An 86,371-nucleotide genomic window follows, 5' to 3' on the forward strand; every position below is an offset into this window, starting at 1 on the left:
ACTTGCATGCCTAAGCGACTCGTAGCACTTGAAGGCTCTTCCTTCTTTACTGGTTTATGACCATAGTCATTTACAAGCGGGGGGTAGCCATGCATCTCTTCATCTTGGGGTGGAGAGAAAACTCCAGGCGGGCTTGTCCCTTTACGATGCATTTTTCTCTTTTTACGATCGGCTATATTCTTGCGCACATCACGAATGTTCTTCTTCACAACCAAACCCCTCTCTACGTCTTTTTCTATCAGTCTATGGGACAAGAAGGTGGTTTATTAATTCAAAATAAAAAAACCTGCCACAGACTGTGACAGGTGAAACGATCGTTATGTGCGCATACCGAAGAATTTCTTCACTTTTGCGAGAACGCCCCGCTCTTCATCGAGTTTCATAAGAGGTACCGTTTCCCCGAGAATTCTTCTTGCAATGTTTCTATAAGCGAGAGAAGCTTTTGAATTCGGCTTCATGGCCACAGGCTCCCCACTATTGGATGCTTTGATGACCGCATCATCATCAATGACGATGCCCAATAGATCAATAGACAGGACATTGACGATTTCATCAACATCCAACATGTCTCCGTTTTTCATCATATGATTCCGGATACGGTTGATCACCAGTTTCGGAGATTCCATCTCTTCCTGCTCCAACAGACCAATAATCCGGTCTGCATCACGGACGCTTGATTTCTCAGGGGTTGTGACGACAATCGCCTTGTCCGCACCTGCAACCGCATTTTTGTACCCTTGTTCAATCCCTGCCGGGCAATCGATGACGATATAATCATACTCTTGCTTCAGTTCCTGAACAATGGCTTTGACCGCTTCCGGGGTCACTTCAGATTTATCCGATGTCTGGGCCGCCGGAAGCAAATGCAGGCAGTCAAAACGCTTATCCGTAATTAAGGCCTGTTTCGTTTTGCAACGCTCGTTTACGACATCGACAATGTCATAGATGATGCGGTTTTCAAGCCCCATCACGACATCCAAATTTCTGAGACCGATATCAGTATCAACGAGACACACCTTTTTCTTCTGCAAGGCCAAAGCGGTCCCCAGGTTCGCAGTAGTTGTCGTCTTTCCGACCCCTCCCTTTCCAGAGGTAATGACTATCGCTTCACCCATTGATCATTCTCCTTTCAAAACTAACCAGATCCGGTCTCTTTTTTACAACTTCTTGTATTCGATCAATACGAATTTTTTCTATGGACTCATCAATGAACCCACATTCCATATACACACCCTCCGATTCATAGTCTGGAGAGCGGCTTAACTGATCGGCAATTCTAAGCTGGCTCGGCTGCATGTAGGAGGATGCAATCACTGCATTCGTATCCCCTTCGAATCCTGCATGCGCAATCCCGCGCAAACTTCCCATGACAAAAATGTTGCCTGTGGCTTTGATTTGTCCACCAGGGTTCACATCACCAATCAAAAGCAGATCCCCCTTGACTTCAACTAACTGCCCAGAACGGACGGTTTTAGCTAAAGGGGTGATTTCCGTATTCTCTTTCCACTCAAGAGCTTCCTTTTTCGTCAAAACATCCGACTCGATTTTTTCAACGACGAGCTTCTGTTTTTCCCGGACAACTTCTGTGAGCTTTTCTTTTTGTTCTTCATTCAAATACCTGTTGCCAAGCTTAATCGTCACACGGATCATCGGATGTTCGTCTGTCAATCCGTTCATTGACAATTGGTTTTGTAATTCTTTTAAAAGGGATGAGAAGGAACATTGATCGTCCAAATGCAATGTCAGACCGTCCCTCGTACCTTTAATCATCACCTTTTGCACATTAGCAGCCATAGGCTCTTTCACCTCAAACCTCAAACATTTCCACCAGATTAGATATTGCTCACTTCTTCTCCCCAGGCATAGACTTTTTCCTTCACGAGTGGATATAGAATGATGAAGAAAATCATATTCGCTGCCAGGGTGGGCAGCAATCTCAATAGAGAGTATTCTCCCCAAGTCATGGATGTAATTTGTACGAATGAATAAATGATATACAGCATCGTATCAGCTAAAGCCACACCGACGACCGCCAATAAGGATGCCGCAAAAAAATTGGCATGCAGCCATTTGTTTAAACCATGCACCGTATATATGATCAGGGTGTATGTAATCATATATACCCCAAGCACGCCTGTGTAGATCACATCAATCAATAAGCCGAAAGCAAGACCATACCAGACAGCATTGTACGTATCGTCCTTGTCATAGAAAATGGCAATGATCAAAAGGAATATCAATATCCAATGGGGGGTCATAAGCAAATCAGAGTACACAAGATTAGCCGGCAGCATACTCATGGCCATTCCCTGCATGATCAAGAAAAACAAACATAAGAGCGCAATGAAGTATCGACTCATGATGCTTCTTCCTCCTGTTCAGCTTCCGTATCCACCGTTTCAGCTGTACGATCGACAACCATCACATGATTGATATCAAACAAATCAGCAAACGGTTCTACATAGGCGGTTTGTGTCAGCCCAAACTGATCATTGACGACTTCTTCAACCGTTCCGATTCTCAAGTTGCTCGGGAAAACCCCTCCCAACCCAGATGAGATCACAGTGTCTCCCGGCTTAAGCTCTTCATCCAATTTGATTTCTTCTAGTAATAGGCGTCCGGTTTCATCATCATAGCCTTCAATCAGACCGAAGGCTTCATCCTGATCCTCCCGAACGACCCAGGCAGAAATTTTATTCGAACGATCAAACCCACTTAATAATTGAACCGTGGAATGAAAAGCACCAACAGACTTAATTTTCCCGATTAGACCGTCACTTGTCATGACGGCCATATCTTTTTCAACGCCGTGCTCTTCCCCTTTATTGATGGTCATCTGCTCAAACCAACGGTCTGAACTTCTTGCAATGACCGTTGCCTGCACAGGGGAATAATCACTTAAACTATCTGACTTATCCAAAGTTTGCTGAAGCTCACCAATTTCACTACGAAGTCTTTGATTTTCCTGTATGACCCCCTTGTATTCAGAGAGCCTCGCTTTCAATACTTCGTTCTGTTCATAAACACCAAACATATCTTGAATATTTTCAATGGTATTGTCCACAAGACTGACCGGTTTATGGAAGATGGTTTGCATCCAACCGACCGAATCCTGGAGAAACTTCTCGGGTGTGCTTAACGAATCACGGTCACGGATTGAAAAGCCGATTAATGCTACGAGTACGATAAATCCTACTAATACAATCATCAGTCTTTTTCTACGAAATAACGAAGGCATAACGAGCTAAACTACTCCATTTTCGCCCGGCTTGCTACATTCGGTTGAGAACGGAAATGATGGATATACTCCAAGGACTTCCCTGTTCCAACCGCGACACAATCCAGGGGGTTGTCGGCAATAAATACGGGCATGTTCGTTTCTTCACTGATGACTGTATCGATGTTCCTTAGCAAGGCGCCTCCCCCGGTAAGGACAATCCCGCGCTCCATGATATCCGCCGCTAGTTCTGGAGGTGTTTTTTCTAATGTATTTTTGACCGTTTCTATAATTGAATCAATCGTATCTTTCATAGCACTTACAATTTCGTCGCTTTGAATCGTAATGGTTTTCGGCAGACCGCTGAGCAAATCCCGTCCCCTAATATCCATTTCGTCAACTTCAGAGACGTTTCCTGCTCCACCCAATTCCATCTTCACTTCTTCAGCCGTACGTTCACCAATCATCAAGTTGTACTTTTTGCGTACATGCTGAATGATATTGTCATCCATCTCGTCTCCTGCTATGCGGATAGACTGGCTTGTAACGATTCCACCAAGAGAGATGATGGCAACTTCTGTCGTGCCCCCACCAATATCAACGACCATGCTTCCGGTTGGTTCCCATACTGGAAGGCCTGCACCGATGGCAGCCGCAAATGGTTCCGCAATCGGATAAGCTTCTTTGGCTCCCGCCTGTTTTGTTGCATCAATGACCGCACGCTCTTCAACCATCGTAATGCCAGAGGGTACACAAACCATGACATTTGGTTTACTTGCAAAAGAGGAACGCGTTTTTAACGCCTTTTTTATATAATATTTCATCATTTGAGCAGTCGTATCATAATCGGCAATCACGCCATCCTTCATCGGTCGGATAACATTTATGTAACCTGGCGTTCGCCCGATCATGTTCCGCGCATCATTTCCGACAGCTTCAATGTCACCGGTTTGTGTATTTTTGGCAACAACCGAAGGCTCTCGAACAATGACTCCTTTACCTTTCAAAAAGACAAGTGTATTTGCAGTGCCCAAATCAATTCCTAAATCTTGAGAGAATCCAAAAATCCCCAATAATATCTTCCTTTCTAAAACCCGCTTTCCTATCAACGGGGGTTAGGCATCTATATAGAATCATGATTAGAAGAAGCGCCTATTTATAAGGAAGTCCTATAAATGGCGCTTTTTCTTTTTCATCTATTCAATTATACGAAAAATCCACAAAAATAGATAGTGTTACAAATAGCCTTTTTCTTTAAGACTAATGAATTTACGATCACCAATGACAAGATGATCCAGCAATTCTATGCCAATCATCTTTCCGCATTCTTTCAACCTGCGTGTCACTTGGATATCTTCTTGAGATGGAGTTGGGTCACCGGAAGGATGGTTGTGGGCACAAATGATGGAGGCGGCAGACCTTTTCACCGCTTCTTTAAACACCTCTCTTGGATGGACAATCGAAGCATTCAAGCTGCCGATAAAGATGGTTTGTCTATGGAGGACCTGGTTTTTCGTGTTCAAAAACAAACAGATGAAGTGTTCCTGCTTTAAATCTCTCATTTCTTCCATAATAAAGTCCGCCCCGTCTTCCGGACTTCTGATCATGTAACGTTCCACAGGTTTCATTTTTTGCATTCGTTTCCCTAATTCAATCGCTGCCAGGAGCAAGACAGCTTTTGCTGATCCAATCCCTCGAATAGCTGTCAGCTCTTCAATCGTTGCATCTTTAAGAAGCATGATTCCTTCAAAATGAACAAGGAGCCGGTTGGAAAGCTCCATTACGGACTCACGTTTCGTTCCACTTCCTAACAGGATGGCAAACAATTCTTGATTCGATAAATGGGAAGCTCCGAGTTCAATCAGCCGCTCCCTCGGCCGGTCTTGCCTCGGAACATCTTTGATCATTACACTCGTTTGGGTCAATGATTCGCATCCTTTCCTTCTAAGTCCCCATGCAAGAAGAAATCACTCGGAGAAGATGCCTAACTTCTTAAGTTCACGTGCGACCCGTGACAGTGGCAGACCGACGACACTATAATAGTCTCCATGAATCTTTTCAACGAACAAGGACCCTTTGCCTTGGATGCCATATCCTCCAGCCTTATCCCAAGCCTCTCCTGTCCTGATGTAAGCATCGATCTCATCTTCTGACAACCTGAAAAATGTCACTTCTGTCTTAACATCAAACGTATCCACTGTTTGATTTGTCTTTAAACATACCCCTGTATAAACCTCGTGTGTCGTATCACTTAACGTTCTTAGAAACTTCCTTGCTTCTTGATCATCCTTCGGTTTCCCCAGGATTTCACCATTGGAAACAACGACAGTATCCGAAGTGAGGAGCACCTCATTCTCATCAACCTTTACGTTTTCAGCCTTCACCCTTGCTAAATGAAGGACGGCCTCTTCGGGGGACAACCCTTCCTCAATCACCTCATCAGCGTTGGAAGGACGGACCTCAAACTCATAGCCTGCAAGCTCGAGCAGTTCCTTCCTTCTTGGAGACTGTGATCCTAAAACTAAGCGCTTCATTCCAAACATCATCCTTTCTAAACATGGGGCTCTTTCTATACTACAAGATTTCCATGAAACCGAAGATCATAGAAAAAATTATCTTCCACAAGAAAAAGAAATAAAAAAAGAGCTTTCCATTAAGAAAACTCTCTTTTTCATAGAATATCACGTGATGTTTTCCTTATTCTAATGATTGAGCAACTTTTAACCAATTGATATTTGTATCATCCTGGGATTCCCATTTATTCAAGGCTTGTCCAAGGGATGTATTCTCTCCGACTTCATCCAAGAGTTTCTTTCGTTCATTCTCAGACAAATCTTTCATTTCATGTGTTTCAATCGGAGTAACCAGTTCTTGTGGGATTTCTTTTTCAATCGTTACAACAAATGGCTTCACATAAGTTTCAATGCTCTTTCCCGCAAGACGATCTGCAATCTGATCCGCTTCCTGTTTATTCGGTGCACTCCCAACAAACAAGTAATATTGACCATCCCTTTGCCAGACGATTGAGGGTATAAGAAGAGCTGTAAGTTTGCTCTGCCATTCATTCGCTTTTCCTTCCGTTGAAAAGGCCCCTGCTTGAACGATGTACGTATCAAACGTCTGTGCAGGACCACTCGGAAGCTCAGACATCGGCTCCTCTTCGGAAGCGACCACCTCGGTGTCTGTGTTCGTCTCCCCAGACGCTGGCACGGTTTCCGTTCCTGTCGTGGATGAATCCGTTAATGATACAAACATACGAAGCAGTAAGAAACCAAGGCCAAGACTCACAAAAAGGGCAGTCAGAGCGGTTGTAATTAACGGTCTGACGGGTGTTGAAGAAAAGCGTTTCTTTTTAAAAGGAATGTGGTACACCCGGGTGGCCGGACGTTCGTCTTCCTTATCTTCTTCTACTGCAGCGGCTTGTTCCTTTTGTGTACGAACAACTTCATTTTTCGTTTCCTGCTGATGTTCATTCCGAAAAGAGATGGAGATCTTATTTTTAGAATCCATGGTTTGATCACTCCTGCAAGGTTTGTTCCAACCCTATCACAGCAGTCTTGAAAACCACGCTGAAATTTGTCATCAGCCCTTCGACAATTTCGGCTTACAATTGACTTTCAGGTTCAGTATCAGAGGATTCTTCCTCGTCTTCTTCTACACGGTCCTGATCTTCCTCATCCAAAGACTCTTCATCATCTTTTTCCTCTGTACTAGTAGATACAGATGGATTCGGATCATCCCATTGTTCGATAGTAAAAGGATCCGCTTTGTTCGGACTTCCACCATAATGGTATTGTGGCGCTTCATTTGCGAGGCTGGCATATATCGGCTGATAATAGCTATTCATGACGATGGAATAGCCGAGTTCATTTTCGCTCTCAGGTGCATCAAACTGAATGGACTCGATTTGAATCACACGGGAGAGCGATTGAATCTCTTTCATGAATGAGACCATCTCTTCATAGTTCTCAGAAGTTACATCGACCGTGAACTGCAGAGTATGCAGTCCTTCAATCAGTTGCTCTGCCTCATCTTGTACTGGCTCATCAACTACATCTTCATCTATATTCTCTTCATCTTCGTTATTTACACCATTTTCCTCTAACTCATTTTCTGGTTCTATAATAGGTACGGATGACTCTGAATCAGAAATAGCAATACTGTTGATCAGACTCGTGGAGGCATTCTCTGCCCGGTCAAGGCCAATCAACAGTTGATCAATGAGAGGAATCACCGGCAACTGCTGCTGGATGGTACGGGAAGTGAGGATTTGTTCTCTTTCATTCCCTTGCTGATTGTTCTCTATAGCGGAAAGAATCTTTTGTTCTTGGGTTAAAGTGGCTTCCTTTTCCTCTACCTCTTCCTGGTAGGGGGCAAGAATGACTCTTTGACCTAGTAGGTAAAACGCTAGGATAAGGACAACTCCAGCAATGATGACCCATAAACTCGAACGACTCCATTCGATTTTCATTGGGTAAACACCCCCTCAGTAGCGAGCGTGGATTCTTCGAGAACGATATAATAACTCGCAATGTAACGAGGTTGATAATCATACAAATCCTCTGTATCGTCCACTACATCTGTGTCTACACCAGCTAATTCAACATCAGAGATAAACGATTGTTGAAGAAGGGTATTCGTGTATTTCGCTGCTTCCTGGATCGTATCAAACCTAACATTCACTGTTATTTCAGAAGTGCCTGTTAAAGCAAATGATTCAAAAAAACCACGGTCTGGCAGCAAGGAAACAAGCCCCTCCACCACAGGAATGGTAGGGACAACCGTACCTCTGAGCTGCTCAAGGGAATTTTTCAACTGTTCTCTCTCGGTACCTTCTTCCCCAGATGTGGTTGCAAAGCTTTCCTGCTCAACCTGTACCTGTGAGATTTGCTCATCCAAGCGAGATGATTCTTCGACCAGGTTAGACTTTTGAGCATTGAACACGATTGACAAGACCAATAAAAGGAGAGCAAAGAAAGCAACAACTAAGTACGGCAGAATATTTCTCTTTTCTTTTTGTTCTAGTAAATTTATTTCTACTCCCATTCTCTCATCCCCTACATCCTTTATGGCTTGATGGACAATCCAATCGCATCCATGCATTCCACGCTGGAAGGTTGGTCTGTTTCTACGAAAACATCTGTTTCCTCCAAAGTATTTACCTGTACACCCTTTTCCTCAAGTAACCCCTTAACCAGGTTATTCTCCGGCCAATCTCCAGTAAGAAGAACCTTCGAGACAGAGGCTTTTCCGTTCATCACCGAAAATCTATAAAAATCCATAATTCTTTCCACTTCGTTTACCTGATCATAGGTGAATTCGGCTGGTTCTCCTTCGTCTCCATGCCATGTGTAGCGGCCATTTTCCCTTTTCCACAATGTCATAGAAAGCGGACTTCTTGTGTGGTTGATAAATGCCGGTACATGTTCACTAAAGACCGTCAACACACAGCCATCCAAGTTCCAGTCGATTAATAAAAGGTGTTCTCCATCTGAAGTCAAATCCAAATATTCGTATAGACGATAAATAGAAAGAGCACTAATATCTGCCGCTTTGGTTTTCAGCTTGGCATCACCGAAAACCTGGTCTAACATGCGGATTTGTTCTTCCGGAAAAGCAAAAAGAAGCAGTTTTTTCTTTTCTTCACTCTCACTCATAACACTGAAATCAAAAGCAGGATCATCAAAAGGCAGGTGCAGCGTTTCGCCCAATTGCATATATAGATATCCTTTAATCTCCTCATTTTTTAAATGAGCTGGTACTTCATAAGGGCGAACGACAACCGAGTGATCCGGTACGGTAAAATAAAGGGCTTTATTACTCCAGCCTTTATTTTCAATGAAGTTTTCAACGATTCTGGTAAGCTCCCTGGAGTCTTTGATTTTCCCGTCCTCCATAACATGAGGAGGGAGAACAATTTCGCCGGTGTCATCGATTTCCCATGCATTCTCAGACTTTGAAAACACGTATCGAATACAGTGGTTCTTTATTACGAAGTTCACCCGACCGCTTGATTTAAAAAAACGAAACATAAGTCTCCCCTCCTTCTATAAGAAAAACGTTTCATAATAAAGTTGCAACAGATCAAAACCGAACAGGTAACTAATGACCGCAGCAAGTACAATCGACGGACCAAATGGAAAGGGATCTTTCCTGCCGATCACTTTGAAGCTTAATAAAGTCAGACTGATAACCGTTCCAATTAAAGTGGCTAAAAATAAGGTTAGCAATGTTAGTTTTAAACCCAACAGTATTCCTAACGTTCCTAATAGCTTCATATCCCCAGCCCCCATGCCGCCCTTACTCAGTACAATAATTGTAAGGATGATGACAAACCCGGCTAGAGCACCGTATATGGAGTCGTACCATGGGTGCAAAGGGTCAATAATCCGGAAAATAATAAAGACTACCGTAAAGAATAATAACAGTTTGTTTGGGATCAACATGTAGTTGACATCACTCACTGTCACAATAACCGCTAGGGAAATCAAGAGACATGCTCCTGCGAACTCCAATGTTAAACCTAGATTTACGTATGCCAATAAAATAAGGAAACCCGTAATTAGCTCAGCAAGTGGGTAGGTTATTGAAATTGAATGCTGACAGTGTCTACATTTACCTTTGAATATGAGGTAAGAAAAAAGTGGGATTAAGTCTCTTGCTTGTAGGGGTGTTGAACAATGAGGGCATGCTGAACGTGAAGTTGTGAAAGGGTTGTTTCTTGGTAAGCGTAGACCGACGACGTTGTAAAAAGAGCCGACTATTGTGCCCGTAATAAATGTATATAAACACGTTAATAAATCCATCTATTTACCTCTTTCTTAGTGAATAAGCCCGGGCGAGCCCGGGCCATTTTCATTTAATCAGTTTGATCATTTAATGCAGATTTTGTGGCGTCAGTTATATAATTGGAAGTTCCATCATCTGCAGAGCCAAGACTAACTTCGTAAGTTACTTGATTAGAATTAGCATTAGTAGTAATTGAAACTTGAGCAAGAGCATAAGTGTCCTCTGTTTCAGGATCTTGTGGGACTCCATCAAGATAACCCGCAGTAACCAAATCAGTGGCTGAAACCGGGGAGTCGGCTTCAGTAATATCCCCACTTACGTAAGCTAATCTAGCTGATTCTAATAAAGAGAGAGCATTTGCGTCGTGTGCATCGTCTTCTGTACTAGCGATTAAACTACCAATCGCTGGGACAGCAATCGCAGCAATAATCCCCAAAATAACAATAACAGCCAAAAGCTCAATCAACGTGAAACCTTTCTCATTCTTAAACATTTCTCTCAACTTCTTCATCCTTCTCGCTCCTTTTGTAGTACTTTCGATTTTCTGCCAATGGTTATGTACTACTTTTTTCATTAGCAAAATGTCCTATGTTCATTATAAAGGATAAAATGTTTGCAAACTAGCATTTTTGCACATTCTTACAAAATCTTAATTGATCGTGTCGAAGATCGAAAACATCGGTACAGCAATAGCTGCAACGATTCCTCCAACGACAAGCGCCAACGCTAAAATCATCAGAGGCTCGATCAGCGTTTTCAATCGGTCTGTCGTATATTCAAGCTCAGATTCATAGAATTCAGCGACTTTTGAAAGCATGTAATCAAGAGAACCTGTTTCCTCTCCTACAGCCATCATCTGTATCACTAAGGGTGGGAAAATCGGATACTGCCGTAATGGATCGGAAAGGTTGTTTCCTTTTTCCAAAGATTTATAACTATTCATAATCGCTCGTTCGACCACTTTATTTTCGACTACGTTTTGTGTCACTTGTAGTGATTTTAAAATGGGTACCGAACTATTCATTAAAGAACTCAATGTACTTGTCATCCGTACTAGAGCGGCTTTTTGTATTAATGGTCCGAACACAGGAATTTTCAGCTTTAGTACATCCACTGTGTATTGCAGTTTCGGGTTTCTATCTACGAGCAATTTAAAAGCGATAAATAAAACAATTGGAATAAGGATCACAACGTACCAAAAATTTTGAAAAAAGTGGCTCATACTAAGCGTAAGCTGGGTGATCCACGGAAGTTCTCCTCCCATGGTGTCGAACATGCTTGCAAACCTGGGGACGACAAAGGTTAATAAGAAAATAACGATACCAATCGCAATGAGTCCGACTACCAGAGGGTAGGTTAAAGCGGATATGATTTTTTGTCTTGTATCGTATTGTTTCTCATAATAAACCGCTAAGCGTTCCAGGATATCATCCAGATTACCTCCAACCTCACCTGCTCTTACCATATTGATAAATAAGTTGGAAAAGATTTTCGAATGGGAAGCTGCTGCTTCAGAAAATGCACGTCCACCTTCCAACTGATCGCTGATATCATAGAGAGCTTCACTCAACGCACGACTATTGGATTGTTTTGCAAGAATTTTTGTCGATTCAAGCAAAGAAATCCCTGCTCTCATGAGTGTAGAAAATTGCCTCAGATAAATGACAAAATCCTTAGGCTTTACAGGGCTTCCTATTTGGATATCTTTTAAGAGAACACTGTCGATTTCTTTAATTTCCGATATGGTAATGCCCCGCTCTTTTAATGACATGACCGCTTCTTTTCTAGAATTTGCACGCAGCCTGCCCTTTTGAGCTTTACCGAGTAGACTGCGTCCTTGATAGAAATAATAGGGCATTCTATAAGCCCCCTTCTTTCAAATATGGAACCGCATCACGTTCATCAATGACTTTTTCTCTAAGCAATTCCTGTATCGACATCTCCAACGTTTGCATTTGCTGAGCCTTCGTTGTTTGCATGACATTTTCAATTTGATGAATCTTTTCATTTCTAATTAGATTCTTGACGGCGGGAGTGTTCAACAGAATCTCAACCGCAGCTCTTCTTCCCTTTTTATCTAAACGCCGGAATAAGCGCTGAGAAACAATTGCCTGCAAAACGTTTGCAAGCTGAACCCTCACCTGCCCCTGTTGGTTTGGTGGGAAAACATCAATGATTCTATCGATTGTGTCTGGAGCATTAGTCGTATGTAAGGTCCCAAATACAAGGTGACCGGTCTCGGCCGCCGTCAGCGCTGTCGAAATCGTCTCAAAGTCCCGCAGCTCTCCAACCAAAATGACATCAGGATCCTGACGTAAACAAGAGCGTAAGCCATTTGCAAAATTCCTCGTATCAAATCCGACTTCCCGCTGATCCACGATGCAGTTTTTATGATTATGGGTGTACTCGATCGGATCCTCCAGGGTGATGATATGCTTGCGGGCGGATTGGTTAATGTAATCAACCATCGAAGCGAGGGTCGTAGATTTCCCTGAACCTGTAGGACCAGTGACGAGAACAAGACCCTGGGCATAGCTGCTGATTTTCTTTAACACTTGCGGCATGTGGAGTTCTTCAATCGAAGGAATCTCCCGGGGCACAATCCTGACGGCCATTGAAAGGCAATTTCTTTGATAGTAAATATTAATACGAAACCTCGAAACACCCGCAATTCCGTAGGACACATCCACTTCACGGTTACTGATCAACTGTTCATGTAAATCGTCAGATAAGATCGCCTTCGCCATCCCATCTGTATCTGCCGGTTTCAGTGGATTTTTTCCATACTTTCTTAACTGACCGTGGATCCTGAATATCGGAGGCACTCCAACTGTTAAATGAATATCAGAGGCCTCATATTCGTTCGCAACCGTCAGGAGCTGATCAAATTTCTCTTTCATGTCTTACCACCTCGCTAGTCGACTTTTGCGACGCGAAGCACTTCTTCTAACGTCGTCAGTCCCTGCTTCACTTTCAACAAACCATCGTCTAATAGGAAAAGCATCCCCTGCTTCAATGCGTAACGCCGGACTTGGTCCATACTGCCATTGTTCATCATCATGGTCCGGATTTCATCATCAATGACTAACACTTCTTGAATGGCCATACGGCCGCGGTATCCCGTGTTTTGACAGCTGTCACAACCCGATCCTTTGTAGATGGTATCTGCCGTCATTCCACGTTTTTGAAAATGTTTTTTCTCCATCTCCGTAAGTGCATGTGCCTGTCTGCAATCACGGCATATTTTTCTGACTAGCCGTTGAGCGACCACACCTGATAAGGAAGAAACGACAAGATATGGTTCCACATCCATATCAAATAAACGGGGAATTGTAGCAATAGCACTGTTCGTATGTAACGTGCTCAAAACTAAGTGACCCGTCAGAGAAGCACGAATGGCGATTTCCGCTGTTTCTGAATCCCTGATCTCACCGACCATGACAATGTTAGGGTCCTGACGTAAAATCGAGCGGAGTCCTTTAGAGAAGGTTAATCCAATGGATGTGTTCACCTGGACTTGGTTCAGTCCTTCGATTTGATACTCAACGGGATCTTCTACCGTGATGATGTTGACATCGTCTGTATTCAAACGATTCAAGGATGCATAAAGAGTAGATGATTTCCCCGAACCCGTAGGGCCTGTGATAAGGATGAGACCAGACGGCTGCTCAATCAATTGTTTATATTTCTGTGCATTAATTTTATTAAAACCAAGGTCTTCGATTGAACTTAATGCATTAGAAAGGTCTAGAATCCGGATGACGATTTTTTCCCCATAGACCGTAGGAAGGATGGATATTCTTAAATCCACTGGTGACCGATCAACGTTCGTTTTGATCCGCCCATCCTGTGGCAGGCGGTTTTCTGTAATATTTAGATTAGCCATGATTTTCACACGGGCGATCAGACTGTTTTGGAAAGACTTCGGTAACGTACGCTCCGTCCTTAAAACACCATCAATCCTATAGCGGATTAAAACCCGCGATTCCTGGGGGTCAATATGGATGTCGCTCGACTTCAGCTGGACACCTGCTTGAAGCAATTGATCCACTAACTTAATAGCAGGTGCTTCATCCGTATCTTCTTCATTTTCAACGAGACTCGAATCATTCAAATTATAATGACGGTTAACAGCTTGAAGGATCTCATGCTTTGTTGCAATGACCGGAGAAATTTTAAACCCAGTAGATATTTTCAAATCATCAATGGAAAAATAGTCCATCGGATCCGACATGGCTACCGTCAATTCTTCTCCTTTTCGTTGTATAGGTACTAAAAGATTACGAATAGCGAAATCTTTGCTGACGATTGTGATGACATGAGGATCGATAGGAAAATGAAACAAAGAAACATGTGGGATTCCCAGTTGAAATTCCAACACTTCAATCAATTGCTTTTCCGTTACAAAACCTTTTTCTACAAGAACGTCCCCAAGCTTCTGGTCCGGCTTTTTGCTTTCCAGCGCTTCTTGAATCTGATTTTCTTCAATAATTCCTGCATCTTTTAACAAATCGCCTAACCTTTTTCTCTTGATCATGACCGGCTCATCCTTTTTCGTCCATCACTTAGATTCTCCATCAGGAACGACCTCCCAAATGCCATCCTCATTCTTTTGCAATGATTTAGTATCACTGGAATTCCCATCACCATCGTCTTCTTCGGCATTATTTTTTCCATCTTCAGAATTAGAGCTGCTGTCTTCATTATTCGATCCTGAATTCTCTGTTGGACTCGCCTCTGAAGCAGGAGGGTGTTCTTCCACTCTAGCTACCGGTGGATAATAGTCTTCCGAAATAAACTCCTCCTCTCCATCGGATAAAGATCTGTCAATACGATAAACGGACACAACCTCACCTTTTTCCCCTTCTTGTAAAAGATTGTATGTCCCTCTATGAACAAGAGAAGAATACTGGATGATCGTTTTAGGAGATATTTCTTCACGACCCAACAACTGAACATGAAAATCTGAGGTTGTCGGGTATCCGATCCATTGGACATTAACATTTCCACCTTCTACACTTACAGACAGTTGATAGTCCCCAGAGAATGGGTTGTACACTTTCAAATCCTGGCCTTGATTAACGTCTACATTCGCTTCCATACCAATTTCTGCGTACTCGGGCAATCGATGGCTGATATGTCTTTCCTGGATGATCATTCCGGCTTTAACACTCGCTCCATAGATCGCAGAAGCCAGCACATCCAGAGAAACTTCATCGTACACTCCATCAATATTTAACAAGCGGTTGAATGAAAAGACAGCGCCATCTTCAAGCTCTTCTTCATCAAATAGTTTCACAGCCCGATCCATGCTTGTTTCTTGTGGCACGGCGACCGTTTGACTACCAATGCTTTCGTAAAGGGAGGCCTTATTTCCCTTAACAAAGTCATAAGCGACATACTCTAAAGGGGCATCTACCAATTGTGCTGCATCTCTTTTCACAGTTTCAATGAATTGTTCCTGAGAAAACTCTGAAGCAAGTGAATCATTCATATAAGGTTTCAAATCCGTCACATAAGACTCATTAACGGTAACCTGCAAATCTCGAATGGTTGTATCCATAGCTTGTTCAACAGTTGATGCTACATCGAACTGAATCATGTTCGGATCAACGGTCAGTTCTTTTCCATCCAATTTAACTACAATCGAATGGTTTTCTTTCCAGTTCTGTATTTTTTCTGAAAGCAGTTGTACCGCTTCTTCTTTACTTTTTTGTGATACATTGACAGAAGCAATCACAGTATTCTCCGGGAGGTGTTTTCCAGTGGTGACATATTGAATAGCTGCTGAACTTCCGATTGTAAAAAGAAACATCGACATACCAACAGCAACCACTAAAAAAAGCAGCTTAAGATTCAATGATTGTTTCAACTTTTAACACCTCCTCTGGATCTATTTGCATTACTTCACATTCATGCTCAATTCAACCATAACGCTTGGACCGTACTGTTTTAAGTGATCAATTTCAGTCTTGGTTAAAACCGTTCCTTCTGTGACTACGGTTTCCCCCTGAGAATTCACAATGTTTTTTGTCGCTTGTTTCCCTTCCAACAATTCATCCTGCTTACGATCGAGATCATTCACACGCTCCTGGTTAGCGGTTGTTGAGAAATGGAAGGATTTCTTTATTTCTACTGGTGCGGAAGCTTCTTTTGGATTCCTAGCTTCCACTTCTCCTGTTGAAAACTCTTCGTTCAGTATGATCAGGTTTTCACCATAGGTAATAATGTACTCAGATGAAACTTCTATACTATCTTGATCTCCTGTTGTCACATCTACAGAAATAATTTGTCCATTCGTTTCATTTACATAGTACTCCGTGATTTCTCCCACTAATTCCCCAACACGAGTCATAACTTGAGCACCTTTAATATAAACCTTTTTGTTAATCAGTTGATTCGCAATCGGGATCTCATTTAAATCCAAAATGGAATGCGTACTTTCTACAGTAATCGCATATTTTCCGATTCCGATGATTTTTTGGAACGGAATCGCCTTCACACTCACTTGCCAGTCTTCATGCTCAACCGTCAAAAAATCTACGGATCCTTTTTCTGGATTGATTACGATGGATTTCACACGACCGATTTCTTCACCGGCTGAGATACTGATAATTGGAAATCCGATAATTTCTATGCTCTTTTTCATGTTCTCTCTACACACCCATCATTATTTTGTATATTGAACTTGTTGTTGAAGTACATACCTTAACTCTTCGATAAGCAGCGAGTATGATGCGAACTTATCAATCAACTCACCTACAAAAAGTACAAGCTCATCTGTTTTTTCGTTCTTAATGTAATACTTTATTAAGAATTTAGAGATTGAGTAGTATTCCAAATCTGGTAGTTTCTCAGATAGATGAGCTTTAACATAATTCTCGTACTCAAACCCTGTCATTTGTTCTTCCATATATTCAATCTTTTCAATCATCAGCTCAAGCAACTGTTTCCTTAACGCTTCATCTGCTATCAGTTCTTCTTCATAATCTTCTTCAAGAGCAAGACTATCTTCGTTATCTTCAATATCTGGGTCCATATCATGAGTAGTGACCGGGTATATGATTTCTTCCCGATTATCTACAGACATTTCTTCTTCCTGATTGTTCATTTCCCGGGTAATATCTTTGTCAGAATCTGTTGAATCGTTAATTTCATTTATGATTTCTTCTTTAGATTTTAAATCTTCTTCAGCGGTACTGTTGTCTGTATTCTCTATATCACTTTGAAGTTCTTCAGCCTTAATGAATTCAAGTTCGAGTTCGTTCTCTTCGATATCTAAATGAAGATTTCTTTCCGCCATTAACTCTTCTTCTGTAACATCCTCGGAATTCTCAAGGTCCTCTCCATATCCTTCACTTTCTTCTTCCATTCTTAACTGTGCAAGCTCTTCCTCTAATAAAAGAGCTTCATCATCGCCCTCGGAGAAATTGAACTTATCTTCCTGGGTTTGTATATCTTCTACAGATGAATCTTCAGTTAAATCATCATTCTCTAGAATGGCTTCTTCAGACTCATTCCAGTTAACTTCAACTTCGCTTGACCGTGAATGTTCTCCTTCTCCCCCTGTTGTTTCAAGCGCGGGAATGCCTTGTTCTTCTTTCATTTCAAGGTTTTCATGTGACAAATCTTCAATCCGAACAGATCTTTCATCAGCTATAGGACTCGCTACCCCTTCCGGATTCTCACCTTCTAAAATATGTTCTTCATCCTCTTCGTTCTGGTATCCATAATCATAGTCTTCTGTATGAGGGGTATTTTTTTGTACACCTGGTGTTTCTCCAGTGTTATCTTGGCCAGCAAACACCTGAGGTGCTTTTTCTTGCAAGAGAACAGTAAACACAATCCCGAGTACAAGCGTTGCAAGAATTCCCATCCAGAAAGTATATGTAATCGTCGCTAGAAGAGCTAAAGCACTAATTAATGCTCCTGTAAGCCACAAAATCATCCGTCCCTTCATAGGAAGGTTTATGGGTATAAATCGAAGGATGATATATGCTAAAGCAATTGTAAGTAACCATATGTATATGTCTGGCATGATTGCTCCTCCTTCCCTTATTGATCATAAAAGTGAGAATCTATTTCTTTTACTGTGACTTTATCGACAGTAGGTATGCCATCAGGTGGATTTAGAATAAGTTCTTGAGCATACTCTATAGTCAGCCTGGACAATTGAGAATTTATAGAATTTTGATTGTTCTGTACATACAAGGGGTCACGACTACTTGAGAAATTGGTGGAACCAGAAAAATATTCATCACTGGATGATCCTTTAACGGCATTTAATGTTACATTCCTTCCATATACGCCTCCACGGATTTTCAAGTTTGAGCCAACACCGTAGATATCCAAATCGCTATTCGTATAAAAGAAGGCATTTATGACTTTCGGTTCATTGTTATACAAATTATTGTTAGCAATCGTCAATTCACCTTCACTTACTACAACGAGTGTTCCGCCACTTTCGTTAGATAAATTTTCTATACGTCCACCTAAACGAGTATAAAGAGTCCCGTTCATATTTAAGTCTTCACTTATATCAATCTCATGGTTTGTGTAAATGCTTCCTTGAAAGGTCAAGTCGCTTATATAAATACCGCACTTGTTGTTTTGAGTATTGTTTCCATTGCAATTCTTATTTTTGGGATATCCATTGATATACATGAATTTACTTTCTGGCAACAAGACTGTTCCAGTTAATTTAGCATTCTCATGAACATATATGGATCCATCAACGGTGAGAGAGGACTCATCATTTCCATCTGGTTCAATAGTAATATCTCCGTCCACAATTAAGTTCCCATCCACTTTTAAGTTAGACCCTTTTAGTTTAAGATCCCCACGAATATAAGTATCACCATAGAACCGGTCAGGAGCTTTTGGAGATTTCCCCTGTCTTTCGTAACCTCTTTTAATGACCTGATAACCATCAATCTCATCTATGTTGCCAGGGTAACCTCTCATGGTTATAATGCCTATTGGATCGTTTCTTTTTTCAGTGATATATTCTAATACCTTTAACGGGGCAACATCCGGGTTTTCATCTACTATTCTAGGTTTTATCTCAAAGTAAGAGTCCAAATCCTCTTCTAATATTCTCCATTCCCAAAGCCATCCCGGAACTTCATAGCGTCCCTTTACTGATAAGTCACCCTGGATAGATGGATAGGAAGTTTCAGCCCAACGACCATAGCCAGATATGAAATATGCTTCATCATGTAACCTTAAATCATTACCAACGAATACATCACCCTTAATATAAGGCGCTCCGTTCAAACGCATGTCCCCTGGAGTTACTGCCCCATACCTGAATACATCAGCGATCGTAGAAATCGTAAATGTACGGACCAGCGTTTTATCTGAACCTTCTACATCAACCTCTATATCGACCTTTTGCAAAAACACACCATTCTCGCCATCTTTCAAAACTTTTTTCTTAATAAGCCCTTCATCACCCAGTCTTTGCTCTGCTTGATGAATAACACGATTGATTCTACTGATGACTCCACCTAAATCAGGGGTCGCTTCAGCAAGATCATCATTGATTTCATCGACACCTTTCATGATATGGGCCTGAGCTTCCTGCACTGTCATTTCAGCATCCGCTTTCGTCTCTATAAAATCGGTATTGGCAGAAGAAAATTGCTGAGAACCGATCGTATAACTCATTAAGCTCAAGCCTAAAATGCTAAAGATGACAAACATGATTAGGACGGTAACAAGAACATAGCCACCTTCATTTTTAAAAGAATTTCTCATTTTTATCACTCAGTCCCTAAGCGGAAGATTTTTACCAGGCTGTAGGTTTCATCTGTATTTTCTTTAAAAATTTCTAAATGGACCGTCAATTTATCACCATTAAGCTCGAATGTTGTATTGGATAAGTCCATATCATCAGCGTTTTGTTGAATATCGTCTATAAGTAAATGACCATTTTGAATGGAGACATCTGTCGTTTCTTCTATGTAAGTAAAGGCTGAATCTTCACCCATGCCATTTAAACGAGCCGCTGTTGCAGTGAATGCTTGAAAGGTCGTTGTATCCGCATTTTGAACTTTAATGGAATCGACGTTGATCAAGTTTTCCTCTAAACTTAAGATGAGTAAATTTGCCTCTTTTCTTAGCTCCGTTTTAATCGATGACGTTTCAACGGCACCTGTAACAAAATAAAATGCATGATAAGCAGCTACCATAACAATCATGGAGAGGCTGACTACGGCTAAAAGTTCTACTAATGTCATGCCTTTTTCGCTTTTGATATTCATCTCTCTACATATCCTTCTAATTGAGTCTCTTTATTGTTCGCCGAGACCGTAACGACGATTTTCGTTAAGTAGTTAGTCAAACTAGTCTCATCAGGATCTGTCACCAGCACATGCCCTTCATATTGTTCGACTTTTTTGCCGGCTGGCAATTCTAGCAGATCAGGGAGGTTCACTGGTATTTCTCCCTTGCCTTTATGATCGTCCAAATCTTCGGGTGATTTAGATTGATAGGCTTTCAGTACACCGTCTGCAATTTCCATGGTAGTAAAGTCCGCATCAATCGTATTCGATTGTGTCATTGTATTCATAACGATTTGTGTCGAAACAATGAATATGACAAGAAGTAAGGCCATGGCAACAATCACTTCTACAAGTGAAAATGCTTTCTCTTCCCCAAAATTAGGCATTCGCCTTCTCCCCCATTTTGCATCTATTATCAAAATTATATCGTAAATATAGGACTTTGTCCTGTGAGAATTCGACAAATTACCTATTAAGCTTACAAAAAAACTGTCCAACATTATTCATTGAACAGTTTCAATCAGTTCTTTGTAACTTGCCACACGATCTCGCCCTCTTTGTTTCGCCCCTATGTACATCGCTCGATCCGCTTGACGAATTAAATCAAAAGCTTCTTCACAATGATCAGGATAAGTAGCTACCCCAATACTCGCTGTCACTGAGATAGATACAGGCTCATGCGATTCATGAATATGTAATTTAGAAATAAAAGGTTTTTGTATGATCCTCGCGCGTATTGAATGGGCTACTTTTAATGCCTCACTTTGAGAATACCCTGGCAAAAGAATCACAAATTCCTCTCCACCATACCTTGCAAGTGTCCCATGTCCACCCACTACCTCCTGGAGTCTATCTGATAGTGAAACGAGGACTTCATTGCCACTTTCATGTCCGTATGTATCGTTCACACGCTTAAAGTGATCAATATCCAATAAAACGAGGGAAATCGCCGCTCCTCTTTCTTGCCTTTGATTCATTTTAAAGGTGTCCACGATATGATCCTCAAAATAACGATAATTGTATAAGCCAGTAAGAGCACAACGCTCACTTTCTGCTTTCGTTTTCTCATAATGTCGAGCATTATCTATCGCCACACCTAAATAATTCCCCAGGATATTTAAAATCATAAACTGAAATTGTAGGAAAGCTCGCTTTTTGGCTGAGTAAATGGTGATGACCCCAACAATTTCTCCATTTCTCTCAACGGGTACAGACAAGACCGTTTCAGCACGGTCAGGGGTATATTGATTTTCTAAGTGGGACCATTCCGATTTCTTTTTATAAAAGACACTCTTTCCTTCCTGCCATGTATTGCCACTGATACTTTGCCCTTTGCAAAGTTGAATATTAGGAAAATCGATTTCACCCGATCGATCAAAGAAACGAATCAGCTCCATCCGTTTGTTCTTATTAACGTCATAGACATAGATATAATCCACAGGAAGGAGTTCGCTCAATCGATCGACGAAAATATCAAGCACTTCTCTCACTCCGAGTTTTCCGGTCAGCTCATGACCGATGATGCTCGTCTTTCTTAAATATGTATTCACCTGATTACTGTTATGGTAAAGCATCAACATCCCTGAAATAAAAACGAAAGGAATGCCCACAAAGAAAATTCCACTCATTCCAAACTCTGAGTAAACCATATAAAGGACAAAACCAATGGGCAGGACAAGACTTGACGTCAACAGTTCCCAGGCAAAACCTTTATCGAGCCATTGAATCTCTTTATTATAAAGTACTTTTGCTACAAATTTTATTGAGAATTGGTTGAGGACAATTTGGGAGAGTACATAACTCACGATGGGTACGGCATCGCCTATATCATTCACAGCTGATGGGCCGTGTGTTCCTCCGAGGGCGTAATAGATTCCCGCGGAGACCACTGAAATCAGTAAGAACATAAACAAATTTATCGGTAATCGGTGAAGGTTTGTTCGACCGAGTCTCATTTTTGCCATTAATGCTAAAATAGCCACCTGAGAAACAATGATCTCTATAAAAAGTCCATAATATAAAAAAACTGCAAATGCGATCCCCTGCGTAAAAAATACGGGGTGGTCTCCGATTTGCAGCGGAAATAAAGCTACGATGGAAGCAAGGATGATAAAGGCAGCAATTTCTACCCTGTTTCCTTCTATAACGGGGGATAACCATAAGTACAAGTAAACTAAACTAGCAGGCCAAATAGATGCCCACACAAACCAAACGGCATATTTCTTTTGCTTCGTCATCCTACCACCCCACCCTAAGGACCTACACTTACGCACGACTATTTTACCATGAGAAATTCAGAACATTACTATCCTATCACGAATTTTCTTTACTTTCAAAATATTTCCTGACTTTAGATATAAAATATAGCGATCCTGTAATGAGCAGAACGCCGTCTTCTCCAACATTGAAAGAGGCTTTACGAATGGCCTGCTTGTAATCTTCAATAGCGATGGTCTCCGTTATCTCCGAGTATTCAGCAAGCTCATGGCCTTTCAAAGCTCTAGGAAACTCAAATGTTGTCATATAAGCAGTATCGACAACACTCTCCAGTTGTTTCAACATTTTTTTTACAGGCTTGTCTTCTAAGGCAGAATAGACGAGGACAATTTTTTCACCTGCGTAATGACGTTTCACCGTTTCTACAAGAGCGCTCGTCCCCTCTTCATTATGCGCCCCATCTATAATCGTCAAAGGCGCGTCCTTCACTTTCTCAAACCTTGCGGGCCAACTTGTGGATGCCGTGCCTTTTCCATAAAGACTACGGTCAATCCGAACCCCAAGAGACCTTAACACTTCTACGGCCTGAAGGGCCAACGCCGCGTTTTCCACCTGATGAGGACCTTTCATCTGACTTACATAGGTTTCAGAATGGAACGTTTCATTTGAGAAAACAAAACTCTCTCCTTCATCACTACTAGATCGATGAGTAACTTCAAAATCCTTGCCAAGTCTGAACACCTTTGAATCACATGACCGCGCTTTTTTAGTGATTACGTTTATAGCTTCCTGCTGCTTGACTCCAGTAACTACAGGGATGTCAGGTTTAATGATTCCCGCTTTTTCTACTGCAATTTCTCCTATTGTAGCACCTAGAACATTCATATGATCATGTCCGATATTTGTAATAAGGGATAGAACAGGTGTTAGGATGTTTGTCGAATCAAACCTTCCTCCCAAACCCGTTTCAATCAATACAATATCAAGCGGAGCCTCGGAAAAATAAAGCATGGCCATCGCTGTTATGATTTCAAATTCCGTAGGTTCTCCTAAAGGGGTTTGACTCAATTCTTCAGATAGAGGTTTGACCCTGAGAACTAGTTCAGCCAATTCTTCATCTTCAATCGGACGTCCATCCACACTGATTCTCTCATTGAACTTCTCTATATAAGGTGAGGTGAAAGTACCGATGGACATTCCCTGCTCTTTTAGGATATGCCGGAGAAAAGAGAGCGTGGACCCTTTCCCGTTCGTTCCCGCGATATGGACCGCTTTGAATTTTTTCTCTGGATGATCCAGCCTCTCCATCATCCATTCCATTCTCTTCAACCCAGGCTTCACTTTGAATTTCTCTCTAGAGTGAATCCAAGCAATTGCTTCTTCATAATCCATTTCTATTCCCTCTTTTCAAAAAAGGAGAGTACTCCGTAGAATACCCTCCTCCCTCTTTATGCTTTTAACTCTTTGATTCGTGCTTCTACTTTAGCACGTTTATCAAGGTAGTCCGTCTCTTTTTTACGCTCTTCTTCAACGACATGTTCTGGTGCTTTACTTACGAAACCTTCATTGGAAAGTTTCTTTTGAACGCGCGTGACTTCCTGGTCCCATTTCTTCCATTCATTCTCAAGACGCTTGATTTCATCTTCGATATTAATCAATCCTGCTAATGGAAGATACAATTCCGCACCGGTAATGACGGCAGACATCGCTTTTTCAGGTGCCTGCAAGTCTGTTGCAATCGTCAGTTCACTAGGGTTGCAGAATCTTTCTAAATAGTCACGGTTCTTCTCAAGCTCTTTGACGATATCGTCGTCTTTCGCCTGGATCATCAACTGGATCTCCTTGGACATCGGTGTGTCCACTTCTGAACGGATATTACGCACAGATCGGATGATGGAAACAAGACGATTCATTTCTTCAACCGCTTCTTCATTATGGAAATCCTCTCTTACCACCGGCCATGAAGCCTGTGTAATGGACTCTCCTTCATGAGGAAGGTGCTGCCAAATTTCTTCTGTAATGAATGGCATGAATGGGTGCAGCATACGCATCGTCTGATCGAGCGTGTACGCAAGAATGGAGCGGGTCGTATGGATACGCGCTTCGTCTTCCCCATACAATGGCAGTTTCGCCATTTCAATATACCAATCACAGAAGTCATCCCAAATGAAGTTGTATAGGTGACGGCCAGCTTCACCGAATTCATATTTATCGATGTTCGTCGTCACTTGCTCAATCGTCTGGTTGAGACGAGTCAAAATCCATTGATCAGCAACTGATTTTTCACCTGTGATATCAATGTCTTCATACTTCAAGCCGCCCATGTTCATCAAGGCAAAACGGGAAGCGTTCCAAATCTTATTGGCAAAATTCCAAGTTGATTCTACTTTCTCCCAGTGGAAGCGTAAGTCCTGACCAGGAGATGAACCGGTGGATAAGAAATAACGAAGTGAATCGGCCCCGTATTTATCAATGACATCCATCGGATCGACACCATTTCCAAGCGATTTACTCATCTTGCGTCCTTCAGCGTCACGAACAAGACCGTGAATAAGAACATCGTTGAATGGACGCTCGTTTGTAAACTCTAGGGATTGGAAAATCATGCGGCTTACCCAGAAACCAATGATGTCATATCCTGTAACGAGTACATTGGTTGGGAAGTAGCGTTTATAATCTTCACTGTTTTCATCAGGCCATCCCATCGTCGAGAAAGGCCATAGCGCGGACGAGAACCAAGTATCCAGGACATCTTCATCCTGTTTCCAGTTTTCCGGATCTTTCGGCGCTTCTTTACCGACATGAATTTCGCCCGTTTCTTTATGGTACCAGGCTGGAATACGATGGCCCCACCATAACTGTCTGGAAATACACCAATCTCTTGTGTTCTCCATCCAGTGTAGATATGGCTTTTCAAAGCGATCAGGAACAAACTGTACTTGATCGTCTCCCTTTTGCAAGTCGATCGACGCATCAGCAAGTGGCTTCATATCAACGAACCATTGCGTGGAAAGATAAGGTTCAACGACGGCTCCGCTTCGCTCAGAGTGACCAACAGAGTGCATGTGGTCTTCAATTTCAAAGAGAACACCATCATTCTGAAGATCCTTAACAATTTGTTTACGACATTCAAAGCGATCCATACCCTTATACTTGCCGGCATTTTCATTCATCGTTCCGTCTTCATTCATGACAAGAACTCGTTCTAGATTGTGACGGTTCCCAATTTCAAAGTCGTTAGGATCGTGCGCTGGAGTGATTTTCACAGCCCCAGAACCAAACTCCATATCGACATAATCATCAGCGACAATTTCGATTTCCCGGCCGACAATCGGTAGGATCGCTTTTTTACCGATCAGGTGCTTGTAACGTTCATCTTCCGGATGAACGGCAATGGCTGTATCTCCAAGCATCGTCTCAGGACGAGTGGTTGCAATCTCAATTGTGCCTTCTTCATCTTTCAACGGGTAGCGCATATGGTAAAACGCACCTTGCACATCTTTATATTCTACTTCGATATCAGACAAAGCCGTCTGCGTGGCAGGGTCCCAGTTGATGATATATTCTCCGCGGTAGATCAGGCCTTTGTCATAAAGAGTTACAAAAACTTCTTTAACAGCCTCTGAAAGACCCTCATCAAGAGTGAACCGTTCACGAGAATAATCAAGTCCAAGTCCAAGCTTTTCCCACTGGGCACGGATGAATTTCGCATACTCATGCTTCCACTCCCACGATTTTTCGAGGAATTTTTCACGTCCGAGATCATGACGGGAGACGCCTTCTTCACGAAGTTTTGCGTCTACTTTTGCTTGTGTAGCAATTCCCGCATGGTCCATGCCCGGTAGCCAGAGTACATCATATCCCTGCATCCGCTTCACACGTGTCAGGATATCCTGCAATGTCGTGTCCCACGCGTGGCCGAGGTGCAGCTTCCCTGTAACGTTCGGCGGTGGAATGACGATCGTATAAGGTTCCTTGTTTTTATCTCCTGTTGCTTCAAAAAATTTACCATCTACCCAGTATTGATACCGGTCCTTTTCTATGGCTGCCGGATCATACTTTGTAGGCATTGAAAGATCTTTTTGATCCATTCGATCTTCCTCCTTTTATTCTCTTTATAAAAATAAAAAACCCTTTCATCCTGAAAAGGACGAAAGGGTTTCATTTCCGTGGTACCACCTTTAATTTACAGGAAGTCATTCCTGTACACTCAAATAAAAATAACGGCTTCTAACCGGCTTCTCCTACTCGTTGTTCAAAGAAGCTGCATCAAGGGCGACCTTCCATCAACAGGGTTCCTGGAAAACTCTCACCAACTGTTTTCCTCTCTGAAGGAATTGTTCATGTACTCTTCCCTATCTAAGCATTTCACGTATAAAGACTATAATACATATTGTATATAAAAAAGAGGCATTTAGTCAACTCCGTCAAAGAAAAAGGCGAAAACCCCTGAGCAGATTGCCCAGGAGCCTTTATCCTCCTATGGAAAGAGGTGCTTTTTATGAGTCGTTTGTATCGTTATCGTCTCCCTCCATGGTGCAGAACCTGGTTGTTTGTCATTGAAAAATCCTTACTTCCCATCGTTATTTTCCAGGCACTACGAACCATCATCTTCCCGACTACTTTTGATATCTTCCTTCTCGGATTGGTCCTCGGTTTGTATCTCGCTTTCAAATATAAATGGATTTAGTTCGGAATATACACAATCTGCCCAGGAGAAACGTCATCTTTATAATCGTTGACTCGTTCTAATTGTTTCACAGATACCTCATACTTTTCCGCAATTGACGACAGCGTTTCTTCTTCCTGGGCAATATACATTTTCATCTGTGTGTACGTGTCCTCCCTGTTCGGGAACAGGTGTTTGAAGATTTGTTTGATCCCGTCCATGCCCCCAGGTGCCTGAGCACTTTCTTGATCAGATTCTTCGCTGCTGGACTCTTCTACACTGACCTCGCCCCATTCGCTACTATCATAGGAAGGCTCTTCAGGAGGTAACTGGGTATTTTCCTGAGCATGACCAAAGAACTCTGGGAAGCTTTGTGATTTCTTATAAAACCAACGGCCATCATCATCGTCTTCTTTATGCTCACTTTCATCTTTTTCATCAATCCGGAAAATAGGCGCTTCACGTTCTGGCAGGACGGGAGATTCTTTTGAACTTTGTTCTTGGAAATTGACCGGACCGACCGTCGCGGATTCATCAAACGTCGGTTCATTTGATGCTTCTTGTTGTTTTTCTTCCAGTCCGTTTATATTCACATGGGCATGAAGGCGAAGTTGACGATTAGCTGGAAGTTCGTAATCAAAACTTTCGATGTCGATGAGCACATCTTCTAAATTCGATACCCTTTCCAATGGAACAGTAATTTCCACTGGGAAAGAGTGGCTGAACGTATGGATCCCTTCTTCTGATGGTTCGACTACATCCATGGTTCGAACAGAAGGTGCAAGAGGACTTTCATCCTGCGCATCCTGGCTTCCAGTTGGAATGTATTCGCCTGCAAGATCGACAGTCCCTTTCAACCGGACCTCATCTCCAAGCTCTTCAATGGTAATTTCAGGTTCTAATGATATGCCGATTAACTCGCGAACGCCCTGTCCTTCCTTGAACCATATGGATTCATCTAAATAAAATGAAAATACATTTTGTTTGTTTTGCAAAGTACGGTCCCCTCCCTAAGGTAATAAACACTTTTCTCTATTACCACCTTATGCGAGAGTTAGAGTAATATACATAACGAAAGCGCATGGGGATTCCCCATGCGCTTTTATTATTTACCTTTAATTTGTGAAAAGACTTTCTCAGCCGCTTCAATGGTTTTCTCAATATCTTCGTCCGTATGTTTGACAGACAAGAACAACCCTTCAAATTGAGAAGGCGGCAAATAAACACCTTCTTCAATCATTCCCTGGAAATAACGCGTGAACAATTCCAAGTCGGATTGGTTGGCTGTTTCAAAGTTCGTTACAGGTTCGTTTGTAAAGAAGAACCCGACCATTGAACCCGCCCGGTTCACTGTCAGTGGAATGTTGTGTTTTTCAGCGGCTTCCTCGTAACCTTCAATCAGGCGATCTACTTTTTTGTTAATGGAAGCATATGCTTCTTCCGTCATAGCGGAGATGGTTTCATAGCCTGCCGTCATCGCGAGCGGGTTGCCAGAAAGCGTACCGGCTTGATAGATATCTCCAACAGGAGCGACCCGTTCCATGATTTCTCGCTTTCCACCATAGGCTCCTACAGGAAGACCGCCTCCAATTACTTTTCCAAGGCAAGTCATGTCAGGAGTCACACCAAAGTGGCCCTGAGCACTGTAGTATCCAACACGGAAACCAGTCATAACTTCATCAAAGATCAGGACCGTCCCATTGTCTTCCGTCATCTTTCTTAACTCTTGCAGGAAGCCATCATTTGGTGGGACGACACCCATGTTTCCGGAAACAGGCTCAATAATGACAGCAGCTAAATCGTCTCCGAACTCTTCGAAAACATATCGGACGCTTTCTAAGTCATTGTAAGGGACCGTTATCGTATTTTGCGCAATGGATTCCGGTACACCGGGGGAGTCCGGCAGTCCAAGAGTCGCTACGCCAGAGCCTGCTTTGATCAGCAAGGAATCTCCATGGCCATGGTAATTTCCTTCAAACTTCAAAATTTTATCGCGGCCTGTGTACCCACGAGCCACACGAAGGGCACTCATCGTCGCTTCTGTTCCTGAGTTCACCATACGCAGCATTTCAATAGAGGGCACCCGTTCTTTCACAAGGGAAGCCAATTCGTTTTCCATTTCTGTAGGGGCACCGAAGCTCGTCCCATTCGCTGTCGCTTTGGTTAAGGCTTCTGTAACCTTTTCATCGGCATGGCCTAAAATTAATGGGCCAAAGCTTAAGACATAATCGATGTATTCATTGCCATCTAGATCATAGAGTTTAGATCCTGCACCCTTTTCCATAAAAATCGGATCCATCTGCACAGATTTAAATGCACGTACAGGGGAGTTCACTCCACCTGGCATTAAGTCTACTGCTTTCGTATAGGCTTGTTTTGAACGATCAAATGTTTTCATTTTACGACAACCTTTCTGTCCGCGTTATTGATTTAACCAACGAGCTGCATCTTTAGCGAAATAAGTAATAATGAGATCAGCGCCTGCTCGTTTCATAGAGGTGAGTTTTTCAAGAACAATTTCTTCTTCATTTACCCAGCCGTTTTGAGCTGCTGCTTTGATCATGGAATACTCCCCACTGACATTGTAGGCGACCAGTGGCAAGTTGAAACGATCTTTCACTTCGCGCATGATGTCAAGATAAGCAAGCGCCGGTTTAACGATCAGGAAGTCTGCACCTTCTTCGACATCCGACACTGCCTCCCTTAATGCTTCCAGGCGGTTCGCAGGATCCATTTGGTAAGCACGGCGGTCACCAAATTGAGGAGAGCTATGAGCCGCATCGCGGAATGGACCATAAAAAGAAGAAGCATATTTAACAGCGTAAGACATGACAGGGATGTGACTGAACCCTGCTTCATCAAGGCCCTCACGAATAGCCGCAACAAAACCATCCATCATATTGGAAGGGGCAATGATGTCAGCGCCTGCTTCCGCTTGAGTGATCGCTGTTTTCGTAATGTAAGTTAAAGACTCATCATTGACAATATCTCCATCGCGGACAATTCCACAATGACCATGATCGGTATATTGACATAGACACGTATCCGCAATCACGGTTAAGGAAGGAAAACCTTCTTTAATTTGACGGATGGCACGTTGTACAATCCCCTCTTCGTGATAGGCTTGACTTCCAACGTCGTCTTTTTCTGCTGGTACACCAAAGACAATGACAGATTTAATATCTAACCTTACCAGCTCGTCCATTTCCTCATTCAAGTGATCGAGGGAGACTTGATGGACTCCCGGCATCGAAGCAACTGGATTTTTGATGTCTTCTCCTTCTACAACAAAGATCGGGTAGATTAAATCTTCAGTACGAAGATGGGTCTCTCTCACAAGCGCTCTCATGGAATCCGTTCGGCGCAAGCGACGGTGGCGTTTGAACTGCAAATCTTTCATATTTATCTTTTCCCTTCGTTAGAAAAATAGTAAGTCATTTGTTTTAACATATGGGCGATAGTGAACTGATCGGGAACGTGAACGTTGGTAAACCCACATTTTTCTGCTTCTTTAGCTGTCGTCGGACCGATACAGAAACAAGGAATCTCTCCACCTTGATTCTGGACCATAGACACAAATGCACGTACGGTCGACGGACTTGTAAAGGTTAATGCATCAATCTCTCGTTCCTGTATCCACGCAAGGAGTTCAGGCTTTTTTTCTTCTACTAGTAGCGTATCATATACGGTCATGGAATGGAAAAATACACCCTTGTCATTAAACATGCGAGGAAGAGCGTCTCTTGAACGATTTCCTCTTATGTACAAAATATTGCCAGGCTGAGGCTGGCTGGAAAGAAACTCTTTCCCCATCGAAGACGCATGATATTTTGAAGGGATGAAATCAGCCTTAAATCCAAAATCATTTAAACGTTTCTCAGTTTTAGATCCGATGATGGCGAATTTAAGAGATGGTGGAACCTCAATCTTGTACTTTTTCAGAAGCTCGAAAAAAAACTTCACGCCATTCGCGCTTGTGATAAACACCCAGGAATAGTCGTGAAGTCGTTTCAAAATCTCTTGATGAGATTCAGAATCATTCAATTGGAAGGAGAGAAGGGGAGTGTGATAGACAACTCCACCTTCTGCTTCTATTCTTTCAATAAATGAGCGCGCTTGGGACTGTCCTCTCGTCACGAGAATTCTCTTCCCTTGCAATGGCTGCATTATTGGTCATACTCCTCTTTAGCACGATCCACAATCTCCTGCGCTCCTTGTGCTTTCAAACGATCCGCTGCTTCTTTCCCTACTTCAATTGGATCTGTACCTGAAACCGTTTCATGCAAGATGGTCTTTCCATCAGGTGTACCGACAAGCGCTGTCAAAACGATTTCCTCGCCTTTACGGTAGGCATAACCACCAATAGGAACTTGACAGCCTCCATTCAAATCATGGAGGAATTTACGCTCAGCAGCCACCGTCGTTTCAGTGTACTCATGGTTCAACTTTTTGAGGAAGTCGCGTAATTCTGAGTCGTTCTCACGACATTGAATCGCAAGAGCTCCCTGCCCAACAGCAGGGACACAAACATCAGGCTCTAGATATTCGGTTACGACATCATCATCCCAGCCCATGCGTTTTAACCCTGCAGCTGCGAGAACAATAGCATCGTAGTCCTCTTCCTTACACTTACGGAGGCGTGTGTCGATATTCCCTCGAATCCATTTGATTTCTACGTCTGGGCGTACGGCCTTGATTTGAGAACCGCGTCTCAAACTACTCGTGCCAACAATCGCTCCGGCAGGAAGGTCTTTAAGAGCAACGTTCCCATTCGAAACAAAAGCATCACGGTGATCTTCACGAATCGGAACAGCCGCCACCATCAATCCTTCTGCCACTACTGCAGGCATATCCTTCATACTATGAACAGCCATATCGATTTCTCCATCATACATGGCCTGTTCAATCTCTTTAATGAATAGCCCTTTACCGCCTACTTTAGAAAGTGTGACGTCAAGGATTTGATCACCTTTCGTCGAAATTCGTTTAATTTCAAACTCATAGGATGGATCGATCTGTTTCAACTGGTCGATCACCCACTCTGTTTGGGTAATCGCTAAATTACTTTTGCGTGATCCGATGACGATTTTTCTCAAAACATTTCCTCCTCGATACTAAAAATGAAAGTTAGATAATGAACCAAATAAAAAGAAGTTGATCAATAGAAACAGGAATGCTGCTGCATTGAATATAGCGATCGTCCGTCCCTGATATCCTTTTATAACTCTCAGCGTCAAATAAACGATGTAGACGACTAATACGAGTAACGATCCAAGTGTCTTAGAATCATACCAGTAAAAAGCGGCCGTAGAGACATATCCCCAAACGACACCTAGAATGATGGCAATCAATAACAGAGGGACACCTAATATGATAGCCACATAAGAAAAGTGATCCAACTTTGTTAAATCACCAAGGCGGAATAATTTTGCATCCCATTTCTTCCTCTTCAATAAGCGGTACTGCAACAAATACATAACGGAAAAGATAAACGATAGCGTAAAGAAACCATAAGATATGATCGCTAAACTGACATGGATAACAAGCAGCTCATTAACGAGAGCCACTCCCCTATTTTCCAAGACATTTTGAGCCCTCGTAGATATGTGAATGATCATAATCAAAAAACCGACCACATTTGTGAAGAATACGAGAAAATCCACTTTGAAAAGTCTGTTAATGATGAGGGAGAACGTCACTAGAATCCACGAATAAAAATACAATCCATCATAAACCGTCATGATCGGAAAATCATCTTTGACAAAAACCTGCGAAAGCAGAAAGAAGGTTTGTAAAACCCAAACCATACTAAGTAACCAGAAGGCAGTAATATTCGCCTTCCGGTTATTTTGTACAAAGTCGATGAAGTATCCAATGATACTCAATCCATATAGAAAAAGGATAAGTTCGTAAACCCATTTGAATTCAAGCATTTCACTTCCACCTTATGAATGGGCTACAGGGCTGATGATAGAGATGGAATCACTAGCCTCTGTATCGTTCTTCACCTTCGCGCTGTTCTTTTTTTCTTGTTCTTCCGCCTCTTTTTTCACCTGCTCTTCTATACCAAAGATTTGAGTGAATAAACGCAAGGTTTCCTCTGAATCTGGCTGTGCTGCCATTTCTTTCGCTTGAGAGATCGGTTCTTTCAACATTTGATTGATGATACTCTTCGTGTGTTTACTCAATACTTTCCGTTCACGATCGGTCAGCTCCGGCATCTTTCTTTCAATACTCTTCATTGTTTCTGCCTGGATATTCAAAGCTTTTGAACGAAGAGCTGAAATCACAGGAACAACACCTATCGTTTGTAACCACTGCTTAAACTCCACAATTTCCGCTTCAATCATGATTTCAATTTCTTTGGCTGCTTGTTTCCGGAGTGCAAGATTCGCATCCACGATTCCTTGCAAGTCATCAATATCATACAAGAATACACTTTCCAGAGCTTCCATTGCCGGGTCCAAATCTCGTGGAACAGCGATGTCTACGAAGAAGAGAGGTTTCCCTTTTCGTTTCTTATGAATAGGTTCCATCTTTTCCTTCGTAATGACATAGTCTGTTGCACCTGTTGAGCTGATGACGATATCAGCATCCTCCAACACACCCTCAAGCTCGTCCATCGTATGCGGATGACCGTTGAATTGACCAGCTACGTTCTGAGCTTTAGCTAACGTGCGGTTGACGACCGAAACTTTTCGGACACCGGAACCATGAAGGTTCTTGGCAGCTAATTCCCCCATTTTCCCTGCACCCAGGATGACAATATGCTTGTGGACAAGATCACCAAAAATCTTTTTAGCTAGCTCTACCGCGGCGTAGCTTACAGATACAGCGTTTTCACCGATTTCCGTCTCTTTATGGCCTTTTTTCGCCATGGTAACCGCTTGACGGAACAACTGATTGAAGATGGTTCCTGTTGTCCCAGCTTCCTGTGCCTGAAGGAAAGACTGCTTCATTTGACCGAGGATTTGAGTTTCTCCAAGGACCATAGAGTCGAGACCTGCCGTGACGCGCAATAGTTGCTCGATCGCTCCGTCGGTTTCGTAAATGGAAAGAAAAGGAGAGAACTCTTCTTTGTCAATGTCAAACCAGTCGGATAGAAACTGTTTGATATAATAACGGCCTGTGTGGATTTGATCCACAACCGCATAAATTTCCGTTCGGTTGCATGTAGAAATAATCACATTTTCCAGCACACTTTTTTGTACGTTGAGGCGCTGCATGGCTTCTGTCAGCTCATCCTCAGAAAATGTGAGCTTCTCGCGAATTTCCACAGGGGCTGTTCTGTAATTAAGACCGATAGCTAAAATGTGCATTTCATCTACCCCCATTAAACGTTCAAGACTTATCACATATCCATTAGTATAGCACAAAATCCGGACGATTTTTCGTTAGAAATATGAACAGATTTTGAATCCCTTATGATAGGATAAAATTAGATGATATAGAAAATTATAACGATTTATTTAGAAGAACTTTAAATTATAATCCGATTGTAATATACCAAAACCTACGCATAATCGCAAGGATATGACATTTTTGTACAATAGAAAAGGATGTGTTCATGCTGAATAAGCAAAATTCCCTTATCGGACTATTATTTATCGGCTTAGGTGTTTACTATTTGCTTCGTCATCTCAATATTCCCGAACTGACACCATTTTACTCATGGCCTACTTTAGTATTATTCATAGGTCTGGCCTTTCTATTACATAGCTACTGGACAAAAGATCATTCATCCTTGTTCACCGGTGTAATACTGGCTGGATTCGGTTTGCATTTCCTAGCCGTTAACCACGTCCCTTTCTGGAGGGATCACTGGGGCATGTACCTTATTATTGTTGGCGTTGCTTTTCTATTGCATTATAGAAAAACAAAGAATGGGTTGATACCTGCCCTTTTATTTCTTGGTATCGGATTATTTGCCATGTTCGCCCCAACCAACCCTGCTTGGTTCCAATGGATTCAGGGCGTTTTTCAGTTGATCGAACGTTTCTGGCCACTTGTCCTGATCGCTTTTGGCTTTTATCTACTAAAAAAGAAATAACCACTCATTCACAAAAGCTTCCGTTTGTGGAAGACTCAGTTTCGAGACTTTTGGTGAGTGGATGGGGGCTGGGGGGGATAGCTCGCTTCCCGCGGGAGCGCGGTGAGCGCATATCGCGAACCCTTAAGGGAAGCCTTGCCTAGTGGAAATAATGAATGACGATTCCTTGCCATGGATACGGGGTCAGGGAAACGACGATTTGTAGTGGTTTGGATCAGTCAGTAGAAAAACACACACGTTCGTGTTTCCATTCCCTTTTCATGCGGACGTTTCCCAGACCCTGTTCCCTCGCCTTATTCGTGCAGGATCTATGGTTAAAACAGCTCTATAACGGCGTGGGTGAGCAGGTCTTCATTACAGAACTCGGTAGGTTACTGTTAGAGGGTTTCGAGAACCTCATATGGCAAAGGGGCGGAGGGAAATGGTGAGACTCCTACCTTAAGTGTGGAGGCGCCTCGATCAGCGACATATGGACTGGACTGAGCTGGCGGAGATAAAGGAAACACGAAGAACGGAGAGATTCGATGTTGACTTATCGTACAGAAGCGAGGGAAGTCTCACTAGCCGCTAGGCGCCGGAACCGGATATCTAAGAGGAAGTGCGTGGTAGATGAGACCCCGCAGAGCGTTAGCTCGAGGAGGCTCATCACTCGCCCACGGCAAGCGAACCTTTTCCCGGAGCCCCTAAACTCCCACAAAAGTCTCGAAATCGAGTCTTCCACAATCCTGCCATTATCTTTAACAACTTATTTCAAAGTAATAAGAGACAAAACCCCCAGAGTTAGCCTCTGGGGGTTTTGTCTCTTATAAAATGGAGCTTAGGAACGCTTGGGTACGTTCTTCTTGTGGGTTTTCGAATAGATCCTTCGGAGCTCCCGACTCTACTATTTTTCCGTCATGCATGTAAACGACGCGGTCGGCGACTTCTCTTGCAAATCCCATTTCGTGCGTGACCACGACCATTGTCATTCCTTCCTTCGCCAGGTCTTTCATTGTCGCAAGAACTTCTCCGACAAGTTCAGGATCGAGCGCTGAGGTTGGCTCATCAAACAGCATAATTTCTGGTTTCATTGCAAGAGCTCTAGCGATCGCAACCCTTTGTTTCTGTCCACCTGAGAGTCTTGATGGGTAATCATTGGCTTTATCGCCAAGTCCAACCTTTTCTAAGAGCTCCTGGCCTTCTTTTTTCGCCTGGCTTTTAGATATTCCTTTGACTTGCGTAGGTGCTTCCATCACGTTGCCTAATACCGTCATATGTGGGAAAAGATTAAAGTGCTGGAAGACCATCCCCACTTGTTGTCTTACTTTGTTCAAATTGTCTTTTTTAGGATCAATTTGTTTCCCTTTAATAAAGAGCTCCCCGCTGTTTTTCATTTCTAAAAAATTCAAACAGCGCAGCATTGTACTTTTCCCGGACCCGCTGGCCCCGATGAGTACGACAACTTCACTTTCTTCCACATGGAAATCGATATCCTTCAGTACATGTAGATCCCCAAACGATTTATTTAATTTATTGACTCGAATCATTTGCTCTGACAATTGTGTTTCCTCCTCTGTTAGTCACTCACAGCCATTTTCTTCTCAATCGCACTGACAACGAGGGTCAGAAGGAATACGAGAATCAAATACCATACGGCACTTACGAGCAACCAGGTCATATAGTCGAATGTATTGGCCCCTTGGGTGGTGGCTACAGCAAATATCTCGGATACACCGATGAATGCAGCCAACGATGAATCCTTCAAACCAATGATAAACTGATTCCCAAGCGGAGGCAATGCACGTCTAAAAGCCTGAGGCAAGATAATCCGACGCATCGTCAAGGTGCCACTCATTCCAAGTGATCGACCAGCTTCTGTCTGGCCTTTTCCAATCGATTGGATGGATCCTCGGAAAATCTCTGCAATATAGGCACCATTGTGGAAGGCAAGTCCAAGCGCTACGGACCAGAATCCACTGATCATCCATACTTCTGTTAAACCATAATAGAACACGAAGATTTGAACAATCAGAGGAGTTCCCCTCACCACATAAATGTATATATTCGCAAGCCATTCCAATGGCTTGATTTTGGATATCTTCATGAAAGCAAACATTAACCCGATGACGATTGCGATTAATATAGAGACCGCTGTAAGGGCCAGAGTCATTTGGGCGGCTTCAAAAAACATGCCCCGACTATCTATAAGTGCTGTCCAAAAGTTTGCAGAATACAAATACAATTCACTTCAACTCCTCTATAATGTCAAAAAGAGTACGCTCATTGCGCACTCTTCTTAACTTCGGTCTTTAACTGAAAAACGAGCGTTTACTCCGGCAGAGTCGTAATGTCTTCACCAAAGTACTCTTTACTGATTTCAGCAAGTGTTCCATCTTCACGAAGTGTTTCTAGAGCTGCATTGATTTCTTCAAGTAGGGCTTCGTTTTCTTTTGCAATAGCAACCGCCTGTTCACTGCGCTCAATCATTTCTTTCGCTTCAATTTTAAGCCCTTTCCCTGAAGCTTCCTTACCCGTTAAGAAATCTGTGATTACAGCGTCATGACGACCTTTTGCCAGGGATTGCAAAGCGACAACATCACTGTCATAAGTCTTGATGTTTTCTGTCACTTCTTCAGCATACGTGCTATATGTCGAACCTTTAGAAATGGCAATCTCCATTCCTTCTAGATCTTCTAGTGTTTCAACATCACTATCTGGACGCGTGAAAATTTGCGCGCCTGAATAATAGTAAGGTGTTGAGAAATCAACTTCCTGTTGTCTTTCTTCTGTTATAGTGTGACTTGCCACCGCCGCATCAAAACGGCCCGTCTTCACACCTTCTACGATACTTGCGAACTTCTGTTTTTGAGGATTTGGCTCTAAGCCCAACTCCTTCGCAATAGCATTCGCAACATCAATATCAAAACCTGTCATTTCCCCGCTTGCATCTGTCATACTAAATGGGCTGAATTCACCAGAAGCAGCAAACGTGAATTGTCCATCCTCTACAAGGTCATAGGCTGTTTCTTCTGAGGAATCGTTGGAATCCGTTTCGTTTGTATCCCCTGTCGTTTCTCCTTCATCTTCACTTCCGCCGCAGGCAGCAAGTGCAAAGATCATTAAGATGCTCAGGGCGATCATAAGTAAATATTTTCTCATAACCAAAAATTCTCCCCTTCGTCAATTTGTCATTTTTCTGTAATAATAGCGACACTTTAAATTATATCTATTTATCAAACAATTCCCAAAATTAAACATAGTCCAAAAAATACTGAATAACGCTGATGAGAGGCTTGACCTACGACATGCAGTACTTTCCTTATAAATGCATGAATTTGCTTTAATATAATAGATTTTTGTATGAATATACATGTTTTATGACATAAAAAACCACTTCCCTTATATAGAGAAGTGGTTCTATCTTAGAGATTCAAGTGTGAGAGCATGGTCTTCCATGCAACATCCTTGCCTTCGCCTGTTTCGGATGAAAAAGGAATCAATGCATCTTCCTCTTCCATTTCCAAGACATCTTGAATCATCTTCAGTTGTTTCTTTCGTTGACCCTTTTTAATTTTATCAAGCTTTGTCGCAATGACCATGACTGGCAGGTCGAAATGCTTTAAATAATCATACATCAACTGATCATCTTCTGTTGGTTTATGACGGATATCAATAATCAATGCTGTTGCTTTCACCTGTTCACGTTCAGCAAAATATTCTTCCATCATGGCTCCCCACTTCGCGCGTTCCTTTTTGGAAACTTTCGCATATCCATAACCGGGAACATCGACGAAATGGAATTTATCGTTGATGATGTAAAAGTTCAACGTTTGGGTTTTTCCGGGTTTTGATGAAGTCCTCGCTAAATTTTTTCGTTGAATCATCCGGTTGATAAATGATGATTTACCAACATTCGACCTTCCTGCCAGCGCAATTTCAGGAATCGGTGCTTTTGGGTACTGCTTTTTGCTCGCCGCACTGATGACGATGTCTGCCGAGTTAACTTTCATGTACTGCCTCCGTTAATGCTTGTTCTAATACTTCATCCAAATGCTTCACAGGAACAAAAGTCAGACCTTCCTTGATGCTGTCTGGGATATCTTCCAGATCTTTCTCGTTCTGATCCGGGATGATAATTTTTGTTAATCCTGCACGGTGGGCGCTCAATGATTTTTCCTTCAAACCACCGATAGGCAAAACGCGGCCTCTTAACGTGATTTCACCTGTCATGCCCACTTCTTTACGGACAGGGCGACCTGTCAGTGCCGATACGAGGGCAGTCGCCATCGTAATGCCGGCTGAAGGGCCATCTTTAGGTGTCGCGCCTTCCGGTACGTGAATATGGATGTCGTTCTTTTCCACAAAATCAGGGTCGATGTTCAGTTCGTTCGCTCTTGAACGAATATAGCTGAACGCCGCTTGTGCGGATTCCTTCATCACATCTCCCAATTTCCCTGTTAATGTAAGGTTTCCTTTTCCAGGATATATTGAAACTTCTATCGATAATGTGTCTCCACCTGCTGTTGTATAAGCAAGGCCCGTGGCTGCTCCAATCTGATCTTCCAGTTCTGCACGTCCATAACGGAACTTCGGACGCCCTAGAAGCTCTTCCAGTTGTTTTTCCGTCACAACCACACGTTGTTTATCACCAGAAACGATGATTTTGGCAGCTTTTCTGCATAGGCTCGCCAATTCACGCTCTAAACCACGTACACCCGCTTCTCTTGTGTACCGGCGGATCAGTTTCAAGAGCGCATCATCACGTAATTGCAGCTGCCCTTTCTTCAAACCATTTTCCTTGACTTGCTTAGGAAGCAGATGCTCTTTAGCAATATGAACTTTCTCAACTTCCGTATATCCAGCAATGGTGATAATCTCCATTCTGTCACGCAATGGTCCAGGGATGTTCGAAATATTATTGGCTGTAGCCACAAACATGACTTTTGATAAATCATAGTTTTCTTCAATGAAGTGATCGCTGAACGTTCCGTTTTGTTCTGGGTCGAGGACTTCCAACATGGCTGAAGATGGATCTCCTCTGAAATCACTAGCCATTTTATCAATTTCATCAAGTAAAAATACAGGGTTCACGGTCTCTGCACGTTTCATACCCTGAATAATACGTCCGGGCATAGCCCCAATATAAGTTCTACGATGACCACGAATTTCAGCTTCATCGCGGATTCCGCCTAAAGAAATTCTAACAAACTTCCGATTGATGGAACGAGCAATGGACTTAGCAAGGGAAGTTTTCCCCACCCCTGGAGGTCCAGCCAGACACAAGATCGGCCCTTTGATCGTTTGAGTCAGTTTTTGAACCGCTAAGTATTCAAGGACACGCTCCTTGACCTTTTCCAAACCATAATGATCTTCGTCCAAAATCTTCTCAGCACGGTTCACATCGAGGTTATCTTCAGTCTCATTCGACCATGGCAAGGCCACAAGCCATTCAATGTAATTGCGTATGACCGAACTTTCCGCTGAACTTTGTGGAACTTTTTCATATCTCCCAAGCTCTTTATAAGCGATTTCTTCCACTCGTTCAGGCATATTGGCCTGCTCTATTTTTTCTTTAAGCTGAGCCACCTCACCTGATTTTCCATCTTTATCACCAAGTTCGTTTTGGATCGCTTTCATCTGTTCACGCAAATAATATTCCTTTTGCGTTTTTTCCATGGATTTTTTAACCCTTTTGCCGATCTTTTGCTCGATTTGCAAAACTTCACGTTCATTCCCAATCATGTCGACAAGCTTTTGAAGACGCTCTTTCACATTCGCTGTTTCCAGAATTGACTGCTTTTCTTTTAGTTTCACTGGCAAATGGGAAGCGACCATGTCCGCCATATGACTCGGTTCATCGATATCGGACACGGTATTAAAGGTTTCCTGGCTTACTTTTTTAGATACTTTAACGAATTTCTCAAATTGGTCCATAAGCGTTCGCATGAGAGCTTCTTCCTCATTTTCTCCTACATGCTCATCCTCAATTTTTGAGATATTCGCGTAATAAAAGTCCTCATCATCGACTAATTGTTCAACACGGGCTCTATATAAACCTTCTACAAGGACTCGATTGGTGCCGTTTGGCAATTTAACCATCTGTTTTACCCTGGCAATTGTTCCAACCTCATAAAGGTCATCTTTCGAGGGTTCATCAATATTCACTTCTTTTTGTGACACGAGAAATATTTCATTGTCATCCATCATGGATTGCTCCAACGCTTGTACCGATTTTTCACGCCCCACATCCAGGTGAAGGACCATAGAAGGGTACACAAGCAACCCTCTGAGAGGAAGTAGAGGTATATTTTTTCTCTGTTTGTCCGTCATTTCTTGCACCTCCGATTATTGCAACTACGTATTTTCATCATATATAAATGTACTTGGAAAGTAAACGAAACGGCACCAAATGATTCCAACACCGAAATCCCCTAACCAATTACTGTCAAGGGGCTCACTCCTCTAATACTTTATTATGAACAGAAACCAGCCTTTCATGCTTATGTAGTCATCTGTCAATTTAATAATACAGAAGCCGTGCTACAACATTTTCGTAGCACGGCTTCTTGGATTTTATTCCCTAAGGTTTACGCACTCTCTTTAGGAGATTGTTTATTCTCATCTTCAACAGTACCATCTGTCAAGACCAGCTTAGGACGCCCATTTTTAGCAGTGACTGTCTCTTTCGTAATGATACATTTCTCAATATCATCACGTGAAGGAAGTTCATACATGACATCCAGCATGATTCCTTCGATAATAGAGCGCAATCCACGAGCCCCTGTCTTACGTTCTATAGCTAGACGTGCGATCTCACGAAGCGCATCTTCTTCCATTTCCAATTCGACATGGTCGATTTGGAAAAGCTTTTGATATTGCTTCACTAGCGCATTCTTCGGTTTTGTAAGAATTTCTACAAGCGCATCTTCATCAAGCTGCTCGAGGCTGCCGATGACCGGTAGACGACCGATGAATTCCGGAATCAAACCATAGCTCAACAAGTCTTCTGGAAGTACTTTTGTGAGCAATTCTTTCTTCTCTGCTTCATCCGCTGCTTGCTCAGAACCGAAGCCGATCACTTTTCGCCCTAGACGACGTTTAATGATTTGATCGATTCCGTCAAAAGCTCCTCCAACGATAAACAACACATTAGTTGTATCGATTTGGATGAACTCTTGATGAGGATGTTTACGTCCACCTTGGGGCGGTACACTCGCTTGAGTTCCTTCGAGGATTTTCAATAGCGCTTGCTGCACTCCCTCACCAGATACATCTCTTGTGATGGATGGGTTCTCTGATTTACGGGCAACTTTATCGATTTCATCAATATAAATGATTCCTTTTTCTGCTTTCTCAACATCATAGTCTGCTGCTTGAATCAACTTCAATAGAATGTTTTCAACATCTTCACCGACGTAACCGGCTTCTGTTAAGGAAGTGGCATCAGCAATGGCAAATGGTACATTCAGAATACGTGCCAATGTTTGAGCAAGTAAGGTTTTACCGCTACCTGTAGGTCCAAGCATGAGGATGTTACTTTTCGCAAGTTCTACATCATCATTTTTCACACCTGCATTGATACGTTTATAGTGATTATATACGGCTACAGACAGGTTCTTTTTGGCTTGATCCTGGCCAATGACATAATCGCTAAGAATTTCGCGGATTTCTTGAGGCTTCGGTACCTCTTTGAATTCCACTTCCTCTTCATTACCTAACTCTTCTTCAACGATTTCCGTACAAAGTTCAATACATTCATCACATATATATACGCCAGGCCCTGCTACAAGCTTACGGACTTGTTCCTGACTTTTACCGCAGAAAGAACATTTCAACTGTCCTTTTTCATCGTTAAATTTAAACATTCGTTTCACCCCTTATTATAATGACGCAATCGTTGCGACTGAAGTTTCATGATACGACGCTTACGCTTCCACTTCACTTCTTTTGCCCATCATATCAGATTAACTTCAAACAAAAAAGCAATACCTTTTCAGAGGTGTGCGCAACCTTTCTTGCACCATCCTCATTATGTAATTCAACTGCAGATAAGTCAAACAATGGAGCACCATTACTATTGTATGTAAACAGCTGGAGAAGTATCAACTATCTTCCCCATTAATCTCTACCTCTATACTCTATAATATAGAAATATATGAGAAGACAAGGTACGATCATGCACCTTGTCTTCTTAGTTTATTATTCAGCTTTGGAATTTGCAACTAGAACGTCAATGGCTTTACGGACTTTAAGATCTTCTTTGATCATATCTGTATTTCCGCCAAGCATTTGCGTCAATTGAGCAACGTCTGTTTGATACATGGAAGCCATGTTCTCAAGTTCAGCATTCACATCTTCTTCAGAAGCTTCAACATTTTCTGCCTCTGCGATTGCTTCAAGAGTCAAGTTCGTTTTCACACGCTTCGCTGCATCTTCTTTCATTTGCTCACGAAGGGCATCTTCGTCTTGACCAGTGAATTGGAAGTACATGTCTTTTGTCATGCCTTGCATTTGAAGGCGTTGTTCGAATTCTTGAACCATGCGGTCAAGCTCTGTATCCACCATAGCTTCAGGAATTTCAACTTCTGCATTTTCAGATGCTTGCGTTACAAGCGTGTCACGCTTGCTGTTTTCAGCATCTGTCTTCTTCTGCTCTTCCAGACGCTCGCGAGTTTTCGTCTTCAGTTCTTCAAGAGACTCGACATCTTCGTCGACATCTTTCGCGAATTCATCATCAAGCTCAGGAAGTTCTTTTCCTTTTACTTCGTGAATCTTGACTTTGAATGTTGCAGATTTACCAGCTAGATCTTCCGCGTGGTATTCTTCAGGGAAAGTTACTTCAACTTCTGTTTCTTCTCCTGCTTTCTTACCAACTAGCTGTTCTTCGAAACCTGGGATGAAGGAGCCAGAACCAACTTCTAGGGAGTAGTTGTCTGCCTGTCCGCCTTCGAATGCTTCGCCATCAACGAAACCTTCGAAATCCATAACGACTGTGTCGCCATTTTCAACAGCTGCATCTTCTTTAACGACCAGCTCTGCTTGACGCTCTTGCATTTGCTTCAGTTCGTTTTCAACATCTTCATCTGATACTTCAGTATCTTGCTCTTCTACGACAAGGCCTTTGTAATCGCCAAGCTTAACCTCAGGCTTCACAGTAACTTCTGCTGTGAATACAAGGTCTTGGCCTTTTTCGATTTGTTTCACGTCTACTTCTGGACGATCGACAGGTTCGATTCCTGTTTCTTCAACAGCTTCTGTGTAAGCTTGTGGAAGAACAATATCAAGCGCATCCTGATAAAGAGACTCCACTCCGAAACGCTGTTCGAAAAGTTTACGAGGTACTTTACCTTTACGGAAACCAGGTACCTGTACCTGTTGAACTACTTTTTTGAAGGCTTGGTCAAGTGCTTTATCGAACTCACTTGCAGGTACTTCTACTGTCAAAGTCCCCTGATTGCCTTCTTGCTTTTCCCATTTTGCTGACATAAAAAATTCCCTCCAACATCTATTCATTCATTTTCGTCCGAAGACGATGATCTGATGATTCTATGACTCTTTTTACATACGAATCTCGTTTGCAACCACTACATTATAACATAATCCTACAGCCTTTCAAGACGTGACCTTTTTCATTATTTATTCCCCAACGATCAATACGTAATGCTGTTCACATAGTTCGATTTCAGATTTGTACTTCTCTACGTTTTCCAATTCTTCATTCACAGACAATGGAAGCTGTAAATAATCATGACCTAATTGTTTAAGGGCTTCGACAAGAATCGGGACTTCCTTTTCATTAGGAAATATTGGATATCGTACATAGCAATAATGATATAAAAGACGATTAATCATCTCATACATCGTTGGGTTGTTTTGTTCAATTTGACCGAGCCTCATTTGAATCTGTTTAATGATGTAATCAGAATGAAGCTGTGTTAATTCCGAAGGGACGACAGTAGATGTTTGGCCAAATTTCTTGATGGTGAGCTCCTGACTCCAACCTGCATCTCTGAACCATTCTAAAATGGAAGATTTAATGATCGGGTGGACCGATTCGTTCATTAAGACACGTTGAAACTCATCCGCAAAAAGGTCAGGGGATTGTTTTTTCAATTGATCAATCGCTTGCCACTGCTTATGTATATCATCTGAATCCAATGCATGCTTAAATTCATCAAAATACTTCGTACCCTCTTCTTTATGACGGTCTTCCAGAAGTTTCCGGCTCACCTCAAACATCTGCCAGAGTTGAGTGCGGCTTTGATGAGGAATATCCTCTGATTCGAACACTTCTTCCAAAAGATTAATGATTTCTTCATACTGGTTACTTTGAAATAAGATAGTAATATAGATATGTAAATAATGGTAGTACTGTTCGTATTCTTCCTTCATTTGCTGTTGACATAATTCTTCCGCTTCATCGAACAATCCAAGTTCAATCCAACTCATCAGAAGTCCTGTAATGACATCCGCATTTGCAACGCCATACTCCACAAGGGGCTCCAAAGCTTCTGAAGCATCTTTATACCTTTTTTCCTTCAATGCTTCCAACCCCACTCGTTCCAGTGCGGTTTTCCATTTTGGGAACATCACTAAGTTCCCGTTTTTATTTTCCATAAGACACCCTTCCCTAGAGTTTATACTTCCCTCATTTTAACCTTATTGTATATTTTTCAAACCTCTATTCATTCAGCTTATTAGGATATACTAAAGTATATTCACAACAAACACAAAGAAAACACTTTTGTATCTGAATTAAAAGGGAAATTCGTCATCATTCGTTATGGACAGACACAAATAAACACTTCCAAAAAGCATTCTTGAACTTTATCTCAATATAATATCCAAATTTGTTTCATATTAGCAAAAACAGGACTTTATACTCATGATGATTTCGTTTTTTTTGCTAAAATAAATGAATGTGAATAAAATTTCACCGAATTATTAAATTTAAGGGGATGTATCGTTTTGTCATTGCTAGATGATCAAACATTGCTGGAAACGTACATAGAGTCCGTGAAACTTCAATTAGATGATGAATTCGTCCACTTATTGACGAAAGAAATTGATAAGCGATCTATGGAATTGCCTAAAGAAAATCTCCAACTTACATGAATCGACATCAAGCGTTCGCTCGAAATGGGAACGTCATTATAGAGAATACAGAAAGGGTGTGCTGAAAAAGCACACCCTTTCTTTTATTGATTAGAGGTTGGGTTGCTTTGACGTTGTCCAGACATTTTAGCAATGCTTGGGATAACGTTCTGCAACTGCCCTGCCTGACCAGTCATCATGCTGTAGGTGGCAGCACCGATGCCGATAGAAGCGACAATCGGCAACCACTGAACATTCTTCTTCTCCATCCTGATCACTCCTCAAATCGCTTGGCTTAATAGCCATTTCTATTGTGTGCGGGAGAAGGACCACGTATGTGAGTTAAAACCATGTTGCCTATCCTTTATTTACCTTTAAGTAATAAACGGATTAAGAATAACGGCCAAAGAATGACCCACCCTAATAACACAAACATATATAAGGACCGCTCTTCTCTACTCTGGTCTATCGGTTCTTTTTGTTGGAAGCAAAAAAACACACCAATTAGGATATAAGCGAAGGCCATCAAACGAATCACTCCTCTACACCATAGCGTATGAAGAAGACATGATATGTGCGTCACCTTAGGCAAATCTTTTTTGGAGCCTCTGATACTAAACATGATAAAATGTTTGGAGAGGTGATTGAATATGGAACGGATCGTCCTGTTTGACGGGGAATGTAATTTTTGCAACCAAAGCGTGCAGTTCATTATTAAAAGAGATCCTAAAGGACGTTTCAAATTCGCATCTCAACAAAGCGAAGTCGGACAATCGTTTATGATGAAATATAAAATTCCAAATGAAGTGGACAGTATCGTCCTAATTGAAGGTTCAAAGTCTTATCTTCAATCCGCGGCTGCGTTGAGAATAAGTAAGTCCTTGAAGGGTTTTTGGAAGATCGGGTTTGCCTTGATTATTGTCCCTAACAAGATAAGGGATTGGGCTTACAATCTCATATCTAAAAATCGTTACAAATGGTTCGGTAAACAGGAAGTCTGTCAACTGCCTTCACCAGAAATTAAGAAACGCTTCTTATGAACTTCTTGGTACAAAAAAGAAGCGTCCTAAAAACAGGACGCTTCCTTCGTTATATAAAACAATAATCCACTTAGAATTCATTAACTTAATTACATACGCTTGAGTTTCATAGATAGAGTGGAACACTTTCCTACCATTAGAATTTTGGGTACACGACTAAAGAGCTGATTCATATAAAATTACCAAGGGTTTCTTCTTCTTCCCCTCTTACAATATTAAAATTGTTTGGGACTGTAGGCTTTCTCTGTTACTTATTTCTAAAGAGGAACTCCACTATTTATTATACGTTTTGAATAAAAAAGCTGCTACCTTTACTTTTGCAAAGGTAGCAGCTTTTTTCATTTAGCGTCCCAGGAGAGATTCGAACTCCCGACCCACAGCTTAGAAGGCTGTTGCTCTATCCAGCTGAGCTACTGGGACATGTAATAGTATGTAATTGGATGCGCAAACTTTTGTCGGCTGTCGTCCCGATTTCTTGGGTGAATTCAAGAAGCTTTGAAATCGGTACGTTGACGTATCACTTCGAAGCATATTCGATCATGCTCTATCCAGCTGAGCTACTGGGACATACTCATTAAAGTTTAAAATATGTAATGGAGCGGGTGAAGGGAATCGAACCCTCGTCATCAGCTTGGAAGGCTGAGGTTTTACCATTAAACTACACCCGCGCAGTTAAAAATTATTAGCTTTGTTTGTGGTCGTTCCATTTATGCCCCTTCCTCTTCTAGATTACTCAAGGAAGTTTATCCGTCGGGGCAACTCGTAGCTTATTCGGTAGAAGCTCTGCTCGTGGCTGAGGTTTTACCATTAAACTACACCCGCATAGAAAAAGTTAGCTTGTAAGAAAACAAGTTTTTGTTGATGTCTTGTGAAGCGGACAAGAATTATTATATTAAGAATACGGGAGAAAGTCAACAGGTTTGCAGCAAAGAATTTAATTCTTCGCTGCAAATTCTGTTGTCATCTGTAAATCGGGCATAGGGTCCCCGTTCACATGATAGAATTGCAATTGCACGTCATTTACATCTTTCCATTCCAAAATCGCATACGTCGGCTCTTCTCGATCTCTCGGGAGCCTTGCGCTTCCTGGGTTGATGAAAAGTGTGTCGCCAACTTTTTCTGCTCCTGCTAAATGAGAATGGCCGAAGCAGGCGACTTGGGCACCGACTTCTTCTGCACGATAAGAGAGGGGCATCAACGTTGACTTGATCTGATGCAGATGTCCATGAACTACCAAAAACCTCACTTCTCCTACCTGAAGGGTTTGTTCTTCCTCCATTTCTGGTTCGAAATCACAGTTCCCTTTTGCATAAGTGAAGCCTTCAAGCTCTTCAGCATCATAAGCGAGTTCAGAATCTCCACAATGGATCATGGCATCGACATCCCGGTGTCTTTCTTTGATTTCCACCACTTCGTTTTTTAAACCGTGGGTATCACTCACAATTAAAACTTTCGGCATACGACTCACCTCGATTAGCTTTGAGTTTTCAACCACTCTTCAATTTGTTTTATGGCGTGGTGACGGTGGCTGATTGCGTTCTTCTCTTCAGAGGAGTGATCAGCCATCGTACGTGAAGACCCTTCCGGTATGAATACAGGATCATAACCGAAACCATTTGTGCCTTGAGGTTCGGTAGCGATAGTGCCTTCACACGTTCCTCTTCTTACAAATGTGTTTTCTCCTGGCCTCGCAACTGCTACAGCACATACAAAGCGTGCCGTTCTCTTTTCTTCAGGTACGCCATAGAGTTGTTTTAAGAGTTTTTCTGTATTTTTGCCGTCATCTTTTTCTATTCCTGCATAGCGGGCGGAATAAACGCCCGGTTCCCCATTCAATGCATCGACTTCCAAACCTGAATCGTCAGCCACCACAGGAACTTCAAAATGCTCTGCCATCGCTTCCGCTTTAATGACCGCATTTTCTTCAAATGTCGATCCTGTTTCTTCTATGTCTATGGAACGATCAATATCTAATAGGGATTTTACAGATATGTCGTATTTGGAAAACATCTGACGGAACTCACTTACTTTACCTGGGTTCTTCGTCGCCACTATTAGTTCCTTCATTTTACTTAGCCGCCTCTGCTTTTGTACGGATGACGTCTGACCATTCTCCGATTGCTTCTTCCTGGAGTTTGATTAGATCTGTAACGCCTTCCTCAGCGAGGGACAACATCTTTTGCAGCTGCTGCATGGAGAATGTTGCTTCTTCTCCAGTTCCCTGTAATTCAACAAATTCACCATTTCCAGTCATGATGACGTTCATATCCACCTGTGCTTTGCTGTCTTCTTCGTAACAAAGGTCCAGGATCTCATTTCCATCAGGCAATACACCTACAGAGATAGCAGTCAAGAAATCTGTTATAGGCAGCTCTTTGATCGTTTTTTTATTCACTAATTTGCCTAAGGCAATAACGACAGCAACGAATGCACCAGTTATGGAAGCTGTGCGTGTTCCTCCGTCAGCCTGGATCACATCACAATCGACCCAAATGGTACGTTCGCCGATTTTATCTAAATCAACAACGGCCCGGAGAGAACGTCCGATCAAACGTTGGATTTCCATCGTACGCCCAGAAACTTTTCCTTTTGACGACTCACGTATATTTCTTTGTTCGGTTGCACGAGGCAGCATTGCATATTCAGCTGTAATCCAGCCCTTTCCTTGTCCACGTAAAAAAGGAGGTACACGATCCTCTACGCTGGCATTACAAATTACTTTCGTATCTCCAAAACTGATCAGCACGGACCCTTCTGGATGCTTCACATAATCCGTTTCGATTGTTACTTTTCTTAGTTCGTTGACTTCCCGATGATCATTTCTCATCAGTAACGACCTCCTTTTACCTACACCATTATCCTTGCCCATCTTAACACAAATTACATGCGTGAGGTAGTTAAAGCTCAAATGGAAAAGCGCCTCAAAAGCTTTTCACTTTTGAAGCGCTTCTTGACTATACTTTGCGACTACATGGCTTCAGCGCCATTGATATCCTGTCTTGTAACTGGTTCAGCCAATGGCTCTCCAGCTTCATTGAACACATGCTCCGTTCCATCTACATGGACTTCGACTGATTCAATATCTGCTTGATCAGTAAGGCTCATAACAAGACTCGCTAACGCCGCATCAGATAAGGATGGCTGCTCCTCCACACTTGTCAGTATGTTTTCATTGAAGGAAACCGTCAGCACTCCGTTTTCAAGCTTAGAGTTGACCAATTCCGCTCCTTCATTAAAAGGATTCATTAGTGCACTTCCGAGTTCAGGACCTTCCAATAACGCCTGTACCATCGCGGTATATTCGTCACTTCCTTTAGCTACACGAGTGGTCACAGGAACTTGATAAACCTGTTCCCCGTTTTGGGCAGGGAAATAAACCGTCACCGCTTCACTGTTCATAATATCTGTGTTGTTACCGACACTGTGGTTGATCCCGTCAGCACGGGAGATCCCTTTAGAAATCGGGGTCCCGTCGACAGGCATCACTTGCTGTTCGTGACCGTTGATCCAAAGCTTAATTCGTTTCACATTTTCGAACTGAGTCAGTGTATAGGTCATGGCTTGTAAAATTTTCTCTTCATCTTCAGCCGCATAATTTTTGAATTCTTCCGACACATCTACAACAAGCGTTCCATCCTCTTTGGCGTTAACTCCAAGAATTTCTGTTCCAGCAGGGAGAACCGCTTCAAAACCATTTGGCAGTAAGTTCGTCACAGGACCATCTTTTACCATATACTCAAGCGCCTGTGTCGCCACCTCTTCTGAGGCTGGCAGTTCTAGTGTCTGCGGGGCAACCATGCCGTTCGCGTCCATTAAATACACTTCACGAGCGACTGTGGCTGAAGAAGCATCACCTTCTGTTCCTTCTGTCCCTTCTCCTTCTTCCCCTTCTGTATTTTCACCTTCTCCTTCAGGTTGAGGTTCATCACTACTCGGATCTGGCGTTGTTGTAACCGCCTCTTCAGGTGTATCCATTTTCTCTAATGATTGCTCTCCTTCAAAAAGGCAGCCTGAAAGTAACCCTGCACTCAGCAGTAATAAAACCGCGAGTATGAAGGGTTTGTAGCCGTAATTCTTCATAGTTTTCCCTCCTGAGATAGATTGTACTACCATATATACGAGCCCCCTGAAGGATTAGACCAGAGAATTTTATGAACGAAAATGAGACTTCTATTAAAAAAAGTGAACACCGGCTGGTTCATCTTTGACTTTTAATATCTGTGCCAGGCACTCGAAATGGTATACCGGTGCCTGGCACCCTAGCTCTAAAAGTAGTGACAGGCACCAAAATACTTCTCTGAGGTGCCAGGCTTTTTGATCACCATTTCACATAACACACTCTAAAAAAGCTCTGCTTTAGTAAGCAGAGCTCGGAACATGTTCAATTCGAACGGATTTAAGAATTTGTACGGGTTCCTCAAACCAACTGTTTGCGACCAGGCGGAACTTTTCGATATCTCCCGTCGTATAAAATTCATGAACAGGAGAAGCATTCCCTTTTTCTAAAAGCTTATGGTAAGCAAGGATCAAACTAGCTTCCCTTGCCGTTTCTTCACCAGAACTAATCACTTGAATATGATTTCCCATCTCTTTTTGCACGAGATCCTTGATCAATGGATAGTGGGTACACCCTAAAATAAGGGTGTCGATATGATTCATTTCTTTCAGAGGCTGCAAGGTATTGGAAACGATCCCTTCAGCTTTTGGACCGGATAGAATTCCGTCTTCCACCATAGGTACAAAAGGAGGACAGGCGAGTCCATTGACCCGGATGTTTTGATCAATCTCTACGAGTGCATTCGGATAGGCTTTACTTTCAATCGTTCCTTCCGTACCGATCACACCAATTCGCTTATTACGGCTGAATTTAATCGCTGCACGTGCACCGGGTTCAATGACACCGATAACAGGAATATTCAGCGTCTCCTGAAGTTCTGTAAGCGTATAGGCCGTGGCTGTATTACAGGCAATCACCAACATCTTAATGTTTTTCTCTAATAAGAAATTGACCATTTGCCATGTGAATGCTCGAACTTCCTCCTCTGAGCGAGGACCATATGGACACCTTTTTGTATCGCCTAGATAAAGAAAAGTCTCTTTGGGTAATTGACGCATCAACTCTCTTGCCACCGTTAAACCGCCCACGCCTGAATCTATGACTCCTATCGGTTGTTTCAATTCGCATCCCTCTTTTATATCTTAGTTGTCTGTTTCCTTGTCTGTCTCTTTCATGTTTTCGTGGAGAACGTGGAGTAAGCGGTTGAGTGTTTCTACATCCTCTTCCGGCACGCCCTTCAAGACTTCTTCGAGGTAATTCTGCCGTTTCTCAATCACCTCATGGATGATTTTCTCTCCCTTTTCCAAGACATGAATACGGACAACACGACGGTCTTTAGGGTCACGAACTCTCTCTACAAGATCGTTCTTTTCCATTCGGTCAACAAGATCTGTCGTCGTGCTGCAGGCAAGGTGGATATAGTTGGAAAGCTCTCCTATCGTCATGTCTCCCTTTTCCAAAAGCCACTGGAGAGCAACGAATTGTGGAGCTGTAATTGGATAATGATTTAAGATAACTCGTCCTCTTTGTTTAATAATCCCGGCTATGTATCTTAACTCTTTCTCTACATCAGCCATCATGGTCGTCTGTTGTGATTTTGTCACATTCAGCACTCCTAACGAAAATACTTTTATAAATCTCATTCTCATGGTTTGAGCAGAAAAATTCAAGGTCTAACTTCTCTTTATAAGAAAAACCCTTTCAGGTATGGCTGCGTTAAACGCGACCCTACCTGAAAGGACCCCCTCCATCTCAATAGCAATGGTTAGCTGTTCTATGGAGATCACAATTCCAGTTCTCCCATGCGCAGTAGTTCTACCACTGCCTGGGAACGTCCTTTCACCCCTAGCTTTTGCATTGCGTTCGAGATGTGATTCCGCACAGTTTTCTCTGAAATGAAGAGCTCTTTTGCGATCTCACGTGTCGTCTTATCCTGTACTAGAAGCTCGAAAACTTCTCGCTCCCGCTTGGTAAGAATTTGTGTTGGCCGATAGCCGTCCTCCTTCACAAGCGTACCCCTCCTTGTTGTCCCTGAGCTTATATGAGGGGAATTATTTAGTCTCTGTATCGTATGAACAGGAAGGTCGCCCTGTGCTACGCTTTCATGATTTAGACACAAGCCCGAGTTCTTGCGCTTTGAAGAGCGCTTCTGTACGCGACCTTACATTCAGTTTATTAAAAATACCAGTTAAGGTGTATTCTACACTTCGCTGCGACATATGAAGGGTTTGTGCAATTTCTCTGTTCGTATAACCAGACGCTACTTCCTGTAAAATGGACTGTTCTTTTTCATTCAAAGAAAAACCGTTGCCTTCTTCTGTTTCAGAAGGAGTGCTTACACTGGCCTCTGATCTTCTCAACTGTTTGAATAAATGAATAGGAATAACTACCTCATCCCTGCATGCACAACGAATCGCGGTTACCAGTTGCTCACTAGTTGCCGTTTTACTGACAAAACCATTAATGTCCGCTTCCACTAACATATTGAAATGGGTGTTCAAATCAAATCCTGTATAAATAAGCAGCTTCAGATCAGGGTAAGACTTCCGAATTTTCTTCGCCAACTCAATTCCGTTTATCCCCGGCATGTATAAATCCAATAGGACGATATCATAATTTTTTTCTTTTAAAAGGGGTTCTACATTTTGATTTTCATGAGTGACATCCACTTGCATGTCCCCTTCTTGCTCGAGCATCGATTTCGTTCCTGCGCCTACAGCAGGATGATCATCGACAATTAACACATTCATCATACTTGGACCTCCCTTTTTATTTCAATTGGAAACGTAATCATCGTTTTAAACCCTTCGCCTAATGCGGTTTCTATTTCCAGATGTCCATTCAGACCATTAACCCTTTGTTCGATCCCAGATAACCCAATATGCGAGAACAAATCACGTTGAACGGAATAGTCCATGCCTTTTCCGTTATCTGAGTATAAAAGCATCACTTGATTCTCTTGGCTGGATAGTGATAGTTTGACAATTTTTGCATCCGAGTGTTTCATAGCATTCGTCAAAAGCTCTTGAACAACTCTGAAGATAGCTAAGATCCGCTCTTGATCCAATTCTGCATCAAAACGTTCATCCGAGAAATAGACCGTAAAGTTCGAGCGAAGCTGATATTGATGAATCAAATTCTTTAATGATTGAACAAGCCCCATTTCCTCAATGAATGCCGGACGCAGTTCATTACATGTCTCACGAATCAAGTGAATACTGTCAAGGAGAGACTCTTTATAAACCATCAACTCTGCATGCAAACTTGGGGTTAAATCATTTCTGTGCCTGATCAAATCATCCATCTTTCTATAAAGGTACAGTTGCTCTTGCAGCACCGTATCATGCAAATCAATGGAAAGCTGCTTTCTTTGATTTTCAGCGATCGTAAACAATAACCTTGAAAGCCATGTTGGGTATTTTTGTGTCTGGCCGCTTCTCAATTTACGAAGTTCTTTTAATAAATCTTCAATCGTGTTCATATTTTGAATCGCAATATTTGCATTATGAGAGATGGTTTGCAAATACGTTTTCTCATCTCGGTTCAAGGTTGTGTAATCTTTCTTCCCTTTGCACCACATCATGGTCAGCTTTTCTAACGAGTAGCCTACAATGACTCCAAACCCTTTCTCCGTTTCAATCACTGAACCGATATCATGATGGTGATTGTTCAGATGCTCATCAAAATGGTCGATGATATCCCTGGGAATCTGGTCATACACACAGTACATATTTCGTTTATTATGCTTGGAATAAATATAAATATCTCGAACATTCAGTACATTTTTCACTTCATCACGCATGACCTTCATTAAATCGACCGCATTGGATTGGTCCTTCATGTCCTGAGCCATCCGGTGCATACTCTCCTGATAACCATAACGAGCAGAAAACAAATAACGCTGCAGTTTGAAATCCAACACTTCTTTTACTGATAAAAATAAGACGAAAGAAGATTGGAACAGCAGAAACATTTGAATGTAACTGATCACGTATAAATCTTCTTCAACTAGCCAGCCAATCGTAAACATCAGAGCTAAACTCGGGAGGACAGACAGGATCATATAATACCGGACACGCGTCATGACAAAGTCAATATCAATCAATCTTTCTCTCGTTACCAAATACATGAAGGTAATTGGTAGAGCGATAAGAAACATAGCTCCAACTTCAAGTGAAATCACCTTCACTCCAAAAGCAAGGGCAGGAATCAAATAAAGAAAAATATAAGGAAAGAACGCAATCGTCATCCCTATGGCCATGTATTTAAAAATGGGACCCACCGCTGCACTCTTGTGAATATACAGTCCCCGGTAAATGATAAAAAACGAGATAATATACAAAACCAAAAGCAAGCCGCCGGGGATCGGGTCAAAGAATGCTGGATAAGATTCTATAGTCAGGAAGTAACCTTCAAGTAACGATACAAACCCTACAGTGAGGTATAACGAATACACAATTTTTTTTGAAAACCAATAAATGTTCAATTCCTGAAAATAGTTATATAAAAAATGGATTAAAATCACAGGGGAAAACAAAAATAACCCTGTGTTTAAAAATAGACCGTACAAATCATCCCTTACCGCGCCACTGTTGCTTAAATATCCAGTAGCGATAGCTAGAAAGAACAAAATCAACTGTTCTGCTGAATACCTCTTCGGTACTCGTTTATGAACAAGGTAGGATATACCCAGAATAACTAAAAAGAAAAGAGCGGGAATGACAATGTACAATAACCAATGAATGGGACTTGAATTTTCAATGTCACTGTAGAAAGTCTCTTGTCCATTATGTTGTATTGAAAATGAGTTCGCTCCTTCCAGCTCATTGAACATTGAAACAGAACGATGTTCCTCTGGGGGTTCATCATTTATCGAATGGACTTCTCCTCCAAGCGGAACCCCATGACGGTCTCCCCAACTTCCACTGTGTACAGAGGTCACCACCCATTTTCCTTGTCTTTCGTTTACGCTGATTCCAAGGTAGGGCTGGGTGACGGATAATACGATCATGTAACAAGCGGACAAAATGAAAAAGGATAGAACCAACCACTGAGACCATTTGAAATTAAACATGTATAAATCCACCTTCGTACATTATTCAACCAAGTCTATTATACTATGGAACTTACAGCCTACAACCCATAGTCTTTTTTCCATATATTATTCAGCAATATGGCAGGATTCTTGAAGACTTGATTTCGAGATGTTTGTGCAATTCTTGGGGCTGCGGGAAAAGGTTCGCTTTCCATGGGGCGGGCGCTGAGCCTCCTCAGGCCACGCCTTCCAGGGTCTCAGCTGTCCCGCACACCCCATAGGAGTCTCACCGTTTCCCTCCGCCCCTTTGCCATACGAGGTTCTCGAAATCCCTTGAGCAGTAACCTGCCGAGCTCTGTAATGAAAGCCTGTTCACCCACGCCGTTATAGAGTTGTTTTAACCATACATCCTGCACGAATAAGGCGTGGGAACAGGGTCTGGGAAACGTCCGCATGAAAAAAGAATGGAGACACAAACGCGTGTGTTTTTCTAATGACTGATTCAAAACATTGCAAATCGTCGTTTCCCAGACCCCGTATCCATGGCAAGGATTTATCTTTCATTATTTCAGCTAAGCAAGGCCTTCTTTAAGGATTTTTGTTAGGTGCTCCTTGCACCCCTAAAGAAAGCGAGCCATTCCCCGTAGCCCCTAAATCCACACAAACATCTCGAAACTGAGTCTTCAAGAAACTGAAGCGTTTTGGAAGAAGTAGAAAAGGCAAAAAAAGAAGCCTCCATATAAAATGGAGACTTCTTTAGTAATATTAGACGCGTTGGTCGCTTCCGAAGAAGCTTTTGAAAGATTCAATAGCTGTGTCACGGTTAAGGGCAGCAATGGAAGTCGTTAAAGGAATTCCTTTAGGACATGACTGTACACAGTTTTGTGCGTTTCCGCAACCCATTAGACCCTCTTCATCCATGATTGTCTGCAAACGTTCACTCTTATTCATCTCTCCTGTAGGGTGGGAGTTGAACAGACGAACTTGAGACAATGGAGCAGGTCCAATGAAGTCCGACTTACTATTGACGTTCGGGCAAGCTTCCAAGCATACTCCACATGTCATACATTTGGATAGCTCATAAGCCCACTGACGTTTACTTTCTGGCATCTTAGGTCCTGGACCTAGATCGTATGTTCCATCAATTGGAATCCAGGCTTTAACTTTCTTCAATGAATCGAACATCCGGCTGCGATCAACTGCCAGGTCACGGTTGACTGGGAATGTCGTCATAGGAGCCAAGCGGATCGGCTGTTCGAGTTGGTCAACAAGTGCTGTACAGGATTGACGAGGTGTGCCATTGATCACCATGGAACAAGCGCCACATACCTCTTCCAAACAACCCATATCCCAATAAACAGGAGTCGTCGGTTCACCATCTGCATTGACAGGGTTACGACGAATTTCCATAAGCGCAGAGATGACGTTCATATTTTCACGATACGGAATCTCGAATTTCTCTTCATAAGATGATTCATCAGGGTGGTCCTGACGAGTAATGATCATCGTGACCGTTTTATTTTCGCTCATGATCGTTACCTCCTTTATTTACTTTTCGAGTAATCACGTTTACGAGGCTCGATTAAGGATGTATCGACTTCGTCATAACGGAATACCGGCTTATTGTTTTCTTTATCAAAGCTAGCAACCGTTGTCTTCAGCCAATCTTCGTCGTTACGTTCAGGGAATTCTGGCTTGTAATGGGCGCCACGGCTTTCATTACGGTTGTATGCGCCTTGAGTAATAACACGCGCTAACTGGAGCATGTTCCAAAGCTGACGTGTGAACATGGCTCCCTGGTTGCTCCAGCGAGAAGTATCATTGATGTTGATTCGTTTGTAACGATCCATCAATTCTACGATCTTTTCATCTGTTTTCAGAAGCTTTTCGTTTTCCCGGACAACCGTAACGTTGTCCGTCATCCATTCCCCAAGCTCTTTATGAATTTGGTAAGCATTTTCATCGCCATCCATATTCATAATTTCCTCGAATTTATCCTGTTCTTCTTTTACTTTCTCTTCAAACAGTTTGGATGTCATATCATCCGCCAGTGTTTCTAATCCATCAATATATTTAACAGCATTCGGTCCAGCTACCATTCCACCAAAAATGGAAGAAAGAAGTGAGTTTGCCCCGAGTCTGTTCCCACCGTGTTGAGTATAATCACATTCTCCGGCAGCGAAAATTCCTGGGATATTGGTCATCTGGTCATAATCGACCCACATTCCACCCATGGAGTAGTGCACCGCAGGGAAAATCTTCATCGGTACTTTACGCGGATCATCTCCTACGAATTTTTCATAGATTTCAATGATTCCGCCAAGCTTGACGTCCAATTCCTTCGGATCTTTATGAGAAAGGTCAAGATACACCATGTTTTCACCATTGATCCCTAGCTTTTGATTGACACAAACATCAAAGATTTCGCGTGTGGCAATGTCACGTGGTACGAGGTTTCCATAAGCCGGATATTTTTCCTCTAAGAAATACCATGGCTCCCCATCTTTATATGTCCATACACGTCCACCTTCACCACGAGCCGATTCACTCATAAGGCGCAATTTGTCATCCCCAGGAATCGCTGTCGGGTGAATTTGAATGAATTCTCCGTTTGCATAGTCTACGCCTTGCTGATAAAGGGCACCTGCTGCGGATCCTGTGTTGATGACAGAGTTCGTTGACTTACCGAAAATGATTCCAGGTCCGCCTGTTGCCATGATGACAGCATCTGCTGGGAAGGCTTTAATTTCATGGTCACTAAGGTTCTGACCAATAATACCTCGACCTACACCTTTATCATCGACAATGGCGGATAGGAATTCCCAGTTTTCATATTTCGTTACAAGGCCATTCACTTCATGGCGACGCACTTGTTCATCAAGAGCGTAAAGAAGCTGTTGACCGGTTGTTGCTCCGGCAAATGCTGTACGGTGGTGCTGCGTTCCACCAAAGCGACGGAAATCAAGCAATCCCTCCGGAGTACGGTTGAACATTACGCCCATACGATCCAGCAAGTGAATAATTCCTGGTGCTGCATCACACATCGCTTTTACTGGAGGCTGGTTCGCTAAGAAGTCGCCCCCATAAACTGTATCGTCAAAGTGTTCCCATGGGGAATCGCCTTCCCCTTTCGTATTAACTGCCCCGTTAATTCCGCCTTGGGCACATACAGAGTGAGAACGCTTAACAGGAACAATGGAAAGCAAGTCCACGTGAACCCCTTGTTCTGCTGCTTTAATTGTTGCCATTAGGCCGGCTAAACCACCACCGACAACAACAATATTACGGTTTGTCATGATTGAAGCTCACTCCCTTGAATACTAAAAATCTACCGTTTCGTGATTAAAATTTTCATTGATTATATGCCATATGCGAATTGAATCAGTGTACGAACACCAACATAAGAGATCGCAAGGAAAATAATGATGCTTGCATAGGTCATAATCTTCTGTGAGCGAGGTGATACTGTGATTCCCCAGCTGACAAAGAACGACCAAAGACCATTAGAGAAGTGGAAAGTCGTTGAGATGACCCCTACTATGTAGAACCAAAAGAAGAAAGGTTCAGTAAGGATGCCTTCCATCAACGAATAGTTCAATTCTGCCCAACCGAAACCAATAGCAATTCTCGTTTCCCATACATGCCATGCAATGAATATGAGTGTGATGATTCCAGTGATCCGTTGGAAGATGAACATCCAGTTCCTGAAATAACCGAAGTTAGATAAATTACTTTTCGCTGTGAAAGCAATATACACTCCGTAAATAGAGTGAAACAACAGTGGTAAAAAGATAATGAAAGTCTCCAGTACATAACGATATGGCAAGCTCTCCATAAAATGAGCTGCAGCGTTAAATGCTTCTGGTCCACGTGTTGCAAAAAAGTTCACAGTCAAGTGCTGGATCAAAAAGATCCCGATTGGGACGACTCCCAAAAGTGAATGCAGTCTTCGATTAACGTATCCGCGTGTTCCCGCCATATTTACCCCCCTCAAGATGATAACAGTTTGAATATGAACATTTTTCAGACAGTTAAGCGCTTTAATTTAGCGTTAAAAATAATAGGAAAAGCCCCTGTTCCCTTCTTACTTGTCTGACCAATGTACAATTTGTGACATGTTTATTGTACTTCTATCCCGTATAAGCGTCAAGAAAGCACGTTCATAATTTGCTCAAAAATACACATTTATTTCCTTTCGATGAAAAGGGACAATTTTTATTGCACCAAACCTTGTTTCGAGTGATAATAAGGAGAGAAAGGAATGAGCGTTTTGAAAGAATCTACGAAGCTAACAACCGGCAACATTTCATCGCTTGTAGGGACAGGCGCAGGTTTTGATTTGATGCGTTATTACACCCTCCCGGATTTCTTAGGGAAAGATGCCCCCTACCTCCTTTATTATATGGGGAAGAACATGGCTAGACAGACAGAAATCAGCACCTTGGATGAGCTCTATGAGTTTTTCCAGTACATGGGCTGGGGTGAACTTGTTTTAGTCAAAGAAAAGAGAAAAGAAATGATTTTTAAATTGAGCGGCCATATGATAGAGAAGCGGCTGAATCAAAAAATGTTCGAAGTCGAGTTCCGCATGGAATGTGGGTTCATGGCAGAAATCATCTGCCAAATTAGTGATTATACATATGAATGTTTTGAAGAGAAAAACCACAAAGAGAACTATGTTGAAATTAAAGCACTAAAAGGATAAATAAAGAAAGAAAAGAACCAGCTGTTATTCTTCAGCTGGTTCTTCTACGTTATCCTGATTCAAATGGATGAGAATCGTATTAGCTACAGGTTCCGGAACACCTAATCTCGTAATATCCTCAATATCTGCATTTTTAATTTCCATTACAGACTTGAAGTGTCTTAACAATAAGCGCCTTCGTTTCTGGCCGACCCCTGGTATACGATCCAGTTCAGATTGAATGGCACCCTTGCCTCGAAGCTGTCGGTGAAAGGAAATGGCGAATCTGTGAACCTCATCTTGAATTCTCTGGACAAGATAAAATTCTTGAGACTGACGATCAAGATCGATAGGGCTTGGGGGATCCCCGTATAATAATTCACTGGTTTTGTGTTTATCGTCTTTAGCTAGGCCGCATAGAGGAACATCAACACCGAGTTCATTCTCAAGGACATCAAGAGCTGCCGTCATTTGACCCTTCCCGCCATCGATGACGATTAAATCAGGGAGGGGCAGGTCTTCTTTTAACACCCGCTTGTACCTCCTTCGAATCACTTCTCTCATGGTTTCGTAGTCATCAGGACCCTCTACATCCCTGATCTTATACTTCCTGTACTCTTTCTTATGTGGTTTTCCATCAATGAAAACAACCATGGCTGAAACAGGATCTGCCCCTTGTATATTGGAGTTATCGAAAGCTTCGATCCGGTGAGGTGTTTCAATGTGAAGATGATTTCCAAGTGCTTCAACGGCTTTAATGGTTCGCTCTTCATCTCGTTCGATCAGAGCAAATTTTTCTTCCAAAGATATTTTTGCGTTTTTCATCGCAAGCTCAACCAATTCTTTCTTCCGACCACGCATAGGAATATGGACTTTCGTATCTAATGCTCCTTCTAAAACATCGACGTCCGTTGCAACCGGGACGAGGACTTGTTTAGGATATGGATGGTTTTGGTGCAAGTAGAAGCGGCCGATATAGCTGATAAACGTTTCTTCTGGATCATCGAAAAATGGAAACAACGTGACATCCCGTTCGATGAGTTTGCCCTGACGGACGAAAAAGACCTGTACACACATCCACCCTTTATCATAGGAATAACCGAAGATGTCCCTGTCTACTTGATCATTCATCGTCATCTTCTGTTGTTCCATGACAGATTCAATATGCTCAATTTGATCTCTCAATTCTTTCGCACGTTCAAAATCAAGCTCTTCTGAAGCTTCGAGCATACGCTTTTTCAAATCTTTCTTTATTTCCGTATGGCCCCCATTTAGGAAGGAGGTTATATTTTGTACAATTTCTTCATTGGTTTGTTTGGATACCTTATACTCACATGGTCCCAGGCACTGATGCATGTGGTAATAAAGACAAACACGGTCGGGCATGGTATTACATTTTCTCAATGGATACAATCGATCCAATAGTTTTTTCGTTTCCCTTGCAGCAATGACGTTTGGGTAGGGACCGAAATACTTCCCTTTATCTTTTTTCACGTTTCTTGTAACAATCAGCCTGGGGTGTCTCTCTGCGGTCACCTTCAAATATGGGTACGTTTTATCGTCTTTTAATAAAACGTTGTATTTTGGATCGTATTTTTTTATTAAATTCATTTCCAGTATTAAAGCTTCAATCTCTGAAGTGGTCACGATGTATTCGAAGTTGATGATTTCACGGACAAGTCGCTGTGTTTTACCGTCATGTGCTCCAGTAAAATAAGAGCGAACTCGATTTTTTAACACTTTAGACTTCCCTACGTAGATGACTGTATCATTCTTATCCTTCATCAAATAACAACCGGGCTGGTCCGGTAGTACAGCCAGTTTCTCTTTAATTGTTGAGTTCATAAAAGTTCACTCCATGACTTGCAGATTATATATTGAAAAATACCACAACTATGGAACAAGTATGCAGGTTCAATTCGTCTGGACCAACTTAAGCAACGTCTCGAGTGATTGAAAGTACGCAAAAAGCTGCTTAAGATCTTGAACCTGAGTACACCCTGAAAGATGATGAAAGCCGCGCTGCTTGGCAACGCGGCTTTCAAAGTTAATTCTTTCATTAGGAATGCTTTTGAATCAGTTCAGCCAGGGCTTCTTTCGGTTGGAACCCGATGACTTGATCAACCACTTGACCATCTTTGAATAGAAGCAGTGTCGGGATACTCATGACACCGAACTTACCTGCTGTTTCTTGGTTTTCGTCAACATCCAGCTTGACGATTTTTACTTGATCGCTCATCTCCGCATCCAATTCCTCTAATACGGGTGCAATCATCTTACAAGGGCCACACCATGGTGCCCAGAAGTCAGCTAGGACAAGACCCTGGTTAGTTTCTTCTGTAAAGTTTTGATCAGTTGCTTTTACAATTGCCATTATATAATTCCTCCTCGACCTAATAGTCTGTTAAGAGTATATCACTATCTATTTTTAGTGACTAACAATTTGTTTATACCTTATTTAAACATGGAATAAAGCCGAAGCCAAATATTTGGCTTCGGCTTTAAGCTTAGGCGTTTACTTTCATTTCTTTAATTTCTTCAATTAGTTTAGGCACAACATCGAACAAATCGCCGACAATTCCGTAATCAGCAACATTGAAGATGTTTGCTTCTGGATCCTTATTAATCGCCACAATGACTTTGGAGTTCGACATTCCAGCTAAGTGTTGAATAGCTCCAGATATACCGCATGCAATATACAGGTCTGGCGTTACAACCTTTCCTGTTTGACCGATTTGTAAAGAGTAGTCACAGTAACCCGCATCGCATGCCCCGCGGGATGCACCAACTGTCCCCCCAAGAACCTCAGCAAGTTTCTCAAGTGGTTCAAAGCCTTCCGCACTCTTCACGCCACGACCACCGGCTACAATGACTTTCGCTTCCGAAAGATCGACACCATCCGAAGACTTGCGTAAGATATCCTTTATTATTGTACGGATATTTGAAATCTCCACTTCTTTTTGGGATACGCTTCCTGCTAAAGAGTCATCTCTTGTAAGCGCTGGGATGTTATTTGGACGAATGGTCGCAAACACGAGTCCTTCTGTAACCACTTTCTTCTCGAAAGCTTTTCCGGAATAGATGGGACGTGTGAAAACAATGTCGCCACCTTCAGCGACTACCTCAGTAGCATCTGAAATCAATCCAGACTCGAGCTTACTGGCAAGTTTCGGAGTCAAATCCTTACCAATCGCCGTATGACCCATGATGATTCCTTCAGGTGATTCATCCTGGATCACCTGATATACCGCTTGAGCATAACCATCAGATGTATACGTTTTCAAATCTGGGTTTGAAACAGTGATTACTTTGGAAGCACCATAGTAAACCATTTCCTGTCCCATTTCATTTAAATCGCCATCTCCACAAAGGACACCAACGACTTCTCCCCCATCACTGACGATATTCGCTGCCGCAATGGCTTCAAATGTAACATTACGAAGAGATCCTTCTCTTGCTTCCCCGATCACCAAAACTTTTTTACTCATAAAGATTCTCCTTTCCCTTGTCTATTTACAGTACTTTCGCTTCTGTTTTTAATAATGATACAAGTTCTTTTACTTGGTCATCGACTTCTCCTTCGAGTACTTTCCCTGCTTCTTTTTCAGGTGGAAGGAAAATTTCAGTCGTTTTTGTTTTTGGTTCCACGTCGTCTTCATCCAAGTCCAGGTCATCGATTTCCAGTTCATCGAGTGGTTTTTTCTTCGCTTTCATAATTCCCGGCAAAGAAGGATATCTCGGCTCATTCAAACCTTGTTGACATGTAACCAGGACAGGAAGCGTCGTTTCGACCTTTTCGACATCCCCTTCAACATCACGCTCAATGTTTACTGTCGTGCCATCAATTTTGATATCCGTGATTGTCGTCACACACGGCATATCCAGACGCTCAGCAAGACGAGGACCTACTTGACCACTGGCTTCATCAATGGCTACGTTCCCGCCAAGAATAATGTCGACTTCTTTATCTTCAAAGAATGCTTCAAGAATTTTAACCGTTGTAAACTGGTCACCTTCTTCAAGGTCATCTTCCGTGTTAATAAGAACAGCTTTATCTGCTCCCATAGCCAGAGCTGTCCGAAGCTGTTTCTCTGCTTCCTCTTCTCCGATCGTCACGACTGTCACTTCACCGCCGTGCTCGTCACGCAGATTAATCGCTTCTTCCACCGCATACTCATCATATGGGTTGATGATGTACTCTGCCCCATCATCAGCAATCACTCCATTACTTACAGAGATTTTTTCCTCTGTGTCGAACGTTCTTTTCAACAAAACGTAAATATTCATGTCTATATACCTCCTGGACTATTGATTTTTAAATGCTGGCTTTCTTTTTTCAATGAATGCTTGGATGCCTTCTTTAGCATCTTCATTCCCAAACACCTCTCCAAAGGCGTCCGCTTCCGCATGGTTCCCTGCTTCAAACTGAGAAGTATGGGCATACGGAATCAACTTCATGACATGGTGAATCGTCGGCCCGCTTTTTTGAGCAATCGTTTGAGCCAATTGTTCTGCTTTTTCAAAAAGTTCCTCATTAGAAAAACTTTGATTAGCAAGACCTAGTCTGGCAGCTTCTTCACCACTAATCGGCACACCTGACAGAATCATTTCATAAGCTTTCGCTGTGCCGACGTATCTTGGTAACCTTTGGGTCCCTGCAAAGCCAGGGATAATTCCAAGATTCAATTCAGGCAACCCTAACTTTGCATCATCTGCTACATAGCGGATGTGGCAGGACATGGCAAGTTCAAGACCTCCACCTAGTGCTGCGCCATGGATAGCAGCAATCACAGGGATATGAAAATTCTCAATTCTACTAAACAATTGCTGCCCCTTAGATGCCAATCCCTTATAATCATCTGCACCTTGGAGAGATGTAAATTCCTTAATATCAGCTCCTGCAGAGAAGAAACGTCCTTCCCCTTTAAGAAGGATCGCTTTTATGGAAGGGTCACTTTCCATTTGATCCAGTTCCTTGGAAAGGTCCTGAAGTATGGAGCTGGACAGTGCGTTGGCAGGCGGGCTCTGAATCGTGATTTCTGCTACATTCCCTTTTACTTGTGAAGTTAAAGTCGACAAATCATCATCACCTTTCTCACTTATCATGACGGGCTAATCCATTCACAATTAAGCTATGGACTTCTTTGGCCTGTTCTTCTATGTTATACCGTTGCTCTTTCATGACCCAATTTGTCACCGTCTCATCCATCGTTCCAAAAATCATTTGACGTACAAGACGGCGATCCAGGCCACTACGGAACAACTCCTCCTCGACACCTTCTTCAACAATTTGATCAATGACGTTCAAATAGCGCTTCAATACATGGTTGATTTTTTGTCTCAACTCTTTATTCGATTGGCGCAATTCCAACTGTGTCACAATCGCCAGATGGTGATCGGCAGCCAGCTGTTCAAAATGTGTTTGGATTAAAGTCAAAAGTTTTTGTTCCGCTGACTGCTTAGAGGTTGTTTCCTGCTCAATCTTTTCTATGAATTGCCCCATTTTTTCTTGAAACAATGATACGAGTATATCTTCCTTGTTTTTAAAATAAAGATAGATGGTTCCATCTGCCACTCCCGCTTTTTTTGCTATCTTAGAAACTTGAGAAGAGTGGTAGCCATTTTCAGCAATGACTTCGACAGCTGCATCAATGATTTGTTTGAATTTCGGTTTATTTTTCTTCAATGGTATATCTCCTTGCTATTGCGAACTGAAAAATGAATGAATCATCATTCACTTATTATTCTACAAGCAAAGAAATATTCTGTCAACTTTCTTTTTGGGGTTTATTGAATACTTTCAGATTCCTCATACTTGCGCTTTTCTTCATCGATCAATGTCCTCCTTAAGATTTTACCGACCGCTGTTTTAGGTAGCTCATCTCTAAATTCATACAACCGCGGCACTTTATAAGAAGCAATGTTTTTACGACAATATTCATTCAGTTCATCTTCTGTAATTTCGCTTCCCTGTTTTTTAACGATGAAGGCTTTTACGGTTTCTCCGCGATACGGATCAGGAACTCCTACAACGACAGCTTCTTGAATTTCGGAGTGCTCGTAAAGGACTTCTTCCACTTCGCGAGGGTAGATGTTATATCCGCCTGCGATGATCATGTCTTTTTTCCGGTCGACGATATAAAAGTATCCAGCATCATCCATATACCCCATATCCCCTGTACGGAACCAGCCATCCTCACTGAGAACTTGAGCCGTTTCTTCTGGTCTGTTCCAATAACCTCTCATCACTTGAGGACCTTTGACGACGATTTCTCCGATTTCTCCATTCTCAGCTTCTTCATCAGCATCCATCTTGTAGATCTTCGCGTCTGTATCCGGCCATGGCACACCGATGCTTCCACTCATACGCTGCCCCCATACCAGATTGGAATGGGTAACTGGAGAGGTTTCCGTCAACCCATAGCCTTCAACAAGACGACCACCTGTGACAGCTTCGAAGCGTTCTTGTACTTCAACCGGCAACGGAGCTGAACCACTAATACAAGCTTCAATGGATGAAAGGTCATATTTTTTCAAATTCGGGTGGTTCAATAAGGCAATATAAATCGTAGGGGCTCCAGGAAATAAGGTCGGTTTTTGTTTTTCGATGACTTTCAAAACATCTTCCGGTTCAAACTTTGGCATAAGAATCATTTTGTTCCCCATCATGACAGACAGGTTCATAACCGAAGTCATTCCATATACATGGAAGAACGGTAAAATGGCAAGCACGGTTTCTTCGCCGTCTTTGCACTTGTACAACCATTTCTTCGACATTTGCGTGTTGACGATCAGATTGTAATGAGTAAGCATTACACCTTTTGGAAAACCAGTCGTTCCTCCGGTGTATTGTAATAACGCAAGATCCTCTTTAGGATCGATCTCTACCTCTTCGACATTTCCGCTTGCGTTTTTCAAGATGTGGGACCATAGATGAGTATCTGTGGATTGTTCCGGTTTGACGAGCACTTGATACTGCCGTTTTTGAATAAAAGGATAAATTTTATTTTTAGGGAAAGGAAGGTAATCTTTAATACCTGTCACGATGATGTGTTCAAGAGGGGTATCAGGTTTGATATTGGCAGCCTTTGGATAAAGAATATCAAGACAAATGATCATCTTGGCTCCAGAATCATTCATTTGATACTCCAATTCCCTTTCCATATAGAGAGGGTTCGTCTGAACAACGATTCCTCCAGCCATAAGGACTCCATAATAGGAGATGACGGATTGAGGACAGTTCGGCAACATGATGGACACCCGGTCGCCTTTTTCCAACCCAAGGTCCTGCAAATAGCTCGCTAATGCTTGGGCCTGTTCATAGATTTCTTTATAATCCAACTCCTTGCCCATAAAATAAAGCGCTTTCTTTTCTCCGTAAACTTCAGCGCTTTCTTTAAGGTAATCATGGAGTGGTTGTTCTTTGTAATCAATAGTGACAGGGACTTCTGGTGGGTATAACTTGTGCCATGGACGTTGAAAATCACTCATTTGACAGACCTCCCTAATAATTGTCTTCTCTCCTATTATAACGACTAAAGGCTCATATTTGAATTATTATTTAAAAAATTGAAAATATTCCCCTTTAAACTAACCCCATTCCTGCATATAAGCTCCCGTTTGTGGAAGACTCAGTTTCGAGACTTTTGTTGAAGTGGATGGGGGCTGCGGGGAATAGCTCGCTTTCCGCGGGAGCGCGGTGAGCCTCCTCGGACTGCGTCCTGTGGGGTCTCACCAAGCACTTTTTTCCCGCAGGAGTCTCGCCATTCCCCTCCGCCCCTTGCCGTAAGAGTTTCTCGAAACTACCTTCCAGTAACAAGAGCTTTTATGGTTAAGAATCCTATATCGACACGCCTTTAGCAGGATTTTACAACAGAACTAGGCAAGGTACTATAAGAGGGATTTCGAAAACCTCATTTGGTAAAGGGGCGGAGGGAAACGGTGAGACTCCTATGGGGTGTGCGGGACAGCTGAGACCCCGGAAGGCGTAGCCTGAGGAGGCTCAGCGCCCGCCCCATGGAAAGCGAACCTTTTCCCGGAGCCCCTAGAATCCCACAAAAGTCTCGAAATCGAGTCTTACACAAGCCTGCCATATACTTTAATAACTAAAATCAACATTAACATAAAAAAACAAGAAGCCCGGTTAGTTTTTGGCTTCTTGTTAGATTAGGAATCTAATACTTATATGATAAAAAACAGAATGCCGACGATGAGAAAAGCCGCGGCAACGACCATTAATATTTTGGCTAAGGTTTCCACTGTCTCTCTCCTTAAATGATATTCGCTCCAATCACATACGAAAGGCCGATGGAAATGACTAAGGAAATGAATCCTACGGCACGGTTGTCATTTGCAATTTCTTCATCGATCTTAAAAGATGGGGTCAAGAATTCAAAAATGAAATAACCGCAAAGGAGAAGAGCAAATCCATACAAGCCCCAGCCCATCGTTTGGGTGAGTGAGTCATTATGTTCAATTGAAAAACGAAAGATGTTTGCAATTCCAAATAGTTTCCCCCCGGTAGCCATCGCTACAGCAATGTTGCCCTTCTTGATTTCTTCCCAGTTATTATAGGAAGTAACGATTTCAAAAATCGCCATGAAAAGAACTAAACACAGGACAACAACACTATAACGAGCGGCGGTTTCCACTAACGTGTATTCCCAAAAATTACTCATTCCTCCGCTCCCTTTTCACGAATTATCGAAACTCAAGGACGGTCACTCCACTTCCACCTTCATTCATGCCTCCTGCCCGATGGCTGGAGATGCTTCGGTGGTTCTTTGCGAAATTTTGAACCGCTGTCCGGAGAGCTCCCGTCCCCTTTCCATGGATAATAGATACTCGTGGATAGCCTGCTAAAAGAGCGTCATCAATATATTTTTCTAAACGGTTCAACGCATCTTCATAGCGTTCGCCACGTAAGTCGAGTTCTGTTTTCACATGGAAGTTCTTCCCTTTGACTGTCGCCATTGGCTTTTCTTTATAAGGTTGCTTCGCCTTTACGAATTCAAGTTCTTTGCGTTTGGCTTTCACTTTCATTACACCAACCTGAACCTGGTACTCATTCTTACCTGTCTGTTCCACTATGGTTCCTTGCTGGTTAAGAGTCAGTAGCTTCACTTCATCTCCAGGGTTCAATTCTCTCGACTCTTTCTTAGGTGCTGGAGCTGCTTTCGGTTTCTTCTTCGCAAGTTCAGGCTGTGCTTCATCAAACATCTTACGAGCTTCAATCCACTCATGTTCTTTCATTTGTGCCTGTGATTTCATGTTCCGTATTTCGCCAACGATCGTTTCTGCTTCTTCTCTGGCCTGGCGAATAGCTTTCTCTGCTTTTTGTTCCGCTTTTTCATATAATTTTTCACGCTGCTCTTCAAATTGGTCCCATTTCTGCTTCAATTCATTTCGGAGCTCTTCTGCTTCTGCGAGGAATCGTTCTGCTTCTTCATAATCCTGCTCTGCTCCCCGCTTCGATTCTTCTAATGAAGCAATCATATTTTCAACACTCTGAGAATCCACACCGATATGACCTTTCGCAGACTCAATCACAGATTCTCTTAAACCTAGACGCCTGGAAATCTCAAATGCATTACTCCGACCTGGAACACCAATCAACAAGCGGTAGGTCGGTTTTAGTGTTTGAATATCAAACTCGACAGAAGCGTTGATAACGTCCGGGCGATTGTAGCCATAAGCTTTCAATTCCGGATAGTGCGTCGTCGCGATGACACGGGCCTTCCGGTTGACCACTTCATCTAAGATCGACATCGCAAGAGCCGCTCCTTCTTGCGGATCCGTTCCAGCACCAAGTTCATCAAATAAGACTAAGGACTGGTCGTCCACTTTGTCCAAAATGTCTACGATATTGGTCATATGAGAAGAAAAAGTAGATAAACTTTGTTCGATGGACTGTTCATCCCCGATGTCTGCATAGACTTCTTTGAATACAGCCATCTCACACCCATCCAATGCCGGTACCTGTAATCCGGACTGTGCCATCAGCGTGCATAAACCTACGAGTTTGAGAGTAACCGTTTTTCCTCCTGTGTTCGGTCCAGTAATAACAATCGATGTATAGTCCTTGCCTATTTCAATGTCATTCGGAACGACTTCATCTCCCGATATTAGCGGATGTCTTGCTTGTTTCATGTCAATGCGGCCTTCGTCATTCATCTTAGGCATGGCTGCTCTCATCTGCTTACCTAACTTCGCTCTGGCAAACATAAAGTCCATATGCCCTAACACATTCACATTTTCATATAAAGGTTCATGGTTTTCCGCAATCGCATCGGATAGTTCTTTCAGGATTTTTTCAATCTCATTTTTTTCTTGGACACGGGCTTCTTGCAGCTGGTTATTCAAGTCAACCACCGTTTGTGGCTCTATGAACAACGTCGCTCCTGAAGATGATTGATCATGGACAATCCCACCTATGGATCCACGATATTCTTGTTTAACAGGAAGAACATACCGTTCATTTCTTATGGTGACAATGGCATCGGAAAGCATTTTTGATTTAGATTTTGTAAAGGACTCCATTTTGTCCCTTACCCGGCTCTCATAAGTCCGGATTTTCGAACGGATGGATCTCAATTTCTCAGAAGCTCCATCCATAACTCCTCCATGTTCATCGATACAATTTCTGATTTCACTCTCTAGTTCCCTTAATGGAGCGATGGTAGAAACCATATCTCTTAAAATGGGCATTTCGGGTTCTTCCATATCTTCGATGAAGCGCTTCAGTTGTCTGCCTCCATATATCGTACTGGCGACATCCAGACATTCTAATGCGCTTAGCGTGCCGCCAATTGTGGTCCGCTTCAAGCTTGGCTTGATGTCAAATATACCGCCAAGTGGGACATGGCCTTTCAAGCGCAGGACTTGTCCAGCTTCATCCGTCTCCATTTGCAAGTGACGAACCTCTTCCAAATCAGAAGATGGTTTCAAGGCGGCCGTTTTTTCTTTCCCCAAGGAAGAGGCCGCTTGTTCGTTCAATTGTTCTATGATTTTTTTAAATTCTAGTACATGAAGGATGCGTTGATTCATGTGTAACCGTCTCCTTTATTACTCCTTATGGATCTTGAACTTATCCATCAACTGTTGTTTCGTCCACGTATTGATGACTGTCTCTTTTCTCAGCCAACCTTTTCGCGCTGTACCAATTCCTATTTTCATATGCTCCAACATTGAATAACTGTGAGCATCCGTATTAACGGCAATGTTTACGCCCTCTTCCTGAGCTCTCATTAACCATTCCCAACTCAAATCCAATCGGTTAGGGTTCGCGTTAAGTTCAAGGATCGTGCCTGTTCGCTTCGCCCCTTCAATCAATGCTTCAAGGTTCACGTCGTAGCCTTCGCGACGGCCGATTAAGCGTCCGGTCGGATGAGCAATCATATGGACATGAGGGTTTTCGAGGGCATTGGTCAACCTTTCCATAATTTGATCCTGCGATTGCTGAAAGCTTGAGTGGATGGATGCGATGACAAAGTCCATCTCTTTCAGAAACTCATCATCAAAATCCAGTGATCCATCCGGAAGAATGTCCATTTCAATACCAGCAAAGATATGGAAATCTTCCATTTCTTCATTCACCTTTTCAATCTCTTTCCTTTGCAAACGTAAACGTTCTTCATTCAACCCGTTTGCTACACGCAAGTATTTCGAGTGATCGGTGATAGCGATGTACTCATACCCTTTTGCTTTTGCTTTCTCTGCCATTTCTTTAATGGACTGTGCTCCATCACTCCAAGTCGAGTGCATATGAAGATCCCCGCGAATATCATTCAATTCCACGAGTTCGATGGGTTCTTTGAATTTCTCTACTTCCCCATAATTTTCCCTAACTTCAGGAGGGATGAAATGAAGACCAAAATGTTGGAAAAATTCTTCTTCTGTTTCAAACGTTTGGACTTCTCCCGTTTCCGCTTTTTCAATCCCATACTCACTAATTTTCTCATCGTTCTGCTTAGCGAGTTGTCTCATAGCGACATTATGGTCTTTGGACCCTGTGAAATGATGTAAGGTCGAAGCAAATTCTTCTGGTGCAACAATACGGAAATCAATGCCTATATCATAGCCTTCATTGACAACGACAGAAACCTTCGTCTCGCCTGAGGCGACAATCTCTTTTATATCTGGATACGCCAATAGCTCATCTCGAGTTTCAACAGCATTTTCAGAGGCAATGATGAAATCTAAATCCTTAATCGTTTCACGCATTCTTCTTAAACTTCCCGCTCTTGAAAAACGTGTGAATGTCTTTCCCTGTTCTAGAAAATGCTCTATTTTTTCTGCTAATGGAAGCATGACAGCAACCGGCAACCGTTCTGGGCGTGCTCCTGCATCTTCAATCGCCTTCAACATCTTTTCAGCAGACTTTTTCCCGAAACCATCCAGCGCTTCCACTTTTCCTGCCTCCAGAGCTTCTTTCAATGCCTCTGCATCGGTCACACCTAATTGTTGATAAAGCTTTGCCAATTTCTTTCCACCGAGACCTGGAAGGTCAAGTAATGGGACAAGGCCGGCTGGAACTTCTGCCTGTAATTGTTTTAATGTATCTGATTCTTCGTTTTCTAAGTATTCATCGATGACAGTTGCCGTACCTTTTCCGATTCCTTTCATTTTGGTGAAATCATCAATCTCACTTAATGATCTGTCATCACGTTCTAAAGCTTGGGCAGCCTTACGGTAAGCAGATATTTTAAAAGGGTTCTCCCCTTTCAACTCTAAGTAAACAGCAATTTTTTCCAATAATTTAATGACTTGCTTCTTATCGATAGCCATGATTTATCGACTCCTTCACGTTTTATCCTGTTTTCAAGATGAAAAAAAGCCGCCATGATCATAATCATAGCGGCTCCACCTGTACTTTCATCCTAACGTCTTACTCAGCCAGCTACATGTTCAATCCACAGCGTTTTCAATTGTTCTGAAAAGACTGGTGTGTGTTCGATGATCAGCTGTGCAAGAATCGATCCGTCCAAAGCACTTTGCACTCCAGCAAGAGGTACAAGCGCCGCTATGTACAGCACCACGAATAAGATGACATAATTTTCAATAAAGCCTAAAATTCCACCTAACATCGTATTCAAAGAATTCAAGATCGGCAGTTCCGAAACAAAGTCCAACATGGACGCAATAATATGTAAGATGATTTTGGCTCCAAAAAAGATAATGGCAAAAGCAACAGCGTTATAAAACGCTTGTTCCAAAGGCAGATTTTCTAAGAAGATCGCCCAGGAAGAATCCTGAGGCAGTTCAGGATAAGGTACCCATAACGTCAGTTTCGGCGCGAGGTCATCATAGTAGATAACAGCGAGTACAAAGGCTACAACGAATCCGATGAGGTGGAAAAGCTGGAGAATAAAACCTCTTTTCAGCCCTGTTATTACACCAATAAACAAAATAAACAACAACAATAAATCAATCATTTTACCCTCTGTCCTCTTTCTCTTTCTTTTCAATATAATTCATAAGTTCTGTACATTCTTCCTTTAATTTCATATATTCATTCATCGTATTCACAGCGGTCAAAACGGCGAGCTTTGCCGTATCCAGGCTAGGATTTGCTTCGTGGATTTCTCGCATCTTTTGGTCCACCAGACTGGATACCATACGGATATGATGGGGCTCTTCATGACCAACTATAGTGTAAGATCTTTTGTTGATCTCCACTGTAATTCTTTTTTTCTCTTGGTCTGACTGCGACACATTCATACCCCCTAGTTTCTCTCAATCCTAAACTTTATATTAACACGAAGCTTGACAAATAGGAAACCAATATGGATGTTTTTCGCAAATGTTCTCTTTTGCCATCCATTTTGCTATACTAATCCTATCATTTTAGACAGAAAGGAATCCATTATGCCCCAAGTTGTATTGAAATTACCTGCCTCTACACTAGAGAAGATGAAGAAGTATTATGCCTCAAGCCAAAAAAACAGTCCACCAGCGGCGTTGTTTGCAGCTAAAACAGCGAGCTGTACGATTACAGCCTACAAATCAGGCAAGGTGCTTTTCCAGGGTCAAAAACCAGAAGAAGAAGCTGAGAAATGGGGAACCGTTTCTTCCACTACCTCCGGAGGTCAGAACAAAAGCAAGAATAAACGCCATGCTTTTCATCCCGATGAACAGCTTTTCGTAAGCTCCCATATAGGATCCGATGAAGCGGGGACAGGGGACTATTTCGGACCCATCACTGTAGCAGCCGCTTTTGTAACGAAAGAACAAATTCCACAGTTGAAAGCGATCGGTGTCAAAGATTCAAAAAACCTTTCGGATGCTCAAATTACCAACCTGGCTAAAGATATTGTAGCTATGAAAATCCCTTACAGTCTACTGAGGCTGCCGAATAAAAAATACAACCAGTGGCAGAGAAAAGGATGGAGCCAGGGGAAAATGAAAACGATCCTCCACCATCAAGCCTTGAACCGTCTTCTAGAGAAGATTGCACCTAAAAAACCGGATGGAATATTAATTGACCAATTCTCAGAACCACATGTGTACAAAAAGCACTTGAGAAGTGAGAATCAGCAACTTCAAGAACACGTTTACTTTATGACAAAAGCGGAAAGTTATTCGATTGCTGTCGCAACAGCTTCCATCATTGCAAGGTCTGCTTTTGTAAAAGCGATGAACGAGATGGAATTCGATACAGGTCTTCCGATACCAAAAGGAGCCTCCGGAAAAGTGGATCGTGCCGCTGCAGCTATCATTGAAGCCTACGGGGAAGAAAAGCTGGAGGAATTAGCTAAAGTTCACTTTGCCACCACTGAAAAAGCAAAAAAATTCGTTAAATAATCCGATGTTGCATAAACAAAAAGCTCAGAGTTAAGGAAACTCTGAGCTTTTTGTTTATCATATGGTTTATCCACGAAGTTCAGCCTGATGCTGACTTTTCACCGCTTCCAGGATAGCATTGTGCGTCTCTTCTACTTCTTGATCCTTCAAGGTACGAAGTGGATCTAAGTAAAGCAGACGGAAAGCGAGAGACTTCTTCCCTTCATCTAGATGTTCACCTTGATAAAGATCGAATACTTGAACATCCTTCACTAATGGACTTCCTGCCTCTGCAATCGTTGCCTCAATCGATCCTGCGGTCACATTTTCATCTACGACAAGCGCAATGTCACGAGAAACAGATGGGTGACGAGGAATCGTCTGGAATTTCTCTTCTTTCTTATATTCCTCAATGAGCACATCCAAATTCACATCAAAGACATACGTTTCTTTCAGTCCGAGCTGTTTTTGAAGTTTCGGATGGACCTGCCCAACGAAGCCGATGACTTTTCCATTAACGGACACGGTTGCCGTACGTCCTGGATGCATATGATCCAACTTCGTTTTTTCATAGCTGAAAGGAAGATCCAGCTGTTCACTTAATCCTTCCAAAATCCCTTTAGCAACGAAAAAGTCGACCGATTTTTTCTCTTGCTGCCATGGATGTGAGAGCCATTCCCCTGTCAATGCGCCTGATGCACGCAGCATTTCTTCCGGCTGTTTCGTTACTTTTTCCTCTTCACTAATAAACACGGTACCGACTTCATAGAAAGCAAGGTTTTCCTGTTTCCGTGCCACGTTATAGGATAAGGATTCTAACAACTCAGGAACCATGCTCAAGCGGAGCGTGCCATGGTCTTCACTCATAGGCATAGCAAGAGCGACAGGGCTAACGGATTTTTCTTTCACTTCAGGGCTGACAAGCATTTGTACTTTATCCTCATGAGTAAGGGAATAAGTAATTGTCTCATGAAGTCCCGCACCTTCAAAGTATGCTTTCACTTTACGTTTCAGCAATTGCTCAAGCGTCAAACCACCTGCTTGAGACGCCCCTTGTGGAAGTGTATACGGAAGGTTATCGTAGCCATAAATGCGTGCCACTTCTTCCAGCATATCTTCAAAGATGGTAATGTCTCCACGTCTTGTCGGAACAGACACATGGAACTCATCCCCGTTTTGATCATAATTGAACTGAAGACGACGGAAAATGTCGGCGATATCCTCATTTGAAATATCGGTTCCAAGTCGATCGTTGATTGTGTTCGTGTTTACAGTGACTTGCTTTTCAGAGCGGTCCAATTCGTCATGGGACACGACACCATCCAATACCGTTCCTCCTGCATATTTTGCAAGAAGTTCGCAAGCTCTCAGGCCGGCACGTTCTACGCGGTTCGGATCGACACCTTTTTCAAATCGTGTACTTGATTCACTGCGGAGCCCATGATCTTTAGAAGCTTCACGTACCACAGATGGATCGAAAAATGCGGCTTCTAAGATGATCGTCGTCGTATCATCTTGAACTTCAGACTCAGCCCCACCCATAACACCAGCGATGGCATGAGCTTTTTCCCCATTCGTAATGACGAGGTGATCGCTCTTCAGTGTGCGCTCCTGGTCATCAAGCGTCGTCATCTTCTCTCCATCTTTTGCACGACGTGTAACAATGGTATGCGAACCGAAACGGTCGTAATCGAAGGCGTGAAGCGGCTGTCCATACTCCATAAGTACGTAGTTTGTAATGTCCACGACATTGTTGATTGGACGGATGCCTGCCGCAGTCAAACGGTTACGCATCCACAGTGGAGATGGTCCGACTTGGATGTCCTTAATAATGAATGCTCCATAATAAGGGTTCGCTTCTGAGTCTTCCACGACTACAGAAACATGGTCTGCTGTTTTCTCACCACAAGTTTGGACGTTTTCCTCAGCCAATTCATACGTGCCATCGATGGCTGCTGCTACTTCATAAGCTACGCCGGCCATGCTTAGAGCGTCCGAGCGGTTGGGTGTCAATCCAAGCTCGATGATCAAATCATCAAGATTTAACAAGGAAACAGCATTCGCTCCGACTTCTACATCTTCCGGAAAAACAAAAATACCATCAGCGAATTCTTTCGGGACATCTTTTTCATCGACGCCTAGCTCTTGAAGAGAACAGATCATCCCGTTCGATTCTTCTCCGCGCAGTTTTGTCTTTTTAATTTTGAAGTTGCCAGGAAGAACCGCTCCCGGTGTCGCTACAGGAACTTTTTGACCTTCAGCGATGTTCGGTGCGCCACAAACGATCTGAAACGTTTCTTCTCCGACGTCCACTTGGCAAAGGTTCAATTTATCGGCGTTCGGATGCTGTTCACAAGATCGGACATACCCGACGACAACGCCTGTGACCTCTTCTGCTACAGGTTCAACACTTTCCACTTCAATTCCGGTCTTCGTAATGATTTCTGCCAGTTCTTCTGGCGAGTAACGACTGACATCAATATATTCTTGCAACCAATTCAATGATACAAGCATTGTTTCATTCCTCCTTTAAGCCTTGTGGTATTGTTCTAAGAATCGAATATCATTGGTGTAGAAGTGACGGATATCATCCACTCCATATTTCAACATGGCGATCCGCTCAGGTCCCATACCGAATGCGAATCCTGAATATTCTTTCGGATCATATCCTGCCATCTCAAGGACGTTCGGGTGAACCATGCCGCCTCCAAGAATTTCGATCCAGCCGGTTCCTTTACATACTGAGCAGCCTTTCCCTCCACATACTTTACAGGAAATGTCCATTTCTACGGATGGTTCGGTGAATGGGAAAAAGCTTGGACGAAGACGTATTTCACGATCCGCTCCGAACATCTGCTTCGCGAATGCATTCAGTACGCCTTTCAAATCGCTCATTCGCACGTTTTTATCGACTAATAGTCCCTCAATTTGCGTGAACTGGTGAGAGTGAGTCGCATCATCTGTGTCACGACGATAGACCTTACCAGGGCAAATCATTTTAACGGGTTCACTGCCATCTTTAGCTCCCATTGTCCGTGCTTGAACAGGGGAAGTATGGGTACGCATTAAGAGTTCTTCCGTTACGTAGAAAGAATCCTGCATATCCCTTGCCGGGTGGCCTTTCGGCAGATTCAGTGCTTCAAAGTTGTAATAATCCGTCTCCACTTCAGGTCCTTCTTTGATTTCAAAGCCCATACCGATGAAGAGGTCTTCAATTTCCTCCACGATACTCGTCAATAAGTGAGGACCTCCAATCTTTACAGGACGGGCAGGAAGAGTGACATCAATGCTCTCTTCTTCCAATTGCTTTTCTAATGCTGCATCCTCAAGAGCCGTTTGTTTTGTCTCAATCGCCTGAGCAATATGTTCTCGAACATCATTCGCCAATTGCCCAATAACCGGACGCTCTTCTTTGGACAATTTGCCCATTCCTCTCAGAACTTCCGTAATCGGGCCCTTTTTTCCTAAGTACTCGACTCTTACATCCTTCAAGCCTTGAACAGAATCCGCCTGATCAACTTTCTTCAAGGCTTCCTGTTGCAGCTCTTCTAAACGTTCCTTCATGCTTTTTCCTCCTTTAAAATCGTTTCGACTCATTTCCCTTTCACGTTTCAAAACTTTTTAAGGTTGAAAAACGGCTGGAAAATAAAAAAAGCCCCATCCCTAAAAAGGGACGAGACTTGTATGGTCGTTTCGCGGTACCACCCTTGTTGACACATTTACATGTGCCCACTTTGATGAAAATAACGGATTAAATCCGGGCCTATGGCCAGCTCCAGAGTGAAATTTCGAAACATGCCACGTTAGAAGCACTTCCAGTCCAAGGTGCTTCCTCCCTATAACGATTTACATTCATCTACTTTGCTCTTTCTAAGCTTTTCATTGTTTAATTTTTATCAACTGAATATATTATAGTCAAAGAAGCCCATGGATGCAACCTTATCCCTTTAAATGATACATAAGGACAGCACCTGCGATTCCTACATTCAGCGACTCTGCCTGTCCATAAATCGGGATATAGACACGTTGATCTGCTTGGTTCAAAACAGACTCTTGAATCCCCTGACCTTCATTCCCTACAATGAGTGCAGCTCTAGAAGGAGCTTGCAGTTGTTGAAAAGGAACAGCATCCTTCAGAGCAGAAGCCCAAATCTGGACTCCTTCTTCTTTCATGGTTTTTACAAAGTCTTCTAACTCCCCTGTGATGACGGGGATGTGGAAGATGGACCCTTGCGTAGCTCGGATGACTTTATCATTGTAGGCATCCACTGTACCTGAACCTAAAATCACCTGGTCGAACCCTGCTGCATCAGCTGTCCGAATCAGTGTACCCACATTCCCAGGATCCTGAACGGAGTCAAGCATTAATGTTAATATGGCTTGATTTAAGGATGGTTCCTTCTGTTTGACGATTGCTGCAATACCTTGAGGTGTTTCCGTTTCTGCAATAGCCCGAAACACAGAATCATTGACCATTACCGTAGGAATATCTTCGGGGATCGAAAAATCTGTTCCTTCACGAACAATCATTTCAACAATCTCCCAATCACTTTTCATCACCTCTTCTACGAGATGAAAGCCTTCTACAATAAAGGTTCCTGTTTGATTTCTATATTTGCGTTTATGTAGTTTTTTCCATTCCTTCACTTTTGTATTTTGTAAGGAAGTCAACATAGTAGTCCCTCATTTGCGTGTTTATTTCTCATTCATCATACATAGCAGGACCATGGTTGGTCAAACTAAAGAAGAATATTCGCGAAGTTATGCAGAAAAGGAGGTTGAATGACCAATGAACTTGAATTTAAGAGCAGCAATTCTTTCTAACGTCAGCGGACATAATGCCGAACAATTGGAAGCGACCATCGATGATGCCTTGCAAAAAGGAGAAGAAAAAATGCTTCCTGGTCTTGGTGTCTTTTTTGAAATGTTATGGAAAGAATCCGATGAACAAGAAAGACAAGAAATCCTGGATACATTAGAGCAGGGATTGAAGCAAAATCAGTGAAAAAAAGCCAACCTGAAAAGGGTTGGCTTTTTACGTCATTGAGAGTTAATTAAAGGTTATTTCCTGCACTTTGTCTGCATCAAGTCCTTTGATGACTTCAACAATCAAACGTACCGCATTTTCAAAGTCATCACGGTGAAGCATCGCTGCGTGAGAGTGAATGTAGCGCGTTGCAATCGTAATGGACAACGCAGGAACACCGTCATGACTTAAATGAATCGCTCCAGAGTCCGTTCCGCCGCCTGCAAGAGAATCAAACTGATATGGAATCTCATTGGCATCCGCCGTGTCTGTTACGAAATCACGAAGGCCTTTATGTGAAATCATGGACGCATCATAGAGGATGATTTGAGGACCTTCACCCATCTTGCTTGAGGCATCTTTGTCTGACACACCAGGTGTATCTCCAGCGATTCCAACGTCCACACCAAAAGCGATATCCGGGTTAATCACATTGGCAGACGTACGAGCCCCACGCAGACCTACTTCTTCCTGGACGGTTCCAACACCATAAACGATATTCGGGTGTTTTTCACCTTTCAACTGCTTCAGTACTTCAATAGCAATCGCACAACCAATACGGTTGTCCCAAGCTTTCGCAAGAAGCATCTTCTCATTTTTCATTTGTGTGAATTCGAAATATGGAACGACTGAATCTCCGGGTTTCACACCAAATTCCATCGCTTCTTCTTTGCTTGAAGCACCAATATCAATAAACATATCTTTAATATCCACGGCTTTTTTACGTTGCTCCGGAGGCAGGATATGTGGTGGTTTGGATCCAATTACTCCTGTCAAATCTCCATTACGTGTCATGATGGTCACACGCTGTGCAAGCATCACCTGGCTCCACCAGCCACCGACGGTTTGGAAATAAATATACCCGTTATCATCAATGCGAGTAACCATGAATCCTACCTCATCAAGGTGACCTGCTACCATAACACTCGGACCTTTTTTATTCCCTACCTTTTTCGCGATCAAGCTGCCTAAGTTATCTGTAAACACTTCATCTGCGTATGGAGCGATGTATTGCTTCATCACATCACGAGCTTCCCGCTCATTACCAGGAACGCCTTTAGCATCCGTCAAATCTTTTAACATTTGTAATGTTTCGTCTTTTTTAGCCATATGTAACAATTCCTCCTTTTCCTATCCAATGGATATTATAAACCTTTTGAAGCGATTTCACAAAAAATTCAGTTTCCTGCATGATCAATACCCTTCATCTTGACGCTCAAAGTTTATGGCATTTTTTCTTTCGTATGCATCAATCAATTCTTTCTCAGTAATACCTAGTGTAAGACCAAGAACTAAATAATCATAAAATGCTTTCTTATACGATTGTTCGTCTTTCTTCTCCCTTAACCTCTCAATCGAGCGATAAACAGCAAGAAAGGCTGATGTTTGGGAATCCACTTCGACCAAAGGTGTGGCCGTATAACGATAATCAAGGTCCAAGCCTAAAGAAAGCAGAAAATGGACCCCATCCACATACTCTTCCAATATTACAGACTTCTCACTGGGTCCTTTTGTACTCCAAAACTTAAAGCAGCGCGTTTCATTAGCTAACTCTCCTAATTCAACAAGAAGCGCAAGTACTTTTTCCTCAACCTTCTGTCCTTTTTTAATTTCGTGCTGTTGCTCTATATAATGATCTAATTTTCTCTGCATGTCGTAAAAACCTTTCCAATTCATCCTCTACCACTCCTTCCTATTACGTTTAGCCCGTTTTTATTGGTGATAATATATAAACTCAGTCTTCTTGGAAACTCCGTTCCGAGACACTTTGTGAGAGGTGGGTCCGATGGAACAGAACCCTATTTAAAAAATTCCTCATTAAATGTATCATTTTTTGAAACAAAAGGATACGTTCATACGTATGAAAGCAAAAGAACAGATTACAGGGAGATGAAAGTTATGATCATCCTATTATTCCGGTTGCTCTTACTGATCGCCATAGCCTTCATTATTTATACCGCCTATAAATTCATTGTCAATCCAAAGAGGAAATTAGAGCTTGCCAGAGACAAGAAACAATTTTATTTTCATGATAACAAGGAGAATACAAAAGAAAACTTTTTGATGACTCTTAAAGGACATGTTTTTGAAGGAGAGAAATACTTAGGGACCACCGAGGATTCGTTCGAGGTGATCAACATTAGTGTGAGTGTACACAACCCTGAAAAGTTACAGGGCCTCGATAGAGAGGATCTTTACTTTATGGAAAAAGAAATATTGATTCGCTATCCTTATGCTTCCATTGAGTGGAAATACCCAATGAACCGCTTGATCATCCAACCATTAAGAAATCATGATGAATAAAAGCCCCACTCCTTTGAGTGAGGCTTTCTTTTATGGACTCGTTTGGAAAAAATCTCTCCATAGAAACACTTCATATTTTTTACGTATCAAAAAGCATAATCCAATTAAACCTCCGGAAAAAAGGATCATCACCGGGATGGAAAACAAGGAAATCCATTGTCCGACAGATGTATAAACGACGGCTAAGGGTAAGTTTGCAAATAATGATGACTTCGCATATTCTTTAAAGTCTGCGCTAATTTCCAATAAACAATAGGAAAGTAAATGAAAATGAATAAAAGGTACTAGCCTTAGTATTGCGACTTGTTTTACCGTCAAATGAGAGTTTTTCTTCAACCATTTTTCTTTTAACGACCTCAATTTCTTTAAGCCAGAAGGAACAAGCCTGATGGTGCGATAAAACAATAAACTCGAGAGCATTGTACCCACCACCGAATACGCACTTCCAGCAATAGGCCCAAATAAAACGCCACCCGTAATACAAACGAGCATAACAGGTAAAAACAAAAATGGTCGTAATAAATGAATAGCAATGAATAAGAGCGGTGCCCAGGCTTCTTGATGTTCTAACCATGCAAAAATGGTACTTGCTGTTTCGCCCATCTCTTCCCCCTCCCTGTCTACATAATATGACAGAGCCGTTAGAGATAGAACCGATTCACCAGGTAGGCCATTCCTGCGATATACAAAAGGGTAATGAGAGGAAACCCAAGTTTGAACGAAGTATGTTTCGTTTTATGCCTAAATACACTCATGCCAATCCACCCTCCAAGAGCCCCCCCTGCTAAAGCTATTCCCCAGAGTTTCTTTTCTTCAATCCGCCAAGATCCTCGTTTAGACCGACGTTTATCTATCCCCATCATAATGAAAAGGATTAGGTTAATGACGATTCCATACATTCCAACAAGAATAACAACATCCATAATAATACTCCTTCCTCCTCAATACCATTTGCTCCACAAACGTCCGGAAGCTGAGTCTTCCAAAATGCTGGATCACTTATTATGTAAATCCATAGGTTTCTGAATATAAAAAAGAACCATTTCCTACCGATCGGAAATGGTTCTTTATCATTGTCATTTTATTACTTAAGAGCAGATTTAGCTTGCTCTGCTAGGCTTGCGAAACCTTGCTCATCGTTTACAGCAAGATCAGCTAGCATCTTACGGTTAACTTCAACACCTGCAAGCTTCAAACCGTGCATTAGACGGCTGTAAGAAATGTCGTTCAAACGCGCTGCAGCGTTGATACGAGCGATCCATAGCTTACGGAAGTCGCGTTTTTTCTGACGACGGTCACGGTAAGCATACTGACCTGATTTCATTACTTGTTGTTTTGCAGTTTTGAATAGTGCATGTTTTGAACCATAATAACCTTTTGCTAGTTTAAGGACACGGTTACGACGTTGGCGTGTCACTGTTCCACCTTTTACTCGTGGCATGGTAATCCCTCCTATTTAAATCAATGTATATTAGTCGTTTGGAAGCATGTGCTTGATGCGGCGGTAGTCTCCAGCAGAAACTAGTGCATCTTTACGCAACTTACGCTTTTGTTTTGTAGATTTGTTCGCGAACAAGTGGCTAGTGTAAGCGTGAGAACGTTTCACCTTACCTGTTCCAGTCTTTTTGAAGCGTTTTTGAGAACCTTTATGGGTTTTCATTTTTGGCATGTGAATTTCCTCCTTTAACTTGATACAATTCCTTACTTCTCGTTAAGAGGAGCAAGCATTAAGAACATACTACGACCTTCCATTTTAGGCTTGGTCTCAACTTGGGCAATGTCTTTGCACTCATCCGCCATGCGTTCAAGTACTTTTTGTCCAAGTTCTTTGTGAGTGATTGCACGACCGCGGAAACGGACAGATGCCTTCACTTTGTCACCTTTCTCCAAGAACTTACGCGCGTTACGCAGTTTCGTGTTGAAGTCATGGTCTTCAATCCCAGGGCTGAGACGAACTTCCTTGACTTTGATGACGGTTTGTTTCTTACGAGCTTCTTTTTCTTTCTTCTGCTGCTCGAAACGATACTTTCCGTAGTCCATCACTCGGCAAACCGGAGGCTTCGCATTTGGCGCTACCATAACAAGATCAAGATTCGCATTCGCTGCGATATCTAAAGCTTCATTACGTGGTTTAACTCCAAGTTGCTCACCATTTACGTCGATCAGACGAACTTCACGGGCACGGATTTTCTCATTAACGTTCATGTTATCCTTGCTAATATCGAGCCACCTCCAACAAATTTTAGAAAACTTATATGAGATCTGTCATCGACAAGATTTCCTGATGCAAATAAAAAAAGTGTCGGTACACATACTGCACCCACACGACTCCTAATAATCAAAGGAATAAGTGACCTGCCAACTGCGCTGTGCGTCGATCAGGTGAGAAGCGGGTGCTCCTACTTGTCTCTAGATCCGTTCATTCAGTTACCTAAATTATAATAGCATGCCTTATGATGCATGTCAACAACTAAACTCCGCCGACATGACTACTTAAACTAGGATAAGGCATGCACCCGCAAAAATCAAGGCTTTTTTAGCCAGGACTCACCATCCACCTTCTTCCACTATAGCTCTTGTTTGTGAAAGACTCAGTTTCGAGACTTTTGGTGAGCGCATGGGGGCTGCGGGGAATGGCTCGCTTTCCGCGGGAGCGCGGTGAGCCTCCTCGAGCTTCGCTCTGCGGGGTCTCACCCTGCACTTTTTTCCCGCAGGAGTCTCCCCATTCCCCTCCGCCCCTTTGCCTTTATGGTATCTCGAAACCACTTCCGGAATAAGCTGCTTTTATGCACATGGTAATTTGGAGGGAAATGAACTCCTAAGCACGCTATTTAGCGAAAAGCTTGTTATAGAGTGCTTTATGCTTATAACACCAGGATAGTGGACGGCACCTTCCCATAGTAAAGGGGGGCGTTTCTCATCTTCATGGAATGGGGTGGTTGGGAAGCTGCGAGACTTCCGTGGGAGAAAGGAGGTAGGCGAGATCTCGCAGGACGAAGTCCGAGGAAGCTTGCCACTCCCCCACAGGAAAGACCAGCTATAGAAAGTCAAGGTTGAACCGCAAGATTTTACGGTTCTTTTAAGGCTTATTTGGCCACGCCAAATAAGCCTCATGAAAGAGGAATTTAAAAGCTTTTTGACCT

Annotated in this window: 84 protein-coding genes, 2 tRNA genes, 1 pseudogene and 3 other annotated features (1 of these 90 running past the window's edge); of the genes and pseudogenes, 8 read left to right on the top strand and 79 right to left on the bottom strand. The window is 42.5% G+C overall.

All coding sequences use genetic code 11. The annotated features are described in order from the left end of the window. The 27 genes and pseudogenes from DYE48_RS04380 to DYE48_RS04505 form a co-directional block, all read right to left on the bottom strand. Positions 1 to 209 carry the 5' end (the start) of a M23 family metallopeptidase gene (locus tag DYE48_RS04380; RefSeq protein ID WP_089652660.1) on the bottom strand. The gene continues 559 nt to the left of window position 1, outside the view, so 209 of the gene's 768 nt are visible here — the first part of the coding sequence; it begins with the start codon at positions 207 to 209; the stop codon falls past the left edge of the window. Between the two features lie 108 nt (positions 210 to 317). Then, positions 318 to 1,115 (bottom strand): septum site-determining protein MinD, encoded by a 798-nt coding sequence (gene minD, locus DYE48_RS04385; RefSeq protein WP_089652661.1) that lies wholly within the window; start codon positions 1,113 to 1,115, stop codon positions 318 to 320. Further along, complete coding sequence (gene minC, locus DYE48_RS04390) at positions 1,108 to 1,794, bottom strand: septum site-determining protein MinC (protein ID WP_115822565.1); 687 nt, start codon at positions 1,792 to 1,794, stop codon at positions 1,108 to 1,110. The genes minD and minC overlap by 8 nt, the downstream gene beginning before the upstream one ends. A gap of 38 nt (positions 1,795 to 1,832) precedes the next feature. Further along, positions 1,833 to 2,360 carry a rod shape-determining protein MreD gene (mreD, locus tag DYE48_RS04395; protein WP_115822566.1) on the bottom strand — a complete coding sequence of 176 codons (528 nt, stop codon included), beginning with the start codon at positions 2,358 to 2,360 and terminating at the stop codon, positions 1,833 to 1,835. Then, positions 2,357 to 3,208, bottom strand: coding sequence for a rod shape-determining protein MreC (gene mreC, locus DYE48_RS04400; protein ID WP_341865607.1), 852 nt, complete (start codon positions 3,206 to 3,208; stop codon positions 2,357 to 2,359). The genes mreD and mreC overlap by 4 nt, the downstream gene beginning before the upstream one ends. A gap of 41 nt (positions 3,209 to 3,249) precedes the next feature. Then, positions 3,250 to 4,290: a rod shape-determining protein gene (locus DYE48_RS04405; RefSeq protein WP_115822568.1), complete on the bottom strand. Its 1,041-nt coding sequence runs from the start codon at positions 4,288 to 4,290 to the stop codon at positions 3,250 to 3,252. A gap of 162 nt (positions 4,291 to 4,452) precedes the next feature. Next, on the bottom strand, positions 4,453 to 5,124 hold the full coding sequence (radC, locus tag DYE48_RS04410) for a RadC family protein (RefSeq protein WP_143015261.1): 672 nt from the start codon (positions 5,122 to 5,124) through the stop codon (positions 4,453 to 4,455). Positions 5,125 to 5,184: 60 nt separating this feature from the next. After that, positions 5,185 to 5,751 carry a Maf family protein gene (locus tag DYE48_RS04415; protein ID WP_115822569.1) on the bottom strand — a complete coding sequence of 189 codons (567 nt, stop codon included), beginning with the start codon at positions 5,749 to 5,751 and terminating at the stop codon, positions 5,185 to 5,187. A 163-nt stretch (positions 5,752 to 5,914) separates the two neighbouring features. Then, positions 5,915 to 6,727, bottom strand: a complete 813-nt coding sequence (locus DYE48_RS04420) for an SPOR domain-containing protein (protein WP_115822570.1) — start codon at positions 6,725 to 6,727, stop codon at positions 5,915 to 5,917. A 94-nt stretch (positions 6,728 to 6,821) separates the two neighbouring features. Continuing rightward, on the bottom strand, positions 6,822 to 7,688 hold the full coding sequence (locus DYE48_RS04425; RefSeq protein ID WP_115822571.1) for a hypothetical protein: 867 nt from the start codon (positions 7,686 to 7,688) through the stop codon (positions 6,822 to 6,824). Next, positions 7,685 to 8,263: a hypothetical protein gene (locus DYE48_RS04430; protein WP_115822572.1), complete on the bottom strand. Its 579-nt coding sequence runs from the start codon at positions 8,261 to 8,263 to the stop codon at positions 7,685 to 7,687. The genes DYE48_RS04425 and DYE48_RS04430 overlap by 4 nt, the downstream gene beginning before the upstream one ends. Before the next feature lie 20 nt (positions 8,264 to 8,283). After that, positions 8,284 to 9,249 (bottom strand): type IV pilus biogenesis protein PilM, encoded by a 966-nt coding sequence (gene pilM / locus DYE48_RS04435; RefSeq protein WP_115822573.1) that lies wholly within the window; start codon positions 9,247 to 9,249, stop codon positions 8,284 to 8,286. A 15-nt stretch (positions 9,250 to 9,264) separates the two neighbouring features. Next, positions 9,265 to 9,708 carry a prepilin peptidase gene (locus DYE48_RS21535; protein WP_341865608.1) on the bottom strand — a complete coding sequence of 148 codons (444 nt, stop codon included), beginning with the start codon at positions 9,706 to 9,708 and terminating at the stop codon, positions 9,265 to 9,267. Between the two features lie 48 nt (positions 9,709 to 9,756). Further along, a pseudogene (locus DYE48_RS21540) lies at positions 9,757 to 10,023 on the bottom strand (prepilin peptidase); the annotation flags it as partial. A gap of 53 nt (positions 10,024 to 10,076) precedes the next feature. Then, positions 10,077 to 10,580, bottom strand: coding sequence for a prepilin-type N-terminal cleavage/methylation domain-containing protein (locus DYE48_RS04445; RefSeq protein WP_115822575.1), 504 nt, complete (start codon positions 10,578 to 10,580; stop codon positions 10,077 to 10,079). Positions 10,581 to 10,655: 75 nt separating this feature from the next. Beyond that, positions 10,656 to 11,864 carry a type II secretion system F family protein gene (locus tag DYE48_RS04450; protein ID WP_115822576.1) on the bottom strand — a complete coding sequence of 403 codons (1,209 nt, stop codon included), beginning with the start codon at positions 11,862 to 11,864 and terminating at the stop codon, positions 10,656 to 10,658. A gap of 1 nt (position 11,865) precedes the next feature. Further along, positions 11,866 to 12,906, bottom strand: coding sequence for a type IV pilus twitching motility protein PilT (locus DYE48_RS04455; protein ID WP_115822577.1), 1,041 nt, complete (start codon positions 12,904 to 12,906; stop codon positions 11,866 to 11,868). Positions 12,907 to 12,920: 14 nt separating this feature from the next. Next, positions 12,921 to 14,543 carry a GspE/PulE family protein gene (locus tag DYE48_RS04460; RefSeq protein ID WP_115822578.1) on the bottom strand — a complete coding sequence of 541 codons (1,623 nt, stop codon included), beginning with the start codon at positions 14,541 to 14,543 and terminating at the stop codon, positions 12,921 to 12,923. A 24-nt stretch (positions 14,544 to 14,567) separates the two neighbouring features. After that, positions 14,568 to 15,878, bottom strand: coding sequence for a VanW family protein (locus DYE48_RS04465; RefSeq protein ID WP_115822579.1), 1,311 nt, complete (start codon positions 15,876 to 15,878; stop codon positions 14,568 to 14,570). Between the two features lie 30 nt (positions 15,879 to 15,908). Next, entirely contained in the window at positions 15,909 to 16,655 is a 747-nt protein-coding gene (locus tag DYE48_RS04470; protein ID WP_115822580.1) for a PRC-barrel domain-containing protein, read from the bottom strand. 21 nt (positions 16,656 to 16,676) lie between these two features. Next, positions 16,677 to 18,044: a putative sodium/potassium/calcium exchanger gene (locus tag DYE48_RS04475; protein ID WP_115822581.1), complete on the bottom strand. Its 1,368-nt coding sequence runs from the start codon at positions 18,042 to 18,044 to the stop codon at positions 16,677 to 16,679. A gap of 17 nt (positions 18,045 to 18,061) precedes the next feature. Next, positions 18,062 to 19,765 (bottom strand): hypothetical protein, encoded by a 1,704-nt coding sequence (locus DYE48_RS04480; protein ID WP_147299265.1) that lies wholly within the window; start codon positions 19,763 to 19,765, stop codon positions 18,062 to 18,064. 5 nt (positions 19,766 to 19,770) lie between these two features. Next, positions 19,771 to 20,271 carry a PulJ/GspJ family protein gene (locus DYE48_RS04485; RefSeq protein ID WP_115822583.1) on the bottom strand — a complete coding sequence of 167 codons (501 nt, stop codon included), beginning with the start codon at positions 20,269 to 20,271 and terminating at the stop codon, positions 19,771 to 19,773. Further along, positions 20,268 to 20,678, bottom strand: a complete 411-nt coding sequence (locus DYE48_RS04490) for a prepilin-type N-terminal cleavage/methylation domain-containing protein (protein WP_167449443.1) — start codon at positions 20,676 to 20,678, stop codon at positions 20,268 to 20,270. The genes DYE48_RS04485 and DYE48_RS04490 overlap by 4 nt, the downstream gene beginning before the upstream one ends. Before the next feature lie 117 nt (positions 20,679 to 20,795). Next, positions 20,796 to 22,529 (bottom strand): sensor domain-containing diguanylate cyclase, encoded by a 1,734-nt coding sequence (locus DYE48_RS04495; RefSeq protein ID WP_115822585.1) that lies wholly within the window; start codon positions 22,527 to 22,529, stop codon positions 20,796 to 20,798. A gap of 76 nt (positions 22,530 to 22,605) precedes the next feature. Further along, positions 22,606 to 23,901 carry a bifunctional folylpolyglutamate synthase/dihydrofolate synthase gene (locus DYE48_RS04500; protein ID WP_425269283.1) on the bottom strand — a complete coding sequence of 432 codons (1,296 nt, stop codon included), beginning with the start codon at positions 23,899 to 23,901 and terminating at the stop codon, positions 22,606 to 22,608. A gap of 56 nt (positions 23,902 to 23,957) precedes the next feature. Beyond that, complete coding sequence (locus tag DYE48_RS04505; RefSeq protein WP_115822587.1) at positions 23,958 to 26,600, bottom strand: valine--tRNA ligase; 2,643 nt, start codon at positions 26,598 to 26,600, stop codon at positions 23,958 to 23,960. A 52-nt stretch (positions 26,601 to 26,652) separates the two neighbouring features. Beyond that, positions 26,653 to 26,880: a binding site (T-box leader), on the bottom strand. A gap of 130 nt (positions 26,881 to 27,010) precedes the next feature. Here DYE48_RS04505 and DYE48_RS04510 point away from each other — a divergent pair. Next, positions 27,011 to 27,199: a hypothetical protein gene (locus DYE48_RS04510; protein ID WP_089652686.1), complete on the top strand. Its 189-nt coding sequence runs from the start codon at positions 27,011 to 27,013 to the stop codon at positions 27,197 to 27,199. On the opposite strand, the gene DYE48_RS04515 is transcribed toward DYE48_RS04510, so the two are convergent. The 7 genes from DYE48_RS04515 to hemA all read right to left on the bottom strand — a co-directional run bounded on the left by DYE48_RS04515 (position 27,196) and on the right by hemA (position 34,497). Continuing rightward, on the bottom strand, positions 27,196 to 28,173 hold the full coding sequence (locus DYE48_RS04515) for a LysM peptidoglycan-binding domain-containing protein (RefSeq protein ID WP_115822588.1): 978 nt from the start codon (positions 28,171 to 28,173) through the stop codon (positions 27,196 to 27,198). The two genes, DYE48_RS04510 and DYE48_RS04515, sit on opposite strands and share 4 nt — an antisense overlap. Positions 28,174 to 28,283: 110 nt before the next feature. Then, entirely contained in the window at positions 28,284 to 29,576 is a 1,293-nt protein-coding gene (gene hemL, locus DYE48_RS04520; RefSeq protein ID WP_115822589.1) for a glutamate-1-semialdehyde 2,1-aminomutase, read from the bottom strand. Positions 29,577 to 29,600: 24 nt separating this feature from the next. Further along, positions 29,601 to 30,578 carry a porphobilinogen synthase gene (gene hemB, locus DYE48_RS04525; protein WP_115822590.1) on the bottom strand — a complete coding sequence of 326 codons (978 nt, stop codon included), beginning with the start codon at positions 30,576 to 30,578 and terminating at the stop codon, positions 29,601 to 29,603. 2 nt (positions 30,579 to 30,580) lie between these two features. Further along, positions 30,581 to 31,345 (bottom strand): uroporphyrinogen-III synthase, encoded by a 765-nt coding sequence (locus DYE48_RS04530; protein ID WP_115822591.1) that lies wholly within the window; start codon positions 31,343 to 31,345, stop codon positions 30,581 to 30,583. Beyond that, a complete protein-coding gene (gene hemC, locus DYE48_RS04535; protein ID WP_115822592.1) occupies positions 31,345 to 32,274 on the bottom strand; it encodes a hydroxymethylbilane synthase in 930 nt (309 codons plus the stop codon). The genes DYE48_RS04530 and hemC overlap by 1 nt, the downstream gene beginning before the upstream one ends. An 18-nt stretch (positions 32,275 to 32,292) precedes the next feature. Continuing rightward, positions 32,293 to 33,111, bottom strand: coding sequence for a cytochrome c biogenesis protein (locus tag DYE48_RS04540; RefSeq protein WP_115822593.1), 819 nt, complete (start codon positions 33,109 to 33,111; stop codon positions 32,293 to 32,295). A 12-nt stretch (positions 33,112 to 33,123) separates the two neighbouring features. After that, positions 33,124 to 34,497: a glutamyl-tRNA reductase gene (hemA, locus tag DYE48_RS04545; protein WP_115822594.1), complete on the bottom strand. Its 1,374-nt coding sequence runs from the start codon at positions 34,495 to 34,497 to the stop codon at positions 33,124 to 33,126. Positions 34,498 to 34,745: 248 nt separating this feature from the next. On the opposite strand from hemA, the gene DYE48_RS04550 reads away from it, so the two are divergent. Then, positions 34,746 to 35,228, top strand: coding sequence for a LiaI-LiaF-like domain-containing protein (locus DYE48_RS04550; RefSeq protein ID WP_244199366.1), 483 nt, complete (start codon positions 34,746 to 34,748; stop codon positions 35,226 to 35,228). Between the two features lie 803 nt (positions 35,229 to 36,031). On the opposite strand, the gene DYE48_RS04555 is transcribed toward DYE48_RS04550, so the two are convergent. The 8 genes from DYE48_RS04555 to DYE48_RS04590 form a co-directional block, all read right to left on the bottom strand. After that, positions 36,032 to 36,754 carry an amino acid ABC transporter ATP-binding protein gene (locus tag DYE48_RS04555; protein ID WP_167449445.1) on the bottom strand — a complete coding sequence of 241 codons (723 nt, stop codon included), beginning with the start codon at positions 36,752 to 36,754 and terminating at the stop codon, positions 36,032 to 36,034. A gap of 29 nt (positions 36,755 to 36,783) precedes the next feature. After that, positions 36,784 to 37,398 carry an amino acid ABC transporter permease gene (locus DYE48_RS04560; RefSeq protein ID WP_115822637.1) on the bottom strand — a complete coding sequence of 205 codons (615 nt, stop codon included), beginning with the start codon at positions 37,396 to 37,398 and terminating at the stop codon, positions 36,784 to 36,786. 137 nt (positions 37,399 to 37,535) lie between these two features. Continuing rightward, complete coding sequence (locus tag DYE48_RS04565) at positions 37,536 to 38,366, bottom strand: transporter substrate-binding domain-containing protein (RefSeq protein WP_115822596.1); 831 nt, start codon at positions 38,364 to 38,366, stop codon at positions 37,536 to 37,538. Between the two features lie 263 nt (positions 38,367 to 38,629). Next, positions 38,630 to 39,217: a ribosome biogenesis GTP-binding protein YihA/YsxC gene (gene yihA / locus DYE48_RS04570; protein ID WP_089652696.1), complete on the bottom strand. Its 588-nt coding sequence runs from the start codon at positions 39,215 to 39,217 to the stop codon at positions 38,630 to 38,632. Next, positions 39,207 to 41,537 carry an endopeptidase La gene (lon, locus tag DYE48_RS04575; RefSeq protein ID WP_115822597.1) on the bottom strand — a complete coding sequence of 777 codons (2,331 nt, stop codon included), beginning with the start codon at positions 41,535 to 41,537 and terminating at the stop codon, positions 39,207 to 39,209. Before lon ends, yihA begins: the two co-directional genes overlap by 11 nt. A 257-nt stretch (positions 41,538 to 41,794) precedes the next feature. Beyond that, on the bottom strand, positions 41,795 to 43,072 hold the full coding sequence (gene clpX / locus DYE48_RS04580) for an ATP-dependent protease ATP-binding subunit ClpX (protein WP_089652698.1): 1,278 nt from the start codon (positions 43,070 to 43,072) through the stop codon (positions 41,795 to 41,797). Positions 43,073 to 43,406: 334 nt separating this feature from the next. Further along, positions 43,407 to 44,693, bottom strand: coding sequence for a trigger factor (tig, locus tag DYE48_RS04585; protein WP_115822598.1), 1,287 nt, complete (start codon positions 44,691 to 44,693; stop codon positions 43,407 to 43,409). 150 nt (positions 44,694 to 44,843) lie between these two features. Further along, on the bottom strand, positions 44,844 to 45,824 hold the full coding sequence (locus tag DYE48_RS04590) for a tetratricopeptide repeat protein (RefSeq protein ID WP_115822599.1): 981 nt from the start codon (positions 45,822 to 45,824) through the stop codon (positions 44,844 to 44,846). Between the two features lie 351 nt (positions 45,825 to 46,175). Between DYE48_RS04590 and sda the strand changes: the two genes are divergently transcribed. Next, on the top strand, positions 46,176 to 46,322 hold the full coding sequence (sda, locus tag DYE48_RS04595) for a sporulation histidine kinase inhibitor Sda (RefSeq protein ID WP_202410038.1): 147 nt from the start codon (positions 46,176 to 46,178) through the stop codon (positions 46,320 to 46,322). Positions 46,323 to 46,405: 83 nt separating this feature from the next. Here sda and DYE48_RS21100 read toward each other — a convergent pair whose 3' ends face one another. Beyond that, entirely contained in the window at positions 46,406 to 46,570 is a 165-nt protein-coding gene (locus DYE48_RS21100; RefSeq protein WP_167356075.1) for a hypothetical protein, read from the bottom strand. Between the two features lie 381 nt (positions 46,571 to 46,951). Here DYE48_RS21100 and DYE48_RS04600 point away from each other — a divergent pair, with 381 nt between their 5' ends. Next, positions 46,952 to 47,341 carry a thiol-disulfide oxidoreductase DCC family protein gene (locus DYE48_RS04600; protein WP_115822600.1) on the top strand — a complete coding sequence of 130 codons (390 nt, stop codon included), beginning with the start codon at positions 46,952 to 46,954 and terminating at the stop codon, positions 47,339 to 47,341. A gap of 346 nt (positions 47,342 to 47,687) precedes the next feature. Here the strand turns inward: DYE48_RS04600 and DYE48_RS04605 are convergent. From DYE48_RS04605 to DYE48_RS04670, 14 genes are all read right to left on the bottom strand, one after another. After that, positions 47,688 to 47,761, bottom strand: a tRNA-Arg gene (locus tag DYE48_RS04605). A gap of 174 nt (positions 47,762 to 47,935) precedes the next feature. Then, a tRNA-Gly gene (locus DYE48_RS04610) sits at positions 47,936 to 48,009 on the bottom strand. Positions 48,010 to 48,275: 266 nt separating this feature from the next. After that, positions 48,276 to 48,800 (bottom strand): metallophosphoesterase, encoded by a 525-nt coding sequence (locus DYE48_RS04615; protein ID WP_115822601.1) that lies wholly within the window; start codon positions 48,798 to 48,800, stop codon positions 48,276 to 48,278. Positions 48,801 to 48,814: 14 nt separating this feature from the next. Continuing rightward, complete coding sequence (locus DYE48_RS04620) at positions 48,815 to 49,408, bottom strand: XTP/dITP diphosphatase (RefSeq protein WP_115822602.1); 594 nt, start codon at positions 49,406 to 49,408, stop codon at positions 48,815 to 48,817. A gap of 1 nt (position 49,409) precedes the next feature. Beyond that, positions 49,410 to 50,168 (bottom strand): ribonuclease PH, encoded by a 759-nt coding sequence (gene rph, locus DYE48_RS04625; protein ID WP_089652705.1) that lies wholly within the window; start codon positions 50,166 to 50,168, stop codon positions 49,410 to 49,412. A 140-nt stretch (positions 50,169 to 50,308) separates the two neighbouring features. Next, a complete protein-coding gene (locus tag DYE48_RS04630; RefSeq protein ID WP_115822603.1) occupies positions 50,309 to 51,421 on the bottom strand; it encodes a GerMN domain-containing protein in 1,113 nt (370 codons plus the stop codon). Positions 51,422 to 51,697: 276 nt separating this feature from the next. Then, positions 51,698 to 52,519 carry a glutamate racemase gene (racE, locus tag DYE48_RS04635; protein ID WP_115822604.1) on the bottom strand — a complete coding sequence of 274 codons (822 nt, stop codon included), beginning with the start codon at positions 52,517 to 52,519 and terminating at the stop codon, positions 51,698 to 51,700. 21 nt (positions 52,520 to 52,540) lie between these two features. Then, complete coding sequence (locus tag DYE48_RS04640) at positions 52,541 to 52,978, bottom strand: MarR family winged helix-turn-helix transcriptional regulator (RefSeq protein WP_167449446.1); 438 nt, start codon at positions 52,976 to 52,978, stop codon at positions 52,541 to 52,543. 203 nt (positions 52,979 to 53,181) lie between these two features. After that, positions 53,182 to 53,406, bottom strand: a complete 225-nt coding sequence (locus DYE48_RS04645; protein ID WP_008635211.1) for a helix-turn-helix domain-containing protein — start codon at positions 53,404 to 53,406, stop codon at positions 53,182 to 53,184. A gap of 94 nt (positions 53,407 to 53,500) precedes the next feature. Then, positions 53,501 to 54,151, bottom strand: coding sequence for a response regulator transcription factor (locus tag DYE48_RS04650; RefSeq protein WP_115822605.1), 651 nt, complete (start codon positions 54,149 to 54,151; stop codon positions 53,501 to 53,503). Further along, complete coding sequence (locus DYE48_RS04655) at positions 54,148 to 56,472, bottom strand: sensor histidine kinase (protein ID WP_115822606.1); 2,325 nt, start codon at positions 56,470 to 56,472, stop codon at positions 54,148 to 54,150. Before DYE48_RS04655 ends, DYE48_RS04650 begins: the two co-directional genes overlap by 4 nt. Before the next feature lie 726 nt (positions 56,473 to 57,198). Continuing rightward, the gene (gene sdhB / locus DYE48_RS04660; RefSeq protein WP_089652710.1) at positions 57,199 to 57,963 is read right to left on the bottom strand and encodes a succinate dehydrogenase iron-sulfur subunit; all 765 of its coding nucleotides are present in this window, start codon (positions 57,961 to 57,963) and stop codon (positions 57,199 to 57,201) included. A 14-nt stretch (positions 57,964 to 57,977) separates the two neighbouring features. Then, positions 57,978 to 59,729: a succinate dehydrogenase flavoprotein subunit gene (gene sdhA / locus DYE48_RS04665; protein ID WP_089652711.1), complete on the bottom strand. Its 1,752-nt coding sequence runs from the start codon at positions 59,727 to 59,729 to the stop codon at positions 57,978 to 57,980. Between the two features lie 62 nt (positions 59,730 to 59,791). Then, entirely contained in the window at positions 59,792 to 60,412 is a 621-nt protein-coding gene (locus tag DYE48_RS04670) for a succinate dehydrogenase cytochrome b558 subunit (protein ID WP_115822607.1), read from the bottom strand. Positions 60,413 to 60,694: 282 nt separating this feature from the next. Between DYE48_RS04670 and DYE48_RS04675 the strand changes: the two genes are divergently transcribed. Further along, positions 60,695 to 61,138: a YslB family protein gene (locus tag DYE48_RS04675; protein ID WP_089652713.1), complete on the top strand. Its 444-nt coding sequence runs from the start codon at positions 60,695 to 60,697 to the stop codon at positions 61,136 to 61,138. Positions 61,139 to 61,162: 24 nt separating this feature from the next. Here DYE48_RS04675 and uvrC read toward each other — a convergent pair whose 3' ends face one another. The 12 genes from uvrC to zapA form a co-directional block, all read right to left on the bottom strand. Then, positions 61,163 to 62,962: an excinuclease ABC subunit UvrC gene (gene uvrC / locus DYE48_RS04680; RefSeq protein ID WP_115822608.1), complete on the bottom strand. Its 1,800-nt coding sequence runs from the start codon at positions 62,960 to 62,962 to the stop codon at positions 61,163 to 61,165. A gap of 214 nt (positions 62,963 to 63,176) precedes the next feature. Further along, positions 63,177 to 63,491 carry a thioredoxin gene (trxA, locus tag DYE48_RS04685; protein WP_035509527.1) on the bottom strand — a complete coding sequence of 105 codons (315 nt, stop codon included), beginning with the start codon at positions 63,489 to 63,491 and terminating at the stop codon, positions 63,177 to 63,179. Between the two features lie 133 nt (positions 63,492 to 63,624). Continuing rightward, positions 63,625 to 64,605, bottom strand: coding sequence for an electron transfer flavoprotein subunit alpha/FixB family protein (locus DYE48_RS04690; RefSeq protein ID WP_115822609.1), 981 nt, complete (start codon positions 64,603 to 64,605; stop codon positions 63,625 to 63,627). 25 nt (positions 64,606 to 64,630) lie between these two features. Beyond that, positions 64,631 to 65,404 carry an electron transfer flavoprotein subunit beta/FixA family protein gene (locus tag DYE48_RS04695; RefSeq protein WP_089652716.1) on the bottom strand — a complete coding sequence of 258 codons (774 nt, stop codon included), beginning with the start codon at positions 65,402 to 65,404 and terminating at the stop codon, positions 64,631 to 64,633. Positions 65,405 to 65,422: 18 nt separating this feature from the next. Next, positions 65,423 to 66,196 carry an enoyl-CoA hydratase gene (locus DYE48_RS04700; RefSeq protein WP_115822639.1) on the bottom strand — a complete coding sequence of 258 codons (774 nt, stop codon included), beginning with the start codon at positions 66,194 to 66,196 and terminating at the stop codon, positions 65,423 to 65,425. Positions 66,197 to 66,212: 16 nt separating this feature from the next. Further along, positions 66,213 to 66,803, bottom strand: coding sequence for a TetR/AcrR family transcriptional regulator (locus DYE48_RS04705; protein WP_115822610.1), 591 nt, complete (start codon positions 66,801 to 66,803; stop codon positions 66,213 to 66,215). Between the two features lie 101 nt (positions 66,804 to 66,904). Further along, positions 66,905 to 68,608: a long-chain-fatty-acid--CoA ligase gene (locus DYE48_RS04710; protein ID WP_089652718.1), complete on the bottom strand. Its 1,704-nt coding sequence runs from the start codon at positions 68,606 to 68,608 to the stop codon at positions 66,905 to 66,907. A gap of 779 nt (positions 68,609 to 69,387) precedes the next feature. Beyond that, entirely contained in the window at positions 69,388 to 69,795 is a 408-nt protein-coding gene (locus tag DYE48_RS04715) for a DUF350 domain-containing protein (RefSeq protein ID WP_089650580.1), read from the bottom strand. A gap of 22 nt (positions 69,796 to 69,817) precedes the next feature. After that, positions 69,818 to 72,163 (bottom strand): endonuclease MutS2, encoded by a 2,346-nt coding sequence (locus DYE48_RS04720; protein WP_089650579.1) that lies wholly within the window; start codon positions 72,161 to 72,163, stop codon positions 69,818 to 69,820. 18 nt (positions 72,164 to 72,181) lie between these two features. After that, the gene (polX, locus tag DYE48_RS04725; protein WP_115822611.1) at positions 72,182 to 73,903 is read right to left on the bottom strand and encodes a DNA polymerase/3'-5' exonuclease PolX; all 1,722 of its coding nucleotides are present in this window, start codon (positions 73,901 to 73,903) and stop codon (positions 72,182 to 72,184) included. Positions 73,904 to 74,007: 104 nt separating this feature from the next. Beyond that, positions 74,008 to 74,550 carry a CvpA family protein gene (locus tag DYE48_RS04730; RefSeq protein ID WP_089650577.1) on the bottom strand — a complete coding sequence of 181 codons (543 nt, stop codon included), beginning with the start codon at positions 74,548 to 74,550 and terminating at the stop codon, positions 74,008 to 74,010. 1 nt (position 74,551) lies between these two features. Continuing rightward, the gene (gene zapA, locus DYE48_RS04735; RefSeq protein WP_089650576.1) at positions 74,552 to 74,836 is read right to left on the bottom strand and encodes a cell division protein ZapA; all 285 of its coding nucleotides are present in this window, start codon (positions 74,834 to 74,836) and stop codon (positions 74,552 to 74,554) included. Between the two features lie 147 nt (positions 74,837 to 74,983). On the opposite strand from zapA, the gene rnhC reads away from it, so the two are divergent. After that, positions 74,984 to 75,919: a ribonuclease HIII gene (rnhC, locus tag DYE48_RS04740; RefSeq protein ID WP_115822612.1), complete on the top strand. Its 936-nt coding sequence runs from the start codon at positions 74,984 to 74,986 to the stop codon at positions 75,917 to 75,919. A gap of 66 nt (positions 75,920 to 75,985) precedes the next feature. On the opposite strand, the gene pheT is transcribed toward rnhC, so the two are convergent. The 3 genes from pheT to DYE48_RS04755 form a co-directional block, all read right to left on the bottom strand. After that, complete coding sequence (gene pheT / locus DYE48_RS04745; protein ID WP_115822613.1) at positions 75,986 to 78,412, bottom strand: phenylalanine--tRNA ligase subunit beta; 2,427 nt, start codon at positions 78,410 to 78,412, stop codon at positions 75,986 to 75,988. Between the two features lie 15 nt (positions 78,413 to 78,427). After that, positions 78,428 to 79,462, bottom strand: a complete 1,035-nt coding sequence (gene pheS / locus DYE48_RS04750; protein WP_115822614.1) for a phenylalanine--tRNA ligase subunit alpha — start codon at positions 79,460 to 79,462, stop codon at positions 78,428 to 78,430. Between the two features lie 102 nt (positions 79,463 to 79,564). Beyond that, positions 79,565 to 79,780: a binding site (T-box leader), on the bottom strand. 57 nt (positions 79,781 to 79,837) lie between these two features. Beyond that, complete coding sequence (locus tag DYE48_RS04755; protein WP_115822615.1) at positions 79,838 to 80,572, bottom strand: TrmH family RNA methyltransferase; 735 nt, start codon at positions 80,570 to 80,572, stop codon at positions 79,838 to 79,840. Between the two features lie 115 nt (positions 80,573 to 80,687). Here DYE48_RS04755 and sspI point away from each other — a divergent pair, with 115 nt between their 5' ends. After that, the gene (sspI, locus tag DYE48_RS04760) at positions 80,688 to 80,903 is read left to right on the top strand and encodes a small acid-soluble spore protein SspI (protein WP_035509556.1); all 216 of its coding nucleotides are present in this window, start codon (positions 80,688 to 80,690) and stop codon (positions 80,901 to 80,903) included. Positions 80,904 to 80,948: 45 nt separating this feature from the next. On the opposite strand, the gene DYE48_RS04765 is transcribed toward sspI, so the two are convergent. Continuing rightward, positions 80,949 to 82,034: a M42 family metallopeptidase gene (locus DYE48_RS04765; RefSeq protein ID WP_089650571.1), complete on the bottom strand. Its 1,086-nt coding sequence runs from the start codon at positions 82,032 to 82,034 to the stop codon at positions 80,949 to 80,951. A gap of 84 nt (positions 82,035 to 82,118) precedes the next feature. Continuing rightward, the gene (locus DYE48_RS04770) at positions 82,119 to 82,601 is read right to left on the bottom strand and encodes a dUTP diphosphatase (RefSeq protein ID WP_115822616.1); all 483 of its coding nucleotides are present in this window, start codon (positions 82,599 to 82,601) and stop codon (positions 82,119 to 82,121) included. Between the two features lie 222 nt (positions 82,602 to 82,823). Here DYE48_RS04770 and DYE48_RS04775 point away from each other — a divergent pair, with 222 nt between their 5' ends. After that, positions 82,824 to 83,228 (top strand): sigma-w pathway protein ysdB, encoded by a 405-nt coding sequence (locus tag DYE48_RS04775; protein ID WP_115822617.1) that lies wholly within the window; start codon positions 82,824 to 82,826, stop codon positions 83,226 to 83,228. Positions 83,229 to 83,258: 30 nt separating this feature from the next. On the opposite strand, the gene DYE48_RS04780 is transcribed toward DYE48_RS04775, so the two are convergent. From DYE48_RS04780 to infC, 5 genes are all read right to left on the bottom strand, one after another. Further along, the gene (locus DYE48_RS04780) at positions 83,259 to 83,831 is read right to left on the bottom strand and encodes a TVP38/TMEM64 family protein (protein WP_115822618.1); all 573 of its coding nucleotides are present in this window, start codon (positions 83,829 to 83,831) and stop codon (positions 83,259 to 83,261) included. A 38-nt stretch (positions 83,832 to 83,869) separates the two neighbouring features. Further along, a complete protein-coding gene (locus DYE48_RS04785; RefSeq protein WP_425269284.1) occupies positions 83,870 to 84,151 on the bottom strand; it encodes a DUF1294 domain-containing protein in 282 nt (93 codons plus the stop codon). A 161-nt stretch (positions 84,152 to 84,312) separates the two neighbouring features. Then, positions 84,313 to 84,669: a 50S ribosomal protein L20 gene (gene rplT / locus DYE48_RS04790; RefSeq protein ID WP_089650567.1), complete on the bottom strand. Its 357-nt coding sequence runs from the start codon at positions 84,667 to 84,669 to the stop codon at positions 84,313 to 84,315. A 30-nt stretch (positions 84,670 to 84,699) separates the two neighbouring features. Beyond that, complete coding sequence (gene rpmI / locus DYE48_RS04795) at positions 84,700 to 84,897, bottom strand: 50S ribosomal protein L35 (protein ID WP_079479460.1); 198 nt, start codon at positions 84,895 to 84,897, stop codon at positions 84,700 to 84,702. A 32-nt stretch (positions 84,898 to 84,929) separates the two neighbouring features. Further along, positions 84,930 to 85,433 (bottom strand): translation initiation factor IF-3, encoded by a 504-nt coding sequence (gene infC / locus DYE48_RS04800; RefSeq protein WP_089650566.1) that lies wholly within the window; start codon positions 85,431 to 85,433, stop codon positions 84,930 to 84,932. 82 nt (positions 85,434 to 85,515) lie between these two features. Then, positions 85,516 to 85,639, bottom strand: a sequence feature (ribosomal protein L20 leader region). Between the last annotated feature and the right edge of the window lie 732 nt (positions 85,640 to 86,371).

It is taken from the genome of Halobacillus trueperi (assembly GCF_003386945.1).
Taxonomy (GTDB): Bacteria; Bacillota; Bacilli; order Bacillales; family Halobacillaceae; genus Halobacillus; species Halobacillus aidingensis.

Coding starts and splice junctions, on each gene's coding strand:
- minD (WP_089652661.1), bottom strand. CDS start 1,115: ATGGGTGAAGCGATAGTCATTACCTCTGGAAAGGGAGGGGTCGGAAAG.
- minC (WP_115822565.1), bottom strand. CDS start 1,794: ATGGCTGCTAATGTGCAAAAGGTGATGATTAAAGGTACGAGGGACGGT.
- mreD (WP_115822566.1), bottom strand. CDS start 2,360: ATGAGTCGATACTTCATTGCGCTCTTATGTTTGTTTTTCTTGATCATG.
- mreC (WP_341865607.1), bottom strand. CDS start 3,208: ATGATTGTATTAGTAGGATTTATCGTACTCGTAGCATTAATCGGCTTT.
- radC (WP_143015261.1), bottom strand. CDS start 5,124: ATGATCAAAGATGTTCCGAGGCAAGACCGGCCGAGGGAGCGGCTGATT.
- DYE48_RS04415 (WP_115822569.1), bottom strand. CDS start 5,751: ATGAAGCGCTTAGTTTTAGGATCACAGTCTCCAAGAAGGAAGGAACTG.
- DYE48_RS04420 (WP_115822570.1), bottom strand. CDS start 6,727: ATGGATTCTAAAAATAAGATCTCCATCTCTTTTCGGAATGAACATCAG.
- DYE48_RS04425 (WP_115822571.1), bottom strand. CDS start 7,688: ATGAAAATCGAATGGAGTCGTTCGAGTTTATGGGTCATCATTGCTGGA.
- DYE48_RS04430 (WP_115822572.1), bottom strand. CDS start 8,263: ATGGGAGTAGAAATAAATTTACTAGAACAAAAAGAAAAGAGAAATATT.
- pilM (WP_115822573.1), bottom strand. CDS start 9,249: ATGTTTCGTTTTTTTAAATCAAGCGGTCGGGTGAACTTCGTAATAAAG.
- DYE48_RS04445 (WP_115822575.1), bottom strand. CDS start 10,580: ATGAAAAAAGTAGTACATAACCATTGGCAGAAAATCGAAAGTACTACA.
- DYE48_RS04450 (WP_115822576.1), bottom strand. CDS start 11,864: ATGCCCTATTATTTCTATCAAGGACGCAGTCTACTCGGTAAAGCTCAA.
- DYE48_RS04455 (WP_115822577.1), bottom strand. CDS start 12,906: ATGAAAGAGAAATTTGATCAGCTCCTGACGGTTGCGAACGAATATGAG.
- DYE48_RS04460 (WP_115822578.1), bottom strand. CDS start 14,543: ATGATCAAGAGAAAAAGGTTAGGCGATTTGTTAAAAGATGCAGGAATT.
- DYE48_RS04470 (WP_115822580.1), bottom strand. CDS start 16,655: ATGAAAAAGAGCATAGAAATTATCGGATTTCCAATTATCAGTATCTCA.
- DYE48_RS04475 (WP_115822581.1), bottom strand. CDS start 18,044: ATGCCAGACATATACATATGGTTACTTACAATTGCTTTAGCATATATC.
- DYE48_RS04480 (WP_147299265.1), bottom strand. CDS start 19,765: ATGAGAAATTCTTTTAAAAATGAAGGTGGCTATGTTCTTGTTACCGTC.
- DYE48_RS04485 (WP_115822583.1), bottom strand. CDS start 20,271: ATGAATATCAAAAGCGAAAAAGGCATGACATTAGTAGAACTTTTAGCC.
- DYE48_RS04490 (WP_167449443.1), bottom strand. CDS start 20,678: ATGCCTAATTTTGGGGAAGAGAAAGCATTTTCACTTGTAGAAGTGATT.
- DYE48_RS04495 (WP_115822585.1), bottom strand. CDS start 22,529: ATGACGAAGCAAAAGAAATATGCCGTTTGGTTTGTGTGGGCATCTATT.
- DYE48_RS04500 (WP_425269283.1), bottom strand. CDS start 23,901: ATGGATTATGAAGAAGCAATTGCTTGGATTCACTCTAGAGAGAAATTC.
- DYE48_RS04505 (WP_115822587.1), bottom strand. CDS start 26,600: ATGGATCAAAAAGATCTTTCAATGCCTACAAAGTATGATCCGGCAGCC.
- DYE48_RS04510 (WP_089652686.1), top strand. CDS start 27,011: ATGAGTCGTTTGTATCGTTATCGTCTCCCTCCATGGTGCAGAACCTGG.
- hemL (WP_115822589.1), bottom strand. CDS start 29,576: ATGAAAACATTTGATCGTTCAAAACAAGCCTATACGAAAGCAGTAGAC.
- hemB (WP_115822590.1), bottom strand. CDS start 30,578: ATGAAAGATTTGCAGTTCAAACGCCACCGTCGCTTGCGCCGAACGGAT.
- DYE48_RS04530 (WP_115822591.1), bottom strand. CDS start 31,345: ATGCAGCCATTGCAAGGGAAGAGAATTCTCGTGACGAGAGGACAGTCC.
- DYE48_RS04540 (WP_115822593.1), bottom strand. CDS start 33,111: ATGCTTGAATTCAAATGGGTTTACGAACTTATCCTTTTTCTATATGGA.
- hemA (WP_115822594.1), bottom strand. CDS start 34,497: ATGCACATTTTAGCTATCGGTCTTAATTACAGAACAGCCCCTGTGGAA.
- DYE48_RS04550 (WP_244199366.1), top strand. CDS start 34,746: ATGCTGAATAAGCAAAATTCCCTTATCGGACTATTATTTATCGGCTTA.
- DYE48_RS04555 (WP_167449445.1), bottom strand. CDS start 36,754: ATGATTCGAGTCAATAAATTAAATAAATCGTTTGGGGATCTACATGTA.
- DYE48_RS04560 (WP_115822637.1), bottom strand. CDS start 37,398: ATGTTTTTTGAAGCCGCCCAAATGACTCTGGCCCTTACAGCGGTCTCT.
- DYE48_RS04565 (WP_115822596.1), bottom strand. CDS start 38,366: ATGAGAAAATATTTACTTATGATCGCCCTGAGCATCTTAATGATCTTT.
- yihA (WP_089652696.1), bottom strand. CDS start 39,217: ATGAAAGTTAACTCGGCAGACATCGTCATCAGTGCGGCGAGCAAAAAG.
- lon (WP_115822597.1), bottom strand. CDS start 41,537: ATGACGGACAAACAGAGAAAAAATATACCTCTACTTCCTCTCAGAGGG.
- clpX (WP_089652698.1), bottom strand. CDS start 43,072: ATGTTTAAATTTAACGATGAAAAAGGACAGTTGAAATGTTCTTTCTGC.
- tig (WP_115822598.1), bottom strand. CDS start 44,693: ATGTCAGCAAAATGGGAAAAGCAAGAAGGCAATCAGGGGACTTTGACA.
- DYE48_RS04590 (WP_115822599.1), bottom strand. CDS start 45,824: ATGGAAAATAAAAACGGGAACTTAGTGATGTTCCCAAAATGGAAAACC.
- DYE48_RS21100 (WP_167356075.1), bottom strand. CDS start 46,570: ATGGAGAAGAAGAATGTTCAGTGGTTGCCGATTGTCGCTTCTATCGGC.
- DYE48_RS04600 (WP_115822600.1), top strand. CDS start 46,952: ATGGAACGGATCGTCCTGTTTGACGGGGAATGTAATTTTTGCAACCAA.
- DYE48_RS04615 (WP_115822601.1), bottom strand. CDS start 48,800: ATGCCGAAAGTTTTAATTGTGAGTGATACCCACGGTTTAAAAAACGAA.
- DYE48_RS04620 (WP_115822602.1), bottom strand. CDS start 49,408: ATGAAGGAACTAATAGTGGCGACGAAGAACCCAGGTAAAGTAAGTGAG.
- rph (WP_089652705.1), bottom strand. CDS start 50,168: ATGAGAAATGATCATCGGGAAGTCAACGAACTAAGAAAAGTAACAATC.
- DYE48_RS04630 (WP_115822603.1), bottom strand. CDS start 51,421: ATGAAGAATTACGGCTACAAACCCTTCATACTCGCGGTTTTATTACTG.
- DYE48_RS04640 (WP_167449446.1), bottom strand. CDS start 52,978: ATGATGGCTGATGTAGAGAAAGAGTTAAGATACATAGCCGGGATTATT.
- DYE48_RS04650 (WP_115822605.1), bottom strand. CDS start 54,151: ATGATGAATGTGTTAATTGTCGATGATCATCCTGCTGTAGGCGCAGGA.
- DYE48_RS04655 (WP_115822606.1), bottom strand. CDS start 56,472: ATGTTTAATTTCAAATGGTCTCAGTGGTTGGTTCTATCCTTTTTCATT.
- sdhB (WP_089652710.1), bottom strand. CDS start 57,963: ATGAGCGAAAATAAAACGGTCACGATGATCATTACTCGTCAGGACCAC.
- sdhA (WP_089652711.1), bottom strand. CDS start 59,729: ATGACAAACCGTAATATTGTTGTTGTCGGTGGTGGTTTAGCCGGCCTA.
- DYE48_RS04670 (WP_115822607.1), bottom strand. CDS start 60,412: ATGGCGGGAACACGCGGATACGTTAATCGAAGACTGCATTCACTTTTG.
- DYE48_RS04675 (WP_089652713.1), top strand. CDS start 60,695: ATGAGCGTTTTGAAAGAATCTACGAAGCTAACAACCGGCAACATTTCA.
- uvrC (WP_115822608.1), bottom strand. CDS start 62,962: ATGAACTCAACAATTAAAGAGAAACTGGCTGTACTACCGGACCAGCCC.
- trxA (WP_035509527.1), bottom strand. CDS start 63,491: ATGGCAATTGTAAAAGCAACTGATCAAAACTTTACAGAAGAAACTAAC.
- DYE48_RS04690 (WP_115822609.1), bottom strand. CDS start 64,605: ATGAGTAAAAAAGTTTTGGTGATCGGGGAAGCAAGAGAAGGATCTCTT.
- DYE48_RS04695 (WP_089652716.1), bottom strand. CDS start 65,404: ATGAATATTTACGTTTTGTTGAAAAGAACGTTCGACACAGAGGAAAAA.
- DYE48_RS04710 (WP_089652718.1), bottom strand. CDS start 68,608: ATGAGTGATTTTCAACGTCCATGGCACAAGTTATACCCACCAGAAGTC.
- DYE48_RS04715 (WP_089650580.1), bottom strand. CDS start 69,795: ATGAGTAATTTTTGGGAATACACGTTAGTGGAAACCGCCGCTCGTTAT.
- DYE48_RS04720 (WP_089650579.1), bottom strand. CDS start 72,163: ATGAATCAACGCATCCTTCATGTACTAGAATTTAAAAAAATCATAGAA.
- polX (WP_115822611.1), bottom strand. CDS start 73,903: ATGGCTATCGATAAGAAGCAAGTCATTAAATTATTGGAAAAAATTGCT.
- DYE48_RS04730 (WP_089650577.1), bottom strand. CDS start 74,550: ATGATTGATTTATTGTTGTTGTTTATTTTGTTTATTGGTGTAATAACA.
- zapA (WP_089650576.1), bottom strand. CDS start 74,836: ATGAATGTGTCGCAGTCAGACCAAGAGAAAAAAAGAATTACAGTGGAG.
- rnhC (WP_115822612.1), top strand. CDS start 74,984: ATGCCCCAAGTTGTATTGAAATTACCTGCCTCTACACTAGAGAAGATG.
- pheT (WP_115822613.1), bottom strand. CDS start 78,412: ATGCTTGTATCATTGAATTGGTTGCAAGAATATATTGATGTCAGTCGT.
- pheS (WP_115822614.1), bottom strand. CDS start 79,462: ATGAAGGAACGTTTAGAAGAGCTGCAACAGGAAGCCTTGAAGAAAGTT.
- DYE48_RS04755 (WP_115822615.1), bottom strand. CDS start 80,572: ATGTTGACTTCCTTACAAAATACAAAAGTGAAGGAATGGAAAAAACTA.
- sspI (WP_035509556.1), top strand. CDS start 80,688: ATGAACTTGAATTTAAGAGCAGCAATTCTTTCTAACGTCAGCGGACAT.
- DYE48_RS04765 (WP_089650571.1), bottom strand. CDS start 82,034: ATGGCTAAAAAAGACGAAACATTACAAATGTTAAAAGATTTGACGGAT.
- DYE48_RS04770 (WP_115822616.1), bottom strand. CDS start 82,601: ATGAATTGGAAAGGTTTTTACGACATGCAGAGAAAATTAGATCATTAT.
- DYE48_RS04775 (WP_115822617.1), top strand. CDS start 82,824: ATGATCATCCTATTATTCCGGTTGCTCTTACTGATCGCCATAGCCTTC.
- DYE48_RS04780 (WP_115822618.1), bottom strand. CDS start 83,831: ATGGGCGAAACAGCAAGTACCATTTTTGCATGGTTAGAACATCAAGAA.
- DYE48_RS04785 (WP_425269284.1), bottom strand. CDS start 84,151: ATGGATGTTGTTATTCTTGTTGGAATGTATGGAATCGTCATTAACCTA.
- rplT (WP_089650567.1), bottom strand. CDS start 84,669: ATGCCACGAGTAAAAGGTGGAACAGTGACACGCCAACGTCGTAACCGT.
- rpmI (WP_079479460.1), bottom strand. CDS start 84,897: ATGCCAAAAATGAAAACCCATAAAGGTTCTCAAAAACGCTTCAAAAAG.
- infC (WP_089650566.1), bottom strand. CDS start 85,433: ATGAACGTTAATGAGAAAATCCGTGCCCGTGAAGTTCGTCTGATCGAC.